Origin of the sequence: Mucilaginibacter sp. P19, assembly GCF_050632265.1 — a bacterium.
GTDB classification, from domain to species: domain Bacteria; phylum Bacteroidota; class Bacteroidia; order Sphingobacteriales; family Sphingobacteriaceae; genus Mucilaginibacter; species Mucilaginibacter gossypii.
Genome location: NZ_CP192586.1, coordinates 5,418,485 through 5,533,827 on the forward strand (window position 1 = coordinate 5,418,485; position 115,343 = coordinate 5,533,827).

General features: G+C 42.7%; 117 protein-coding genes and 4 pseudogenes (2 of these 121 running past the window's edge). 33 read left to right on the forward strand and 88 right to left on the reverse strand.

All coding sequences use genetic code 11. The features are described from left to right. Positions 1–118, forward strand: partial view of a hypothetical protein gene (locus ACQ86K_RS26450; RefSeq protein ID WP_143020726.1) — the end only. Its footprint begins 350 nt before the window's first position; 118 of the gene's 468 nt are visible here — the last part of the coding sequence; its start codon lies off the left edge, out of view; it ends in the stop codon at positions 116–118. A gap of 47 nt (positions 119–165) precedes the next feature. Next, the gene (locus tag ACQ86K_RS26455) at positions 166–1,119 is read left to right on the forward strand and encodes an acetyl-CoA carboxylase carboxyltransferase subunit alpha (RefSeq protein ID WP_090529188.1); all 954 of its coding nucleotides are present in this window, start codon (positions 166–168) and stop codon (positions 1,117–1,119) included. 186 nt (positions 1,120–1,305) lie between these two features. On the opposite strand, the gene ACQ86K_RS26460 is transcribed toward ACQ86K_RS26455, so the two are convergent. Then, on the reverse strand, positions 1,306–1,878 hold the full coding sequence (locus ACQ86K_RS26460; protein WP_091165443.1) for an REP-associated tyrosine transposase: 573 nt from the start codon (positions 1,876–1,878) through the stop codon (positions 1,306–1,308). A 269-nt stretch (positions 1,879–2,147) separates the two neighbouring features. Here ACQ86K_RS26460 and ACQ86K_RS26465 point away from each other — a divergent pair, with 269 nt between their 5' ends. Next, positions 2,148–2,351 carry a DNA-directed RNA polymerase subunit alpha C-terminal domain-containing protein gene (locus tag ACQ86K_RS26465; protein ID WP_091165437.1) on the forward strand — a complete coding sequence of 68 codons (204 nt, stop codon included), beginning with the start codon at positions 2,148–2,150 and terminating at the stop codon, positions 2,349–2,351. Positions 2,352–2,393: 42 nt separating this feature from the next. Here ACQ86K_RS26465 and ACQ86K_RS26470 read toward each other — a convergent pair whose 3' ends face one another. The 4 genes from ACQ86K_RS26470 to dnaK all read right to left on the reverse strand — a co-directional run bounded on the left by ACQ86K_RS26470 (position 2,394) and on the right by dnaK (position 9,307). Continuing rightward, a complete protein-coding gene (locus tag ACQ86K_RS26470) occupies positions 2,394–3,326 on the reverse strand; it encodes a bestrophin family protein (protein WP_431199078.1) in 933 nt (310 codons plus the stop codon). A 31-nt stretch (positions 3,327–3,357) separates the two neighbouring features. Further along, positions 3,358–3,849, reverse strand: coding sequence for a hypothetical protein (locus tag ACQ86K_RS26475; RefSeq protein ID WP_143020725.1), 492 nt, complete (start codon positions 3,847–3,849; stop codon positions 3,358–3,360). Between the two features lie 319 nt (positions 3,850–4,168). After that, entirely contained in the window at positions 4,169–6,973 is a 2,805-nt protein-coding gene (leuS, locus tag ACQ86K_RS26480) for a leucine--tRNA ligase (protein WP_431199079.1), read from the reverse strand. Positions 6,974–7,405: 432 nt separating this feature from the next. Further along, positions 7,406–9,307 carry a molecular chaperone DnaK gene (gene dnaK / locus ACQ86K_RS26485; protein ID WP_431199080.1) on the reverse strand — a complete coding sequence of 634 codons (1,902 nt, stop codon included), beginning with the start codon at positions 9,305–9,307 and terminating at the stop codon, positions 7,406–7,408. 259 nt (positions 9,308–9,566) lie between these two features. On the opposite strand from dnaK, the gene ACQ86K_RS26490 reads away from it, so the two are divergent. Both ACQ86K_RS26490 and ACQ86K_RS26495 read left to right on the forward strand, forming a co-directional pair. Further along, positions 9,567–9,857, forward strand: coding sequence for a hypothetical protein (locus ACQ86K_RS26490; RefSeq protein WP_091165420.1), 291 nt, complete (start codon positions 9,567–9,569; stop codon positions 9,855–9,857). Between the two features lie 313 nt (positions 9,858–10,170). Beyond that, positions 10,171–10,665 (forward strand): GNAT family N-acetyltransferase, encoded by a 495-nt coding sequence (locus ACQ86K_RS26495; protein WP_189549181.1) that lies wholly within the window; start codon positions 10,171–10,173, stop codon positions 10,663–10,665. 111 nt (positions 10,666–10,776) lie between these two features. Here ACQ86K_RS26495 and rplQ read toward each other — a convergent pair whose 3' ends face one another. From rplQ to ACQ86K_RS26675, 36 genes and pseudogenes are all read right to left on the reverse strand, one after another. Further along, entirely contained in the window at positions 10,777–11,328 is a 552-nt protein-coding gene (gene rplQ / locus ACQ86K_RS26500) for a 50S ribosomal protein L17 (RefSeq protein WP_176627929.1), read from the reverse strand. A gap of 156 nt (positions 11,329–11,484) precedes the next feature. Further along, positions 11,485–12,477 (reverse strand): DNA-directed RNA polymerase subunit alpha, encoded by a 993-nt coding sequence (locus tag ACQ86K_RS26505; RefSeq protein ID WP_090529218.1) that lies wholly within the window; start codon positions 12,475–12,477, stop codon positions 11,485–11,487. Positions 12,478–12,655: 178 nt separating this feature from the next. Then, positions 12,656–13,264 (reverse strand): 30S ribosomal protein S4, encoded by a 609-nt coding sequence (gene rpsD / locus ACQ86K_RS26510; protein ID WP_090529221.1) that lies wholly within the window; start codon positions 13,262–13,264, stop codon positions 12,656–12,658. A gap of 67 nt (positions 13,265–13,331) precedes the next feature. Next, on the reverse strand, positions 13,332–13,721 hold the full coding sequence (rpsK, locus tag ACQ86K_RS26515; RefSeq protein ID WP_090529224.1) for a 30S ribosomal protein S11: 390 nt from the start codon (positions 13,719–13,721) through the stop codon (positions 13,332–13,334). A 142-nt stretch (positions 13,722–13,863) separates the two neighbouring features. Beyond that, the gene (gene rpsM, locus ACQ86K_RS26520) at positions 13,864–14,241 is read right to left on the reverse strand and encodes a 30S ribosomal protein S13 (protein WP_090529226.1); all 378 of its coding nucleotides are present in this window, start codon (positions 14,239–14,241) and stop codon (positions 13,864–13,866) included. Between the two features lie 90 nt (positions 14,242–14,331). Further along, the gene (gene ykgO / locus ACQ86K_RS26525; RefSeq protein WP_022833269.1) at positions 14,332–14,448 is read right to left on the reverse strand and encodes a type B 50S ribosomal protein L36; all 117 of its coding nucleotides are present in this window, start codon (positions 14,446–14,448) and stop codon (positions 14,332–14,334) included. Positions 14,449–14,452: 4 nt separating this feature from the next. After that, positions 14,453–14,671: a translation initiation factor IF-1 gene (infA, locus tag ACQ86K_RS26530; RefSeq protein WP_022833270.1), complete on the reverse strand. Its 219-nt coding sequence runs from the start codon at positions 14,669–14,671 to the stop codon at positions 14,453–14,455. Between the two features lie 64 nt (positions 14,672–14,735). Next, positions 14,736–15,527 carry a type I methionyl aminopeptidase gene (gene map / locus ACQ86K_RS26535; protein WP_129569163.1) on the reverse strand — a complete coding sequence of 264 codons (792 nt, stop codon included), beginning with the start codon at positions 15,525–15,527 and terminating at the stop codon, positions 14,736–14,738. A 6-nt stretch (positions 15,528–15,533) separates the two neighbouring features. Then, positions 15,534–16,877 carry a preprotein translocase subunit SecY gene (gene secY / locus ACQ86K_RS26540; RefSeq protein WP_090529231.1) on the reverse strand — a complete coding sequence of 448 codons (1,344 nt, stop codon included), beginning with the start codon at positions 16,875–16,877 and terminating at the stop codon, positions 15,534–15,536. Positions 16,878–16,882: 5 nt separating this feature from the next. Beyond that, a complete protein-coding gene (gene rplO, locus ACQ86K_RS26545) occupies positions 16,883–17,329 on the reverse strand; it encodes a 50S ribosomal protein L15 (RefSeq protein WP_090529235.1) in 447 nt (148 codons plus the stop codon). A gap of 4 nt (positions 17,330–17,333) precedes the next feature. After that, positions 17,334–17,512: pseudogene (gene rpmD / locus ACQ86K_RS26550) on the reverse strand (50S ribosomal protein L30). A 6-nt stretch (positions 17,513–17,518) separates the two neighbouring features. Further along, positions 17,519–18,037, reverse strand: coding sequence for a 30S ribosomal protein S5 (gene rpsE / locus ACQ86K_RS26555; protein WP_090529238.1), 519 nt, complete (start codon positions 18,035–18,037; stop codon positions 17,519–17,521). Positions 18,038–18,049: 12 nt separating this feature from the next. Further along, positions 18,050–18,400, reverse strand: a complete 351-nt coding sequence (rplR, locus tag ACQ86K_RS26560) for a 50S ribosomal protein L18 (protein ID WP_090529241.1) — start codon at positions 18,398–18,400, stop codon at positions 18,050–18,052. Positions 18,401–18,405: 5 nt separating this feature from the next. Then, the gene (gene rplF / locus ACQ86K_RS26565; protein WP_090529244.1) at positions 18,406–18,963 is read right to left on the reverse strand and encodes a 50S ribosomal protein L6; all 558 of its coding nucleotides are present in this window, start codon (positions 18,961–18,963) and stop codon (positions 18,406–18,408) included. 17 nt (positions 18,964–18,980) lie between these two features. Continuing rightward, entirely contained in the window at positions 18,981–19,379 is a 399-nt protein-coding gene (gene rpsH / locus ACQ86K_RS26570) for a 30S ribosomal protein S8 (RefSeq protein ID WP_090529247.1), read from the reverse strand. A gap of 148 nt (positions 19,380–19,527) precedes the next feature. Further along, complete coding sequence (gene rpsN, locus ACQ86K_RS26575; protein ID WP_090529250.1) at positions 19,528–19,797, reverse strand: 30S ribosomal protein S14; 270 nt, start codon at positions 19,795–19,797, stop codon at positions 19,528–19,530. Further along, entirely contained in the window at positions 19,790–20,353 is a 564-nt protein-coding gene (gene rplE / locus ACQ86K_RS26580; RefSeq protein WP_090529254.1) for a 50S ribosomal protein L5, read from the reverse strand. Before rplE ends, rpsN begins: the two co-directional genes overlap by 8 nt. Continuing rightward, the gene (gene rplX / locus ACQ86K_RS26585) at positions 20,353–20,682 is read right to left on the reverse strand and encodes a 50S ribosomal protein L24 (protein WP_090529257.1); all 330 of its coding nucleotides are present in this window, start codon (positions 20,680–20,682) and stop codon (positions 20,353–20,355) included. The genes rplE and rplX overlap by 1 nt, the downstream gene beginning before the upstream one ends. A gap of 1 nt (position 20,683) precedes the next feature. Then, on the reverse strand, positions 20,684–21,052 hold the full coding sequence (gene rplN / locus ACQ86K_RS26590; RefSeq protein WP_090529260.1) for a 50S ribosomal protein L14: 369 nt from the start codon (positions 21,050–21,052) through the stop codon (positions 20,684–20,686). Between the two features lies 1 nt (position 21,053). Then, positions 21,054–21,308, reverse strand: a complete 255-nt coding sequence (gene rpsQ, locus ACQ86K_RS26595; RefSeq protein ID WP_091166929.1) for a 30S ribosomal protein S17 — start codon at positions 21,306–21,308, stop codon at positions 21,054–21,056. 25 nt (positions 21,309–21,333) lie between these two features. Next, on the reverse strand, positions 21,334–21,543 hold the full coding sequence (rpmC, locus tag ACQ86K_RS26600) for a 50S ribosomal protein L29 (protein WP_090529266.1): 210 nt from the start codon (positions 21,541–21,543) through the stop codon (positions 21,334–21,336). Positions 21,544–21,667: 124 nt separating this feature from the next. Beyond that, positions 21,668–22,090: a 50S ribosomal protein L16 gene (rplP, locus tag ACQ86K_RS26605; protein WP_090529269.1), complete on the reverse strand. Its 423-nt coding sequence runs from the start codon at positions 22,088–22,090 to the stop codon at positions 21,668–21,670. Positions 22,091–22,140: 50 nt separating this feature from the next. After that, a complete protein-coding gene (gene rpsC / locus ACQ86K_RS26610; RefSeq protein WP_090529273.1) occupies positions 22,141–23,013 on the reverse strand; it encodes a 30S ribosomal protein S3 in 873 nt (290 codons plus the stop codon). A 6-nt stretch (positions 23,014–23,019) separates the two neighbouring features. Next, positions 23,020–23,448, reverse strand: coding sequence for a 50S ribosomal protein L22 (gene rplV, locus ACQ86K_RS26615; RefSeq protein ID WP_091165379.1), 429 nt, complete (start codon positions 23,446–23,448; stop codon positions 23,020–23,022). Positions 23,449–23,454: 6 nt separating this feature from the next. Continuing rightward, positions 23,455–23,721, reverse strand: a complete 267-nt coding sequence (gene rpsS / locus ACQ86K_RS26620) for a 30S ribosomal protein S19 (protein ID WP_022832979.1) — start codon at positions 23,719–23,721, stop codon at positions 23,455–23,457. Next, positions 23,721–24,548: a 50S ribosomal protein L2 gene (gene rplB, locus ACQ86K_RS26625; protein ID WP_090529279.1), complete on the reverse strand. Its 828-nt coding sequence runs from the start codon at positions 24,546–24,548 to the stop codon at positions 23,721–23,723. Before rplB ends, rpsS begins: the two co-directional genes overlap by 1 nt. A gap of 8 nt (positions 24,549–24,556) precedes the next feature. Further along, positions 24,557–24,847, reverse strand: coding sequence for a 50S ribosomal protein L23 (rplW, locus tag ACQ86K_RS26630; RefSeq protein WP_090529282.1), 291 nt, complete (start codon positions 24,845–24,847; stop codon positions 24,557–24,559). A 2-nt stretch (positions 24,848–24,849) separates the two neighbouring features. Next, entirely contained in the window at positions 24,850–25,482 is a 633-nt protein-coding gene (gene rplD / locus ACQ86K_RS26635) for a 50S ribosomal protein L4 (RefSeq protein WP_090529285.1), read from the reverse strand. Between the two features lies 1 nt (position 25,483). Continuing rightward, positions 25,484–26,100, reverse strand: a pseudogene (gene rplC, locus ACQ86K_RS26640) (50S ribosomal protein L3). Between the two features lie 369 nt (positions 26,101–26,469). Then, on the reverse strand, positions 26,470–26,793 hold the full coding sequence (locus ACQ86K_RS26645; protein ID WP_431199081.1) for a type II toxin-antitoxin system RelE/ParE family toxin: 324 nt from the start codon (positions 26,791–26,793) through the stop codon (positions 26,470–26,472). Then, complete coding sequence (locus tag ACQ86K_RS26650) at positions 26,783–27,013, reverse strand: hypothetical protein (RefSeq protein WP_431199082.1); 231 nt, start codon at positions 27,011–27,013, stop codon at positions 26,783–26,785. Before ACQ86K_RS26650 ends, ACQ86K_RS26645 begins: the two co-directional genes overlap by 11 nt. A 68-nt stretch (positions 27,014–27,081) precedes the next feature. Next, a complete protein-coding gene (locus ACQ86K_RS26655; protein ID WP_431199083.1) occupies positions 27,082–28,641 on the reverse strand; it encodes a hypothetical protein in 1,560 nt (519 codons plus the stop codon). Positions 28,642–28,757: 116 nt separating this feature from the next. Further along, positions 28,758–30,470 (reverse strand): hypothetical protein, encoded by a 1,713-nt coding sequence (locus tag ACQ86K_RS26660; protein ID WP_431199084.1) that lies wholly within the window; start codon positions 30,468–30,470, stop codon positions 28,758–28,760. Positions 30,471–30,835: 365 nt separating this feature from the next. After that, entirely contained in the window at positions 30,836–31,906 is a 1,071-nt protein-coding gene (locus ACQ86K_RS26665) for an AAA family ATPase (RefSeq protein WP_431200939.1), read from the reverse strand. A gap of 1 nt (position 31,907) precedes the next feature. Beyond that, a complete protein-coding gene (locus ACQ86K_RS26670) occupies positions 31,908–32,147 on the reverse strand; it encodes a hypothetical protein (RefSeq protein WP_431199085.1) in 240 nt (79 codons plus the stop codon). Further along, positions 32,140–32,568 carry a hypothetical protein gene (locus ACQ86K_RS26675; protein ID WP_431199086.1) on the reverse strand — a complete coding sequence of 143 codons (429 nt, stop codon included), beginning with the start codon at positions 32,566–32,568 and terminating at the stop codon, positions 32,140–32,142. Before ACQ86K_RS26675 ends, ACQ86K_RS26670 begins: the two co-directional genes overlap by 8 nt. Before the next feature lie 422 nt (positions 32,569–32,990). Between ACQ86K_RS26675 and ACQ86K_RS26680 the strand changes: the two genes are divergently transcribed. The 3 genes from ACQ86K_RS26680 to ACQ86K_RS26690 all read left to right on the forward strand — a co-directional run bounded on the left by ACQ86K_RS26680 (position 32,991) and on the right by ACQ86K_RS26690 (position 34,713). After that, positions 32,991–33,458, forward strand: a complete 468-nt coding sequence (locus ACQ86K_RS26680) for an SRPBCC family protein (RefSeq protein ID WP_091165357.1) — start codon at positions 32,991–32,993, stop codon at positions 33,456–33,458. A gap of 263 nt (positions 33,459–33,721) precedes the next feature. After that, entirely contained in the window at positions 33,722–34,279 is a 558-nt protein-coding gene (locus tag ACQ86K_RS26685; protein WP_091165354.1) for a hypothetical protein, read from the forward strand. 26 nt (positions 34,280–34,305) lie between these two features. After that, complete coding sequence (locus ACQ86K_RS26690) at positions 34,306–34,713, forward strand: hypothetical protein (protein WP_091165351.1); 408 nt, start codon at positions 34,306–34,308, stop codon at positions 34,711–34,713. Between the two features lie 274 nt (positions 34,714–34,987). Here ACQ86K_RS26690 and ACQ86K_RS26695 read toward each other — a convergent pair whose 3' ends face one another. Continuing rightward, positions 34,988–36,247: a prephenate dehydrogenase gene (locus ACQ86K_RS26695; protein ID WP_091165348.1), complete on the reverse strand. Its 1,260-nt coding sequence runs from the start codon at positions 36,245–36,247 to the stop codon at positions 34,988–34,990. A gap of 462 nt (positions 36,248–36,709) precedes the next feature. Between ACQ86K_RS26695 and ACQ86K_RS26700 the strand changes: the two genes are divergently transcribed. Both ACQ86K_RS26700 and ACQ86K_RS26705 read left to right on the forward strand, forming a co-directional pair. Continuing rightward, a complete protein-coding gene (locus ACQ86K_RS26700; RefSeq protein ID WP_431199087.1) occupies positions 36,710–37,123 on the forward strand; it encodes a hypothetical protein in 414 nt (137 codons plus the stop codon). Between the two features lie 138 nt (positions 37,124–37,261). Beyond that, positions 37,262–37,927 (forward strand): NUDIX hydrolase, encoded by a 666-nt coding sequence (locus ACQ86K_RS26705; protein WP_431199088.1) that lies wholly within the window; start codon positions 37,262–37,264, stop codon positions 37,925–37,927. 69 nt (positions 37,928–37,996) lie between these two features. Here ACQ86K_RS26705 and ACQ86K_RS26710 read toward each other — a convergent pair whose 3' ends face one another. The 4 genes from ACQ86K_RS26710 to ACQ86K_RS26725 form a co-directional block, all read right to left on the reverse strand. After that, on the reverse strand, positions 37,997–38,680 hold the full coding sequence (locus ACQ86K_RS26710; protein WP_091165341.1) for a carboxypeptidase-like regulatory domain-containing protein: 684 nt from the start codon (positions 38,678–38,680) through the stop codon (positions 37,997–37,999). A 209-nt stretch (positions 38,681–38,889) separates the two neighbouring features. Next, complete coding sequence (locus tag ACQ86K_RS26715; RefSeq protein ID WP_091165337.1) at positions 38,890–39,867, reverse strand: LiaI-LiaF-like domain-containing protein; 978 nt, start codon at positions 39,865–39,867, stop codon at positions 38,890–38,892. A 4-nt stretch (positions 39,868–39,871) separates the two neighbouring features. Further along, the gene (locus ACQ86K_RS26720; RefSeq protein WP_091165334.1) at positions 39,872–40,471 is read right to left on the reverse strand and encodes a PspC domain-containing protein; all 600 of its coding nucleotides are present in this window, start codon (positions 40,469–40,471) and stop codon (positions 39,872–39,874) included. A 33-nt stretch (positions 40,472–40,504) separates the two neighbouring features. Beyond that, positions 40,505–41,209: an SDR family oxidoreductase gene (locus ACQ86K_RS26725; RefSeq protein WP_091165331.1), complete on the reverse strand. Its 705-nt coding sequence runs from the start codon at positions 41,207–41,209 to the stop codon at positions 40,505–40,507. A 166-nt stretch (positions 41,210–41,375) separates the two neighbouring features. On the opposite strand from ACQ86K_RS26725, the gene ACQ86K_RS26730 reads away from it, so the two are divergent. The 5 genes and pseudogenes from ACQ86K_RS26730 (at position 41,376) to ACQ86K_RS26750 (ending at position 46,176) form a co-directional block, all read left to right on the forward strand. After that, positions 41,376–42,107: an MlaE family ABC transporter permease gene (locus tag ACQ86K_RS26730; RefSeq protein WP_090529338.1), complete on the forward strand. Its 732-nt coding sequence runs from the start codon at positions 41,376–41,378 to the stop codon at positions 42,105–42,107. Further along, positions 42,104–42,857 (forward strand): annotated as a pseudogene (locus ACQ86K_RS26735) (ABC transporter ATP-binding protein). The gene ACQ86K_RS26730 and the pseudogene ACQ86K_RS26735 overlap by 4 nt, the downstream one beginning before the upstream one ends. A 132-nt stretch (positions 42,858–42,989) precedes the next feature. Continuing rightward, positions 42,990–43,880 (forward strand): class I SAM-dependent methyltransferase, encoded by an 891-nt coding sequence (locus ACQ86K_RS26740; protein WP_091165327.1) that lies wholly within the window; start codon positions 42,990–42,992, stop codon positions 43,878–43,880. A gap of 120 nt (positions 43,881–44,000) precedes the next feature. Beyond that, entirely contained in the window at positions 44,001–45,074 is a 1,074-nt protein-coding gene (locus tag ACQ86K_RS26745) for a DUF4148 domain-containing protein (RefSeq protein WP_091165325.1), read from the forward strand. Between the two features lie 136 nt (positions 45,075–45,210). Further along, a complete protein-coding gene (locus tag ACQ86K_RS26750) occupies positions 45,211–46,176 on the forward strand; it encodes a Gfo/Idh/MocA family protein (protein WP_091165322.1) in 966 nt (321 codons plus the stop codon). A 111-nt stretch (positions 46,177–46,287) separates the two neighbouring features. On the opposite strand, the gene ACQ86K_RS26755 is transcribed toward ACQ86K_RS26750, so the two are convergent. The 7 genes from ACQ86K_RS26755 to ACQ86K_RS26785 form a co-directional block, all read right to left on the reverse strand. After that, positions 46,288–47,133 (reverse strand): metallophosphoesterase family protein, encoded by an 846-nt coding sequence (locus tag ACQ86K_RS26755; protein ID WP_091165319.1) that lies wholly within the window; start codon positions 47,131–47,133, stop codon positions 46,288–46,290. Between the two features lie 95 nt (positions 47,134–47,228). Beyond that, positions 47,229–47,795 carry a cupin domain-containing protein gene (locus tag ACQ86K_RS26760; protein ID WP_091165316.1) on the reverse strand — a complete coding sequence of 189 codons (567 nt, stop codon included), beginning with the start codon at positions 47,793–47,795 and terminating at the stop codon, positions 47,229–47,231. Positions 47,796–48,158: 363 nt separating this feature from the next. After that, positions 48,159–48,980, reverse strand: a complete 822-nt coding sequence (locus ACQ86K_RS26765) for a glycerophosphodiester phosphodiesterase family protein (protein WP_091165313.1) — start codon at positions 48,978–48,980, stop codon at positions 48,159–48,161. A gap of 6 nt (positions 48,981–48,986) precedes the next feature. Continuing rightward, positions 48,987–50,075 (reverse strand): alkaline phosphatase family protein, encoded by a 1,089-nt coding sequence (locus ACQ86K_RS26770; protein ID WP_176844423.1) that lies wholly within the window; start codon positions 50,073–50,075, stop codon positions 48,987–48,989. A 76-nt stretch (positions 50,076–50,151) separates the two neighbouring features. Further along, a complete protein-coding gene (locus tag ACQ86K_RS26775; protein ID WP_431199089.1) occupies positions 50,152–51,666 on the reverse strand; it encodes a SusD/RagB family nutrient-binding outer membrane lipoprotein in 1,515 nt (504 codons plus the stop codon). 72 nt (positions 51,667–51,738) lie between these two features. Beyond that, entirely contained in the window at positions 51,739–55,017 is a 3,279-nt protein-coding gene (locus ACQ86K_RS26780; RefSeq protein WP_091165308.1) for a SusC/RagA family TonB-linked outer membrane protein, read from the reverse strand. A gap of 177 nt (positions 55,018–55,194) precedes the next feature. After that, positions 55,195–55,779 carry a phosphonate degradation HD-domain oxygenase gene (locus tag ACQ86K_RS26785; RefSeq protein WP_091165304.1) on the reverse strand — a complete coding sequence of 195 codons (585 nt, stop codon included), beginning with the start codon at positions 55,777–55,779 and terminating at the stop codon, positions 55,195–55,197. A gap of 282 nt (positions 55,780–56,061) precedes the next feature. Here ACQ86K_RS26785 and ACQ86K_RS26790 point away from each other — a divergent pair, with 282 nt between their 5' ends. After that, on the forward strand, positions 56,062–56,640 hold the full coding sequence (locus tag ACQ86K_RS26790; protein ID WP_091165300.1) for a helix-turn-helix domain-containing protein: 579 nt from the start codon (positions 56,062–56,064) through the stop codon (positions 56,638–56,640). Between the two features lie 102 nt (positions 56,641–56,742). Here the strand turns inward: ACQ86K_RS26790 and ACQ86K_RS26795 are convergent, their stop codons facing one another. Next, on the reverse strand, positions 56,743–57,498 hold the full coding sequence (locus tag ACQ86K_RS26795; RefSeq protein WP_256337384.1) for a helix-turn-helix domain-containing protein: 756 nt from the start codon (positions 57,496–57,498) through the stop codon (positions 56,743–56,745). 102 nt (positions 57,499–57,600) lie between these two features. Next, entirely contained in the window at positions 57,601–58,572 is a 972-nt protein-coding gene (locus tag ACQ86K_RS26800; RefSeq protein WP_091165294.1) for an aldo/keto reductase, read from the reverse strand. 252 nt (positions 58,573–58,824) lie between these two features. Between ACQ86K_RS26800 and ACQ86K_RS26805 the strand changes: the two genes are divergently transcribed. From ACQ86K_RS26805 to ACQ86K_RS26840, 8 genes are all read left to right on the forward strand, one after another. Then, a complete protein-coding gene (locus tag ACQ86K_RS26805; RefSeq protein ID WP_091165290.1) occupies positions 58,825–59,511 on the forward strand; it encodes an HAD hydrolase-like protein in 687 nt (228 codons plus the stop codon). A 3-nt stretch (positions 59,512–59,514) separates the two neighbouring features. Then, positions 59,515–60,807, forward strand: coding sequence for a DUF5690 family protein (locus ACQ86K_RS26810; RefSeq protein ID WP_431199090.1), 1,293 nt, complete (start codon positions 59,515–59,517; stop codon positions 60,805–60,807). Between the two features lie 96 nt (positions 60,808–60,903). Beyond that, the gene (locus ACQ86K_RS26815; protein WP_091165287.1) at positions 60,904–62,040 is read left to right on the forward strand and encodes a TIGR03364 family FAD-dependent oxidoreductase; all 1,137 of its coding nucleotides are present in this window, start codon (positions 60,904–60,906) and stop codon (positions 62,038–62,040) included. Between the two features lie 197 nt (positions 62,041–62,237). After that, a complete protein-coding gene (locus ACQ86K_RS26820) occupies positions 62,238–63,113 on the forward strand; it encodes an alkaline phosphatase family protein (protein WP_431199091.1) in 876 nt (291 codons plus the stop codon). A 223-nt stretch (positions 63,114–63,336) separates the two neighbouring features. After that, a complete protein-coding gene (locus tag ACQ86K_RS26825) occupies positions 63,337–64,791 on the forward strand; it encodes an alkaline phosphatase family protein (RefSeq protein ID WP_431200940.1) in 1,455 nt (484 codons plus the stop codon). Between the two features lie 301 nt (positions 64,792–65,092). After that, the gene (locus ACQ86K_RS26830) at positions 65,093–65,446 is read left to right on the forward strand and encodes a MarR family winged helix-turn-helix transcriptional regulator (protein ID WP_431199092.1); all 354 of its coding nucleotides are present in this window, start codon (positions 65,093–65,095) and stop codon (positions 65,444–65,446) included. After that, complete coding sequence (locus ACQ86K_RS26835) at positions 65,443–66,045, forward strand: GNAT family N-acetyltransferase (protein ID WP_431199093.1); 603 nt, start codon at positions 65,443–65,445, stop codon at positions 66,043–66,045. The genes ACQ86K_RS26830 and ACQ86K_RS26835 overlap by 4 nt, the downstream gene beginning before the upstream one ends. A gap of 180 nt (positions 66,046–66,225) precedes the next feature. Further along, positions 66,226–67,233, forward strand: a complete 1,008-nt coding sequence (locus tag ACQ86K_RS26840; RefSeq protein ID WP_143020723.1) for a hypothetical protein — start codon at positions 66,226–66,228, stop codon at positions 67,231–67,233. A gap of 178 nt (positions 67,234–67,411) precedes the next feature. Here ACQ86K_RS26840 and msrA read toward each other — a convergent pair whose 3' ends face one another. Both msrA and msrB read right to left on the reverse strand, forming a co-directional pair. Continuing rightward, on the reverse strand, positions 67,412–68,074 hold the full coding sequence (gene msrA / locus ACQ86K_RS26845) for a peptide-methionine (S)-S-oxide reductase MsrA (RefSeq protein WP_091165274.1): 663 nt from the start codon (positions 68,072–68,074) through the stop codon (positions 67,412–67,414). 23 nt (positions 68,075–68,097) lie between these two features. Next, the gene (msrB, locus tag ACQ86K_RS26850) at positions 68,098–68,592 is read right to left on the reverse strand and encodes a peptide-methionine (R)-S-oxide reductase MsrB (RefSeq protein WP_091165270.1); all 495 of its coding nucleotides are present in this window, start codon (positions 68,590–68,592) and stop codon (positions 68,098–68,100) included. 261 nt (positions 68,593–68,853) lie between these two features. Between msrB and ACQ86K_RS26855 the strand changes: the two genes are divergently transcribed. Beyond that, positions 68,854–69,426, forward strand: a complete 573-nt coding sequence (locus tag ACQ86K_RS26855) for a sigma-70 family RNA polymerase sigma factor (RefSeq protein WP_091165267.1) — start codon at positions 68,854–68,856, stop codon at positions 69,424–69,426. 373 nt (positions 69,427–69,799) lie between these two features. Here ACQ86K_RS26855 and ACQ86K_RS26860 read toward each other — a convergent pair whose 3' ends face one another. Continuing rightward, entirely contained in the window at positions 69,800–70,168 is a 369-nt protein-coding gene (locus ACQ86K_RS26860; protein ID WP_091166922.1) for a winged helix-turn-helix transcriptional regulator, read from the reverse strand. Positions 70,169–70,314: 146 nt separating this feature from the next. Between ACQ86K_RS26860 and ACQ86K_RS26865 the strand changes: the two genes are divergently transcribed. The 4 genes and pseudogenes from ACQ86K_RS26865 (at position 70,315) to ACQ86K_RS26880 (ending at position 74,208) form a co-directional block, all read left to right on the forward strand. Beyond that, a complete protein-coding gene (locus tag ACQ86K_RS26865; RefSeq protein ID WP_091165260.1) occupies positions 70,315–71,115 on the forward strand; it encodes an SDR family oxidoreductase in 801 nt (266 codons plus the stop codon). Between the two features lie 201 nt (positions 71,116–71,316). Next, positions 71,317–72,033: a DUF4397 domain-containing protein gene (locus tag ACQ86K_RS26870; protein ID WP_091165258.1), complete on the forward strand. Its 717-nt coding sequence runs from the start codon at positions 71,317–71,319 to the stop codon at positions 72,031–72,033. 142 nt (positions 72,034–72,175) lie between these two features. After that, complete coding sequence (locus ACQ86K_RS26875) at positions 72,176–72,994, forward strand: glycosyltransferase family protein (protein ID WP_256337383.1); 819 nt, start codon at positions 72,176–72,178, stop codon at positions 72,992–72,994. A gap of 132 nt (positions 72,995–73,126) precedes the next feature. Next, a pseudogene (locus tag ACQ86K_RS26880) lies at positions 73,127–74,208 on the forward strand (Ldh family oxidoreductase). A gap of 181 nt (positions 74,209–74,389) precedes the next feature. On the opposite strand, the gene lepB (ACQ86K_RS26885) reads toward ACQ86K_RS26880, so the two are convergent. The 7 genes from lepB (ACQ86K_RS26885) to ACQ86K_RS26915 all read right to left on the reverse strand — a co-directional run bounded on the left by lepB (ACQ86K_RS26885) (position 74,390) and on the right by ACQ86K_RS26915 (position 81,882). Next, the gene (gene lepB, locus ACQ86K_RS26885) at positions 74,390–75,868 is read right to left on the reverse strand and encodes a signal peptidase I (protein WP_176844421.1); all 1,479 of its coding nucleotides are present in this window, start codon (positions 75,866–75,868) and stop codon (positions 74,390–74,392) included. A 22-nt stretch (positions 75,869–75,890) separates the two neighbouring features. Beyond that, positions 75,891–76,949, reverse strand: coding sequence for a signal peptidase I (gene lepB, locus ACQ86K_RS26890; protein ID WP_431200941.1), 1,059 nt, complete (start codon positions 76,947–76,949; stop codon positions 75,891–75,893). Positions 76,950–77,227: 278 nt separating this feature from the next. After that, the gene (gene lepB / locus ACQ86K_RS26895) at positions 77,228–78,682 is read right to left on the reverse strand and encodes a signal peptidase I (protein WP_091165248.1); all 1,455 of its coding nucleotides are present in this window, start codon (positions 78,680–78,682) and stop codon (positions 77,228–77,230) included. A 16-nt stretch (positions 78,683–78,698) separates the two neighbouring features. Then, positions 78,699–79,448 (reverse strand): 4-hydroxy-tetrahydrodipicolinate reductase, encoded by a 750-nt coding sequence (gene dapB / locus ACQ86K_RS26900; RefSeq protein ID WP_091165245.1) that lies wholly within the window; start codon positions 79,446–79,448, stop codon positions 78,699–78,701. 23 nt (positions 79,449–79,471) lie between these two features. Continuing rightward, entirely contained in the window at positions 79,472–80,050 is a 579-nt protein-coding gene (locus tag ACQ86K_RS26905; RefSeq protein WP_431200942.1) for a DUF5683 domain-containing protein, read from the reverse strand. Between the two features lie 113 nt (positions 80,051–80,163). Beyond that, positions 80,164–81,075 carry a ParB/RepB/Spo0J family partition protein gene (locus tag ACQ86K_RS26910; protein ID WP_091165240.1) on the reverse strand — a complete coding sequence of 304 codons (912 nt, stop codon included), beginning with the start codon at positions 81,073–81,075 and terminating at the stop codon, positions 80,164–80,166. A gap of 3 nt (positions 81,076–81,078) precedes the next feature. Continuing rightward, on the reverse strand, positions 81,079–81,882 hold the full coding sequence (locus ACQ86K_RS26915) for a ParA family protein (RefSeq protein WP_090529444.1): 804 nt from the start codon (positions 81,880–81,882) through the stop codon (positions 81,079–81,081). A gap of 298 nt (positions 81,883–82,180) precedes the next feature. On the opposite strand from ACQ86K_RS26915, the gene ACQ86K_RS26920 reads away from it, so the two are divergent. After that, positions 82,181–82,702 carry an NADPH-dependent FMN reductase gene (locus tag ACQ86K_RS26920; protein ID WP_091165234.1) on the forward strand — a complete coding sequence of 174 codons (522 nt, stop codon included), beginning with the start codon at positions 82,181–82,183 and terminating at the stop codon, positions 82,700–82,702. A 170-nt stretch (positions 82,703–82,872) separates the two neighbouring features. Here ACQ86K_RS26920 and ACQ86K_RS26925 read toward each other — a convergent pair whose 3' ends face one another. From ACQ86K_RS26925 to ACQ86K_RS26985, 13 genes are all read right to left on the reverse strand, one after another. Beyond that, positions 82,873–83,244, reverse strand: a complete 372-nt coding sequence (locus ACQ86K_RS26925) for a gliding motility-associated C-terminal domain-containing protein (protein WP_431199094.1) — start codon at positions 83,242–83,244, stop codon at positions 82,873–82,875. 74 nt (positions 83,245–83,318) lie between these two features. Continuing rightward, positions 83,319–84,497 carry a hypothetical protein gene (locus ACQ86K_RS26930; protein WP_431199095.1) on the reverse strand — a complete coding sequence of 393 codons (1,179 nt, stop codon included), beginning with the start codon at positions 84,495–84,497 and terminating at the stop codon, positions 83,319–83,321. Beyond that, the gene (locus ACQ86K_RS26935) at positions 84,494–84,772 is read right to left on the reverse strand and encodes a hypothetical protein (protein WP_431199096.1); all 279 of its coding nucleotides are present in this window, start codon (positions 84,770–84,772) and stop codon (positions 84,494–84,496) included. The genes ACQ86K_RS26930 and ACQ86K_RS26935 overlap by 4 nt, the downstream gene beginning before the upstream one ends. 382 nt (positions 84,773–85,154) lie before the next feature. Next, a complete protein-coding gene (locus tag ACQ86K_RS26940; protein ID WP_091166919.1) occupies positions 85,155–86,081 on the reverse strand; it encodes a hypothetical protein in 927 nt (308 codons plus the stop codon). A gap of 109 nt (positions 86,082–86,190) precedes the next feature. Next, positions 86,191–87,381: a M20 metallopeptidase family protein gene (locus tag ACQ86K_RS26945; RefSeq protein ID WP_431199097.1), complete on the reverse strand. Its 1,191-nt coding sequence runs from the start codon at positions 87,379–87,381 to the stop codon at positions 86,191–86,193. Beyond that, the gene (locus tag ACQ86K_RS26950) at positions 87,374–87,838 is read right to left on the reverse strand and encodes an SPOR domain-containing protein (RefSeq protein WP_091165225.1); all 465 of its coding nucleotides are present in this window, start codon (positions 87,836–87,838) and stop codon (positions 87,374–87,376) included. Before ACQ86K_RS26950 ends, ACQ86K_RS26945 begins: the two co-directional genes overlap by 8 nt. Before the next feature lie 262 nt (positions 87,839–88,100). Further along, complete coding sequence (gene secA, locus ACQ86K_RS26955; RefSeq protein ID WP_091165222.1) at positions 88,101–91,412, reverse strand: preprotein translocase subunit SecA; 3,312 nt, start codon at positions 91,410–91,412, stop codon at positions 88,101–88,103. A 333-nt stretch (positions 91,413–91,745) separates the two neighbouring features. Beyond that, on the reverse strand, positions 91,746–93,782 hold the full coding sequence (locus ACQ86K_RS26960; RefSeq protein WP_431199098.1) for an ABC transporter permease: 2,037 nt from the start codon (positions 93,780–93,782) through the stop codon (positions 91,746–91,748). Between the two features lie 17 nt (positions 93,783–93,799). Next, positions 93,800–94,138 carry a hypothetical protein gene (locus ACQ86K_RS26965; RefSeq protein ID WP_431199099.1) on the reverse strand — a complete coding sequence of 113 codons (339 nt, stop codon included), beginning with the start codon at positions 94,136–94,138 and terminating at the stop codon, positions 93,800–93,802. Between the two features lie 90 nt (positions 94,139–94,228). Beyond that, positions 94,229–96,589, reverse strand: coding sequence for an ABC transporter permease (locus tag ACQ86K_RS26970; RefSeq protein ID WP_091165218.1), 2,361 nt, complete (start codon positions 96,587–96,589; stop codon positions 94,229–94,231). A 253-nt stretch (positions 96,590–96,842) separates the two neighbouring features. Further along, positions 96,843–99,272 (reverse strand): ABC transporter permease, encoded by a 2,430-nt coding sequence (locus tag ACQ86K_RS26975; protein WP_091165215.1) that lies wholly within the window; start codon positions 99,270–99,272, stop codon positions 96,843–96,845. Between the two features lie 168 nt (positions 99,273–99,440). Beyond that, entirely contained in the window at positions 99,441–99,746 is a 306-nt protein-coding gene (locus tag ACQ86K_RS26980; RefSeq protein WP_431199100.1) for an ABC transporter permease, read from the reverse strand. Then, the gene (locus ACQ86K_RS26985) at positions 99,685–102,216 is read right to left on the reverse strand and encodes an ABC transporter permease (RefSeq protein ID WP_431199101.1); all 2,532 of its coding nucleotides are present in this window, start codon (positions 102,214–102,216) and stop codon (positions 99,685–99,687) included. Before ACQ86K_RS26985 ends, ACQ86K_RS26980 begins: the two co-directional genes overlap by 62 nt. A gap of 543 nt (positions 102,217–102,759) precedes the next feature. Here ACQ86K_RS26985 and ACQ86K_RS26990 point away from each other — a divergent pair. Next, positions 102,760–105,228: a M1 family metallopeptidase gene (locus ACQ86K_RS26990; RefSeq protein WP_091166912.1), complete on the forward strand. Its 2,469-nt coding sequence runs from the start codon at positions 102,760–102,762 to the stop codon at positions 105,226–105,228. A 175-nt stretch (positions 105,229–105,403) separates the two neighbouring features. On the opposite strand, the gene pyrH is transcribed toward ACQ86K_RS26990, so the two are convergent. From pyrH to ACQ86K_RS27030, 8 genes are all read right to left on the reverse strand, one after another. Next, a complete protein-coding gene (gene pyrH / locus ACQ86K_RS26995; protein WP_090529473.1) occupies positions 105,404–106,108 on the reverse strand; it encodes a UMP kinase in 705 nt (234 codons plus the stop codon). Positions 106,109–106,233: 125 nt separating this feature from the next. Continuing rightward, on the reverse strand, positions 106,234–106,974 hold the full coding sequence (gene nagA / locus ACQ86K_RS27000) for an N-acetylglucosamine-6-phosphate deacetylase (protein ID WP_431199102.1): 741 nt from the start codon (positions 106,972–106,974) through the stop codon (positions 106,234–106,236). Then, on the reverse strand, positions 106,956–107,357 hold the full coding sequence (locus ACQ86K_RS27005; RefSeq protein ID WP_431199103.1) for a hypothetical protein: 402 nt from the start codon (positions 107,355–107,357) through the stop codon (positions 106,956–106,958). Before ACQ86K_RS27005 ends, nagA begins: the two co-directional genes overlap by 19 nt. Positions 107,358–107,579: 222 nt before the next feature. Further along, on the reverse strand, positions 107,580–108,431 hold the full coding sequence (gene tsf, locus ACQ86K_RS27010; protein ID WP_091165207.1) for a translation elongation factor Ts: 852 nt from the start codon (positions 108,429–108,431) through the stop codon (positions 107,580–107,582). A gap of 166 nt (positions 108,432–108,597) precedes the next feature. Then, entirely contained in the window at positions 108,598–109,440 is an 843-nt protein-coding gene (gene rpsB, locus ACQ86K_RS27015; RefSeq protein WP_091165203.1) for a 30S ribosomal protein S2, read from the reverse strand. 18 nt (positions 109,441–109,458) lie between these two features. Beyond that, positions 109,459–109,845, reverse strand: a complete 387-nt coding sequence (rpsI, locus tag ACQ86K_RS27020; RefSeq protein WP_090529485.1) for a 30S ribosomal protein S9 — start codon at positions 109,843–109,845, stop codon at positions 109,459–109,461. Positions 109,846–109,869: 24 nt separating this feature from the next. Next, entirely contained in the window at positions 109,870–110,307 is a 438-nt protein-coding gene (gene rplM, locus ACQ86K_RS27025) for a 50S ribosomal protein L13 (RefSeq protein WP_090529488.1), read from the reverse strand. A 484-nt stretch (positions 110,308–110,791) separates the two neighbouring features. Next, the gene (locus tag ACQ86K_RS27030) at positions 110,792–112,054 is read right to left on the reverse strand and encodes a S41 family peptidase (protein WP_431199104.1); all 1,263 of its coding nucleotides are present in this window, start codon (positions 112,052–112,054) and stop codon (positions 110,792–110,794) included. 194 nt (positions 112,055–112,248) lie between these two features. Here ACQ86K_RS27030 and ACQ86K_RS27035 point away from each other — a divergent pair, with 194 nt between their 5' ends. Both ACQ86K_RS27035 and ACQ86K_RS27040 read left to right on the forward strand, forming a co-directional pair. Next, entirely contained in the window at positions 112,249–113,505 is a 1,257-nt protein-coding gene (locus tag ACQ86K_RS27035) for a BamA/TamA family outer membrane protein (RefSeq protein WP_143020722.1), read from the forward strand. 88 nt (positions 113,506–113,593) lie between these two features. Then, complete coding sequence (locus ACQ86K_RS27040; RefSeq protein WP_431199105.1) at positions 113,594–114,097, forward strand: PAS domain S-box protein; 504 nt, start codon at positions 113,594–113,596, stop codon at positions 114,095–114,097. A 241-nt stretch (positions 114,098–114,338) separates the two neighbouring features. Here ACQ86K_RS27040 and ACQ86K_RS27045 read toward each other — a convergent pair whose 3' ends face one another. Both ACQ86K_RS27045 and ACQ86K_RS27050 read right to left on the reverse strand, forming a co-directional pair. Beyond that, a complete protein-coding gene (locus ACQ86K_RS27045; RefSeq protein ID WP_091165187.1) occupies positions 114,339–114,740 on the reverse strand; it encodes an SPW repeat domain-containing protein in 402 nt (133 codons plus the stop codon). Between the two features lie 118 nt (positions 114,741–114,858). Beyond that, on the reverse strand, positions 114,859–115,343 hold the 3' portion of the coding sequence (locus ACQ86K_RS27050; RefSeq protein WP_091165184.1) for an ABC transporter ATPase. 1 nt of this gene lie beyond the right edge of the window; 485 of the gene's 486 nt are visible here — the last part of the coding sequence; its start codon straddles the right edge of the window (only 2 of its three bases are visible, at positions 115,342–115,343); its stop codon occupies positions 114,859–114,861.

Here is a 115,343-nt window from a genome sequence, read left to right on the forward strand (position 1 = left end):
CTCGGGTTTGTATTACGGAGAGCTCAGGAATGCCATTTTGCAGGCCTGTTTAAGCACCGGCAATGCATTGGCCCCTCAGCAAATCACGAAGTTGGAAACACTCACTGCTCATAATTGAAAATATCCCGTTTGATTTGCTTAATTTAGCGCCTCCAAATAAAGTGTATGAAGATTACGTTTGATTTTGAAAAACCACTGGCTGAGTTACAGCAGCAAATAGAGAAGGTAAAGCAGGTTGAGGAAAAAAACAAACTCGACATGTCGGCAACTGTTGCCGAGCTGGAAGGAAAGCTGGAAGAAGCCAAAAAAGATATATACAGCAACCTCACAGGCTGGCAAAAAGTACAAATTTCGCGTCATCCCGAAAGGCCTTACACCTTGCAGTACATTGAGCTGATGTGTGATGATTTTATTGAACTGCATGGCGACCGTACCGTAGGTGATGATAAAGCAATAATTGGTGGTTTTGGTACGCTGAATGGCCAAACAGTAATGTTTATCGGCCATCAAAAGGGCCGTAACACTAAAGAGCGCCAGTACCGTAACTTCGGTATGGCTAATCCGGAAGGTTATCGTAAAGCCTTAAGGCTAATGAAAATGGCCGAAAAATTCAACAAGCCCGTTGTTACTTTAATTGATACTCCGGGAGCTTATCCGGGTTTAGAGGCCGAAGAGCGCGGACAAGGTGAAGCCATTGCCCGTAACCTGCTCGAAATGGCAGTGCTGAAAGTGCCGGTGATCTGTGTTATTATTGGCGAAGGTGCATCGGGCGGCGCATTGGGTATTGGTATTGGCGATAGGGTACTGATGCTGGACAACTCATGGTATTCAGTGATCTCTCCCGAAAACTGCTCAACCATTCTCTGGAAAACCTGGGAAAATAAAGAGCGTGCTGCCGAAGTACTTAAACTAACCTCGACAGAAATGTTTAAGAACAAGCTGATTGACGGGGTGATCAAAGAACCCCTTGGCGGTGCCCATCAAGACCCGGTTGCTATGGCCGGTATTCTGAAAAAACAATTATTAAAAGACTTGAAAACCCTTAAAGAGCGCAATATTGATGAGCTTGTGGCCGAGCGTATTGATAAATTCTGCTCAATGGGTGTGGTTAATGAATAGAAAGTATCGCGATGCAATCGCTAAACCATATTAAGCGCTCGTTATAAACGAGCGCAAGAAACAAGAAATAAAAGAGCTACCGTAGAGGTGGCTCTTTTTGTTTTGTTACTACACCATCTTGTGCTACTTCTTGCGCTCGTTTGCAACGAGCGCTTAATATGGGCTTACGTTTATAACGTAAGCAAACTAAAATTTTATAGACATAAAGCCTCTCTCCAACAATGTTACTTCTAACAAACCCTGCTCTCCTGCATAGTTCACTGCCGAACTATATATGTAATGTTCAGGATAGCTTACTATTTCTGCCCGTACAGGATTGTCGTGAATATAATCCAACTTCTGAAAAAGTATGTCTTCCCGGTCGCACTCAATTGAATGATAGCCATCCTGCCAAACTTTATAATTTTGTATTCGATCATCAAACCTTGCATTATATTGAAAGCGATATAACATCCAATCCCTCCGGCTTTCATTCTCTTCTTTTATTAGTTTAATGATTTGTTTGTTGGTATGTTTTTTAAAATCCCGAATAATATCGGGTAATCTTACAGGATGCTTTGCCGACACCAATAGATGGAGGTGGTTTGTCATCAGGCAGAAAGCGTATATCTCTAAACTTTTATTTTTTTGACAGTAAATAAGAGAATCGATAATAAATTGCTTGTAGGATGGCCTGATAAAAACATCAATCCAGTCCACAATAGTAAAAGTAACGAAATGTATTTCTTCTGGGTTTCTTACTCTGTATTGATCTGACATTGTGAATAATGGTTTAGACTAAATTAGTGATCGTGCGATACAATCGCAAAACCATATTAAGCGCTCGTTACAAACGAGCGCAAGGAGTGCGGCTATGCTTCCCTGCGATTGCCGCGCTGCGCTCGCAATGACATGTTTTCTCTGTTTTATAAAGTTGCAAACGAGCGCAAGGAATAAGCTCAAGAATCCCACCCCCTCAATAGTCGCAAATGCCCCGCACGCAAAAGGTAGTTTGATGTTAAATTTGATCATCAATTAAAGCATTCATTATGAAGACTGAAGAATCAAATAGTCCTTTTGGTAAACTGGGTAATCCTGCACGGCGAGCGCTGGCTAATGCCGGTATCACGTCATTGCTTGAATTATCAAAACTTACCGAGAAAGAGTTTTTGCATTTTCACGGTGTAGGCAAAAGTTCGGTGCCGATAGTGAAGGAGAAGATGAAAGAAAAAGGTTTAGGCTTTAGGGAATAAAATAAGTGAACCCCTGTGCCTTCCCGCACAGGGGTATAAAGCTTACAGTATATAATATACGTTTGCTTTAGCGGCGGCAGTTTGCACCGGCGCCTTTTCACTCTCATGTTTATCGTTAAGCATCTGCTTTAAGTCGCGTTCAATAGTTTGCGATATGGCAGTTGTTGGGGTGTCTGTTGGTTTGTTCTCAAATGGGTCCTGCAGGTGGATGGCCATTTTCTCTACCAGTAAAAATGCTGCTGCTATAGCTATGATCAGCGGTACTTCAAACATGCCGAAGAATTCGATGAGGCCAAATGGCAGCAATATGATAAACAGGTACAGGCAAAAATGGATGTATAAGCTGTATGTAACCGGGAATACCGTGTTCTTGATCCGCTCGCATTTGCCCATAGCATCGCACAGGCGGTTAAGCGTGCCATCTATCTGCACTTGCTGGTAATCACTAAGCCACCCATTTTTATAAGCCAGTTTTAGGTCAAGCCCGTGCAGTTTTAACAAGCTGTTGGGCATGTTTGTAAAACGATGAGTGAATTTCACCTCTTCGTCAACCAGCAGGTGGGCGTTTTTAGCATAGGGATCTTGCTTACGTAATGATTGGCTTAAGCCATGGCACCATGCTATCTGCCTGTAAACAAATCGTTTTTTGAAACCTTCTATTTCTTCACATACGGCGTTATCGCCATCTAAAAACGTGATCAACTCGCGAACCAGCGATCTTGAATCGTTCACTATAGCTCCCCAAATGCTCCGGGCTTCCCACCATCGATCGTAGGCCTGGTTTGAGCGAAATGCCAGCAACAAGGATATGATTGTAGCCAATATGGCTGGCACAGCAATTGGGATTGAAATGCGGTACTCAGGCAAAAAGCGATGGAATAAAGCTATAGCTACAGCATACACGGCAACCAGTAACAATTCATGCTTTATTTTGCCCACCACATATTTTACCGGGATATTTTCTTTTAGTAACATAGATAGTTGTTTTAAATGATTTTAGTAAATATTAAACCTCCAGCAGCTCATGCTCTGCTTCGGCATTGACGATGGTTAAAGGCTGTTTAACTTTAGCTTTAAGGGTAATTATTTTATACCCGCTCCGTTGCATCAGTATGGTAGGGTCAAAACTGTTTGGTGTTAACCTTGCATAGTTGTGACTTTCGGGCATGGCAATCAGGCCTGCCTCTTTTTCTTCCAGATAGTTTTTAAATACAGCCACTGTGTTGCCATAAAAAAAGTCGGGGATGATGTTTTCTATCTGGTCTGCATAGTCATTCTTCAGCATAGTGCAACCGGCGTAAAATTCATCGCTGATGAGCTGGTATTCCCTGCTCCTGCGGGATAATAATAACAGATCGGATATAGAGTCGGACAATTGCAGGAAATGAACGAACGATATGTTGAGCTTTTGATCCGGATAGCGCTCTGCTAAAACAGGTATAATGTTTAATGATGATAAGGTGAAATCAGACGGGATGATAATGTTTAATGTTTTCATGATGATACCTTTTTTTGTGTTTACTACTGTTTGTTGATACAATAGTCGGTACCAGGCATTAAAACGGTTTAAGAAAGAAATTAGAATGTGATTAGAATTTTCAGGATGTCATCGATGGAGCACGGGATGTTTGTACGTTGGGGCGATAGAGAGGCTATACAAGGCGGATAACATTTCTTACCCCTTCATCGCCCGTTTCCGCCTTTCGAAGTGTTTCGGATTTGACATCTTTATTTCAGGCAATAAAAAAGCCCTGGCCTTGCGTTCCAAAACCAGGGTTGGGATTTCTAAAAGTACCCCCTTAAGGGGTGGAGAGGGTTTAAACCACCATATTCACAATCCTGCCTTTTACTACAATCAGTTTTTTAGGGGTTTTACCATCCAGGTATTTTTGTACATCGGCATTAGCCAAAACAAAGGCTTCTATTTCTTTAACATCAAGGCTTAACGAGATGCTTAGGTTCATTTTCATTTTACCGTTGATTGAGATTGGGTAAGCAAACTCATCTTCAACCAAATACTCGGCATTAAATTTAGGGAATGGTGCATATGATAAAGTACCATCAGCATTACCCAATAACGACCAAAGCTCCTCGCAAATGTGCGGCGCATAAGGCGACAGGATGATCACCATATCCTGCAATATCGCACGGTTGTTGCATTTCAAATCGGTTAATTCATTAACAGCGATCATGAAGCTGGATACCGAAGTATTGAACGAGAAACGCTCGATATCTTCTTCAACCTTTTTTATGATCTTATGCAATGATTTCAACTCAGCTTTTGACGGAGCGGCATTGTTTACGCCAAACTCCCAGGCATCATTATGGAATAACCTCCAGAATTTACGCAGGAATTTGAAAACACCCTCAATACCATTGGTATTCCACGGTTTGCTCTGCTCCAGCGGGCCTAAGAACATCTCATACATCCGTAAGGTATCGGCACCGAAACGGCTGATGATATCATCCGGGTTCACCACATTGAACTTGGATTTCGACATCTTTTCAACTTCAACACCGCAGATGTATTTGCCGCCTTCCAATACAAATTCTGCGTCAGTAAACTCTGGTCGCCATTGTTTGAATTTCTCGATGTTCAGGATCTCGTTCTCAACAATGTTTACATCCACATGTAATGGCGAGGTTTTGTATTGTTTAATTAAACCGTGCGATACCAAAGTATTTGTTCCGCGGCCTTCCTCGTCAATCAGCCTGTAAACAAAATTACTGCGGCCCTGGATCATGCCCTGGTTGATCAATTTTTTGAAGGGTTCTTCCTCAACAACAAGGTCAAGGTCTTTCAAAAACTTGTTCCAGAAACGGCTGTACAACAGGTGACCGGTTGCATGTTCACTGCCGCCGATGTACAAATCAACGTCTTTCCAGTATTCAATAGCTTCGCGCGATGCGAACTCCTTATCGTTTTTGGCATCCATATAACGGTACCAGTACCAGCTTGAGCCAGCCCAACCCGGCATGGTGCTTAGCTCGTAAGGCAAACCACCTTCATATTTCCAATCCTCTGCACGTCCTAACGGCGGTTCGCCGGTTTCGGTAGGGAGATATTTATCAATTTCGGGCAATAGTAATGGCAAGTGGCTTTCATTAATTAAATGAGGTAAACCCTCTTTAAAGTAAACCGGCACCGGCTCGCCCCAGTAACGTTGGCGGCCGAAAATAGCATCGCGCATCCTGAAGTTAACTTTGGCTTTACCGGCATTGATCTCTTCAAGTTTGGCAACCACCGCGGCAGTTGCTTCTTTGTAAGCCAGGCCATTAATAAAATCAGAGTTAATATAAGTCCCTTCCTTGGTTGGATCGGCTTCTGTTTCAATGTTTTGAATATCGAGAATCTGCACTACAGGCAAATTAAAATGCTTTGCGAAAAGGTAATCGCGCTGATCGCCTGATGGTACGGCCATAACCGCGCCTGTTCCGTATCCGGCCAAAACATAATCAGCAATCCAGATTGGAATTTGCTGCCCGTTCAGCGGGTTAAGCACATAGCTACCGGTAAATGCGCCTGATACTGTCTTGGCATCAGCCATCCTGTCAAGCTCCGATTTCTTTTTGGTTTGAGTAATGTAAGCTTCAATTTCTGCCTTTTGCTCAGGTGTAGTTAATGCAGAAACTAATTCATGCTCAGGAGCAATTACTAAAAAAGTAACGCCAAAAATGGTATCAACCCTTGTGGTAAACACTTCGATAAAATCGGTACCCAGAGCAGCGTTATGACCTGATTTATCTATCGGGAATTTAACTGAAGCACCAGTACTTTTACCAATCCAGTTCCTTTGCATTTCTTTCAAAGGCTCTGGCCAGTCGATAGTATCAAGGCCTTGTAATAACCTTTCGGCGTATGCGGTAATGCGCATGCTCCATTGGGTCATTTTCTTTTGTTCAACGGGGTAGCCGCCACGCTCGCTAAAGCCGTCTTTTACTTCGTCGTTTGCCAATACGGTACCAAGAGCAGGGCACCAGTTTACGGTACTTTCGCGCAGGTAGGTAAGGCGGTATTTTAACAATTCGGACTGCTGTTCTTCATTGCTGAACGCTTTCCACTCATCGGCAGTAAAACTTAAAACTTCATCATCACAAACGGCATTGATACCGGTAGAACCTTTGGTTTCAAAATGTGCAACCAGCTGATCAATTGACTGGGCCTTGTCGGTATCTTTATTATACCAGCTGTTAAACAACTGCATAAAGATCCATTGGGTCCATTTATAATAATCGGGAGAGCTGGTACGCACCTCGCGGCTCCAGTCGAACGAAAAGCCGATCTGGTCCAACTGGCGGCGATATGTAGCAATATTATCTTCGGTAGTTATAGCAGGGTGCTGACCGGTTTGTATGGCGTATTGCTCGGCCGGCAGGCCAAAGCTATCATAGCCCATAGGGTGCAATACGTTAAAGCCTTTTAAGCGTTTGTAGCGTGCAAAAATATCAGAAGCGATATAGCCCAGCGGGTGCCCAACGTGCAGGCCGGCCCCAGACGGGTAAGGGAACATATCCAGCACATAATATTTGGGCTTACTGCTTTTGTCTTCGGCTTTGAAGGTTTGGTTTTGTGCCCAAAACTGCTGCCATTTTTGCTCTATCTCTTTAAATTGGTAGTCCATTTGATGTTTTACGCGTATGAGGTTGCGAAATTAAGCATTTCCCTATTAGTTTAGTAGTTATTAATGGATTAGTTGAGGGTTAATGGTATCTTTTTAAACAATTTGCTATGGAGTTTAACCTATCAGGAGCTTTTGCATATTTAGGTTAAGGCACAAATTAATCAATCTAAAATTTCAACAGGATGAATCTCCGCAGTTAAAACCGCTCCTTATGTCTCGTCCTAAAAAAGTTTACAGATTTTAGTGTAGTGCTCTTAGGTATTTACGGGGCTATAAATACGTAGCGCAGCTGGGCCTTACGTTGCTTTACATTATGATCAGTTATGGCCCCGCAGGTCCCTCCTACTCTGCAACCAGGCAATATCTCCCCACAAAAAAAGCCCGGGATGGAATTAACCAAACCGGGCTTAATTATTATCGAAACAAAATTAATTATTTCACTTCTTCAAAATCAACATCTGTTACAGTGTCAGAGTTGTCTTGCGCGCCTGCACCGTTATCACCGGCACCTGGTGCGCCTTGAGCACCTTCGGCAGAAGCTTTGTACATATCTTCAGATGCAGCAGTCCAGGCAGTGTTAAGCTCTGTTTGTGCAGCTTCGATAGCGTCAAAGTTTTTAGCTGAGTAAGCTTCTTTCAATTTAGCTAAGCCAGCTTCAATAGGTGCTTTTTTATCAGCAGGGATCTTATCACCGTACTCTTTCAATTGTTTTTCAGTCGAGAAGATCAGGGCATCAGCAGCGTTCAGTTTTTCAACTTCTTCTTTTGCCTTTTTGTCAGCATCAGCATTAGCCTCAGCTTCATCCTTCATCTTTTTGATCTCGGCATCAGTTAAACCTGAAGAAGCTTCGATACGGATTTTTTGCTCTTTACCTGTAGCTTTATCTTTTGCAGATACGTGCAGGATACCATTAGCATCAATATCGAAAGTAACTTCGATTTGTGGTACGCCACGAGGTGCTGGCGGAATGCCATCCAGGTGGAAACGACCTATAGTACGGTTGCCCGCAGCCATTGGGCGCTCACCCTGTAATATGTGGATCTCAACTGAAGGCTGGCTGTCGCTGGCGGTTGAGAACGTTTCAGATTTTTTAGTAGGGATAGTAGTGTTCGACTCAATTAATTTAGTCATTACACCACCCATGGTTTCGATACCTAATGAAAGCGGGGTAACGTCAAGCAATAACACATCCTTAACCTCACCGGTTAATACACCACCCTGGATAGCAGCACCGATAGCAACAACTTCATCAGGGTTAACACCTTTTGAAGGAGCTTTACCAAAGAATTTTTGTACAGCTTCCTGGATAGCAGGGATACGGGTTGAACCACCTACCAAAATCACTTCGTCGATATCAGAAGTGCTTAAACCGGCATTTTTCAAAGCTGATTTACAAGGCTCAATAGTACGTTTGATTAGGCTATCAGCTAATTGCTCAAATTTAGCACGGGTTAATGTTTTAACTAAGTGCTTAGGCATACCGTCAACTGCAGTAATGTATGGCAGGTTAACTTCAGTTTGAGCAGAGCTTGATAACTCAATTTTAGCTTTCTCAGCCGATTCTTTTAAACGTTGTAAAGCCATTGGGTCTTTACGCAGGTCTAAACCTTCGTCGTTTTTAAACTCGTCGGCTAACCAGTCAATAATTACCTGATCAAAGTCGTCACCACCTAAGTGAGTATCACCATCGGTAGCTTTCACTTCAAATACACCGTCGCCCAATTCCAATACAGATACGTCATGAGTACCGCCACCGCAGTCAAACACAACTATCTTCATATCTTTATGAGCTTTATCAAAACCGTAAGCTAATGCAGCAGCAGTAGGTTCGTTAATGATACGGCGTACTTTTAAACCAGCAATTTCACCGGCTTCTTTAGTTGCCTGGCGCTGAGCATCGTTAAAGTAAGCAGGAACGGTAATAACCGCTTCGGTTACTTCGGTACCTAAGAAATCTTCGGCAGTTTTCTTCATTTTCTGAAGGATCATTGCAGAAATTTCTTGCGGGGTATATTTACGGTCGCCAATTTCAACACGAGGAGTGTTATTGTCGCCTTTAACTACTTTATAAGGTACACGTGCCGCTTCACTTGTAACTTCGTTAAACTGGTTACCCATAAAGCGTTTAATTGACGAAATGGTTTTTGTAGGGTTTGTAATAGCCTGACGTTTTGCAGGATCACCAACTTTACGTTCGCCATTATCAATAAAAGCTACTACAGACGGCGTAGTACGTTTACCCTCGCTGTTAGCTATAACAACAGGCTCGTTACCTTCCATTACAGCAACGCAGGAGTTTGTTGTTCCTAAGTCGATTCCAATTATTTTAGACATATATGATTGTTTTTTCTTTTTGATTTATTGTTTACTTACCATTGCTGTTTATCAATGCCTGTGCCAATATGCCAATGGCAGTAAAAATTGCCTGTAATTGTCAGTTCATGAACAAGGCGGCAGAATAGCTTACTTTGTGATGACAGGTTGGCAGGACCGTTTTAGGTTAAAGGCGAAAGTTAAAAGGCAAAAGGTTATTGCGTGGTTTGCTAATTGGCAGTATATCGACTAACTTAAAACACGTAATTATAACACCGTTATGAAATATATCAGGGAGGGCAACAATAAGTTTGGAACCGTACTATACACCATCGATGGCAGCTATGTGCGAAAAGGTCAGGGCCGGTTTGGCGACATATTATATACCATAGATGGCAAAATAGTAAAAAAGGGTCAGGGAATGTTTGGCGATGTGGTTTGTAACCTTGACGATAACCTGATCAGGAAAGGCCGTAGTCTCTTTGGCGATGTGCTCTACAATATCGATGGCAACTTTGTACGCGAAGGGCGCAGCCGCTTTAATGATATCAAGTTTTATATTGATGAGTAATGGTGAATTTGTTTGAGCCGGAATTTATAGAATTAAAGAATTGACTGAATGCTAAGCAAATTCAAAAAAATTCGTCAATTCGTTTAATTCGGACAATCACTAAACGCTTCTAATTAAAATCATTACATTTACTGCAATCAAACAAACCGCCTCTGTTACTTAACACCCCAAACAGGCTTATTACATTGCCTGGAATTGCATAACAAACAGCCTTATTTAACGGCTGTACCTTCACTTTAAAAAAGCGAACTGGTTTCTTATTGTTATTTAATTCCAACATTAAATGTATTTTATCCAATCACAACGGTTAAAGATGATACCGTTAACACACGCGCAATTATTATTGCTTAAACAAAACCGTAAGCTGCTGGAGCTATCATTAGGCTTAACACCTTCAGCTATGCTGATCGATCCGTTATATATCAAAGAAATTGATGATGCCTTCGATAGTTTCTGGCTGCCTAATACGCTCGCCTTTCCTGATAAATACCTATGGTATACCGGCTGGGAGATTGTTCTTAAAAGCACCAATACTGTCATTGGCGGCATGGGTTTTGCCGGTTATCCTAATGATGCCGGCGAAGCGGAGATTGGTTATATGATCGACGCCAACCAGCATAACAAAGGTTATGCTACAGAAGCTTTACAATTACTTTCGCAATGGGCATTTACACATGAATTTGTAAAAGCTATCATAGTGCGCACGTATGCAGATAACTTGCCATCACGAAGGATATTGGAAAAGTGCGGTTTCACTTTAATGAATGAAGTTGAATGCTTATTGACTTATAGCCTGAACCGCGAGTAAACAGATCAGGGAATCACCATGATTTTACCTAAAACGGCAGTCAATTACATAAAAAAACGGCACCGATCATAGATCAGTGCCGTTTTAGTATCTGTTAAACCGAATAATTAATTATTCGCCTTTTTCAGCGTTCTCTTCGTTTTCAGAAGGTGCAGGTGCCTCAGCAGCCGGCTCTTCTTTAACGTCTTCAACTACTACAGCTTCTTCTGCAGCTACAGGAGCAGCAGTTTTAGCTTTTGCACCAGAACCACCACGACGACGGGTTGATTTCTTAGCAGGAGCAGCAGCGTCAGCACCGTAAACAGTGTTGTAATCAACAAGCTCGATGATTGCCATTTCAGCGTTATCGCCTAAACGGTTTTCTAACTTGATGATACGGGTGTAACCACCCGGACGGTTAGCAATTTTTTCAGCGATTTCGCGGAAAACGATTGATGTAGCGTCTTTATCCTGCAAGTAGCTGAATACTGTACGACGTGAGTGCGTAGTATCGTTTTTTGATTTTGTTAAAAGTGGCTCAACATAACCGCGTAAAACTTTTGCTTTTGCTAATGTTGTAGTGATACGCTTGTGTAAAATAAGCGAAGATGCCATGTTAGCCAGCATCGCTTTGCGGTGGCTGGTAGTACGGCCTAAGTGATTGTTTTTGTTTCCGTGTCTCATTGTTTTATATATTTCACGTGCATACCGTTGGGCGATAGCCTCAAGCCCTCGGAATTATGCTTTCGCTTAATGTTTGCAACAAGAATCAAGAGCCAAGAAATCAAGAGTCAAGATATAAAATTCCTGATTCTTGCTTCTCACCGTCTTGCTTCTTTCTTATTCTTCGTCTAACTTAAATTTAGACAGGTTCATGCCAAAAGATAAACCTTTTGATTTAACCAGGTCCTGGATTTCAGTTAACGATTTTTTACCAAAGTTCCTGAATTTTAACATGTCAGCAACATCGTACGATACCAGGTCAGCAAGGCTGCGGATATCAGCAGCTTTAAGGCAGTTAAGGGCACGTACAGAAAGGTCAAGATCAACCAGTTCAGTTTTAAGGATCTTGCGCATATGCAGGATCTCTTCATCCACTTCTTTGGTTTCTTCTTTAGCTTGTGCTTCAAGCATCATGTTTTCATCGCTGAACAGCATAAAGTGCTGGATCAGGATTTTAGCTGCTTCTTTCAAAGCATCTTCAGGGTGGATCGAACCATCGGTAGCAATATCCAATACTAATTTCTCATAGTCGGTTTTTTGCTCAACACGATAGTTTTCGATGGTATATTTTACGTTTTTGATCGGCGTATAGATCGAGTCGATAGCGATCACACCTACGTTAGCGTCAGGATTTTTATTTTCCTCGCTTGGTACGTAACCACGGCCCTTGCCTACAGTAAGCTCAACTTCAAGCGTTACAGCCGGATCCATATTGCAAAGTACCAAATCAGGATTTAATACAGTAAAGTTGTTAGAGAATTTGGTGATATCTCCTGCTTTAAATGCATCCTGGCCATTTACAATAACAAATATTTTCTCGCTGTCGCCAGATTCACCTGTTTTCTTAAAACGAACTTGTTTAAGGTTCAGGATGATCTCGGTTACGTCTTCAACAACACCTTTGATGGTTGAAAATTCATGAGTTACTCCCGAAAAACGAACAGAAGTAATTGCATAACCTTCAAGTGATGAAAGTAAGATACGACGCAGAGCATTACCAATGGTTACACCAAAACCTGGTTCTAACGGACGAAATTCAAACGTACCATCAAAATCATTTGCTTTTTGCATGATAACCTTGTCTGGTTTTTGAAATGCTAAAATTGCCATTTATATCCTTTATTTATTGTTTACTTGATAATTGATTTGAGATATGGGATTTGAGATGTGAGATTTACTCTGCTGTTCAAACGCTTATTCAAATCTTTTGTTTGTGATTTGCATATATACGAAAACCAGAAATGAGATTTGAAAAAACTCTCAAATCTCACATCTGATATCTCATATCTTATTTAGAGTACAACTCGACGATCAGGTTTTCCTTGATGTTTTCAGGGATCTCATCGCGGTTAGGATAGTTAAGGAATTTACCTGTAAGGTTGTTCGCATCCCACTCTAACCAGCTGTATTTGTTGATTCTTCTACCGGCTACTGAAGTAGTGATAGCCTCTAATGATTTAGATTTTTCACGTACTGCAACCACATCACCAGCTTTCAATGCATATGAAGCGATGTTTACAACAGCACCGTTAACAGTGATGTGTTTGTGGTTAACCAATTGACGTGCTGCCGAACGTGTAGGAGCAATACCTAAACGGAAAACAGCGTTATCTAAACGAGCTTCCAGGAATTTCAACAGGTTTTCGCCTGTGATACCTTCTTTAGCAGAAGCACGGTGAAATAAGTTTTCGAACTGACGCTCTAATACACCATAAGTGTATTTAACTTTTTGTTTCTCTTGCAACTGAGTAGAGTACTCTGATTGCTTTCCACGGCGTTTTGAAGCACCGTGCATGCCCGGAGGATAGTTTTTACGTTCTAACGCTTTGTCCGGACCGAAGATCGGCTCACGGAAACGACGGGCAATTTTGGATTTTGGTCCTGTATATCTGGCCATTTTTGTGTGTTCTTAAAGTATCATGCAGCCTGCAGCTGCCGAATCTTAGCTTTAAAAAATATGTTAATTAAACTCTTCTTCTTTTTGAAGGACGGCAACCGTTGTGTGGAAGCGGTGTAATATCTTTAATCGTAGTTACTTCGATACCTGCAGTTTGCAAAGTACGGATAGCTGACTCACGACCGGCACCTGGGCCTTTTACAAATACTTCAACTTTACGTAAACCTAAGTCATAAGCAACTTTACCGCAATCGGCAGCAGCTTGTGAGGCAGCGTAAGGAGTATTCTTTTTTGAACCTTTGAAACCCATTTTACCAGCTGATGACCATGAAACTGCCTGGCCGGTTTTGTTGGTAAGGGTGATGATGATGTTGTTGAAAGTAGCATTGATGTGTGCTTCGCCAACCGGCTCAACAATCACAATGCGTTTCTTGGTTACTTTTTTAGCTTTAGCCATTTTTTTAATTTTTGAATTAATGAATTACTGAATTAACGAATAATCCGGACCCATTAATTATACTGTCAAAATGAGGTATTCCTGATGATTTAAAGGTTATCAAGCGGCAATTAACCAATCTCTAACCTCTAAGCACCAATCACTATTTAGTAGCTTTTTTCTTGTTAGCAACTGTTTTACGTTTACCTTTACGGGTACGTGAGTTGTTTTTAGTACGCTGACCACGTAATGGTAAACCTTTACGATGACGTGTACCGCGGTAACAACCAATATCCATCAAACGCTTAATGTTAAGCTGCACCTCTGAACGTAATGCACCTTCAACCTTAATTTGGTCGTTAATAATTCCGCGTATAGAAGATAATTGCTCATCGGTCCAGTCTTGTACTTTGATATTAAAATCAATACCAGCCTCAGTCAAAATTCTTTGAGCTGTTGAGCGGCCAATACCGAAAATGTAAGTAAGTCCGATTTCTCCTCTTTTATTCTTTGGTAAATCAATACCTGATATCCTTGCCATATTTCTTGTAATTTATTGAGTTATCGAATTATTGAATTATCGAATCGCTATCATCAGTAATTCAATCATTCTCCAATTCAGTAATTGTTCTTAGCCCTGGCGTTGTTTAAACTTCGGGTTCTTCTTGTTAATAACGTAAAGTTTCCCGTTACGGCGGATGATCTTGCAATCAGCGCTGCGCTTTTTGATGGATGCTCTAACTTTCATCTTTTTATTTATATCTATAGGTTATTCTACCCTTTGTTAAATCGTATGGACTCATTTCCAGCTTCACCCTGTCGCCAGGAAGAATTTTAATGTAGTGCATACGCATTTTGCCCGATATGTGCGCTATAATCTCATGACCATTTTCAAGTTCAACTCTGAACATTGCATTTGACAATGCCTCTCTAATTGTACCGTCTTGCTCAATCGAAGATTGTTTAGCCATATTTTGTTGATTATTACTTAATTATCCGCCCTAAAACCGGGATGCAAAATTAATAAAAAATTATTTAATTATTATTTTTTTCTTTTAAAACATTTTCTACGTAATCAAACGTCGATAAAATGTCTGGAGTACCTTTTCGTACCGCTACTGTATGCTCATAATGTGCCGAAGGTTTCTTGTCAGATGTTGAAACTGTCCAGCCATCATCCCAAAACTTAACACCGGCACGGCCGGCATTGATCATGGGCTCAATGGCTATCACCATGCCTTCTTCCAGTTTGATACCGGCACCGCGTTTGCCATAGTTAGGTACTTCGGGTTTTTCGTGCAGTTTTAATCCCACACCATGGCCAACAAGTTCCTTTACTACACCAAAGCCGTTCTTTTCGGCATGCTCCTGTACCGCGTATCCGATATCACCTACCCTCATCCCTACAACCGCTTTTTCAACACCCAGCTTTAAGCATTCCTGCGTTACACGCATCAGCTTTTTAACCTGGTCGTTAACCTCACCAATGGCAAAGGTATAAGCCGAGTCGCCGTAGTATTTATTTAAAACAACGCCGCAATCAACTGATACCAGGTCGCCTTCAGTTAAAACATGCGATCCGGGGAAGCCGTGTACAACCTGGTCATTCAGGGAGATACACAGTGAATAAGGAAATCCGTGATAGTTTAAAAAAGCAGGAACACCGCCGTTGTCCCGTATAAAGGTTTCGGCAAGCTTATCCAGTTCAATTGTTTTAACACCCGGAGCGATAACCTTAGCTATCTCTCCGAGTGTTTTTGAAACAAGTAAAGAACTTTCTCTTATGAGTTCTATCTCTTCGACAGACTTATAATTGATTTTTGACATTGCTAATTAAATCGCTGTCGGACTGGTACCGGCAGCGGCAGGCATAGCTGTACGTCCCTTAATCCGTCCGGTTTTCATTAAACCATCATAATGTCGCATCAACAAGTGACTTTCTATTTGCTGCAATGTATCCAAAACAACACCCACCAGGATGATCAGCGATGTACCGCCGAAGAACCTTGCGAATACCGGAGATACACCAACCAAACTGGCCAATGCCGGGATGATTGCTATAATAGCCAGGAATACTGATCCTGGTAAAGTGATCTTTGAAATTACGCCATCAATAAACTCAGCAGTAGTACGGCCTGGTTTAATGCCCGGGATAAAGCCACCATTCTTCTTCATATCATCGGCCATTTGGTTAGGATTAACCGTAATAGCAGTATAGAAGTAAGTGAACAGGATGATCAGGATCCCAAACAACAGGTTATGCTCCCATGAGTTATAGTTAGCTAAAGCTATCAATATGCCGTTTGATGATACGTTAGGGAAAAACTGCGATACAGTTTGCGGGATAAACATCAATGCCTGAGCAAATATGATTGGCATTACACCTGCAGCATTTACCTTTAAAGGTATATACTGGCGTACACCGCCATATTGTTTGTTACCCACAATACGTTTAGCGTATTGTACCGAAATTTTACGCGTTCCCTGTACTATCAGTATAGTAAACATTACTACACCAATAAGACCTACGATCTCCACAATGAAAGCAATTAAACCACCGGCACCGCCATTACGCGAAACGAACTCGGTAGTAAACGCCATTGGTAACTGAGCAATGATACCCACCATGATAATAAGTGAAATACCGTTACCGATACCTTTATCGGTGATCTTTTCGCCTAACCACATTACAAATAATGTACCTGCCGTTAACACAAAAGTGTTAATGAAGATGAAGGTAAAAGGATCGGCAATAGTCCTTGCATCAGCAGCAACCTGCGATTTAAGGTAACCTATAGCCTGTAAAAAGGTAATACCTATTGTTAGGTAGCGGGTCCATTGGTTAAGCTTGTTGCGACCGCTTTCACCTTCTTTTTGCAATTTGGTAAAATACGGAACGGCAATACCCAGCAGTTGCACCACAATTGAAGCCGAAATGTAAGGCATAACACCTAACGCAAAAATAGAGGAACGTGAAAACGATCCTCCTGCAAACATATTCAGCAATCCTACTAATCCTTCTGCTTTTTGGGTTGATGCTACCGCGGCGTTAACGCCCGGCAAAACCACGAATGAGCCTACACGATATATTAAAAGAAATAAGAGTGTGTTAGTAATACGCACTCTCAGATCTTCGATTTTCCAGATATTGGATAATGTGGTGAAAAATTTCTTCATCGAAATTATAACTTAACTATGGTACCACCTGCAGCTTCAATAGCTTTTTGAGCTGTAGCAGTAAATGCATGTGCTTTAACTTCTAATTTGGCAGTAAGCTCACCACGGCCCAGGATCTTAACCAGGTCGTTACGTGATACCAAACCGTGCTCTTTCAAAGTATCAAAATCAACAGCAGTAAGCGAAAACTTTGTTACTAATTCCTGAAGTACGTCAAGGTTTACACCTGTGTACTCAACACGGTTAGGGTTTTTAAAGCCCACTTTAGGCACACGACGCTGTAAAGGCATCTGACCGCCTTCAAAGCCTACCTTGGTGCTGGTACCTGAACGTGAACCGGCGCCTTTGTGGCCACGGGTTGACGTACCGCCACGGCCAGAACCTGTACCACGGCCAATTCTTTTTCTATTTTTGGTTGAACCTTCTGCAGGTTTTAAATTACTTAAATTCATGATATTAAATATTTTCAACCGCTACCAGGTGGTTCACTTTCCTAACCATCCCAACTATAGCAGGTGTAGCCTCAACTTCCACACTGTGGTTAATTTTACGCAAGCCTAAAGCCTCGATTGTTTTTTCTGGCGTTCCGTTCTGTCGATCACGCTCTTAATCTGTGTTATTTTGATCTTAGCCATGACTGATTATCCGTTAAATACTTTACCTAAACTAATTCCGCGCTGTTGTGCTACTGTATTTGCATCACGTAACTGGGCTAATGCCGATACGGTTGCTTTTACCACGTTGTGCGGGTTTGATGAACCTTTTGATTTTGCCAATACGTTGTGTACACCTGCCGACTCTAATACGGCACGCATAGCACCACCTGCAATTACACCGGTACCGTTAGCTGCTGGTTTAATGAAAACAAAACCACCGCTAAATTTACCAATTTGCTCATGAGGTACAGTTCCGTTAATAATTGGAACTTTTACCAGGTTCTTTTTAGCATCATCAATGCCTTTAGCAATAGCTTCAGTTACCTCTTTAGCTTTACCTAAACCGTAACCTACAACACCGTTTTCATCACCTACTACTACGATAGCAGAGAAGCTGAAAGTACGGCCGCCTTTGGTTACTTTGGCAACACGCTGTATGCTTACCAAGCGGTCTTTTAATTCGATCTCGCTTGTTTTTACTCTTTTTATGTTGATTGTTGACATTTCTCTTTTCGATTAAAAGTTTAAACCACCTTCACGTGCACCTTCGGCCAATGACTTAACACGGCCATGGTACAGGTAACCGTTCCTGTCGAAAACCACATCTTTAATACCTGCAGCGATAGCTTTTGAAGCTACCAGTTTACCTACAGCTACCGATTGATCTGATTTTGTACCTTCAGCGGCAAAATCTTTTGATAAAGATGATGCTGAAACTAAAGTTTTACCGGTTACATCGTCAATGATCTGCGCATAAATACCTTTATTACTTCTAAATACTGACAGGCGGGGACGTTCTGTTGACCCTGAAAGGCGTTTCCTGATGCCTTTTTTAATCCTGTCTCTTCTTGATAGTTTAGCTCCCATGACGATTATTTTTTAGATGCTGATTTACCTGCTTTTCTTCTCAAAATCTCGCCCTGGAACTTGATACCTTTACCTTTGTAAGGCTCTGGTGCACGTAATGAACGGATTTTAGCTGCTACCTGGCCAATTAACTGTTTGTCAATTGATTCAAGGATGATGGTTGGGTTTTTACCCTTATCAGCAGTGGTTGTAACTTTAATTTCTTGAGGTAATTCAAATACATAGTGGTGAGAGAAACCCAACACTAAATCTAATGTATTACCGGTATTGGTGGCACGGTAACCTACACCCACTAATTCCTGGGTTACTTTGTAACCTTCGGTTACACCAATTACCATGTTATTTAAAAGCGCGCGGTATAAACCATGTAACGCTTTGTGACGTTTTTGATCAGACGGGCGTTGAACCAGTAACTGACCGTCTTCCTGTGCAATAGTGATATCGCTATCAATTGCCTGTTGCAACTGGCCTTTAGGACCTTTTACGGTAACAACATTATCTGCTGAAACTGTAATGGTTACTCCCTGTGGCAGTGCTATCGGTGCTTTTCCTACTCTTGACATTGCTTAAATTTCTTCTGTTAATAAACGTAGCATAAAACCTCACCACCAACATTTTGCTGACGAGCTTCTTTATCAGACATAACGCCTTTAGAAGTTGACAGGATGGCGATACCTAAACCATTTAGTACACGTGGCATGTTTTCCATACCTGCGTATTTCCTCAAACCTGGTTTGCTGATGCGCGAAATGCTGCGGATAGCAGAAATTTTAGTTATCGGGTGGTATTTCAAAGCAACTTTGATAGTGCCCTGAGGACCATTATCCTCAAACTTATAATTTGCAATGTAACCTTTGTCGAAAAGCACCTTAGTGATTTCCTTCTTCAGATTTGATGCAGGAATTTCAACAACCCGGTGGTTGGCTTTAATAGCATTCCTTACTCTTGTAAGATAATCTGCGATTGGATCTGTATTCATTTTATTGTGTTATGACGGTGGTTTCCTTCCGGTAACATCCCGGGCGACCTTCCATCGGTTAATTCATTCATTTTAAGCTCAATGCATAAAGCAAAAAGCCTAAAGCTTTTATGCCTTACGCTTTTCGCCTTTTGCTTTCAGCTTTTGCTTACCAGCTTGCTTTTTTCACTCCCGGGATCTTGCCTTCAAGAGCCATTTCACGGAATGTAACACGTGAGATGCCAAACTGACGCATATAACCACGAGGGCGGCCGGTTAATTTGCAACGGTTGTGCAGTTTTACCGGTGATGATGCTTTTGGTAATTTATCTAAAGCAGCGTAATCGCCAGCTTCTTTTAAAGCAGCTCTTTTTTCAGCGTATTTAGCTACTAATTTTGCGCGCTTTACTTCACGTGCTTTTACACCTTCTTTAGCCATTGCTATTTTGATTTTTAAATGGTAAACCAAATTGTTTCAACAACTCCAATGCTTCAACATCGTTTGTTGCGGAGGTTACAAAGGTAATATCCATACCTTGGATTTTATTGATTTTGTCAATATTTATCTCAGGGAAGATAATTTGCTCAGTAATACCTAATGTATAGTTGCCGCGGCCATCAAAACCTTTATCGTTGATGCCTTTGAAGTCACGGATACGTGGCAGGGCTACAGCGATTAAACGATCCAAAAACTCGTACATTGTGTTGTCACGCAGGGTAACACGTACGCCAACCGGCATATTTTTACGCAATTTAAAGTTTGAGATATCTTTTTTAGATTTTGAAGATACTGCCTGCTGACCAGTGATGGTAGTTAACTCAGTGATGGTGTTTTCGATCAATTTCTTGTCGGTAGTTGCACCACCTACACCCTGGTTAATGGCAATTTTCTCCAATTTAGGAACCTGCATTACGCTTTTGTACTGAAATTTATCTTTCAGTGCGGTGCGGATTTCGTCCTTGTATTTTGATTTTAATCTTGGTACGTAAGTCATTACTTAATTTCCTCCCCTGATTTTTTTGCTACCCTTACTAATTTGCCGGCGTCATTTTTTTGACGGCCAACACGGGTTGTATTACCTGTTTTAGGATCAACCAGCATTAGGTTTGAAATATGTATAGCAGCTTCTTGTTTAACAATTCCGCCGTTAGGGTTAGCAGCATTAGGTTTTGTATGTTTTGATACCATATTGGCACCTTCAACAATAGCCCTGTTCTTATCTACCAAAACCTCAACGATTTTGCCTTGTGATCCTTTTGAATCGCCGGCGATAACTTTAACCAGGTCGCCTTTACGGATCTTTAATTTTACTTTCTTTTCCATGTTACAATACCTCCGGTGCTAATGATACAATTTTCATAAATTGTTTCTCGCGCAGTTCCCTTGCAACAGGGCCAAAGATACGTGTACCTCTTGGCTCGTCCTGGTTGTTTAACAACACAGCTGCGTTATCGTCGAAACGGATATATGAACCGTCTTTTCTGCGGATCTCTTTTTTAGTACGCACAACTACGGCTTTTGATACGGTACCTTTTTTAACGTTACCTGATGGTAAAGCGCTTTTTACGGTAACCACAATTTTATCGCCGATTGATGCATACCTTTTACCGGTACCACCCAATACACGGATCACTAAAACTTCTTTAGCGCCGCTATTGTCGGCTACTGTTAATCTTGATTCCTGTTGTACCATCTTATTTAGCCCTTTCTAAAATTTCAACTAATCGCCAGTTTTTGGTTTTGCTCAGCGGGCGGGTTTCCATGATCAATACTGTATCGCCTACGCCACAAGTATTGGTTTCATCATGAGCCATAAATTTGGTAGTCTTTTTTACGAACTTACCGTAAATAGGGTGTTTCACCTTACGTTCAACGGCCACAACGATAGATTTCTCCATTTTGTTGCTAACTACGAGGCCGGTACGTGTTTTTCTTAAATTTCTTTCCAATTCCATTGTCTGAATGTTTAAAAAATTAATTCTTTTCAGAAGCGGCCGCCGCTTTACGTTTTGTTAATTCAGTATTTAACTGAGCAATTCCTTTGCGTACTTTAGTTATACGGGACGGGTTCTCAATAGCTGAAACTGCATGAGCGAATTTCAATTTGGTTAGGGTAGCCCTTTCCTCGCTGATCTTAGCAACAATCTCTTCAGTTGATAGGCCCAAAATTTCTGAGTTCTTCATTTTTCTTTGTTATTTGTTGTCTGTTGGTAAGTTTAAACGTTGTATTGTTTTTATTTGAATGGTGAAATTCGGCATCTAACTTCACAACATTAAAACTTTACAACTCTTCAACTAACTCCTCAATTTATGCTTCTACGTAATCCCTACGTACAATAAATTTAGTTTGCACCGGTAATTTCTGTGCTGCAAGGCGTAAAGCCTCTTTAGCAACTTCCAAAGGCACGCCTTCGGCTTCAAAAATGATCCTTCCGGGGCGTACTACCGCAACCCAGTATTCAGGAGCACCTTTACCTTTACCCATACGTACCTCTGCAGGTTTCTTGGTTACAGGTTTGTCAGGAAATATCCTGATCCAAACCTGTCCTTCACGTTTCATAAAACGTGTTACAGCGATACGTGCAGCCTCGATCTGACGGCTGGTGATCCATGCCGCTTCGAGTGATTTAACACCAAAAGATCCGAATGAAAGTTCAGCACCACGGGTGGCTAAACCTTTCATCCTGCCTTTTTGCATCTTTCTGAACTTCGTTCTTTTTGGCTGTAGCATTTTCTTAAGCTTTTATATCGTTATTCGATATTTGTCTTGTACTTTAATTATTATCTCTTACCTGGGCCACCCGGACGGTTTCCACCTTGTCCACCCGGACGGTTTCCACCTTGTCCGCCCGGACGGTTACCACCGCCACGACGATCGCCACCTGGTTTCCTGTCGCCACGACGCTCACCGCCGCGCTCGCCGCCTCTTTCGTTACCACGGCCACCAAAGCCTGGTGCACCGCCCTCTGGCCTGCCACCTTTACCGCTTGCGCTGCTGGTACCGCCAATGTTTGGAGAAAGATCGCGTTTGCCATAAACCTCGCCTTTGCAGATCCAAACTTTAACACCTATTTTACCATAGGTAGTTAATGCTTCTGCTAATGCGTAGTCAATGTCAGCACGGAAAGTGTGCAAAGGAATCCTGCCTTCTTTATATTGCTCGCTACGTGCCATCTCAGCGCCGCCTAAACGGCCTGAAGTCATTACCTTGATACCTTCGGCACCCATACGCATGGTTGCAGCGATTGTGGTTTTCATGGCACGACGGAAAGAGATACGTGCTTCTAATTGTTTTGCAATGCCTTCTGCTACTAATTGTGCATCAAGCTCAGGACGTTTGATCTCGAAAATGTTGATCTGAACTTCTTTCTTGGTAAGTTTTTTCAACTCTTCTTTGATCTTGTCAACTTCCTGACCGCCTTTACCGATCACAATACCCGGACGGGCAGTGTGGATAGTTACGGTAATGCGTTTTAAAGTACGCTCGATAACTACTTTAGATACACCACCTTTAGCAATACGAGCTGAAAGGTATTTGCGGATTTTTTCGTCTTCAACTAATTTATCGGAGTAGTTGTTGCCACCGAACCAGTTAGAATCCCAACCTCTGATGATTCCTAACCTGTTACCTATTGGATGTGCTTTCTGTCCCATTTCAAATTAATTGTTTTCGTTTTTACTATCCACAACAAGTGTTACGTGGTTTGAGCGTTTACGGATACGGTATCCTCTTCCTTGCGGAGCAGGGCGTAACCTTTTTAACTGACGGCCACCGCCTACAGATACTTCCTTAACAAAAAGGTTGCTGTCTTCAACACGTTTGCCTTCGTTTTTTGCTTCCCAGTTTTTGATAGCTGATAACAAAAGTTTCTCTACACGAATAGCAGCTTCTTTGTTAGTAAATTTCAATATGTATAACGCTTTCTCAACGTTTTCACCGCGGATCAAGTCAACCACCAAACGCATTTTGCGTGGTGAAGTTGGGCAGTCCTGTAACTTAGCAACAGAAGCGCCGCCTACAAGAGCTTTCGCAGCTTCTTTTTGTTGCCTGATCAGTACAGACTTTTTAATTTTTGTTGTTGCTTCCATTGCCTGTTATTTTTTCTTTTCTGCGTGTCCGCGGAATGTACGGGTTGGGGCAAACTCTCCCAGCTTGTGTCCAACCATGTTTTCTGTTACGTACACAGGGATAAACTTGTTACCGTTGTGTACTGCGAATGTATGACCAACGAAATCAGGAGAGATCATGGAACGACGTGACCATGTTTTTACAACTGATTTTTTATTTGCATCATTCAGTACCATAACTTTCTTATCTAAGTTATGATCGATGTAAGGTCCTTTTTTTATTGAACGAGCCATTATTTCTTCCTTCTTTCAATGATGTAACGATCCGATGTTTTCTTCTTGTCACGGGTTTTGTAGCCTTTAGCCAATAAACCTTTACGTGAACGTGGGTGACCACCTGAGGCACGGCCTTCACCACCACCCATAGGGTGATCTACCGGGTTCATAGCTACACCACGTACCCTTGGCCTGCGGCCTAACCAGCGTTTGCGGCCGGCTTTACCTAACACAGCGTTTGCTCTTTCGCCATTTGAAACGGTACCGATAGTTGCCAAACAAGTTGACAGGATCATGCGGGTTTCGCCTGAAGGCAATTTGATGATAGCATATTTGCCATCACGTGCTGATAATTGAGCGTAAGTACCGGCGCTGCGGGCAATTACACCACCCTGGCCAGGGTTTAACTCAATGTTGTGAATGATCGAACCAAGAGGGATATTCTTTAATGGTAAGGTATTACCTACTTCGGGAGCTGCTGTTTCGCCTGCTGTTACAATTGTACCAACTGTTAAGCCTTCCGGAGCAATCATGTACCTTTTCTCGCCATCAGCAAAGTGTAGCAGGGCTATACGTGCCGAACGGTTAGGATCGTACTCGATAGTTGCAACTTTTGCCGGGATATCAAACTTATTACGTTTAAAATCAATTAACCTGTATGCTTGTTTATGACCACCACCTAAGTAGCGCATAGTCATTTTACCGCTGTTGTTACGACCGCCCGATCTTTTGTTTGATGCTACAACCAACGATTTTTCAGGAACGTTTGTTGTGATATCTGAATTAGATACATCAACTCTGAAGCGGGTACCCGGGGTAACCGGTTTAAATCTCTTTACTGCCATTTCTATAATTATATATTGCTGTAAAAATCAATTACTTCTCCGTCCTTCAACGTAATGATCGCTTTTTTGTAAGTAGCTGAACGGCCCTGAACGGCGCCTGCCTTAGTATTGCGAGTTTTAAGTTTGCCGACGTATTTCATGGTGTTTACCGCCGTAACGTTTACACCGTACATTGCCTCAATGGCACTCTTGATCTGAATTTTGTTAGCCCTGTGATCAACTTTGAAAGCATAACGGTTAAGCTTGTCAGTTAACTGAGTAACTTTTTCAGTAAGTAGGGGTTGTTTTAAAATTTCCATAATTACTTAGCTAATGCTTCCTCCAAAGTTTTAACAGCACCTGTAGTTAACAACAGCTTGCCTGCGTTTAACACATCATAAGTGTTAAGCTGCTCAACTGAAATTACTTTGCTTTTCTTCAGGTTCCTGCTTGATAAATACACATTGTTATTTTCGGCAGATGCTACTACTAATAATGTTTTTTCATTAGTAACATTCAGATCGGCCTCCAGCTTAATGTAGTTTTTAGTTTTGATGCTATCAAAGCTAAAATCCTCTAACACTAAAATATTGTTATCTTTTGCTTTGTATGATAAAGCTGATTTACGGGCCAGTGATTTAAGCTTTTTGTTTAATTTGAAGCTATAATCGCGTGGTTGCGGACCGAATACACGGCCACCACCGTTAAATAATGGTGATTTAATACCACCGGCACGGGCACCGCCTGTACCTTTTTGTTTGTATAATTTGCGGGTTGAACCTGCAATTTCATTACGCTGTTTTGATTTGTGTGTACCCTGACGCTGGTTAGCAAGAAATTGCTTAACATCAAGATAGATAGCGTGATCATTTGGCTCAATACCGAAAACCGACTCAGGAAGCTGCACCTTGGCACCTGTTTCTTTACCTGATACGTTTAATACGTTAACTTCCATCTTATTTATCCACTATTACGAATGAACCCTTAGCTCCGGGGATGGAACCTTTAACTACTAACAGATTCTGCTCCGCGAAAACCTTAACTACTTCAAGGTTTTGTATTTTAACACGGGCGTTTCCGGTTTGACCTGCCATGCGCATACCTTTAAATACACGTGATGGCCATGATGACGCACCCAAAGAACCTGGCGCACGTAAACGGTTGTGCTGACCGTGAGTTTGCATACCCACGCCGCCAAAACCATGACGTTTTACCACACCCTGAAAACCCTTACCTTTTGAGGTACCTACCACGTCAACAAAATCTCCCGCAGCAAAAATGTCGACAGTAACGGTGTCGCCTAATGCTTTTTGATCTTCGAAAGTTTTGAATTCAACCAGTTTACGCTTTGGAGCGCTACCGGCTTTCTGGAAGTGTCCTTTTAGAGGGGCAGAAGTGTTTTTTCCTTTTTGTCGCCATACGCTAACTGAACAGCAGCGTATCCGTCTGTATCCACAGACTTAACTTGTGTTACCACGCAAGGGCCAGCTTCGATTACTGTGCAGGGAATGTTTTTCCCTGTTCTGTCGAAAATGCTGGTCATTCCTACTTTTTTACCAATAATTCCTGACATTTTTTTAATTGTTTTTGTGCCCATCGAAGCAGTAGGGCTTCGTTCAAGGCATATTTCTCCCCCGAAAGGGACGGCAAAGATAGAAACTTTGTATTAATTATCAAATAGTTAGTAAGTTATTTTTTTATAATTTTTGCATCCGCGTTTTAACATATGTTTGAAAGGTATTTGGCTAAGCATTAGCCGGTTTGATTTTTTGACTTTTCCCAGCCATTTTGGGAGGTATGCTACCGCATCACCCGGTTGACGGCGTAAAACTGAAGATGGGCCGGGGAAATTTTTAAAGATTGGGGGGATTGAGGGGCTATTTGCTGACAGCATGCCGGACCATGAACCCTTAAGCAAAGAATTAGCATGTCAGCCTAAAAATCACAGATCCTTTATGCGGCTTGTTAACTCACTATCACTTATGTTATCCAGATCAGATTTATCATAGATAGATAATAAGTAAACCGTTCCATTAACAACCTGAACATAGGTAATTATTCTTGCACCGGCCGATTTTCCCTTATTTTTTGAAGTAATAGCCATCCGAATTTTATAACAGTTATTTCCTAAAGGAGTTCCCGATTTCGGATTTTCAACTAATTCGGCAATTAAAACTGTTAAATCCTTCTTTAAAGAAATGTACTTTTTAGAAAGTTTCTTAAGTTCACGGACAAACGCCGGGGTTGGCAGAATCTTAAAGCTCATTAAGTAATTCTTGTATCGTTTTTGCTTCAACCTTACCCTGCTGATGCAACCTGACAAACTTTACTGACTCTTCCAGATCGTCTAATACCTGTTTTTTCTTCTTCTCGCCTTTTGTCTTTTTGTCTTTCTTTATAGAAATAACCTTCCCTCCTAACTGCTCGACCAGATCGGCCAGCGTTTTCCCTGCTTTTTCGGGTATTTCAATTGTTAACGTTGTCATATAACAAATTTAAACATTTATAATAACAATTGAACAGCAATGACATAACGCCCCCAATGCAGGCCTGGTCATGGAAAGCCCCCATCCGGCGCGGGCATGCAACGCCGGCAAAAAGCGTGGTATACTCGCGATTTACAGTAATTCAGTTCTATTTTATGGCAACGATTTTTTTGAACAAGTGCATTACCTTGCGCAAACAAGCTAAAGCGTACACCGCCCCGGGTTTCAAAACTGTCTTTTTTTATTAATTGCCTGCTTTTCAATAGTTCAGAAAGTTCCTGGGGTTGATCTTCAACGGAATATGTAAGTACCCACAAACGCTTAACGGCATAGGGACAATGCGTATTTAAAAGGCTATCCTTATAGATTACATCAAGCCGCCTATCTATAACACCTAAATCTTTATAGTATTTTACCGGTAAGCCTGTTAAGTTGCCCGTATAAAGGGCATCGTCTTTTTCAAATTTTTTATTGATGGTTTCAATCCCCCTTTTAATATCATCATGCTGCGTGTAAGGCGGTTGGTGTATAAATACAACCCTGGCCATTAATGCCGGAAGCAGTAAAAAGATAAAACCGACGGCTTTTCCAAATCTCAGATGAGATAGCCTGGTGACTAAGAAATCATAGCTAAATACGCACGTAATGACCAGGCCAGGGGTTAAGTACAAATATAAGCGGGTTTCAAATGGATATAATTTAAGCCCGGATAAAACAAGATGGACGCAAACCGGCAGTAATGTTAATATCATGAGATCGTATCTTCTGTACCTAACCAACAGTATGACACCCAGACCGAATAATACCAAAATACAGCTCCCGATAAGCTGCCCGAAGTAAAAAAGAAAATAAAAAATGCCGTGAAAACGACCTGCTATCCAGCCCCAAAACGACGAATCAAGGGGCATAAAAGCACCCGCGTTTGACCAGTACCCAACCATTTTATGTTGTGTTGGATGGCTGTAGATAAACACAAAATAATATAAAGCAAAGAAAACACCCCAACACAAATTGGTGATTATAAAATGCCTGCCCAGGGGCCTATTTTCCGATCTCGATTTATAAAACAGGTATACATCAACCGTAAGCAGGATAATTGGTGTGATGTTGGAGAGATATATGCAGATTAAGCCCAGTACCAAAAGCTTATAGTAAAACCCCTTTAATGCATTCTCTTCAATCAACAGGTAATAGAATATGGTAATTACCAGAAGATCGACAATATACTGCTTGGCCTCGCTCGAGTAATAAATTATAGTTTGATTAAAAATGACCAGGCTCAATCCTAAAATAATACTGTAAATGCTTTTGAAAAGCCTGCTTAGGATCCGGGCAAACAGGGGCAAGAACGCCAAATAGCAGATAAGCGGAAATACCTTAAGTGCATAATCTGATTTGGGCACCAGCGATATAAATGCTTTTTGAATAAGCAGGAACAACACAGGCGCAACCCCATTATAATCAAGAGGCCGGACCAGACCAACAGCATTACGGTGTATTAAATTAAGAGTTAATACAGCTTCATCAAGCCATACGCCCCGGTCGCTTAAAAATTGAATCCCCGCTAATACTATTGCAATTATAAAAAGGGCGTATAAAACAAATCTTTGGGTTAGGTATCTGTTCACTTACATTCCGGGTTAAGGCTTTTTAGATTTGAGCCTAAACTACAAAAGTATTTAGATTTTTCCCCGAAAGCTAACCAACAAAAACCGGCACCGCACCTGTCGCCCGGAACATTACCCTAATTCATAACCACCGAACTTACGGGCACCTCATCAGCATGCGAAAACGAGCGTGTGAAGCCCGCCTTGTAATAAGGCAACTTTTCGGTACGGTTTTGCGCCTTTAAACTTTGGTACATGCCCAGCATCGACCAGCCGTTACCCGGGTTACGTTCCAGGTCTTCGCGGAAAACTTTTTCGGCCTGCGGGTTATAATCGGTTTTGAGCAGGTAAGCCCCCAGGAACTGCCGTGCCGGGATAGGCCACTCGGCAGGCTCCGAGTAAATCATGTTATCTTCTGTTTGCACTGCTTTTTTTAAAGCCGCCATACCATCATCAAACTTATTGCGGCCGAGCAAAATAGCACCATCCAATATATTTTCGGCAACGGTGGCGCCATCCAATGCGATATTAAAAGGAATATGCCGCTGTTTTAAAGAGGCATCATCAAGCCTGCCACGCAATAAAGCAAGCTGGGCCACGGCCGAATCCTGCCCGCCCGTATACAGAAATGCCATTCCGCGGGCAAAATGGTATAACACCCGCGCATAGGCCCAGTCGCCATTGGGGCCAACGCTGTCTTTCAGCAGTTCGTGCCATTTGCCAAGGCGCATCATGGTAAATACGGGCATCATGTACAGGTATTGCGAATAAGTATCGCCTGCCGAAGGTTTTACAGCATTGCGGCAGCGTTGGGCCGCTTCCATTCCCCGCTCGTACATAGCCCCGTTAAAGGCACAAAGTGTTTCGACAGCGTAAAAATGAGAGTTTATTTTTGTGAGCTTTAAATTGGGCGCCAGGGCGGCATAAGTAACAATACATTTTGCTGCTTTTTCATTAACGTCAACACCCTGAAAATACAAACCATTGCGCTGATAAACATGACTGGCCATATGTACCATATGCCCGATACCGGGGAACAACCTTTTTAAAGCCCCGGCATTGGCCAGCGCGGCACCGGGGTTACGCGAAGCCTCGGTTAAATGGATATAATAATGCAGCGCAGCCGGGTGCTCCGGATTGGTATTTAAAACGCCTTTGCACAAGGTAACCAGTTCGGCTGTCCAGGGTTTATCGGTACCGTCGGGCGCCCAAAAATCCCAGGGGTGGATGAGCATTACCGCGTCGATATACAGCATCTTAAGGTCGGCATCGGTTGGGTAAGCCTGCATCAGTTTCTTCAGATCCTGTGCATAAGCTTCATTGTCGCTTGCGTTGGTGCCACCATGCGGGTAACGAAGGTTCATCGCCGCTATCAACGCTTTTTCCTTTTCGGGAGCACTGCCGGCAACAGCGTTCATTTGTTTCAAAACAGCAGGCAAACCGGCAGGCGCAACATACGGCCCGCCTGCGTTATAGTAAGGGCCCAGGCTTAAAGCCTGCCCCCAGTAAGTCATAGCAGCCGAGGGGTCAAAGCGCGACGCTTCTTTGAACGAGGCAAATGCCTCCTTCATGTGATAGCTGTAATACATAGTTAAGCCCTGGTTAAAGTAAAACCGGGCGCTATCGTTACCGGTAGCTATAGCATAGCTGTGATGTCCCCAGCCGGGTAAGCGCTGTATAAATTTGCCATTCCCCGCTGTATCTGCATCCTGCACTATAGCCGATCCGCACATTACCGGGATTACCGGTTTTGTTTTGCCCGATACTTTAAACTTTTTTCCCTGGAACGCAAACAAATAGGTAGCGAACAACACCACAGGGAGCACAAATAACAGCGATACCTTTTTCATGTTCGACTTTTTTAAATGAGGACTATAATTGGCAGGTATGAAAACCTATACTAATATAAGGTATTATAGGCAGGAATGGATGAGGGAATTGCGTTGGGTTGCAGGTAGTGGATATAGATTGAGAAGAAAAGTAGAAATTGCTTATTTTAGGAGCTCAGCACTGCCACAGAACCTTGGTTTGTGGCCGGCATTCAGGTGCACAATCTGAAAAGTCACTCGCGCATTTAGAATGATGCTCACAAGCAAGAATGCTTGCGTTAGTATGTGTGTAGCAAAGATGAATTCATTCTGGTATGCCTAAAACAAAGCCTCTATTTTCTCAAAAAGTGGCGCGAAATGCGAAAATGATGCTGCATTCAATTTTCTCAGTATGTTTGAAAATTCCTTTTTACTTTTATTATCATTAAAAATATTAGCAGTCCCCCTCCGGGAAGAGGCACGGTCTTGAAAAAACCTTTAACCGCAATATCGTCAAAAAGTAGAGATTCAATGGTGAGGTAAGATTTCTCTTCATATGTGTCATTTTCTGAAACGATAACCTGCTTTGTAATTTCCTCAATATTAGGAACTGGTAGTAAAAGTAAGTAACCATTCTTCCTGTTAAACCGTGTTAGGCCTTTTCGTGGATTAATCTCAACGATTTCTGGAAATTTCTTTTTATTATTCCACTGGGCATAACCAGCTGCATCAAAGTCAAATAACGCGATCATCTTTAGGTCGTCGAATTGGTGAAATATGCCGTCAGGCGCCTGGTCACCTTGGGTAAATAAGTTACCTAAAAAACTCGCCGAAAAGCTATCCTGAATATAAAAATTTCTCTTTCTTCCAGGGTAGAGTTTCTCCCATGCAATTTCCAAATTGATTTTGTCTGTTATTCCTTCGGTAAATAAAACATTAATACCTGCATTATGGATATTATAATTGATGCCCAGGTTGCTTTCTTCAATCGTTAGTGAAACCAACCCGCTGCTAAGGATGTTTATCGCTGTTCGTTTGTCTTCTTTAACCGGTCGTCCAAGGCCTCTATCCATGCAATAAACAGATTCATCCGGAGCCAATGCTACCGTAGATGGAGAATGCGTTGTAAGTATTACTTTAACATTGTGCTGTTCTACGAGTACATCTAAGATCACATCTAAAAAAACCTGTGTTAACGATGGATGTAAATGCGCGTCGGGCTCGTCGAATAAAATTACTTGGGGGAAATGGCCTTTATTTGATGAATTATATAAAGCGAAGATTAATGCCATAATGGTAGTTTCACCCGAAGATAGATTCTCAAAAAAGACTTCCTTTCCATTTTGCTTATCTATAAGTTTAACTCTTTGAGGATTTTCTTCTTGGGTACTCTCAACATATTCCGCTTTATACTTAAATTGAGCTCGCTCCAGTATTTCATTGAAAACATCCCATGGTGGTGTAATATCGTCGGTCAGTTCAGGATAATATTTTTTTTAAATAAAATTGATGAAATAAAAGATCCAAGGCACCTGAAAATAGCTCTAAGGGAATTTGATAAAAGATGATAAAGTCAATTAAGCTAAGATCTTGAATTTCCTTTTCACAGTTGTCCGCTAAATTTTTAAGCTGTTGAAACTGGTATATTGAGATAGTTTTAGCAGTTATTTGAGTATACTGGTTGTTTGTTTGAGATGCAGTAAAAATCAGCTTAGCCAAGGCAGAATTTAGTTCTTGCATTTCCAATCTCGTCATTAGCTAACACTTTATGTTTTATAGCGTTATATGCCCATACAAACGGCTGAAGTTGAGTCCATTGCTCTATTATACTCCCCATTAACGATTGTTGCTGATAATCGTGTGGATAAATTGAATTTCTAAGTCCTGGGTAAGAATAGATAATTTCAGTAAGATGTTCATTTTCTTCAGAAAATAATGGAGATACAATGAGCGGTTCTCCTATGTCGTTGTGACATTCATTTCCGAATTCATCACATTTTGCAAAACCTCCTGCATAATCTCTGATAAATTCTAACAATTGGGTCTTTCCTGAGCCATTCTCACCCGTCAGTAGCATAAAATCACTTATTTGAATATCATAATTTTTTTTGAGGATTTTTCCGTTATCGGTAATGTTCAAAATCATGCTTAAGTGTATATAGATCTTATGGCAAGATAACTAATCAGTTTATGTAAGGCAAATACCAATCTATAATAATAAAGCATTTAAGTGGCGTAAAGGCTCCTTGCTTATCGAAGTTATGAGATGATCACTTCGTCCCCAATAGGCAAGCTCTCATCTTAACTCACCTTACTGGTACATAAGCGTGATTTAAGGATCTTGACAATTGAAGACAGTTATCAATTGTCAAGATTCTTCCCAGTGAAAAAATAATTAAATCAGCCTTTGCAGACACACACCCTACATAAAATAAGGCAATAAAAAATTTTCAGAAAAAATTGCGTAACCCAGAAGTTACTTATACATTTACGTAACTTTAAAGTTACTTATTTTAACAAGGCCTGTTAAATAATGAATTATTCAACCAAAAAATCAAAAAAATGACAACTACAGATTTCACAACAACCTTATTGGTAAACCAAAGCCCTGAAGAAGTTTTTGATGCGTTAAAAAATGTCCGGGGATGGTGGTCAGGCTTGCATTCGGAAATATTTGAAGGCAAGTCGGAAAAACTTGGCGACGAGTTTTCATTCTTTGCCGGCGACGGAGCGCACTACACCAAACAAAAACTTGTTGAATTGGTCCCCAACAAGAAAATAGCCTGGCTGATTACCGATAGCAAGCTAACTTTTACACAAAACCAAACCGAGTGGACCGGCACCAAACTTTGCTTTGAAATTTTTGCGGAGGGCGATGCCACAAAAATTGTATTCACCCATGTTGGACTGGTACCAGAATTTGAATGTTATCACGCCTGCGCACCGGCATGGACACAATATATCCAGGAGCGGTTGTTAAACTGGATAAATACAGCTGCAGCAAGCAAAACAGTGTCAGCGGCGCAGTAATGCGTAATCTGGTATATCTGTTTTCATATCATTGGCTCGCACATGTGGCAAGCCAATGATATGTTTTTTTATACAGTGAGTAAATTTCTACATCCACTGGTCGAAGTTTAGCGACAGCGTAACTTCGTCCTAAAATGAGTTAAGCTTTCAGCTTAACTGGCCTTACCGATCAGTGCATGTAAGGGCCATCATTAGTACCAACAGCCGATCTCGATGGAAAAAAACTTCCTCCGTTTATCTATCTTTGAGAAACAAATAACCTTATGACAATAAAGTTAAGCGACTTCTTCCCTAAGAAATCAGTAGATGAGCCGGCATTGGAACTTGACGACCCAAGATGGTCAACCTTAGAAGGCGGTTACAGAGGAACATTATATGATGCTTCAATAGCCTTGAAGAAACTTGAACTTGCAGACAATAAACAAACTGTTAACCAAATCTATCAAGAACTATGGAACGAGCTACACCATCAGGGGGATGTTGGCTTGGCATCATATTATTCGGTTCCTCTTTTGGTTCGGATATCGCTACAAAAACAAATTGTAGACTATAATATACTTGGACTGATTTCGGTTATCGAAATACAAAGGCATAAGAACAATCCTCAAATACCAAACTCGCTAAAACCAAACTACAATAAAGCGATTGAAGATTTAGCAGATCTTGCGAAGCTTGCTATGAATCAATATTGGGATTTGGATTTAGCAGCAACGGCATTAACAGCTATTGCATTAGCTAAGGGGCAAGTAAAGTTGGCAAATGCTATTCTGAATATGGATAGTGAAGATACCATAGATGAGTTTCTCGAATCCTATAGTTAGCCATTGGCGATATATTCCTTGATACAATGAAGAAAAAACTTTGTGGCTTAGAATTTAATATAGAGAATATAGAGCAGATCATTAACATGGGCGGCCCATGGATTTGCTCTATATACCTCGAAAACCATTTAATTTCAGACCATTGTGTTATCGACAATATTTTAGAAGATCCTTCCTTTAAAAGAGTTTATTTCGTTAAATATCACTGTACCTCAAAATGGAAATCAGATAACTTCTTTACTTTGAATTACTTTTCGGTTAATGATAATGAGATCTATCAATCAAAACGAAGATTTGAAATGCTCTATCTTAAAAAACTTTTGAATCAGGAAAGCATCGAGATATTCTATGCATTCCATGACAAAAACCAAGATAGAAGAGATGTCTTCGCAGTCTCTGAACAATTTGATATAATATCAGAATATTTGAAATGACCTTAGCTTTTCTGAAAGCTTACAACCAATGTCAGTGTTCAATTTTTCAAAAACAGGGTGTTCAACATTTTACGAGCCAAAATTACAACCCACTGACTATCAATACCAATCTGTTTAAAACAGCGAATAGATGATTTTACAGACTTTATAAACAACTGATTATCAACAACAATAAAATCCCAAAAAACAACAAGTGTTCACACCTTAAAAAATTGAACACCTGCTAATCAAGCTTAAATCCGAAATCGAACATCCGAATTCCCAAATCAAAAAATTACTCCATCATCAACCTCCGGATCAGCTCCGCGCTCTGGGCTTTGCCCTCTTCAAGCCGGTGGCTAAAGAATGCCTGCGTATCATTAAAGTGTTTCTTATACCCCTCCATATCCCCATATCCAATAATAGCCGACCATTCCCTCACCGCCGAGTGAAACTCCAGGTCGTCGCCGCGGATGGTTTTGTCATACAGGGCTGTTTCCAGTGATTCTTCCAGCAGCTCTTCGTTCTTGAAAAGGTATTCGGCAATGCCCAAACGCAGGCGGAAAGGCGGGGTTTGGCAAATAAGGTTATCATACGGGTTAACGCCGAGGTGGTACCAGGCATCAACCATGCTCAGGATACTGAGGTGCGAGTTTGGCTTTTGATGATCGGCATGCTGTGACAGCGAAAACTCCTTCATCACGGTATCATTAAGCATAATAGGCTTGCGGCTTTCGTGAAAAACAAAGTCGCGTGCGCGATAAAGGCGTTGCTTAAATGCATCGGCCTCTTCCTTGATCATCAACTTAAACAACTCCGACTCCGATTCGGCATAACGTTTCACCTGCTGGCGGGCATACGGGTTGAGGATGGCCAACCCGGCGTAAACGTGGGCCTTATAGCTGAAGATGCGGAGGGTGGTCAGGATCTTCACATTATCTATCCCCCCAATATATGAAGCGTTTTCCCAGGGGAAAAATCCGGCCGATTTCCAGGCCGTGCCCATGCTCTCAAAACCAACGTGGGTAACGGCCTGGGTATCGGCTACGATGCGGTCGTGCTCGTGGTAGTCGGCAATTTCAACTATATTGCTGCCAATGGCTGTAAACAGGTCATACATGCGCTGGTAGGCATCGGGCGTTGAGCGGTGCGGGATCAGGATGAGGGTTTGCCCGGCGGGTTCAAACCCCGGGCCGTGCATCCCATGAAAGGTAACTATCTGGGCATCGGCAGGCAGGTGCTTTTCAAAGGTGGCAATCTCCGGGGACTTAACCGAAGTTTGTCCGGCCACAATGGCACCGTATTTGGTTGAAGGGCCATACTCAGCAACCACACGCTCCATGCTATCGGCCTCAACCGAATAGATGATGAGGTCGTTGATACGGGCAACATCGCTGCCGTGATCCATAACGGTGATGCCGTGGGGCGTAAGCTCTTCTTCAAGCTTTTCACGGTTGGCCGGCAGGTCGCAGCCCGAAACGGTGTAACCGGCCTTTGCAAAAGCCTTTGCGTAAAGGCGGCCCATATCGCCTAACCCAATAATACCTATATTCATGCCGCTAATATAACTATGAGTAGGTTAATTACGTACGAAAGCTTATTTTAGCCTCAAAAACGCAGGGTGTATATAATAAAAACCGTAAACATCCTGTTTTGTTAATAGCATATACCTAATTTTACATTTGATGAACAAGCATTTACTACTTACGATAACGGTTTTAATAGCGATGATAACGGGCAGTGTTGCGGCAACTTTTGCACAGGACAGCACCAGGAAAAAACCGCTACCTTAAAGCACAATGCTATTCCGCCCATTGTAAGATCGAGCCCGGCAGCGCTTAAAAATCCGGCTGCAACGCCGCAACAACCGGCTAAATCTGCCTATACCCTGCCCAAAATCAGTGCTGCTGCCGATTCGGCCCTGCAAAAAGATAAAAGCCTTAATGGCCAGTACAAATACCTGCTCAGCAAACTATACCACTATCAGCAGCCGCTGGTTGCCGCCCTGTGGAAAAACATGAAGGATACCCTCAATACCGAGCGCCGCCAGCTTAAAGAGGCCCGGGCCAAACTTGCCGAACAGGGTAAAAATGTTGAAAGCCTTAAATCTGACGCAAGCAGTAAGGAGCAAGCCCTTAATGAATCAAATGCCAAACGCGATGAGATAAGCCTATTAGGCATTCCGTTTACTAAAGCAACATACAACCTGGTAATGTGGGGCTTGGTTATTGTTTTTGGAGTGGTTGCCGTTATCGTGATAGCCCGCTCGGGTGCACACAGCCGCGAAGCCAAATACCGCATCAAGCTTTACGAAGAGCTTGACGAAGAATACAAAGCCTATAAAGCTAAAGCCAACGAAAAAGAAAAGAAACTTGCCCGCGAACTTCAAACCGAACGCAATAAGCTTGATGAACTGTTAGGCAGAGGGTAATTTTTTTGATTTCGGAATTGAGATTTTCGATTTCGGATTTTTTATCGGCAACTTAACATTTATTGATTTTATTTGTCATCTTGAGTGATAGCGAAAGATCTTCTTGACTTTGCATAACTGCTATACAGGACGAAGAAGATGATTCACTATGTTCAGCATAACAAAATATTAACGCCTACTATGCCCAACACCAACCTGCTTTCCCTTATAACCCAACTACGTTCCATTGCCGATACAGGTCTGCTATACGCCAAAAACGAATACGATATTGAACGTTACCAGGAACTGCAACACCTGAGCACTAAAATGTTTGATGAGGTAAGCGGCTATGGTGCGGAGACCATCAACCTGCTATTTCCACAGGCAACGGATTACCCTACCGCCAAAGTTGATTTACGCGGCATCCTGCTATCGCCGGATAACAAGATCCTGCTGGCCAGGGAGAGCGGGGATGGAAAATGGTCGTTACCCGGTGGATGGGGCGATATAGGCTATACACCTAAGGAAACCATAGTAAAAGAGTTTTGGGAGGAAACCGGCTTGCAGGTTACTGCCGACAGGCTGCTGGCCGTATTTGATAAAAAAATGCACCCACACCCGCCACAGCCTTTTTATGTATATAAAATGGTTTTCTACTGTAAAGCCATAACCACAGAAATTAATAAAGGCTTTGATGTGCTGGATGTGCAGTATTTTGACATCAACAATCTGCCCCCACTATCGGAAGATCGGATCCTGAAAAGCCAGATAGAACTACTCTACCAAAAGATCATTACTAACGATATCAGCGTTTGGGCAGATTGATTAATGCCAACTGCGCCAACTCATATCTAACCCAAACTGTTACTGCAACTGTCGCTGCTACTAAAAAAACTACTCCTTCAAATCAGGCAGCGTACGTTTATCAGCCGGTAGTGCCAGATACTTCTTGTACGAATCATTGATATAAACCGCCATGGAAGGGCCGTTGTTATTTTTGACAAACTCGTATGAAGGCCTGTAAATAGTCATGAAGTTCTCCAGCTCCTGTCCGCGCAGCGGGATAATGCTTTGTACGTAATTCATGGTAAACACTTCGTCAACATGGCGTTCTTCTTCCTCGTGTTTAAAGTACTTTTTAAGGCGGCGGGCATCTTTTGCCTCCTTGCTAAACCACGATGTAGGTGATAGCGGATAAACTTTAGCGCGGGTATACACTTCCGGATACTCTTTGTGAGCGTCAAATGTTTCGCGTTTGGCGCTGATATTAACCTGCCTCAGGGCTATGGTTTGGGCAACCATCTCTATTTTCTTATTGGTAAAATCGGTTACATATAAGGTATCTGATACATAACCCGGAGAGCTAAAAATCAGGGTGTGCCCTGTTTCTGTACGGATAGTGAAATTACCTTTACTATCGGTAAGTGTCATTTGCCTGTTTTGGTTGTCTCGCACAAAAACATCGCTCATTTTATTGTTTTTGCCCAACTCAACAACAGTCCCTTTTACAGTGGTTTGAGCATTTACGGTATAAGCCCAAAATAGCAAGGCAGATAATATAAGGTATGGGTATTTCATAGCAGATTATTTGAGCTGTAAATTAAACTTATTTTTTGTTCCAAAGGTTTTCATTTTAACACTTTTTCACCGCTGCGCTAACTTAAATGACAAAACACTGAATCAGCTCATAATATAGTGCAAAAAAAACGCCCCATCAAATTGATGGAGCGGATGGCAAGTCATTATTGTTGTATTATGTCCCGGTATCGTTTTACTCAGGATTTAGGTTAATATCGGTTAACTTTAAAATCAGAGATCCCACCACTCATATGGATCAGGATCCTGTTTTTTGCGGCATCAAAGCCATCGGTTTCGTAGTCGTTATCACTCTTTTTACTAAAGCCCTCAAACTCGTTTGATGAGAGGCCGGTATTGGAGGTGATACGGCATGCAGCACCTTTTGGTACCCTTATAGTAACCTCAGATGCACCGGTTGAAACCTCTATATTAGTATTGGCAAGAGGGGCTCCAAGCTTCACATCAAACGATGCTGCACCGCCCTTTAAAGATAAGCTTTTTATTTTAAATTTTGAAAGATCAAAATTTAAATCTGTTGCACCTGTAGTTACGTCAATATCCCAAACCGGATTGGTGTTTAATTTGATGTCGGCCTTGTTGTTTTTGCGGTCGTCGGAGTCAAAATGAAAACCTTTATTATTTTTCAAATTAAGGTTAAGCACATATACCGAATCATCCTTACTATGGTTAAAGGTATACTTACCGTAAAGTTCCTGCGTTTGGGCATTGAACAAATCGGCAGTGCTATCGCTTAAATTATAAATGGTACCGCCGCCGCTGATGTTAAGGCGGGCATGTTTAATATCCGCAGTATACTCCTGTTTAAAAGTTTTATCGCCGCCTATTTTAACCACACCCTGATCGGTGTTGGTGGTATCGCTGTCGTCGTCATTGTTATAATCATCGCTGTGGAAGGTCCATGCATTTGGCCAAAAATGGTAGCGTTTGCCAAAGTTGCCAAATACCAGCAAGGCAAAGCAGCCTACTACAACCGCCAGCTTCAGGATAGTAGCTAATGGCGACCGGTTGCCTGCAAATACCAGGCTGATACCCCCCATTATTAAAAATATAGGCCATAGGTACAGGAGGTTCATCCAGTCGAAATTTATTACGTGGAAGTTATCCAGCAGGAATACCACTCCCAACAATACCAGGATCGCGCCCGGAACAAGTTTATCGCTTCTCATAATATTATATAGTTGGAGGTGTATCTTTTGTTTCTGTTTCTTCTTTTGCAGGTTCGGCTTCCGGAGCGTCCGTTACCTCGTTAGCATGCCAGTTTTGTTTTTCCCATGGCTGTTTTTTTATTCCTGAAATTATCAGGGCAATACCGGCGCCTACCAGCATTACGGGCCAAAGGCTTTCAAAATCCCAGTCGGGCATCAGGTCAAGCTCGTTAAGCAGAAATATCGACCCTAAAAATATCATCGCCACGCCAAATATTAACCCAACTGTTGAAGCCTGCTTTTTAGGAGGATTTACAAATGGCGGAGAATTGAAAGGCCGGCCGGCAAATTTCGGGTCGTAAAAGGGCCCTGATTGTGGGGCACCTGTAAACGGGTTGTCCTGCGGAGGTACCCTGTAATCAACGCCGGGGGTAAAGTCAAAACCTTTCTTGGGCAGTACTATCCACAATACTATATATATAGGTAAGCTAAAGCCCTTTAAAATAAGGGCAACTAAAAATGCAGCCCTGACAACTGCCACGTCCGTGCCGAAATGCTCAGCAAGGCCCGCGCAAACACCGCCTATTACCTTTCGGTGTTCATCGCGATGAAGTTTCTTTTCCATAATTTATGTTCGTTTATGTTTTAAGTTGATTTATCATAACTGGCCCGGCGCAGGTTTGATGATGATTTCGTCGACATTGGCGCCGGGGCTCATCCTATAAATATTGATGATTGCCGATGCTATGTCTTCGGGCAGCACCATGGTGTTTGGGTCAACCACCGCGTCTTTCCATGAATCCGTTAACGTTGATCCGGGAATTACGGCGGTAACTTTTACACCATGCTCCTGCATCTCGAGCCTCATTACTCTTGTTAGACCTAACAACGCATACTTTGTTACACTGTAACTCCCCGCTTGTGGTACAGGGTTTATTGCGGCTACCGAACATATATTAAAAAAGTGTCCGTTACGCGCCTTTGCCATAGTTTTACCAAAATAACGGTACAACTCATAGGTCGGCATCAGGTTGGTATTCATCTGAATTGGAAGGGTATCCTCATTATCATCCAATATACTTGCGGGGATGAACGTGCCCAGGTTATTTACTACAACATCAATAAAACCAAGTTCGTTCTCGGCAGCTGAAGCAAACTTCAACAGTTCGGCTTTTTTGCTGCCATCGGCCTTCATAGCAAAAACCTTTACCCCTGCATCAACCTGTTCAAGTTCATCTTTAAAATTTAATAATTCTTGCTCATTCCGCGAACAAATTGCCACGTTTAATCCTTCATTAGCAAAAGCAATTGCAATTGAGCGGCCCATGCCTTTAGTTGAACCGGTGATGAGTACGTTTTTCATGTTGTTAAATTAATTTTTATAGTTAGTGAAGCTTTATGCCCGCAATTTACGTAAGCAGAGTAATTGAAACGCTTATAAAATTGAATTTAAATGACTGGTTTTAACACCTGACCATTTAGGCTTAAAGGTAAAAAGCGTATTTTTAACCGATTTTTTATGCATCTACATGTTTCATAGCTTAGGAAAATATATACTCTTACTGCGTTTAAGTTTCAGGAAACCCGAAAAATTCAGTGTATACTGGGCCGAGATCATGCGTGAGATGGTTTCGGTGGGTATTGGCTCTTTGGGCATTGTTGCTATTATTTCGCTTTTTATTGGCGCGGTAGCTACCATCCAAACGGCTTTCCAGCTTATCAGCGATTTTATCCCCAAAACAGTGGTAGGCGGTATTACCCGCGATTCAACTATCCTGGAGTTTAGCCCTACCATATCGGCACTGGTTTTGGCCGGCCGCGTAGGCTCTGCCATGGCATCGCAAATTGGCACAATGCGCGTTACGGAACAGATAGACGCCCTGGAGATTATGGGTGTAAATGCCCCTGGTTATTTGATATCGCCCAAAATCATTTCCGGTGTTACCATGATCCCCTTACTGGTTATTGTTTCTGTAGGTTTAGGATTAACCGGCGGCTATATTGCCTGTTGGGCATCAAATGATGTATCAACCAACGATTATTTGAGAGGCCTGACCGACGGATTTAACCCGGTTATTGTCACCGTTTGCGCCGTTAAAGCGATATCATTCGGCTTCGTAATTACCTCCATATGTTCATACCAGGGCTTTTATGTTAACGGCGGATCACTTGAGGTTGGCCAATCTGCAACACGCGGAGTGGTGTGGAGCTGTATCATGATCCTGTTTTGTGACCTTATCATTTCACGCCTGTTACTATGATCGAAATACAAGACGTATATAAAAGCTTCGGCGAAAACGAAGTACTGAAGGGCATCACTGCAATTTTCCATCCCGGAAAAAACAACCTGATCATCGGTGGGTCTGGTTCTGGTAAAACCACCTTGCTTAAATGCATTGTTGGGCTGCATGAACCTACTAAGGGCGATGTGATTTTTGATGGCGAGAATTTTACCAATATGAATTTTGAGCAACGCGTGCCTATCCGTACTCAAATAGGGATGCTTTTTCAGAACTCGGCCCTTTTTGACTCCATGACAGTTGAGCAAAATATCATGTTTCCGCTTAACCTGTTCACCGATCAATCAAAAAGCGAAAAACTTGACCGCGCCAACTTTTGTCTCGAAAGGGTTAACCTTGCCGGCAAAAACAAATTATATCCGTCCGAACTATCAGGAGGTATGAAAAAACGTGTGGGTATTGCCCGCGCCATTTCCATGCAACCTAAATATTTGTTTGTTGACAGAACCTAACTCGGGCCTTGACCCGGTAACATCTATCCTGATAGATGAACTGATTGCCGAACTTACAGCAGAGTACAGCATTACTACCGTAGTGGTAACCCACGATATGAACTCGGTAATGGGGATTGGCGATCACATCATTTTCCTTCACCAGGGTAAAAAATGGTGGGAAGGATCGAATAAGGAGATAGCCAAAACCGACAACAAAGAGCTCAACGAATTTGTATTTGCCAGTCCGTTTATGCGGGCAGCGAAGGCAACTTTGTAGTTGACGGTTTTCAGTGGCAGTAAGCAGTGTGTGCAGAGTTATCTGCATGTATTTTTATAATAACTATATTTGCAACCAATTTATTGACTGGGGCATGCAAACTGCCAACAGCATACTGCAAACTGAATAAGAATGATCCAATTACTTACCCCAACGCACTGGAAAGATTACGAACTGATTGATTGCGGCGACTTTGAAAAGCTGGAACGTTTTGGGAATATCATACTCATCCGCCCCGAACCGCAGGCCGTTTGGAACAAAACCCTGCCCGCTTCAGAGTGGCAGCGCTTGCACCATATCAAGTTTAAAGGCCGTTCGGCAACATCAGGCGAGTGGTTAAAAAAAGATCCTAAAACTCCCGACCGCTGGCATATCGAATATAAAAACAAGGAAGGCGCCATTAAATTCAGGCTGGGCCTTACCTCGTTTAAACATGTTGGTATCTTCCCGGAACAGGCTGTAAACTGGGATTACATTAGCCAAAACGTTAAACGCTTCAAAACGCCAGATCCTAAAGTACTTAACCTGTTTGCCTATACCGGCGGTGCTTCATTAATTGCGCGCGCCGCAGGTGCCGATACCACTCACGTTGACTCCATTAAACAAGTAGTTACCTGGGCCAATGAAAATCAGGAAATTTCAGGACTTAAAGATATACGCTGGGTTGTTGAGGATGCCCTGAAGTTTGTTAAACGCGAATTGAAACGCGGTAAAAAATACAATGGCATCATTCTCGATCCGCCAGCTTACGGCAATGGGCCAAACGGCGAAAAATGGAAACTGGAAGATAATATCACCGAAATGATGCGTGATGTAACCCAACTGCTCGACCCTGAAGAGCATTTCCTGATCCTGAACACTTACTCTCTTGGATTTTCATCTGTAATAGTTGAAAACCTCATTAAAAGCTCGTTCCCGCAGGTGCAAAACCTCGAAATTGGCGAGCTTTACCTGCAGGCAACAGCCGGGCCAAAACTACCTCTAGGGGTTTTTGGAAAGTTTCATAAAATTAAAAGTAATTAATTTCCAATATCTATCTTTGGCGGCGACCAAACCAACACAATTGCTGCTTTATAAGTAGCTGGAAATTAAATTAATTAAACACGCCTTACATACACCTGCATTATATTGAACGTTAAAACAATGAAATTAAAAACGCTTGTACTATCCGCTACATTTGTGGCATCGGCAGCTTTGCTTTTAAACAGCTGCTCTCAAAACGGCAGCAATGCCAAAACCGACGGTAAAAAAACCGCCGCTGCAGTTAAAGGTGATTCGGCCCAGGCTGAAACAGCAGATACCTTAAGCGTTAAAAAATCTACCTACCCTCCTGTCGATAAAAAGTTGTACGATTCGTTGATGAAATTCAACGCGCACGGTGATACTACAGGCAGATGGCCAGTAAAAAATACACCTTATCCAATTGGTGGAGCTATTTTACCATTCAAACGTGTAGTTGCTTATTACGGTAACCTATACTCAAAAAGAATGGGCATTTTGGGCGAATTGCCGCCAAACGAAATGCTTGCCAAATTAAAAGGCGAAGTAAAACATTGGGAAAAGGCAGATCCTAAAACTCCTGTTCAACCTGCGTTGCATTACATTGCCGTTGTAGCCCAGGGCGATGGCGGTAAAGACGGCAAATTCCGTTACCGTATGCCATTTAAACAGATCGACAGCGTATTGGTACTGGCTAAAAAAGCCCATGCTATTGTATTTTTAGATGTACAGGTAGCTTTAAGCAACATCCGCGCAGAATTACCACTACTTGAAAAATACCTGGAATTGCCACAAGTACATTTTGGTATGGACCCTGAATTTTCGATGAAAGACGGAACTCATCCGGGTAAAAAGATAGGTACTTATGATGCCGATGATATCAACTACGTATCAGACTATCTTGCCAAAATTGTTAAGAAAAATGGCCTGCCGCCAAAGATCCTGGTAGTGCACCGCTTTACTAAAAAAATGGTAACCAACTACAAGAGTATCAAATTGCACCCGGAAATTCAACTGGTAATGAACATGGATGGCTGGGGCGAACCTGACCTAAAAACCGGCACTTACCGCTACTTCATTAACCAGGAGCCGGTACAGTTTACAGGCTTTAAATTGTTTTACAAAAACGACATCAAAAAACCACCTCACCACATGTTAACCCCTGAGGAGGTTTTATCAAGATACAAACCATACCCGATTTATATCCAGTATCAATAAGTCGGAAGTCTTAAGTAGGAAGTTAAAAGTCCTGAGTAGGTAATAATATATTATTTACTCAGGGCTTTTGCATTTAAAGCCATATACTTGAAAAATCAATTTTTGACTTAGAACTCCGAACTTAAGACTTAGAACTATGTTTAAATGGGGCATTATTGGTTGTGGGCGAATTTCGCACAGGTTTATGCAGGGATTTGCAGCTGTTGACGGTGTTGAACTCGTAGCTTCTTATTCCCGCCGGCCTGAAACTGTTGATGCCTTTGTTGCACAATATGGAGGTATAGCATGTAGAAGCATCGATGAATTACTCGCCAGTGATATCGATGCCATTTATATAGCTACGCTGCCTGACAGCCATGCCGCTTACAGCATTGCCGCACTTAAAGCTGGCAAGCATGTGCTTTGTGAAAAACCGGTTACTGTTAATCTTGCCGAACTGGACGAGCTGCTTGCTGTTGCTAAACAAACCGGCTTACTTTTTATGGAAGGAATGAAACCGCCCTTCTACCCTTTATACGGCAAATTAAAAGAATATATTGCTAATGACCCTATCGGCCCGGTGGGTTATGTAAGAGCAGGTTCTGCCGTGGCCGATTGTCCGCCGGGTCATCCAAATTATAATCTTGAACTTGTTGGCGGTAGTCTGATGGGCATTGCCATTTACGAAGCTTTTTTAGCACTCGACTGGCTCGGTCCCATGCAAGATATTCAAACCATGGGCAAGTTTGGTGAAACCGGAATCGATATGTTTGCCATTTTTCAAACACTGCATCAAAACGGTTACGCACAACTATATTGTGGCTTTGATATGCATGGAAAAGGCGACGCGCTAATAGTGGGCACGCTGGGACATATTACCATCCACAAAAACTGGTGGAACCCTGCAAAGGCAACTATCAGCTACCTTGATGGCCGCACAGTAGAACTGAATGAACCATTCATCGCCGGAGGGCTAAATTATGAGATCATCCATTTCTGTGAACTCATAAAGCAGCGCAAAACCGAAAGCCCGATACTGCCACACGAACTGTCGAGACAAATGATAGCTATGATAGATCAGGCGAGGGCACAAATAGGTTTAAAATATCCGGTGGAAAAGTAAAATATATAGTAAACAAAAAATGTCATTGAGCGAAGTGCGGCAATGACATGGGCTTTTAATTTATCTTATCGTTTTACCCCAAAATTAAAATTCCGAAATCCGGTATGCTAATTACAGTTTAGCCGAATTAAGCACGGGGTTTTGACTGGCGTTTACCTGGTAGGTGCAGATAGCATTTTGCTCATCAACTTCAACTATGCGGTAGCCTTTGTATTCAGTACCCCAGTCGCCGCCTATATGCGAATCAAAAAAATGCGGGAGCTTATCGGTGTAGCGTACGCCATCTAACAAATGATCATGCCCGTGAAAAACAGCTTTAACGTTAGGATAAGCATGCAGCAATTGAATAGTTTCAGGACAATCAACAAATACATCATTCTTAACCCATTTGGTAGGTGGGATATGCAGTATCACAAAAACAATTTTTTTGTCGGCAAATTTATCTAACGACACCTTGAGGAAAGCATTATTAGGGCAGGTATAAACACCTTTGGTATCGGCAGTGTGGGCCAGTACGAAGCCTATATCGCCAAACTCTACCGTGTATTTATCTTCATAACCAAAAGCATTCTTCCAAACTGTGGCATCCGCAAAATCATGATTGCCGGGGATGGTATGGTAGGGGACATTTAATTTATCAAGGTATTTTGTTTTGATCTCCGGGAGCAGGTCCGGGCGATTGTGTACCAGGTCGCCGTTCACGATAACAAAATCAAGGTGATTTTTGCTATGATCCTCGTTTAGCCATTTAATCATATTGCCGGTATGTAAAGGAAAATCGGTATCCGGTTGACCGTAGTGGATATCAGAGGCCAAAGCAAACCGCAATTTAAGGTTAGCACCGGTACTACGATTATACTGGTCATTTTCGGCAGCAAAACTGTTAACAGTGGGTAAAAGACTTAAGGCGGCAACACCTGTTAAGGCAGTGCCAAAAAATTCGCGGCGCGAGGTCATAGGCTATTATTTTACGGCAAAGGTAGGCTTGAGGTGTTAAATGAAAGTTAAGAAAACACCTAATTTGACGTGCCCTGTTATAGACCGTATGAAGTTTATTCCAGTTTTAACGGCGGACCTACAAGTTGCATATCATGGTCGTTAAAAATTTTGGCGAGTTCCTGTTTTGTTGGTTCATGATCTAACGCTTGCATTGTTACAAAAAAATCTTCAAGCTTGCCAGCAGGTTGAAATATAACCGTCATTTTTCCTTTTTCAGATACTTGCGTCCATGCATGTGGTACATTTCGGGGTAAAAAAACACTATCGCCTGTACTTAAATGGAACTTATCTTCACCAACCTGGAAGTAGTAGGCGCCATCTAAAACATAAAATATCTCGTCTTGCAAGGGATGCACATGCAATGGAGTACCCCGGCCTTGCGATAAACTTGTTTGTTCAAAAATAGCCAAGTCGCCGTCGGTATCACTGCCAGATACTTTCACATCCATTATATTTGAATTGACCCCTTTTAATTTAATATGCCCATGTATACGGCCTTCTCCCGCACTTATTTTAAATCCTTTGTTTACCCGCATAAATCTCTTTACACCTGTAGAAAAGGATGTTAAAGGCATTGCAGCAAAAGCTAACATGGCAGTAATGAAATTATTTCTTTTCATGGCGAAGCGCTTTTATATCGGTTTATAAAAAGAAACTTGTTAATATCTTACCTTATTGATATAAAAGTAGTTATAATTATTCAGTTACGCTAATCCCTAAATATTCTTACGTAATTGGGGTGCCGTTTTAGTTGATATATACTTGAGGGCTTTAATATTGCCCGCAAACATTCACTGGTTAGATGGGCATATACCGAAAAGCTCGGGGGCCGAGGTCATAGGATATTACTTTATTTATAAACGTTGTCTTGTGATGTTAAATAAAAGTTAAGAAACTATTTGAATCAGAATTTCAGAATGCTTGAATTTTCAGAATTAAACATATCACATTCCGGACATTCTGAAAATTCTGATTCAGACAATTTACCTCAACCCCTTTTCTTTTAAAAACTTCACCAGTGCCGCAGGATGATCAGTTTGCAAACCTTTCAGGCCCACTGCAAGAGCTTTGCTCCAATCCGCAGGGCCTTCACCTGCACTTTGGATATCAGGCCAAACCGGGATGTGATATTCTCCGGCCAAGGCTACCATATCAGCAGTGTATTGGTTATAAGATCCGTCAAGAATATCGGGGTGATACTGATCAATGAAGCTTTTCATGCCGGCAGTATTTTTAACACTATCGGGCAGGCTCAGCATCAGCGGCATTTTCGGTGCAGATTTACGCCAGCCTGTAAACTGAGCCGCGCTGTTGATATAAACCAATACCTGTTTTTCCATACCATACTCTTTGATCATCTGATAAGCCTGTTCGGGGTCTGCAGCCTTAAAATCAAGGTAGATGCCTATCCGGTTTTTACACAATTGCAGAATCTGCTTAAAGGTTGGGATCCGGAATGCCTGTTTACTTGCTGTATCTTTGCTTTTAACCTTTAACTGCAGCAACTCGGCAAGAGTAAAATCCTTCAGTTGCCCTTTACCATCAGTCATGCGGTTGATACTGCCGTCATGCATACTTACCAGTTCACCATCTTTGGTGGTACGCAAATCTATCTCTACATAATCGGCCTCATTTTTTATAGCCTCTCTATATCCTTCAAGTGTATTTTCAGGATAAATGACGTGATCGCCGCGGTGGGCAGCGACTATAAACTTATGCCTTGAAACGGGAGCCGGGTTGGCCTGCCACCCATCACCGGGCAGCAGCCATAGTAACCCTAAAATTGTTAATAGTTGAAAACGCATCGTATTTTATTTTTTACCTGTAACACTATTTATCGCCTCCCCCACTTCATGACTGGCTTTAAAATCAAAGCCCAATAAATTGGCTATGGTTTGAGCCAGTTGCTTATGATAAGTTGTTTCACCTTGTTTCATTTCTCCTGATGCCGGGGTATCCGGGCCAATAACGGCAAACCAGGTTTGCTCTGAATGCAACACGTCCGACCCATGGTCATGCCATTTTTTCATTGGCTCATCACCCCTGCCATGGTCGCAGGTGATGATCAGGGTAGTTTTGTTTTTATAAGCAGGCTCTGACTGGATATAATCCCAAAGTTGTTTTATAAAGCCATCTTCCTGTTTAATACGGTCAAGGTAAAACTTATAATTGCCTGCATGGGCCATATCATCCGGTTCATCAAATGAAACATACAATGCACGCGGCTTATATTGCATCATATAGTTTTTGGCAAACTCAAATGTCAGGAAATCGATCCGCGTTGAATCGCTGATATAACGGGGTGCTTCCAATTGCAGTTCATTCAGGTGTTTCAGGCGGTCATTCATCCCCGCAATTTCTAAAGGCATAAAACCCGCGTTAACTAAAATACCGGCACGCTGAGGGCTCAGGATCTGTGAAAAGCGCTCCCATGATGCAAATGCAGCCACCTTGTTTTCAAAACCTTTTTGTTTGTTCAAAAACTCAAGCACATTCATGTTTGGGTTATAGATACCATCGTTGGTGTTCATCAGCTTATCGGGGAAACCGGTAAATATTTCATTGTATCCCGGGTATGAAAAATGATACGGGTTGGCTACTTCATCCTTGCTGCCCAGATCACGGTTTCCATACAGTTGTCCTTTTTCAACTACCGTGCTCCAAAAGAAAGGCATCAGCAGTTTTCGACGATCGGCTGCGGCCTCCGTCCAGAATTTTTTACGCACATCATTCTTATCATGCGTATCATTTGAGTTGATAATGGCCGAATCGGCACCACGGAAAACTTCCTGCCAGCGTAAACCATCGATAGTGACGATAACTACGTTTTGGGTTTTATGCTGGGCGCTTAAGGCCGAAAACGACAAAGTGAATAATGCAAATAAGATAACTTTTTTCATGGCTTTTGTATTTAATGATAAAGGCCCCTGATTAGCGGGGCCTTTATGCAGATTAATTAAAACGTATAAGCTGAGGTTATTTAAGTATATACATAACACCGTTAATATCATCGTTACCGCCATACTGACTGGCTAACGCTTTGTTATAATTATCGGCATTTGAAGTACGCTCTGATTGCGGATATTGGAAACGGGTTGCTATACGACCACCGTTACCAGTACCTGGCCCTGTTGTAAAGGTTGGTATACCGGTACGACGGTATGTAAAATATGATTCCAAACCCGAGTGACGGAATAACGCCAGGTATTTTTGCTGCAATATTTTAGTTAAACCAGTTGTACCGGTAGTATATTTAACACTGCTTTGCGAATAGTAGGTAGCCCAATCAACGTTGATGGTGTAAGTATCGTAGTTAGATAAAGCAGCTACGTTGGTTGAACCAGGGCGGTAAAAATAAGCGGTGAAAGTACCTGTACCAGTTGGGATACTGTAGAAAGCAAACGAAGCCTGTATTCCTTTGATATAATAGTCTTCCGCATTTCCTGTAGCCCAACCTCTGTTAATACCTTCGGCTATGTTAAACATCAGCTCGGGGTAGCCTATTTGTATAGAAGGCTCGCCGGTATAAGTTGAGTAATAACGTTTCCTGTTAAGGAAAGAATATTTCTGCAAGCCTGCATTGTTATACATTACACCTAAATCCAGGCCCGGATCTGCACCAATAAATGATGAAAATGCAGTGGGACTTTCTTTCAGGTTATCAACATTGTACCGCGCAGGCTCAGCCGTTACAAACACGCGCGGATCTTTTAAGCTTGTTAATAAACCGATGTAAGTAGCCGAGGTGTTTTTACGTGAACCACTCTGACCAAAGTTATCAGGTGTTTGCGGATAATAGTTAGTTGGCGAAACAAAGGTGTATTGCAGGTTGTCGGTCGCGCTGGTCATTAAAGGGTATTTTGTTGGATTACCCAAAATCGTAGCGAATTGATTTACAACATCAATATCAGCAGTTTTTTTGCTTAACTGTACAAGCAACCTAATCCTGAATGTGTTTACCACTTTTTGCCACGCAGTTAAGCTATTGCTAAGGTAGATATCACCGGCAAGCGTATTGTCGCCTGCGGCAATTAATGTGGTAAGATCAGCATTGGCGCTCTCCAACCAGCTTAATGACTGGGTCATTACTGTTTTTTGAGTATCATAAGTAGGAGTTAGATTAGTTAATCCCTGTAAAGCTTGTGTCATTGGGATATCGCCTTCTTCCATACTCATTTTGCTAAAAAAATAAGCTCTGAAAAATTTGCCTAAGGCGCTATATGGGTTAACTGCTTTGGCTCCGCCTTTAACAGCCTGGTTTTCCATAGCCGCAACATTTTTCAAGGCGTTGTAATAATTGTCGCCGCTGCCAAAATCATAACGGTTATTTCCGTAGTAATCGTAATTATTGATATAGTATTGCGAATAAGTTTCGTCGGAGCCATCAGGCATATCGACCATGCTGTTTAAAATGCCATTGAAAAGCAACGACGCTGGCACAGCATTAGGTACGTTAGGGTTAACGGTTAACTCCTGGAAGCTTTTTTGCAACCCGTTACCGTTAGTATCATAAATACCGGCAATAAGTAAATTAAAAATATCTTTTTCATATCCATCTGTTAATTAGAATGATAAATTCAGGTTAAATCCGTAGCTACGAATTGTTGGTGATTGCAATACGGTTTGCGCCTGGGCACCGTTGTATTGGTCAAGATCCACGTCTTTAAAGCGTTTGTCACCGTAGAAGTACAATAAGTTACGGCCATAAAGTGATGCAGATATTTTCTGTATAAAGCTTTTCTGCAACCAGGCTTTAGGAAAATCAAAGCCAAAGCTAACTTCACGCAATTTGCTAAAGGTTTTGCTCATCAGGTTTGATTCGTCAACACCGTAATATTTACTAACATAATCCTGTACAAAGGCAGTTTGCTTGTTAGGAGCATATTGCAGAGCGTTGTAATTTAACACTGCACCTGTTTTTGAATCGTAGTTGATAGCGGTACCGTTAGATACTACCACACCCTGGCCAACGTAAGTACCATTGTAACCAGTTACGCCAAAGTTTTTCCAATCCTGGTAACGTGCATCGCCAAGGGCGCCGGTAGCTGTTTCGATGTTTGCACCGCCACGCATGGTTTTGTTGTGCATGTAATCAATAATTACACCGCCAACCGAACCATCAAACTGGAAACCCATGGTAAAGTTTTTGTACCGTAATTTGTTAGATACAGCCCAGGTGTATTTAGCATTCTCGTTACCCAGGTATTGAGCAACCGGTTTAACTAAAGGCTTACCGGCAGCATCGTTGATGACCTGGCCATCAGGAGTCCTTACAAATGCCGATCCGTATAATTTATCTGTACGGTCGCCAACTTTAAAGAAGGTATTGTAAGTATTCTGACCAGCAGGCAACTCTTTGTAAATCTCCTTATTTGTAGCTACGTTTACTAACACGTTCCAGGTAAACCCACCCAGGTTTTTGATAGGAGTACCCTCGATAGTTCCTTCATAACCTGACCTTTTAGTTTTTAGGGCGTTTAGATAAAGGATACTGTAACCTGAAGCGGTAGAAATTGGGTTAGCTAAAATTCGCGGACCATCGATGTATTGGAAAGCTGTAGCGCTTAAACCTAAACGGTTTTGCAGGAATTTAATGTCAAAGCCTTCCTCATAGTTAACACGGGTTGAAGTTTTGATATTATTAATGTATAAGTAATTGGTTGCATAACCAGCAGTTGTATTATTGTATGGTTTGCTGGTTGAATAGGATGTATTTAAAGAATAATCCGGTCCGTTATATGGCGAAGTATAAGTTGAACCATACCCCAGCGGATTGTTAAATAACGAAGCACCTGTGCTACCACCAAACGCGGTGATTGAGCTAAATGGAGCAGGGCCTATAGTTGAGCTTGAAGCATCTGCTTTTACGTTAGCATATGAACCACGCGCTTTCAAAAATGAAATGAACTCCGGCATTTTAACATAATCAGAAATTACTGTAGCCAAAGAAGCACTTGGGTAAGTGTAAGTTGTAGCGTTTTGGAAAGCGCTTGACCTGTCACGACGGTAAGTACCAGATAAGGTAGCATATTTACCAAATGACATATCCAATGAAGCATAAATACTAAATACTCTCTCTGATGCGTTGAAGCTGGTTGCCTGAATAGGGTTTTTTGAGTTGCTGAACGCATAAACCTCAGGTACGTTCAAATAATCTGTTGATGTCCAGCTTGAGTTATATGACATCTCACGTAAGTTAGAACCAACTAAACCCGACAGATTTAAGAATTTCTTGATGGTGTAGTTATAGTTCAAGATCAACTCCGTGTTGTTATCAAATAAGTTCCTGCGGTCTTCGCGGTAGTCGCCCTGGTTACCTTCACGTCCGTAAGGGTGGGCACTAAAAGGAAGTTTTTCTGTACGTAACAGATCATAGGTATCAATTTGTGAACGTAACCTCAAATTCAAGTTATCATTGAATTTATAAGTAGCACCTAAATAGCCATAAACGTCGTTTTTGTAATGACCACGGGTCCACTCCTTTGTTAACAGGTATGGGTTATGGTAACGTTGATATTCGGCAAATACCGATTGAACTCCGACTTTACCTGGCTGCCAGATCGCTTTAATATCAGGCGCTTCGATATTCCAGTCAGCCCCAGTCCAAACAGCAATATTATAGATGATACTGTTAGGGCCATACTGAACATCAGGGAAATTATCAGTTGACTGCCTGTTGAAATCTATATTACCTTCAAAAGTTAATTTAGGAATTGGAGTAAACGAAGCGTAAAGATTAGCGTTAGCTATATTCAAATATTGTGAAGGAATATAGCTTGTTTGATGTTGCTGCGACACCGAGAAACGGGTTACATAATTATCGCCAACCGCGCCAATAGAAACGTTATTATTTGTTTGGCTACCAACTTGCAAAAAGCGCTTCAGGTTGTCTTTACCTCGGGCAACCCACGGTGTTCCCTGGCGAACGCCGTTAACAACAGGGCTGTCATACTGGGGAATAAGCTGTCCGTTAAAGTAAGGACCCCAAACGTCGTAGTCACCGTCTACACCACCAGGTGCACCGCCTTTACCATCAACAAACTGGTAAAAAGTATTTTCGCCCGGACCAAATGAACTTTGTATACGAGGAAATGCAAGGAAACCTGTGTTTAATACCGTGCTGCTGTTTATATCAATGGTTAAGCCTTTCTTGTTTTTAGCACCATTTTTGGTGGTGATCAATATAGCACCAAACTGTGCGCGGCTGCCATACAGGGCTGCGGCGGCCGGGCCTTTCAATACTGTATATGTTTCAATATCATCAGGACTGATGTTATAAGTATCTGTATTAATAGGGAAACCATCAACAACATATAAAGATACCTGGTTACCCCTGATCAATACGTTAGGGTTACCCAATAATTCGGCTGATGGGCCTACCGATACACCTGCAACTTTACCTATTAAACCTGTAACAGGATTAGGATCGCGAGCAGTGGTCAACGCGTCGCCTTGCACTGTTTGAATTGCATAGCCAACTCGCCTGGTTTCTTTTTTGATACCAAGAGCTGTTACAACAACTTCATTAAGTGATTTATTATCGCCTGTAAGGCTTACGTTTATAATTGGTTTATCACCTACAACAACGGATTGCGAGGTATAACCAATAAAAGAAAAAACAAGGGTTTGACCTGCGCTGGCGTTTATTATATAACGGCCATCAATATCGGTAACAGTGCCTTTATTTTGCTCTTTAATTCTTACACTTACGCCCGGCAGGGGCAAGTGCTTGTCATCGGTAACAGTACCGCTTATTTTGGTTTGTCCGAATAAAATAGATGGAGCTACGCAAAATAACAAAACCGTTATTACGGTTTTTAATCTCTGGTAAATCTTGTTCATCTGCTAAAGTTTAAGGGTGAAACAGTCAAATTTTTCATGCAGCAATACTAAACTTTGTTTATTATTAGTAAACTAATTTAGTATTAAGCTATACTTAACTTGATGTTCACCCTGTGTTAAGCAGGTGATTTTTGTAACAGGCAGATTATATATTAATCACAAAAACTTAATATTATATTATTCATTTACCACTTGCAGATGCGCCAGGGCAATAGCTTTTAAATGATCAAGGTTATTTACGGGTACATGCATTTCCTTGGCCATGTCATCCCAGTACCGCAGTCTGATGATAAGTTCAGCATCCTGGTTTAATTCAAATTCTGCAGCCTCGGCCTCAGTCATCACGCCTCCCTGAAATTCGAGGGTAGCTTTACTGGCATCCGATAAACGGTTATAATATTCGGGGTATTTATAGGTAAGATATCTTTTGGCAATTACATGGCCCTGCACCAGATTGGCAACCCTTTCAGAAAACCCACGCTCCAACAGGTAATCGGCACCCAGGCGCTCATGGTCAACATTGCCCATGCCATCCATACTTCCTGCTTCTTCAGCATCAGCACAAAGATGCCCTATATCATGAAAAAACGCAGCAAGTACAACCTCATCGTCATAGCCCTCAGCCTCAGCAAGCGAAGCTGCCTGCGACATATGCTCCAGTTGAGAAACAGGCTCCCCTATATAATCGGCATCGCCAAATTTTTCGTATAAAGAAAACACTTCAGCAACTACAGCTTTCGGATTATAATGAGATGGTACCATGTTATTAAAATTTTTAGTTACAAATAAACAGCATACAGGTTAGGTAATTATTAAATATTCATGAAATATATTATCGGAACCCATATTTAACATTAATTTCTTACAGAACGCTTAGACAGACAATTTCAAAGCTCACTTACTGTTTATTGAAACTTAACTAATACAACAATATTACATAGATATCCGTTAACATTTACACTATGCTGTTCAAAGCGTAACAAAAAAATCATTTTGGATAAATAGCCTGATTAATTACTTTGCGCACCAAATAACCAGCTTTAAATGGAAGAAGACATACTGATACAGATCAGTAACCGCATAAAAGAACGCCGCCGGGAAAAAAATATAACCGTACAGGAGCTTGCCATGAGGGCTAACGTAAGCAAAGGCCTGATATCTCAAATTGAAAATAGCCGCACTATCCCATCGCTTATCGTACTGATAGATATTATTAAAGCACTGGAGATAGACCTGAACGAGTTTTTTAAAGATATGCGTTCAAAAAGCGATCATCTCCCAGTTTTAGTAAAGCGCAAACACGAATACGATCATTTTGAAAAAGAATATGCCGATGGTTTTCATTACCAGCGCATCTTTACGCAATCGATAAGTCAAAGTACTGTTGATATTGTAATATTGGAGCTTGAGCCCGATGCCTCCCGTCCGCTTGTTGAAACCGAAGCGTTTGAATATAAGTATATCCTCTCCGGGCAGGTTGCTTACCAGTTTAATGACGATACCGTAATTCTTAACCAGGGCGATAGCATGCTCTTTGACGGGCGCATCCCCCATACCCCAAAAAACATGGGCGATACCACGGCCAGTATGCTGGTGGTATACTTTTTTGAAGAGAAGAAGTAGGTTGATTGGGTTGATTAAATGAATGGTTAATTGAGTGGAGGGTGCCACTTTTGTTTCAGAGGCTATAACAAAATCCAACCCTTATCAACAAAAAAACTCCGGTTAGTGCGCCCACTCTGTAGGTGCTTTGCCAAATTCTTTTTTAAACGAATGGGAAAAATGAGCCAGGCTTTCAAACCCTAAATCGAGGTAAATTTCAGATGGTTTACGGTTTTTGTTTTCGATGAGATGGCGCGCCTCTGCAAGCCGCCTGGTTTGCAGCCAATGCCGGGGCGAAGTATCAAAAGTTTTTTGAAAATCGCGTTTAAACCCCGCAAGGCTTCGGCCGGTAAGTTGCGCGAATTTCTCGACAGATACGTTGAAATGAAAATTGCTCAGCATAAATTTTTCCAGGTCGATTTTATGCGGCTCAGAAAAATCGAACAGGAAATCTTTAAGCTCGGGCATAGTATGCAGCAGCAAGTGTACGGCTTCCCTTACTTTCAACATGCCCAGTTGTTTGGTTATTTTTTCGTTGGGATGGTGCACATAAGGAATCACCGATTGAAAAAAGCCCCGAAGAAATTCATTTTCGGGGATCCTGATATTGGGTTGACCAATGTATTTCCGTCCCGGTTCTATCTGTTCTTCCAGGGCAAGCTGCCGCAGCATATCTTCTTTCAGGCAAATGATGATGGTTTGATAGTCACCGCCATCAACGGGCATTTTGACGAGTTCGCCCAATTGATTTTTGCGGATCAACATCATTTCGCCGCCTTTCATCGAAATTTTTTGATTAGCGGTTTCGATGCTGAATTGTCCTGAAACCTGTAATACCAGGGTGCTATGCTCAAAAAAACCTACCTTTTCCTTTCTCATCCTCGAGAAAAAAGAATAAAAGATTACGCCTGGAATTATTTCGGTTGGATTGGTCACTATGTAAATATATAAAATAAGAGGGGCTTATGCAGCCCCGTCCATTTATCGTTGCAGGTATGTACCACCTAATATTGCCCCCTGGGTAAAAGCAGTTTTAAGTGTATTCATTTCATCGGCACTAAATTCAATTTGCATCGCCTGTATATTTTCAGGCAGGCGCGATCTGCGGCTCATGCTCACCAGTGGCATAATGTTATCGCCCTGGGCGTTTACCCATGCAATAGCAAGTTGGGTAGGCGTATAGCCTTTGTCGCTGGCCATTTGCTTTAACACTTCAACTTTTTCAAGGTTCTTTACCAGGTTGTCTCCCTGAAAACGTGAAAAGTGATTATGATAACTATCCGCCGGAAGCGGCGCTTTCATATCGCCCGTAAGTAAACCTTCGGCGGTATTGGCAAATGCGACTACGCCAATGCCCAGTTCTTTAGCAGTAGGCAGCAGATCGTTTTCAATTTGCCTGTCGGCTAATGAGTAGCCAATTTCCAACGCGGTTACCGGGTGTATGCTGTTGGCTTTACGCAATTGCTCCGCAGTAATTTCAGAAACACCAAGGTGGCGTACTTTTCCTTCCTTAATCAGGTCGGCAACGGTACCTATTACATCTTCTACAGGTACGCTATTATCCAGGCGGCAAGGCTGATACAGGTCGATAGTGTCGATACCTAATCGCACTAACGAATAATTGATGAAGTTTTTAATGGCAATAGGGCGAAGGTCTAAGCCAAGCCATTGACCATTATAAAAAATAGCGCCAAATTTAACGCTGATAAACGCGTCGTCCCGACGGCCTTTAATGGCCTTGCCTACCAATAACTCATTATGACCGGCACCATAAAAATCGCCGGTGTTTAAAAAATTGATGCCACTATCTAAAGCTGCTTGTATGGTAGCGATACTTTCGTTTTCATCATTGGCTTTGCTGCCCCAAACTGATGACATGCGCATACAGCCCAGGCCCAGTTTTGAAACCAGCGGACCGTTTTTGCCCAAATTTATTTTCGTTATGTTCTCCATAGTTGATATTTAATTTAAAACAAATATCAGATATCTTGTTCATGACGGAATTTCTTGCATGGCTCAATTTACTTGTCTGTATGGCTCAAGTTTTTACGATAATTTTTTTTAGAAACCCCGTACATACGTTTCCCGTTTGAAAATTAAGGGAACAAAACCAACCACAAACCTCCCCTTAACCAAACTTTAACACTAATTTAGTTTAATTTTAATAAAAAAGTTTAGTATTGCTAAACAATTATATTTGTTATTATGAGCATAAAATTAGTGGTATTTGATATAGCCGGCACTACGGTTAAAGATGATCATGAAGTTAGCAAGGCTTTCAGGGCTGCCATGCAAAAGTCTGGTTACGAGGTTGAACTGGAGAAAATAGACCCTTTGATGGGCTATGAAAAAACCCTGGCCATTCGTAAAATGCTTGTTGAACATGAAGCCGATCAATCATTGATTACCGACGAACTGGTAACAACCATACATAAAGAGTTTGTACAGCAAATGATTAATTTTTACCAGTTTGAGCCTGGCATTGACCCCCTGCCAAACGTAGAGGAAACATTTGCTAAACTGCATGAGCAAGGCGTTAAAGTTGGTATCAATACCGGTTTCTCGCGCGATATTGCCGATACTATTGTAAACCGCCTGCAATGGCACGAGAAGGGGCTGATCGATTACGTTGTTGGATCGGACGAAGTTGAACTTGGTCGCCCGCATCCTTTCATGATCCAAAAAATGATGCTTGAGGCCGGCATAACAGATGCTTTGGAAGTTGCTAAAGTAGGCGATACTGAGGTTGATGTACGCGAGGGCCAAAACACCGGCTGCAAATATTCAATAGGCGTAACCACCGGCATTTTTACCCGGGCCGAGCTGGAAACCTATAATCCTACCCATATTATTGACGATATTGCACAAGTAGTTGACATCATAAATCAATAAAACATGAGGCTGATTGAAAGTTTACGTGCAAAAGTAGCCCAATGGCCTTATGCACTGATTTCAGTTTTGGCAGCGGTTTCGGCTTTTGGAACGTATACATCCATGTATGCTTTCCGTAAGGCATTTGCAGCGGCAACTTTCACTGGTCACGAGTACTTTCATGTTGATTATAAGGTTTGGCTGGTTATAGCGCAGGTTATCGGCTATATGAGCAGCAAGTTTTACGGCATAAAATTTATAGCCGAAGTAAACGGCAAAACCCGTGCACGATATATTTTAACCCTTATCGGCATTGCCTGGGCGGCGCTGCTGGCCTTTGCTTTTGTACCGGCCCCGTGGAATATTGCGTTCCTTTTCATCAACGGTCTCCCGCTGGGCCTTATCTGGGGCCTGGTTTTTGGTTACCTGGAAGGCCGCCGCTCAACTGAGTTCATGGCTTCGGTATTATCCATCAGTCTCATCTTTGCATCGGGCTTTGTAAAAACAATAGGGCGTACACTTATAAGCAGTCTTCATGTAAATGAATATTACATGCCTTTTTTAACAGGTGCTGTATTCGCATTGCCGCTGTTATTTTTTGTAGGTTGTATGGAGCTTATCCCAGCACCTACCGCCGAAGACATAAGTTTACGCTCCGAACGTACCCCCATGAACGCCACAGAGCGCAAACAATTCGTTATCCGTTTTTTACCGGGTATTATCCTCACCCTGATTGTTTATGTGCTACTTACTATTATGCGCGACGTACGCGATAATTTCGAGGTAGAGATTTGGGCAAGCCTGGGCATTAAGGATAACAGCATTTTTACCACTACGGATATAAAAATTTCGCTGGTGGTATTAGTAGCCATGAGCTTGCTTATCCTTGTCAGGAAAAATATCCGTGCCTTTAGTATTATTCATTTAATGATCATTGCCGGTTGTGTACTGGTGGGTATATCAACCATCATGTTTACCTTTAAAATGATAAGCCCAACCTTATGGATGACCCTGGTAGGCCTTGGCTTATACATGGGCTACGTTCCTTACAATGCTATATTTTTTGAACGGATGATAGCATCGTTCCACTATAAAAGCAATGTGGGCTTTATCATGTACATTGCCGATTCGATGGGCTACCTTGGCAGTGTTAGTGTTTTGCTGGTAAAAGAACTTGGTCGCCCCTCAATAAGCTGGGGTGCCTTTTTTCGGGAAGGCGCAATGACGGTAGCCATTGTTGGCGGAATTTGCGGTATTTTATCGCTCATTTACTTTTTGCAAAGCGCTGCCCGTGATAAAAAAGATAATTGCAGATGAAACTGATGAGCAACAAACTCTAACTTTCAATCCAGCCAATCAAATCAATTGAGGTTTGAACAATTCAAACCGATGAACCAATGAACTATTGAACCAATGAACAATAACAAAAGTGCAATAATCATAGGCGCAGGCATTGCAGGTTTGGCTACAGCCCGCGCTTTGGCCGTTCGCGGCTATCAGGTAACCGTATTTGAACGTAACGAACGCGCGGTGGGTGCTTCCATCCGGAACTTTGGTATGGTATGGCCTATAGGACAGGCTACCGGACCAATGTTTGAGCGCGCCATGCTATCAAAAAGCATTTGGAAAACAGTTTGTACCGAGGCTAAGATCTGGCATAATGAGGTTGGCTCGCTACACCTTGCTTATCATGATGATGAACTGCAGGTAATTGAAGAGTATGTAGATGTAAACAAGCAATACCGTGATTGCGCTGTGCTAACTCCGGGCGAAGCTGTTTCAAAATCGCCGGCAATTAATACCGATGGCTTGAAAGGCGCCCTGTGGAGCGGCGAGGAAATGATTGTTGAATCGCGGGTAGCCATCGGGCAGGTGGCAGCTTATCTTGCCGAAAAATTTGGTGTCGAATTTCACTGGAACACTGCTATCAGCCGTATCCAACATCCCAAAGTTAGTTCGGGCAACCAAAGCTGGGAAGCCGACGAGATCTATGTATGCAGCGGCGCCGATTTTGAAACTTTATATCCGGAACTATTCGCACAAACACAGATCACCAAATGCAAACTGCAAATGATGCGTTTAGTTACCCAGCCCGATGAATGGCGCATAGGTCCGTCGTTATGTGGTGGCTTGTCTATGATTCATTACCCGGGGTTCCAGGCCGCAGCTTCATTGCCAGCCTTGCGCAAACGCTATGAAGAACAATATGCCACACACCTTAAATGGGGCATCCACGTAATGGTATCCCAAAATGGCAGCGGCGAGCTTACCATCGGCGATTCGCACGAATATGGTTTGGTTCATGATCCCTTCGATAAAGAATTTATTAATAATTTGATAATTGAATACTTACATACATTCGCCAATTTTAAAGACTGGAAAATGCTGCAGTCATGGCACGGCATCTACCCTAAAATGACCAACGGCGCGTACGAACTTATCATCGACATTGAGCCTGGGGTAACCCTTATCAATGGCCTCGGCGGTAACGGCATGACCCTGTCATTTGGCCTATGCGAGCAGGAGATTGCCCGGCGGAAGGACGGTTAGTTTTTTAGACCATAGTCCATGGTCGATAGTCCATGGATTGAAAAAACTGCATATCTTGGTTTTTCAATAAGCCAACCATAGCTTATTGGCTATAACTATTGACAAAAACAATAACCAGGTCTATGAACTTTCGACCATAGACTAAAAACAAAAAACCATGGTCTATGGACTATCGACCATGGACTAAAAATAAAACTATGTCTGATTCAAGGAGAGATTTTCTTAAAAAAGCAGCCCTGCTAACCGGGGCGGCCGGCCTCGCAAGCGTTTTACCCCAATCTATTCAAAAAGCAATGGCCATTAACCCCGCACCGGGCAGTACTTACCTGGATGCTGAGCACATTGTGATCCTGATGCAGGAAAACCGCTCGTTTGATCATACCTACGGAATGCTGAAAGGGGTACGTGGTTATAATGACCCACGGGCTATTGATTTGCCGAATAAAAACAAGGTTTGGCTGCAATCGAACAAAAAAGGCGAAACTTATGCCCCTTTCCACCTTGATATCAAGAATACCAAAGCAACCTGGATGAGCTCGCTGCCGCATTCCTGGAGCAACCAGGTTAATGCCCGTAACGATGGCAAGTTTGACCAATGGCTTAACGTTAAACGTAATGGTATTAAGGAATATTCCAACATGCCATTAACTATGGGTTTCCACAATCGCGAGGATATCCCATTTTACTATGCCCTGGCCGATGCCTTTACCGTTTGCGATCAGAACTTTTGCTCATCCCTGACAGGTACAAATCCAAACAGGCTGTATTTCTGGAGCGGTACTATCCGTGCCGAGCAGCATGAAAATTCACTTGCACACGTTTGGAATGACGATATGGATTATGGCACCCTCAACTGGGCTACCTTCCCTGAGCGTTTGGAGGATCATATTATATCATGGAAACATTACCAAAACGAAATTGCTATTGATACTGGTTTAGAGGGCGAAGAAGATCCATGGTTATCAAATTTCCAGGATAATCCACTTGAGTTTTTTGGCCAGTACAACATCAAACTTTACGATAAACACATAGCCCATCTGCAAAAAAATCAACTGTTTTACCTGATGAAATAGCAGCCGTTGAAAAACAGATTGCTGCATCGCCTGCAGGCGATGCCCACATTGATCACCTGCAAAAACAGCTTAAACAAAAACAGCGCGACCTGGAGAATACGAAAAAGGACATGGCAAGCCTCGATCCTAACAAGTTTGCAAGCCTGCCGCAGCGCGAAAAAACCTTCACCAGAAAGGTTTTGTAACCAATACCAATGATCCGCACTATCGTACTCTAAGTCCGCTGAAATATAATGATGATGGCACCGAACGCGAAGTTTTAGTACCTAAAGGAGATGTATTACACCAGTTCCGTGCCGATGTAAAAGGAGGTCAATTACCTACCGTAAGCTGGCTATCGGCGCCCGAGCATTTTTCTGACCATCCAAGCTCGGCCTGGTACGGTGCATGGTACGTATCTGAAGTGCTGGACATCCTTACCCAGAATCCCGAAGTTTGGAAAAAGACTGTTTTCATTTTAGCTTATGATGAAAATGATGGCTACTTTGACCACGTCCCTCCTTTCACCGCGCCTAATCCGCATAAACCGGGCACCGGCAAGGTATCAGCAGGTATCGACCCAAGCGTTGAATTCGTTACTTTAGAACAGGAAAAAGCGCGCAATAACTTCCCGGAAGTATTTGATCGTGAAAGCCCGATCGGTTTAGGCTTCCGTGTGCCGTTGGTAATTGCTTCACCATGGAGCCGCGGCGGCTGGGTAAATTCAGAAGTGTTTGACCATACTTCAACCCTGCAATTTTTAGAGAACTTTTTAAGCCACAAAACCGGCAAAAAAGTAACCGAACCTAATATCAGCCAATGGCGCCGTACAGTTTGCGGTGATCTTTCAAGCGTTTTCCGTCCATATAATGGCGAGAAGATCGAGAATCCGGAATTTGTTGCAAGGGAAGCATTTTTGGAGAGTATTCATAAAGCTCAATTCAAAAAACTCCCTTCGGACTATAAGCTGCTGACTGCCGATGAAATTGCGCAGATCAATAAAGATCCGCACTTATCACCGTACATGCCGCAACAGGAAAAAGGGATCAAACCATCATCCGCATTGCCTTACCAGCTTTATGCAGATGGCAAACTGAGTGCAGATAAAAAATCATTCGAAATTAAATTTACTGCGAGTAACAAAGTCTTTGGTGCAAAAGCGTTGGGCTCGCCATTTAACGTATATGCTCCCGGCAAATATGCTACGATGAATGATCCGCAGAAAATGGAAGACCTGCGTGCCTGGGCCTATACCGTTAAAGCCGGTGATACCCTCTCGGATGTTTGGCCTTTACATGAGTTTGAAAACAGCGAATACCATTTGCGCACCTATGGCCCTAACGGCTTCTTCCGCGAGTACCTGGGTAACGCCGCCGATCCGTTAATTGACGTTATTTGTGAATATGAACAGCTTGCAGGGAAATTAACAGGTAACATCGCCCTGAAAATAACAAATCATACAAGTAAGGCCCAAACTATTACGGTAACAGATCATGGATATAAAACCGGCGATCACAAAGTTGCTGTAAAAGCAGGTGCCAGCACAACAATCGCTTTAAATTTAAGTAAAACCCATAGCTGGTATGATTTCAGCACAAAGGTTGACGGGTTTGGCAGCTTTACAAAACGCTTTGCAGGCCGTGTGGAAACAGGAAAACCGGGCTTCAGCGATCCATTAATGGGTAAAGCATTAGCATAATATTTAAACTTACTAAAATGCAAAAAATGTAGAGGCGCATAATTGCGTCTCCCGGAGGACAAGTCGATTTAAAAGTGCTCCAATCGCCGTAAATTGCAAGCGGGAGACGCAATTATGCGCCTCTACATTCGAAAAAATTTAAACAATCTTTCAGAAACGGTTCAGATAAAACTTCTTTTAATCGCCAGTAGCTCCGGTTTTATGAATTGCCGATGACATTGATTTTGTAACCCACTATTGCACTTTTTAAAACAACATTATACATTTGTGTAATCAGTTACATAATTAGTTACTTATCAATATGGAGTTTTTTAATAAAGTGGGAAAAATGGCTATAGGCAGCAGGTTAAGGATGCTTACCGAAACCATGGTGGAAGATGCTGTGCGGATCTACAAATTATATGATATCGATTTTCAGCCTAAATGGTTCCCGGTTTTTTATGTATTGCAGGATGGCGGCGAATTTACAATTACCTCAATAGCCAGGGAGATTGGTCACTCCCACCCTTCTGTAAGTAAGATTATTGCCGAAATGGTGAAGAACGGTTTTGTTATTGAGAAAAAGGATAAGGCTGATGGCAGGCGCAATATGGTAAGCCTGTCGGCTAAAGGGATTGAGGTTGGAAAAAAATCCAAGACCAGTATGCAGATGTGACTAACGCCGTTGAAGAACTTTTAGCCCAGGCGAATCATGACCTATGGAAGGCTATTGAAGAATGGGAATACCTGCTGGAACAAAAATCATTGTTGCGCCGGGTACAGGCACATCAAAAAATAAGGGAGAGCAATAAAGTACACATCGTGCCTTATGAACCTAAATATGCCCGGGCTTTTAAAGCATTGAATGAAGAATGGATCTCCAAATACTTCGTAATGGAAGATGCCGATTATAAGGCCCTTGATAACGCCGACAGTTACATTATCAACAACGGCGGCCATATCCTGGTCGCGCTTTATAATAACGAACCCGTTGGTGTATGTGCCCTACTGAAAATGGACGATCCTGATTATGACTATGAGCTTGCTAAAATGGCCGTTTCGCCAAAGGCGCAGGGAAAAAATATAGGCTTTTTGCTCGGACAGGCTATTATCGAAAAGGCCAAAGCCCTTGGCAGCCATAAACTTTACCTGGAGAGTAACACCATTTTAAAACCGGCCATCAGCCTGTATCATAAATTGGGCTTTGTTAAGGTAGCAGGCAGGCCTTCACCATACGAACGTGCTAATATCCAAATGGAGCTTGAGTTGAAATAAATAGCCAGTTAACGGGTTTATTGCTTCCATCAATAGATCTATTAACTATTGCATAACAATTGTGAATAAATTCAACAAACAGTTTATAGTATTTTTTGTTTCTTGCAATTGAAACTTAAACACTATATCTATATGAAACATAAAAAACTCCTGCTCCCTACACTAATATACCTATTGTCTTTGAAAAACTTCAAAAAACATCTTATCATTTGCCTGGGTATCTGCCTATTTTGCAGCACTGCTGTACAAGCCCAGTTTGGCGGTTTTGGGAAAGCCATATTGGATAAAGGAGCCGATATGGTATCGGGCGGCAGCCTTAATAAATTGCTGAAACAACCGCAGGCCATTACCACCAGTTTTAATGACGTTAACAAGGCAGGCTCCAAGCCACCATCGTTTATGGAAGGGCAGGTAGCCGAGCCTTTATACCTTTTGCCAAAAGCACCCGGGGGCGGTTTTAAGCTTTGCGCCGGTTTTTATGAAATGACCAGCAAAAGCTATTGTCTGCATGCTGGTACTCGTGGCCCCAGTACAGGCGATGGGTATATGCTTGCCCCGGTGCTTGGGCCAAAGCGCGATGTGGTGATACTGATATTAAAACATGCTGAAACTCATCCCGAGGTTGACCAGCATAGCATCCAGATATTATTATGGTCGATTATTGCACGCACCAGGTTTGTTGATATGGGGTCCGATATTAAGCTTACTGCGACCAGGCTGCTATCAGCTAATGAACTGTTAATGCTGGAAGGCGGTGCGTTGGGTGTATTGCCCGCCAGTGTAATGGATAAAGCTAAAAGCCAATTGCCGCCTGCAGTTCAAAGTGTTTTTGAGGCTGAAAACAATATCCGCCGATTAGCTGCCTCTGGTAATTCATCTTACGAAGAGATGGAAAAGTATGCCATGTTAGCCGGTTTGGCTCCGGCGCCTGATCCGGCGGTACCATCAGGCATATGGTCATTACACCCTGATGGATATTACATCCGGTTTTATCCGCATAGCTATTCAAAAACCACTGTACAGATCTACGTGCCGAAAGAACTCCTCAGCACAAAACCCGGTTTGGTTTACGACGGGCCTAATGGCATTGCCTGTCCGGCCAATGTAGGTTCGCAGCGCCTGGCTCAAACCAATGAACCGCTAAATCCTGATTATAATCAAAAATTAAAAACGATCTGTAATCAATAGATAGGGGAAAGGTTAAAGGGAAAAGGCGAAAGGTTTTGTTACTTTTCGCCTTTTTTTTGCTGATGACCAATGCTTTATTCTTAAACAACCGGCGGATGAAAAGACTTCCCTGATGGTTACCCGCAATAACGTGGTGTAGAGACAACAGAACAGTCAAATACAACATTTACACTTAACTCTAATCCTTATGCTGAAACTCGGGTTTCAACAAGCTATTCATGGCTTTACGCAGTTTCAATACTTTAGGTACTGAAACATGGCTGATATATGGGTTATCCATATGCTGCCTGTAATATCCCTGGTGATAATTTTCGGCCGGATATAATACTTTAAACGGAACAACCTGTGTAACGATAGGGCTGCTGTAATGATGTGTAGCGTTAACTTTAGCTATTACACTTTCTAAAGTTTTCTTTTCTTCCGGTGTACGGTAAAAAGCTACTGAGCGGTAGTCGTCGCCTACATCAGGGCCCTGCCTGTTTACAGTGGTAGGATCGTGCGCATAAAAGAAAGCTTCGGCTAAAGCAGCGTAACTTATTTCAGCAGGGTTGTAGTAAACCTGTACCGATTCGGCATGGCCGGTATTTTTACCGCAAACATCTTCGTATGATGGATTTTTAGTTGTGCCGCCGGCATATCCGGCTACTACTTTATTAACACCCTTCAATTCATACAAACCTTCCGAAAGGCTCCAGAAACAACCACCCGCAAAAGTAGCAACCTTTTCGCCCGCCTTTGGGGCAGGCAGGCTTGCAAAACCGCTTCCGCCGGTTTGCGCATCGGCACAGCCAAACAATATCAGCAGGCCAAGCAGGCATACATTCAATTTTTTTGTTAACATGATCTTTTTAATTTAATGGTTTATTATTTAGCCGGAACAAACTTGAAAGCGTATGAATCCATACAATAACGTTTACCGGTAGGTGCCGGACCATCATTAAAAACGTGGCCAAGATGTAAACCTGTGCTGGCTTCAACAACCTCTTCACGTACCATTCCGTACGATGTATCTTTAACAATTTTAATCGCTTTTGGATCGATAGGTTTAAAAAAACTTGGCCAGCCTGTGCCCGATTCAAATTTAGAATCCGAACTAAATAATGGCTTACCGGTAGCTGCACTTACATATGTCCCTTTTTCGTGGTTATTCCAATAAGGGTTATGATAGGGTTGTTCCGTGCCCTTATTTACCAGTATCTCGTAAGCTTCGGGCGTCAATACCTGTTTCCAGTAGCTCGCCAGCTTAGCTTGCGGATATGTTTTGGTATCAACGGTTTTATCGGCATGCGGAGTACTTTGACTGCAGGCATTAAAGGCCAATAATATCAATGGTATAATAAACAGATTTATCTTTTTCATACCCCTTTGTCGTAGATATACGAAGAACCTTACAGTCGATAGCCGATTATTCTGTCATTTATTTGTCTGCATTTAGTTTGAACCGGAATATTAGATATTAACGACTCTTCCAGACATCCCATTTCATTAAGCCCTGGTTTCAGAAAAAATAAAAAAATCTTGTAAGGATTCCTTCTCCTACCCGACAGAATGCACAAATCAAAACATTAATACAATATGGGCTATAAACTTTTACACAAACCATTACCACCACGTTGATTTATGCAAAGCCAAAACAGCACCGAACCCCGTGCCTGGGTAACGCGCCATGCCGACTATCTTTACAAGTATGCCCTTACCCGCATTAACGACGAAGAATTAGCCCGCGATCTTGTACAGGAAACTTTTTTGGCCGCTCTCGAGCGCTTGCAAAAATTTGAGGGCAAAAGCACCGAACGTACATGGCTTACCGCCATACTAAAAAACAAGATTATTGATATTTACCGCAAAAAAGCATCCGCTTTTGTTAAGGAACCTGCGGTAACATTTGCCGAATATGAAACAGACGATTTTTTTGAACTTGATGCCCATAACTGGAAAACCGATCACAGGCCAGCGGAGTTTGGCATTGAACAACCCGATCACCTCGAAAGCAAAGAATTTGAGTTTATACTGCAAAGATGCATGAGAAAATTGCCCTCATTATGGCTCTCGGCGTTTACTATGAAACACCTTGATGATGAAACCACCGACACCATTTGCGGCGATTTGAGAATATCATCATCCAACTTTTGGGTAATTATTCACCGCGCCAAGCTAAGCCTAAGAGAGTGCCTTCAAAAAAACTGGCTTTAAACTAATGGATTATGGACGAGATTAACTAAAATAGCCTACAACTGCAAAAAGGCTACTTACCTGATTGAAAAGCAGGAAATAGGAAAGATCTCCCTGCGAGAAAAACTGGAATTAAAGATCCACCTGGCGGGATGCCACGTTTGCAGGGTATTTCAGCAACAAAGTACCGCTATTAACCGCATGATCAAAAATATGTTTCATCAGCCTGTTGCCGAAAACATCAAGCTTGATGACAAATTTAAAAATGAATTACAACACCTGATTGATAAACAACTGGAAAAGTAAGCGCTATAGATAAAATTATACTTAATAATCCGCTTTATAACAATGCCATAAAAGCAGGTATCAACAATAAGGGCTCGCTTTTCACCTGCTATGCCTCGGGCAATATCAATCGCTTTTTGATCACCCTCCTCAGGTGCCCGCTGTGAGTATCCCCCCACCGGCCAAGCTCATTGATGATGGGCATTATTGATTTCCCTAAATCCGTTAAGTAATATTCTACTTTAGGCGGTTGTTGGTTGTATACCGTTTTGGCTACGAGTTCATCATCCTCCAGTTGATTTAGCTGGATATTCAAAACCCTGCGGGATGCTTCCGGGATATTTTTTTGCAGTTGCCCGGGCCTGCTGATCCCTTGCGATATATAATACAACAAATGGATTTTCCACTTGCCAAATACAACCTCACGGATAAGGTCAAGCCCGCACTCTTCCTGTATAGGTAATTTTCTTTCGTACATAATAATTCCGGTTTCGGTATTATTCAAGCTGCAAATTTCGGTAACCACAGGGATAAATTTATCCGTATTGAATCATTTTTCCGTACTTGATCCGCCACGTTCACTTCACCAATTTTGCATTATCATACAACACAAATCCACATAAAATGATTGCAAAAGCAAATTTCAATATCGACCCAAATGAATTTAACGGCAACAAGATCCTGGTTACAGCCGGAACAAAAGGCGCAGGCAAAGCTATTTTTGAGCGCCTGTTTAAAGGTGGGGCCAGCATTGTAACCACAGCCCGTACCCAGCCAACAGATATTGACCCTAAACAGTTTATCCAGGCCGATCTCAGCACCAAAGCAGGTACTGATAAAGTAATTAAAGAAACCCTTGAACGCTTGGGAGGCATAGACATCCTGATCAACAACCTTGGAGGTTCTGAATCGCCGGCAGGCGGAGTTATGGTGCTAAGCGATGAAGACTGGGAAGCAGCCTTGCAAACCAATTTATTGGCAGCCGTTAGGTTAGACAGAGGATTACTGCCAACCATGCTTAATCAAAAACAAGGGGTGATAGTCCACATTTCGTCCATACAGCGTAAAATGCCACTTTTCGAGGCAACACTACCATACGCAGCAGCAAAAGCAGCCCTGAGTAATTATAGCAAAGGCATTTCAAAGGAGCTTGCACCCAGAGGCGTACGGGTTAATTCGGTAGCGCCGGGTTTTATCAATACCGGCGGGGCACAGGGCATGATTGACAACCTGGCCTCGCAAAACGGCGGAGACAAAGAAGCAGCACTAAAAATCATTATGGATTCGTTAGGGGGCATCCCCATGGGCCGCCCGGCAGAACCCCAAGAAGTTGCCGAACTGGTAGCCTTCCTGGTATCAGACCGTGCTGCTTATTTAAACGGAAGCGAATTTACTATAGATGGAGGCACTATCCCTATTGTATAATCCATTAACTTATTTACAATATCGGATAAAAATTATCCGATATTTTTTTACAATTGAAACCCCTATCCCTTGCATACTAAAACCTAAGCTCAAACGTATTTATGCTAATCACACCGGGGTTAAAATTTTTAATCCAAAGTAGCGTAATGCCTGCTGGTTACGTAAAGTTAAAATATCAGTTTACTACCAATATTTTATTTTATGAAAACAGTTCAGCAAAAATTAACAAGGCGGGCAGGCATTATCGGGATGGTGTGTTTGCTGGCAGCAACACTCAGCTCGTGTTTAAAAGATCACAACAATTACGTTCAGCCGCCGGTGGCACTTGTTTCAGTCATCAATGCCTCGCCCGATTCTGATCCGGTTGATTTTTATCTTGAGCCCAACAGGGCGAACAATTTTCCAATTCGTTACGGTCACGGTATAGATTACATTAATGCTTATCCCGGTAAAAGAACAGCAACCTTTTATGTTTCGGGCACCAAGCAAAAAGTTGCAGACGATACCATCACCCTCGTAGCTAAAAAACTTTACTCGGTATACCTTGCCAACACCGCAGGCAAACGCGATGTAATTTTTGTTGCCGATTCTATCGTTCAGCCGGCCGCCGGGATGGCCAGTATCCGTTTGGCAAACCTCAGCGCCGATGCCGGTACGGTTGACCTGGTTACTTCAAAAGATTCGGTTCTGGCATCAAACAAAGCTTACAAACAAGTATCTGATTTTGTGACTATTAAAGGCGGTGTTACTTACACGCTTAACATTCGCCAAAAAGGCACTCCTACCGTATTAGCCAGCCTTACTAACGTTAACCTTCGGGCGGGTTCTGTATATACCGTGTGGCTGCAGGGTATTAAAGCAGCAACCGACGATAAAAAACTAAGTGCAGATATTCAAACCAACGTTTACTACTATTAAATAACCTATACCTGTGTTGTAAGGCCCGGCCATTGTGCCGGGCTTTATTTTTGCATATCAACCCACCGGTTAACAATTTCATAATATAAACTTCGCCATATTTAAACCTTACCATTCTACATTTAACCCGGTTAATGTTTTTTTGATAAACCTCAAATTTCCGGAAAAGATGGATGAGCATGTAGTGATTATTGTGCCGGCCCGCATGGCATCAAGTCGTTTATATGGCAAAGTAATGCTGCCTATATTGGGTAAAAGTTTGTTAGCGCGCATGGTGGAGCGGGTAGGTATGATCCAGCACCAGGCCAATATTGTTATTGCCACTTCCGAAGGCGCTGAAGATGATGTTATTGCACAGGAGGCCGAAAATCTTAACGTTCAATGTTATCGCGGCAGCCTTGGCAACCTGCTTGACAGGCATTACCAGGCAGCAAAACTATTCAATACCGATGTGGTTGTCAAAATTCCGGCCGACTGCCCGCTAATCGATCCGCGGATCATTGATAACGTGCTTGAATATTTTTTCAGCAACAGGCAAAAGTTTGATTATGTAAGCAACCTGTACCCGGCCACCTATCCCGATGGCAACGACGTAGAAGTGATGACCATGGCCTGTCTCAAACAAGCCTGGGAAAACGCCGGTCGCCCTCATGATTTGGAGCATACCTCGCCCTACATCTATGAAAATCCGCTTATTTTTAACATCGGCAACGTAACCTGGGAAACTGGCCTGGATTATTCCATGTCGCACCGTTTTGCACTCGACCACCCCGAAGATTTTTATTTTATCGAGCGCGTATTTAAAGAGTTATACCCGGTTTGCAACCGTTTTTCATGCCAGGATATCCTTAACCTGCTGAAACTAAAACCCGAAATCTACGAAATAAACGCCCGCTATAACAGTACCAACTGGTATAACAAACACCTGAGCGAAGTAAAGCCCGAGTTTGCGATGGCTTGAGGGTAGAGATTAGAGGTTGGTGATTGGAGATTAGTCCGGGCTACCCGCTGCTACTCCAAATCAAGTGTATAAAGGTACCTCATCAGCGAAATCAACGTAATCATTTTAAAAATCAACGGTTATCTTTGCCGTATGCTGATATCGCCATCCACTCTACGCACATTTACCGAAAATATATTCAAAGTTATTGGCTGCAGCCATGAACATGCGGTTTTAGCAGCCGACGTGCTGCTTAAATCCGATCTCCGTGGTATCGACTCGCATGGCGTAGCCCGGTTGAGCGGTTATGTACGCCTTTGGGAGAAGAAACGCATTAATCCCACGCCCAACATCCGGATAGTGCATGAAACGCCAACAACTGCCACTGTAGATGGCGATGCAGGCCTTGGTTTAGTGGTAGCTCCGTTTGCCATGGAGGTAGCCATTAAAAAAGCTGAGCTATACGGCTCGGGTTGGGTATCAGTACGCAACTCCAACCATTTTGGTATTGCCGGTTATCACACGTTGATGGCTGTGGAGAAAGATATGATCGGTTTTGCCATGACCAATGCCAGTCCGCTGGTTGCGCCTACGTTTTCCAGTGAACGGCTTTTGGGTACCAACCCTATGTGTTACGCTTTTCCGGCTGGTAAATATCCGCCGGTGATAGTTGATATTGCCACTTCAGCCGCTGCTAACGGAAAACTGGAAATAGCCCAGCGCTTAGGCAGGCAGGTTCCCGAAGGCTGGATCCAGGATAAAGAAGGCAATTATACTACCGATCCTCATGCATTAAAAACCGGCGGCTCTCTCCTCCCCTCGGCAGCGACCGCGACCATGGCAGTCATAAAGGTTTTGGTTTGAGTGCTACCGTTGATATTTTATCAGCAGTATTATCAGGCGCCAATTACGGACCCTGGGTACCGCCCTTTGTGGCTTTTCTTGATCCGCCGAATGATCCCGTTGGCGCGGGTATAGGGCATTTCTTAGGCGCAATGCGCGTGGATGGGTTCCGGCCGGTAAATGAGTTTAAAAATCATTTAGATAATTGGATAGAGCGTTTTAAATCATCGGCTACAGTTGATCCTGATCAAAAAGTAATTATTCCAGGGGAGCCAGAACTGGAAGCAGAAGCTGACAGGATAGCCAACGGCATACCATTAGTTGATGCCGTTGTTGAAGATTTGAATAAATTGGCGGAAAGGTTTAAAATTAGCCCGCTACCGCGGGTTTAGCGCAGCGTAACCCGTGGCAGGCATAATGTAAGCTTCCATCTTACGGAAATTCAGCTCAAACCTGAAACTATGGTAAACCACGGACTGAAAGCCCGCGGCCGTGATTTTATTAAAGTGAAAAGCCTGTTTTGCTAAGCAAAACAGGCTTTTCACTTTAGTTCCCCTTCAGGGGTTTAGGGGGCTAATGGATCAGATTAAACAGTCTGCTCCAGCGGATCTTGTGGATGAACGATGCATTGTCGTCAACACTCATCCAAATGAACAGTGCTTTACCCACAATATGATCTTCAGGAACAAAGCCCCAAAAACGTGAATCTTCTGAGTTATGACGGTTATCGCCCATCATAAAATAGTAGTTGAGTTTAAAGGTGTAACTATCGGCTTTTTTGCCATTGATCAGGATGTCTTTACCGCTCACTTCAACCTTGTTACCTTCATATACGGCAATTGCACGACCGTAGATCGGGAAGGTTAAACTATCCAGTTTTACTGTCCAGCCCTTTTTAGGTACAATGACAGGCCCGAAATTGTCTACATTCCATTTATAATCGGGAATGTTAGCTCCTATTTTATAGTTGGAGAAAATGGCAGGGTAAACCGGGTTCATCGGATCAGACGCGCCTGGCGAAGTTAACCGTGGTGTAACTGACTTGATGTTTGAATATCCCCTCAGTGCCTTTGCCGATTCCTCGGTGGTATTGGTAATAAACTCAGTATTATTTACCGATGAAATATCCGACAAATGCAAATCTGTAGCTATCTGCGGGTTAAGCTCGTTCCCATCTGTTTTAACATCATAAGTAATCTCGCCTTTTGGTGGTGTAACAGCAGCTTTCCCATTTATAAACACCTGGGCCTTAACTACACTCAGCGTATCGCCCGGGGTACCCTGGCAGCGTTTGATATAGTTTTCGCGTTTATCAACCGGCCTGAAATAAGGCGAATCGGCATCCATAGGATAATTGAACACTACCACATCACCTTTTTTAATATCACTTAAACCCGGCAGACGATAGTACGGCAGTTCGATACCATCCCAATAGGCCTTGGTATTAATAAGCGGCATGGTATGGTGTGCGAAAGGAAATGCAACTGGCGTCATGGGTAAACGTGCTCCATAGTTCACTTTGCTTACAAACAGGTAATCGCCAATAAGCAACGAGCTTTCCATCGATGCACTTGGAATTACATAAGCTTCAATAAATAATGTACGGATCAGCGTTGCAGCGATTACCGCAAAAATGATGGCATCAGCCCACTCACGTGCCTGGGTTTTCTTTAGGGCAATCTTATACTTAGTCCTGAACTCGGGGCTCGCCGACTGGCCTAAATATTTGGTATCCTTATCACCGCCCCATTTAGGGAAATATATAAACGGAAGGATTACACCCTGCACATGTTCAACAAAAGTGAACTTTCCGTACGATTTTAAAAAATCAACAATCAAGCCCAGCGCTATCAAAAAGTTTAAGCCTGGTATTAGCAGCATAATAAACCACCACGCCGGCCTACCGGTTAACTTAATGATGATGAAAAAGTTGTAGAGTGGCACAATGCCTTCCCAGCCTGGCCGCCCTGCCTTTTCAAACAGTTTCCATAAACCTGCAAATGGCAGTACTATAAAAAGAACAAATACTATTATTAATCCTATTCCGTTCACTTTGGTGTTTTTATATTTTCAATTAATGTATGCCTCTGAACAACCGGTTCCACCTTATTTTATTAAAGAAGCTGGCTGTACTGTCAATACTCATCCAGGTAAATAAAGCTTTCCCTACTACGTGATCTTCCGGAACAAACCCCCAAAAGCGCGAATCTTCCGAATTGTGACGATTATCCCCCATCATAAAATAGTAGTTAAGCTTAAAGGTATAAGTATCGGCTTTTTTTCCGTTAATCATGACATCCTTACCCACAACATTTACTTTATTATTTTCATAAATCTCAATAGCGCGGCCATAAACCGGGAAAGTCAGGCTATCCAATTTAACTGTCCAGCCTTTTTTAGGGATAATGATGGGGCCATAATTATCTACATTCCATTTAAAGTCAGGAAAATTAGGTGTGATCTTATAACGCGGGTACTTGGCAGGGTAAACCGGGTTCAGCGGGTCACTGGTACCCTTAAGCGTTAAAGCCGGCACAATTGATTTTACATTTGAATAAGTTTTCAAAGTAGCTGCCGATTCCTTAGACATCATCATTTCATAACGGTTGCCGGTATTGCCCCTAATATCTATCTTAAGCTCGTTCAAAATAGCCGGGTTAAATTCCTGCCCATTGGTTTCAACAAAATAACCTTCCTTTCCCCTTTCCGGATTTGGAGCGGCCTTGCCGTTAATATAAACCTGCGCGTTAACTACGCTTAAGGTATCCCCGGGAGTACCCTGGCAGCGTTTGATAATGTTTTCGCGCTTATCCACCGGCCTGAAATAAGGAGAATCGGCCTCTATCGGCGCGTTAAAAACCACGATATCCTGCTTTTTTATATCACTTAAACCCGGCAAGCGATAATAAGGCAATTTTACTCCGCCCCAGTAAGCTTGAGTCCCCCAGGGAGTAGTATGGTGCATAAACGGAAACGAAACAGGCGTTATAGGCATCCTTGCGCCATAGTTAACCTTGCTTACAAACAGGTAGTCGCCAATTAAAAGTGAGTTTTCCATTGAGCCGCTGGGGATAACGTAGGCTTCGATAAACAGCGTACGAATAAGGGTGGCGGCTATTACTGCAAATATGATAGCGTCGCCCCATTCACGAAGCGCACTTTTTTCTTTTTTACTTTAGTTGAATCTTTCTTTTTCCAGAATTTCCAGTTCATATGATGTATCGAATGTGCAAATTTCAGATGTGCAAATGTGCAGATTTTTTAATGTTTATATTTTATGTATAAGATATATGTTACACGTTATATGTTACGCTCCCCCATATTAATTATAGATTCTATTATTAGGGCACAAATTGATAATTATTTAATCTCTCATCTGCACATCCGGAATTTGCACATCTGCATATCTCTCTAATTAATTCTTCTAAATACCCTGTCCCATCTTATTTTACAAAATGAAGGCGAATTGGCATCCCAGCTCATCCAAACCAATATGGCTTTACCTACAATATGGTCTTCGGGCACAAAGCCCCAAAAACGCGAATCTTCAGAGTTATGGCGGTTATCGCCCATCATCCAATAGTAATCCATTTTAAAGGTATAACTATCGGCCTTGCTCCCATTAATAAAAACTGCGTTCCCTTTAACCTGCACTTTATTATTTTCATACACCTCAATGGCCCGGCGATAAAAAGGCATGGTCATGCTATCCAGCTTTACAGTCCAGCCTCTTTGCGGAATAATAATTGGCCCCAGGTTATCCTCGTTCCACCTAAAGCGCGGATCATGCGGAAAAACCTCATGATCATACACCCCTCTTAACTTAACATCGGGCTTCACCGCCTTGATATAGGGATATGTTTTTAGCTTTTCGGCCGATTGTGCAGTCATATTCGCTGTAAAATAAACCCAGGTAAACTGTTGAATATCAGACAAATGAAGGTTATATCGCGTATGGGGACCAAAACCTCTTCCCGAACCATTTGTACGTACCCGGTATTCCATTTCCGCGTTGGGTGGGGCGGCTATCAAACGGTTATTTACGTATACCTGGCCGTACTCCAGCCTTATGGTATCGCCGGGTGTGCCCTGGCACCGTTTGATATAATTTTCCTGCTTATCTACAGGGCGGTAAAACGGCGAATCAGCATCCATTGGATAGTTAAATACTACTGCATCACCCTTTTTCACTTCGCTGAAACCCGGCAGCCGATAGTAGGGCAGCTTAATACCATCCCAATAGGCTTTAGTACCGGTGAGCGGCATAGTGTGGTGTGCAAATGGAAATGCTATGGGGGTCATAGGCAGGCGTGCACCGTAATTGATCTTGCTCACAAATAAAAAATCGCCTACCATTAGTGAGCTCTCCATAGATGACGAAGGGATGGTGAAAGCCTCGAGGAAAAGCCCGCGAATAACCGTTGCCGCTATTATAGCGAAAAGAATAGCTTCCGTCCATTCCCTTAGTGGGGATTTATCAAGGTCACGGTATTTTTCCCTGAAATCGTCACTTGCCGACGGGCCAACATAACGGGTGTTTTTATCAAAACCCCATTTGGGGATAAAAATAAATGGCAACAACACCGACATGGTGATTTGCCCTATGCCCACCTTGCCAAACGATTTAATAAAATCAATGAGGATGCCGATGCTTATAATAAAGTTTACGCCCGGTATTAAAAGCAACAAAAGGAGCCACAACGGCCGTTGGCTCAACTTAAGCATAATGTAAAGATGGTAAACCGGGATCAGTGCTTCCCACCCCCGGCGACCGGCTTTTTCAAAAAGTTTCCAGTATCCAGCCAGTATTAAAATCAATAGCGGGCCCGTAATGATATAAAACCCTATATAGCCCGCTATTGCCATTTATATTAAAAAGCTATTAGCTGTTAAAATCAAACATGGCTTCAACAGAGTAAAAACCCTTTTTATCGTGCAGCCACTCGGCAGCCAGTACAGCGCCTAAAGCAAACCCATTACGGTTATGGGCAGTATGCTTAAATTCGATGCTATCCACTTCCGAATCATAAATAACGGTATGAGTACCCGGCACACTGTCTATCCTTAATGATTCTATAAGTAATTGGTTAGGAGCAACATTCGCATCGTCATCACTGTCGTCGGTAGTTAATACATTAATCCACTCATTTTTGGTATCGGTGTTGTTAATGATGCCTTCGGCGATGGTTATGGCAGTACCGCTTGGCGAGTCCATTTTTTGGGTATGGTGGATCTCTTCAACCTGTACTTCGTAATAAGGGTACTTGTTCATGACTTTAGCCAACAGCTTATTCACGTAAAAAAACACGTTAACGCCAACGCTGAAGTTTGAAGCCCACAATAATGATTTATTCCCCTCAATACATTGCTGTTTTACTTCCGGTAATTTCTCGTACCAGCCTGTAGTACCAATAACAACAGGTACATTAGCATTAAAGCAATGCTCGATATTTGATAATACGGATGCCGGGGTAGTAAATTCAATTACCACATCTGCTTTTTGCAGATTTTCGGTTGTAAGGTCATGAAGGGTTTCATGATCAATGGTAAGTACAATTTCATGCTTGCGGCTAAGGGCTATCTTTTCGATGATTTTGCCCATTTTTCCGTAGCCAAGTAACGCTATCTTCATTTCAGGTATTGTGGTTTTCCTTATTAAAACGTAAAGGTAACTTTTATACCCGGAATATAAGCATTATTAGCGCCCTGCGCATAAACCGGCTGATTAATTATACCCGGAGCTACTTTGAACGACAAATTATTATCTACCGTATATGAGTGGATGAACTTGGCATCGATATAAGCATCAATAGCCTGGATACCCCATACAGCTAAAAAGCCCAGTATGCTCAAATCGCGGTTACGCCTTGAATTTTCACGGGCATCGCTCAGGTTGGCATCTGGCACGTCTTTATAAAGGTTATATTCTGTATAATAAGGATCGCCGGGATTAGGAGGAGTACCCTGGCGATATCTTGATAATGTTAAATATTCTTTGTAATAATGCTGGTTATATATAATGGCCGAGGTTAGCAAACCTAAACCTCCGTAAATTAACGGCACTTTCCACCATCTGCGGTTGTACACCTGGCCCCAACCAGGTATCATCAATGAATGCATTACTGCTTTATGCGGGATATGGGTACTATCGGGATGATAGATCTTTTCTTTGGCAGGATCAATTTTGGGAGCAAATGAGCCTGACGGGGTTTTAACAGGATGCTTTACTTTCAGCGTATCACTTTTTTACTCCCCGTACTATCAACTACCTGCGCCTGTGCGGCAGAAATAAAAAAAGCGGATACAGCTAAAAAAAACAGGAATTTATACATTTTTTAAATTAACAATTACCAATCAAGCATTTCAAGGATGCGGCCAAGATCATCTTCCGAAAGGAAAGGGATCTCGATAACACCGCTTCCGCGGCTGCCAACTTTTAGTTTTACCCTTGTACTAAATTTTGAAGCCAGGTCATCCTGGATCTTCTGCAACTGATATGATACCGGCTCGGGCTGTTTGCCTTCCTTTTTTACCGGCGACTTTTGCATCTCTCTTACCAGTTCTTCAACCTTACGAACGGATAAACCTTCCTTTATAATATGCTGATGTATAAATAATTGTTTGGCAGGATCGGTTAGCGTTAAAATAGCTTTTGCATGCCCCATTGAAAGCTCGCCATCACGAATGGAGGCCTGGATAACCGGCGGCAACCTTAACAAACGAAGGTAGTTGGTCACCGTCGAGCGGTTTTTGCTTACTCTATCGCCCAGTTCTTCCTGCTTCAGGTTACATTCCTCAATCATGCGCTGAAAACTAAGGGCAACCTCTATAGCATTCAGGTTTTCGCGCTGAATGTTTTCGATAAGTGCCATCTCCAGCATTTGCTGATCATTGGCGGTGCGCACATAAGCCGGAATTTGGGTTAGGCCGGCCAGCTTTGATGCCCGAAAACGACGCTCGCCAGATATCAGCTGATATTTATGCGCCCCAATTTTCCTGAGCGTTATCGGCTGAATTAAACCCTGCAGTTTGATCGACTCTGAAAGCTCGGCCAGTGCCTGCTCATCAAAATCGGTACGGGGCTGAAACGGGTTAACCTCAATTTCGGCCAGTTTTATTTCATTAACCGAGCCAAGGTCATTTACCTCGGCAGGGCTTGCTGTTTCTCTACTTCTGTTTTGGTATGGTTGTACGTTAGGCGTGTCGTTCAATAGCGCACTCAGTCCCTTTCCCAGGGCATTTCTCTTTTCACCACTCATTTACTATACTGTTGCTGTAGCTGTTGCCTGTTCACCCTTAACCAACCCGTTTTTCTCCAGAATTTCGCGGGCAAGGTTTAAATAATTTATTGCACCCTTACAGGTAGCATCATGCATAATTACCGATACGCCAAAGCTCGGGGCCTCGCTTAACCGGGTATTACGCTGTATAATGGTATCAAAAACCATGTCTTCAAAATGGGTCCTAACTTCATCAACCACCTGATTGCTCAAACGCAAACGCACATCGTACATGGTTAACAAAATCCCCTCAATTTCAAGTTGGGGGTTAAGGCGCGACTGAACAATTTTGATGGTATTTAACAATTTGCCCAAACCCTCTAATGCGAAATACTCGCACTGTACCGGTACAATTACCGAATCGGCAGCGGTTAAAGCGTTAATGGTGATCAAACCTAATGACGGCGAACAATCGATAATAATAAAATCATATTCATCCCTCACTTTTTCAAATACCTGTTTCATTTTAAACTCGCGGCCCGTTAAATTGATCATTTCAATTTCGGCACCTACCAGATCAATATGTGCGGGTAATAAATCAAGATTAGGAGTTTCAGTTTTCTGAATGGCCTCATGAGGATCAACCTCATTGATGATACATTCATAGATACTGTTTTTTATATTGCGGGGATCGAAACCAATACCCGAAGTTGAATTAGCCTGCGGGTCGGCGTCAACCAACAAGGTTTTATAATCTAATACAGCTAAACTTGCAGCCAGATTTATAGATGATGTAGTTTTCCCTACGCCGCCTTTCTGGTTGGCTAAAGCAATAATTTTACTCATTCTATAGTTTAAAAAAATTTATAGTTCTGTGATTTATAACAACGTTAAATAGAAACAGAAATTTCTACTTTCGTAAAGTTTTTATCCGGTGATAAAGATACGGAATTAAATAATGCAGAATTCCACAGCTTTTGCCTATTTACAAACAAAATTGATCAATTAGTCAATTATCAGCGCGGCAACTAATAAATATTATTACTTAATCATATTTATTATTAAAACATTCATTAACAAAATATTACAAATTAATCAACAACAATATTACTAATCAGATCAGTCAGCAATTTACCAATAATAAATGATAACCATAATATCGTCAACCAACAGACCGGGAAGCTCAACGCTCAAACTTGCTAAGGTTTATCAGCAAAAACTGCAGGAAAAGGGTGTTGAAGCAGGTATCTTATCACTTGCTCAGCTGCCTCCAAACGTTATTGAAACCGACCTCTACAACAAACGCAGCGCAGCATTTGAGCCTATCCAGCAAACAGTTACCAATACAGATAAATTCATATTCCTTATCCCCGAATATAACGGCAGCTTTCCGGGTGTACTTAAGGTTTTCATTGATGCCTGTAGTTTCCCCGAAAGTTTTTATGATAAAAAAGCGGCATTGGTAGGCTTATCATCGGGCAAATATGGTAATATCCGCGGGGTTGACCATTTTACCGGCGTTTGCCATTACCTGCACCTCAACATTATGGCGCTTAAATTACACATAGCGGCCATACACAAAGAGTTTGATGAAGAAGGGAACCTGTTTAAGCCCGATACCATAAAGTTTGTAAACGAGCAGATAGAAAAGATCATTAAGTTTTGATTTTTGCTTGAGCTACCTGTTGGATTAATTCCGGGCACAAGCACCGCAGTTAATGATAACATAAAAAGAAGCAATTATATGAAGCCTAAAAATTAGCTTCAGTAATAACTTAAACCTATGTAATCAATTTTGTTTTAGGCTTTGCACAATCTGCTTTTGGCTTTATATAATCAGCGCACTATAAGCACCCAGCCCGATAATAGCGGCGCCCCACTTTTAAGATCAATCACATAGTAGTAAGTCCCGGGTGGTAAAGCATATCCTTTATAACCGCCGCTCCACGGTTTATCATAACCTGTAGAGGCATATACTTTTTGCCCGTTTCGGTTAAAAACATTCAGTGAACATTGCGGATAGGTTGATAAAGCCTCAATATCCCAGTTATCATTTAAACCATCTCCATTGGGCGAAAACGTTGATGGAATAACGATCTTTTTATAAACCCGTACAAAAATTGAGGCATTAACATATCCGCAACCAATACCTGATGAGGCTTTCAGGGTATAAGTAACATCATCGGAAGGGCTGGCAACAGGGTTCAATTTGGTAGGATCGTCGAGTCCATCCGCGGGGCTCCATAAATAAGTATCTGCATATTTTGCCTCGGCATCCAGTACTACCGATTGCCCTTCAAAGATTTTTTCTGCGGACTTATACTTGCTTCGGGAGTGGGCATAACTGTTACAGTTACTGTTTGGGTTGCAGTACAATCCCCATTGCTTGTTACTGTTACTGTATAAGTGGTTGTTTCGGTCGGCATGGCAGTAGGGTTTGCCGCAGTTGGATCAGACAATCCTGTAACCGGCGACCAGCTATAGCTTTTGGCGTTGGGCGTAGTTTCATTGAGAATGATTAGGTCGCCCTTACAAATTGGAGCTGGGGTGAGAACAGGTATAACGGGTTTTAAGTTAACAGTTACCGTAACTTTATCTGATAAAGTAGGACAATCACCAGCCGAGAACACAGTAACCTGATAATCGCCATTAACAGCAACAGTGGCATTGTCAATTACCAGAGGATTTTGAGCTTTATTATTAGCGGTAACGCCCGGCCCGGTCCATTCATACCTGATTGCTCCCGGCGCATTTGCAGTAAGTGTAAGCACATCCCCTTCGCATACAGCCGGTGCGGTAATAGAAGGTTTGGCCGGGTAAGCATTAACCGTTATGGTGCGCACGTCTGAGTAAACGCGGCAAGTTGGCGAATTGATATTATCTCCTTCAGCTGCAGCCATCCTGTATTGGTAGGTACCTACCGGTTTATCCGCAGCAAATTGAAAAGCATAGCTAAGATCAGTAGCACCCGGAATGTTAGTCCAGCTACCGCCACCATCAGTACTGCTTTGCCATTGTACTTTAGGGTTGCTATAGCCGTTATTCAGATCTGCAATAAGTTTATAGTTTTGCACCTGCTCCTTGCAGACATTTTGCGGTTCGGTGTTGTCAACATTTGTAAATCCAACTTTAATGTTAGGTCCGCAAGCCCTGAATTCAATATCATCAAGCAGCAAATCGTTTCCATTACCTCCCGGCCCACTATTGCTGATTTCCAATACAATTTGCGTAACGCCCGCCCCTGTTGAAAATGGCACACTATATTTATTCCACTGAGGATCTGCGGTGGGCTGTATGGTATTGGTATCGTACTGGGTTAAGATTGTGCCATCGGGCTTTTTTATGGTAAATAATAAATCAGGCTGTTTAGTACTGGCATCACTTGATGAAAGTTTCATGAGATTGAGTACATAAGCTGAAAACTCGTAGGTTGTGTTTTCGCAAAGATTAAGCTCCTTCATTTCGGTAAAAAAACACTTGGTTCGTACGATGCATTCACGAGCATCATATAACCACCAGAATTTCCTGTATGATCATGAAGTACAGTATGCCAGGTATCATGACACGAAGTTTGACTGCTTACAATTGAATAATACCTATCATCCGGGCAATCAGGAGCATAGAACATGGTTGTAATACCTGTAGCCAGTGGAGGACCGGTATGACTAACTCCCGATCCAAAATCAAGTTTTACTACCGGGTCGCCGTAACTGCCATTACAAACAGCCGTTTTCACTTTAACCTTTGGAAAAGTAAAAGCAAACAAGATCAACAGAAATAATTTAATGAAATTAAAAGGCATTAACCGGTTGAAGGATATAAACATCGAACCATCAAAAATATATTTTTTTGGTTATCCCAGCGTATAAAAGCAATTAAACCACGAATATATTACTCACTGCAAAACAACCACTTATCGTGAACAGGCGTTATCTCCCAAAAGTTAACTATTAGTATACAAAAGCCTGCTAATATGAAAAACAAGCTAATCATATTTCTGTGTGTTGCAGATGTCATGCTTAGGGTCTGCAAGCACAAAAAAGGCTGCTACGCCCGGCTCCGGTTGAGCGCTGGCTAAGGGCTTTTTCTTAATGCCCCTTTCAGGTGGTTAAGAGTTTCTACTCTTTCTTATAATCCTTATGTACAATCAAGAAACTCGCACGCTCTTCCTTATGAAAAGGAATATTCCAATTACCCTGGTAGGTAATTTTTGCAGGTAGCGTTTCGCCCTGGAAATTATTAAGCTCGATGTTCATCTGCACATTAAAATCAAAGAACATGTTGCTGAATTTCATATCGATATACCGGCCAAGGATCTGAAAGGTACGCTCATCAAAAATGGTGGTCATTTCCTTAATCATGGTATCGCTGTCGGATGTGCTCGGCTTGCACCTCACCTTAAAGCGATAAACAGGGATGGTGTCGAGGTATTTACCACGGGCAAATTCGTAATAATAATATTGGCGCATATCATTAGAGAAAATTTCCGTTTTGCTGCTGATGAAAGGGATTCCGCTTACTTTGCGACCCGGCGTAAAGATCAGCGTTTTGAGTTTGCTTTTGTACGATTCATTTTTACCTCCCGATCCCGGCAGGGCATCACCTTTAGTAAAATCAGAGTTATACGCATTCATGAAAATAAAATCGAACATCTCAACCGTATACAACTGGTACTTGCCGTTCTTTTTGTAAACGTCACCGCTGTCCCTTTTAGCAACGTATTCTATTTTATGTTTACCGGCTGCGTTGCTGTGGAGTATTTTACGGTAGATGCGCCCGTTTACCCGGTTCTTGCTGTCGTAAGTAAAAATTCGGTTTTCGGCAGTAAAGCCAAAGCCTTTCATATTCTGGAAGGCCTTATAAAAGCCTGTATCGGCCAATACGGCATCTATGAAATCCTGCGCGTTGAGTTTATGTGAGCGGATATCAACCAGTGAATCGATAACGATGGTACGGATAGTATCCGGATTAAAGCGATTGATTTGCTGAGCTTTTGTTAGCAGGCTGGCAGTAGTAAGGATAAGGATCAGGAGTAGTTTTTTCATTGATTGCTTTTTACAGCATGTCATTGCGAGCGTAGCGCGGCAATCGCATGCAATACAGAGCGGATCTGCAGAGTTCGCGATTGCTTCGTACCTCGCAATGACATGGTTTTTAGTTGCCGAGTTGTTTAACCGCCAAATAAGCCATCAAACCGGTACTTATTTTAAATGCATCTTCTTCCACGTCAAAAGTAGGTGTGTGCACAGATGAAGTTATTCCGCGGGCTTCGTTACGGGTGCCAAGGCGGTAAAAACAGCTGCTGGCAGCCTGCGAGTAATAAGCAAAATCTTCGGCAGCCATCCAGATGTCCAGGTCGAGCACGTTTTCTTTCCCCAGGTAAGCTTCGGCATGGCCACGGGTGGCATGGGTTAATTTTTCTTCGTTAATCAGGAATGGATAACCGCGCATGATATTGAAATCGCAGCTTCCGCCCATGCTTTCGGCAATACCTTCGGCCATTTTTTTCATGCGTTTGTGAGCTTCCTCGCGCCATTTCTCATCCATGGTGCGGAAAGTACCTTCCAGGTAAACCTCGTTAGGGATCACGTTGGTAGCCCCATTGGCTATTACCTTACCAAATGATAATACCGAAGGGCTTTTAGGATCGGCAAAGCGGCTCACCACCTGCTGTAGCGCGGTTAATATATGTGCGGTAATGATAACCGGATCGATATTCTGCTGCGGCTGAGCACCGTGACCGCCTTTACCTTTAACAGTAACATAAAGTTCATCAGTTGAGGCCATATATTTACCTGCACGGAAACCAACTTTACCGGCATCAATCAAAGGCATTACATGCTGGCCCAATACGGCAGCCGGTTTTGGGTTTTCCAAAACGCCCTCTTTAATCATGAGGCTGGCACCGCCGGGCAGTTTCTCTTCGGCCGGTTGAAAGATCAGTTTAACGGTGCCTGCAAACTGACTTTTCAATTCGGTTAATATTTTAGCTGTACCTAATAATGATGATGTGTGCGCATCGTGGCCACAGGCATGCATTACACCCGGGTTTTGCGATTTATACGGAACATCATTGGCTTCCAATATCGGAAGCGCATCCATATCGGCACGCAATGCAACAACATTGCCGGCGTCAGATGGTTTTTCGCCTTTAATGAGGGCTACCAAACCTGTATCGGCCATCTTATGGTATTCCAGGCCAAACTCTTCAAGCTTGTTGGCTACAAAAACCGAGGTTTGCAATTCATGAAATGAAAGCTCCGGGTTGGCATGCAGGTGACGGCGGTTAGCCACTACCTCATTGAATATTTTTGCGGATAATTCCTGTATTTGCTCTTTAATCATTATTAGGATCCGTTTTAGGAAGATTTATTTTTTCGGAAATGATGAATATGCTCGAAAACGACGAGCGCAGTTCCTGTACCAGTTTTTCAGCTTCAAGCCGGGTACGGAAATCGCCTGCCTTTACCTTAAAGTTGGGCTCGCGGTAACTGATGTACGTACGCAGTTCGGGGTATTGCTGCTGCAACCGGTTTTGCGCGTTGTAGGCATCCTTGCGGTTTGAGCCACTGAAGAACTGTACGCGGTAGCCGTAGGATGAATAACCGGCGGCATCAGTACCCGCTGTACTGTTCAGCGTAAATCTTTTAGCTATCAGGCTGTCAACCAGCGGGTCCTTGATCACTTCAACCTTGCCGCGTGTTTGGGCAAAGGTTTGGGTTGATGCAAGCAGTAATAAAACAAAAAAGCAGTATCTGATAATGGCTGATTTAGCTTGATGATCAAATACTGCTTTTTTCATATGATAAATTATTATTTGGCATTAATAGCGGATGAAACTTGCATAAAGGCCTGTCACCCTGAGCCTGTCGAAGGGTCGCGAGTAAAGGCACTCCCACCATGCTTCGACAGGCTACCCATGACACCTTTTTTAACCGTCATTGCGAGGTACGAAGCAATCCCCGATTTGCAGAGCATCCATTAAAGTTTGCCCTGTATAGTTTGGGATTGCTTCGTACCTCGCAATGACATGATTATCATAGCCCGTTTTCACGAGCTTTATATTAATTCTGCCCTACACCGTGGCAGTTTTTGTATTTTTTACCGCTACCGCAAGGGCAAGGGTCATTACGGCCAATTTTGTTTTCAACCCTTACCGGGGTGATCTTTTGCTGCTCCTGCGGAAAATCATCCATAGGCACGCCGTTGCTTTCGCTCACCACTTCGGCCTTGGTTGTTTTCATCTTGCGCAGGTCAAGCTTCGGCTCGGGCCTCGCTTCCCTTACCTCTTCGGCCTGTTGCTGAACCGGGATGCCACCGCGGAACAGGAAGCTTACAATTTCCTTGTTCACATTGGCCAGCATGCCGCGGAATAATTCAAAGGCCTCAAACTTGTAAACCAACAGTGGGTCCTTTTGTTCGTAAACCGCGTTTTGTACCGATTGTTTTAACTCGTCCATTTCGCGCAGGTGCTCTTTCCACGCATCGTCGATCAGGTACAGGGTAACGTTTTTCTCGAAAGATTTAAATACCTCGTGACCATGGTTTTCAACCGCTTTTTTAAGCGGAACAGCTACCTGGATGCCGTGAATACCATCGCTGAACGGAACAACAATGTTTTCAACATACTGGCCGCGGGTTTCATAAACGTCTTTAATAACCGGGTAAGCCTGTTGTGCAACTGCTTCCTGTTTACGTTTATAAAAATCCATTACCGTTTGGAAGGTCAGATCAGTTAACGCCGGAATTGTTTTTGCAGTAAATTCGTCAGCGCTAAGCTCAATATCAACCGAGAACAAACGGATCACTTCTAAGGTAAAGCCTTCGTAGTTGGCACTTTCTTTATATTCGGTAACAATGTCCTCAACCACATCAAAAATGGTGTTGCTCAGGTCAACATCCAAACGCTCACCAAACAGGGCGTTTTTACGTTTGGTGTAGATCACTGTACGCTGTGAGTTCATCACGTCGTCATATTCCAGCAAACGTTTACGAATGCCGAAGTTGTTTTCTTCCACTTTTTTCTGTGCACGCTCAATTGATTTGGAGATCATGGAGTGTTGGATCACTTCTCCTTCTTCAATACCCATACGTACCATCAGGCTTGAAATCCGCTCTGATCCGAATAAACGCATCAGGTTATCCTCTAACGATACAAAGAACTGTGATGAGCCCGGGTCACCCTGACGCCCAGAACGACCGCGCAACTGCCTGTCAACACGGCGCGATTCGTGACGCTCGGTACCCACAATGGCTAAACCACCGGCTTCTTTAACGCCAGGGCCCAATTTAATATCCGTACCACGACCAGCCATGTTGGTAGCAATAGTCACAGTGCCGGCCTTACCAGCTTCGGCCACAATATCGGCCTCTTTCTGGTGCATTTTGGCATTCAGTACGTTATGTTTGATACCGCGCAGTTTAAGCATACGGCTCAATAACTCCGAGATCTCAACCGACGTTGTACCAACCAGTACCGGGCGACCAGCCTGAGTAAGACTAACAATTTCCTCGGCCACCGCATTGTATTTTTCACGTACAGTACGGTAAACAAGGTCTTGCTTGTCATCACGGGTAATTGGGGTGTTGGTTGGTATTTCAACCACATCCAGTTTGTAGATCTCCCAAAACTCGCCTGCTTCGGTAACAGCGGTACCAGTCATGCCGCAAAGCTTATGGTACATCCTGAAGTAGTTTTGCAGGGTAATGGTTGCAAAAGTTTGGGTAGCATCCTCAACTTTTACGTTTTCTTTAGCCTCAATAGCCTGGTGTAAGCCATCAGAGTAACGGCGGCCGTCCAATACACGACCGGTTTGCTCGTCAACTATCTTTACCTTGCCTTCGTCAAGAATGTATTCGGTATCTTTTTCAAAAAGGGTATAAGCTTTCAGTAACTGGTTAACCGAATGGATACGTTCAGATTTGATCGAGAAATCGCGCATCAACTCGTCTTTACGGGCAATCTTTTCTTCGGTGCTTAAGGCTGATTTTTCAATTTCAGCTATTTCGGTACCTACGTCAGGCATTACAAAGAAATGTGGATCTTCGCCGGATGCGGTGATCAGCTCGATGCCTTTTTCAGAAAGTTCAACCTGGTTGTTCTTTTCATCAATAACGAAGAATAATTCAGAGTCAACCTTTGGCATTTCTTTTCCCTGATCCTGCATGTAGTGATTTTCTACTTTTTGCAGGATGGTGCGGTTACCACCTTCGCTCAAAAATTTGATTAATGCTTTGCTTTTTGGCAAACCACGGAAAGCACGTAACAAAGCTAAGCCACCACCATCAACATCGGTATTACCGTCGTTAATAGCTTTCTTAGCTTCGTTCAATACGCCGTTAACGTAGTTTTTTTGCGCATTAACCAAACGCTCGATGCGTGGTTTCAGCTCATAAAACTCATGCTCATCGCCACGTGGGATAGGGCCTGATATAATTAAAGGTGTACGGGCATCATCAATTAAAACGGAGTCAACCTCATCCACCATGGCATAATGCAATTTGCGTTGTACCAGCTCTTCCGGGCTGCGTGTCATATTGTCACGCAGGTAATCGAAACCAAATTCGTTGTTGGTACCAAAAGTAATATCGGCCAAATAAGCGGCACGGCGCTGCTCAGAGTTTGGTTCATGCTTATCGATACAATCAACAGATAACCCATGGAACTCATACAATGGGCCCATCCACTCACTATCTCGTCGGGCCAGGTAATCGTTCACCGTTACGATGTGAACACCTTGTCCGGCCAAAGCGTTAAGATATGCAGGCAGCGTGGCTACCAGCGTTTTACCTTCACCTGTGGCCATTTCCGATATTTTACCCTGGTGCAGTACGGTACCGCCAATCAGCTGTACATCATAATGAACCATGTTCCAGGTAACCTCGTTGCCGGCTGCTATCCAGGTGCTGCTATGAAAAGCTTTATCGCCTTTAATAGTAACGTTTGGTTTGCGGGCAGCCAGCGTGCGGTCAAACTCGGTAGCGGTAACTTCTAATGAACTATTGGCAGCCAGGCGGCTTGCTGTTTCTTTAACTACAGCAAATGCCTCGGGCAATATATTCATCAATATATCTTCAAGCTCTTTATTACGGTCTTTTTCAAGCTTATCAAGCTGAGTATAAAGCTCAACTTTTTCGGCTACATCCATATCAAGCTCGTTTTCTGTACGATCTTTAATGGCTTGTATTTCACTGTCGATACCAGAAAGGCCTTCGGCAATGGTTTCTTTAAAATATATGGTCTTAGCCCTAAGCTCATCATTACTCAGGGAGCCAAGCTTAGCATATTCAGCCTTAATTTTCTCAACTATAGGCTGTATACTTTTTACATCCCGTTCTGATTTGCTTCCGAAAAGCTTACTGATAAAATTTAACATATTATTTTATTATGATACAACCCGGCTCAACAATTGCGCCATAGCAGCCGTTAGAGCCAAATTGACAGGCAAATGTAAGGTTTTGTGCCGAATGCCGAAAGGATAATGCTTTAAACCGTTATGCGTGGATGTAAGATTGACATTACGGTGTTTGTATTTGTTGTTGCTTGGCTCAGAATGTCTGAACTCGAATTAAACGAATTAAAGAATTTTCGGAATTTGCCTGGCATCCGGTTAATTCATTAAATTCTATAAATTTAGGTTCAGAAGCTCACACCCCGTTGTCGTGAGGGCACGACAACGGGGTAAAAACTGATCTCCAACAATACTACTCTATTCCGTTTTCAAACTTTTTACCGGGTTCATTGAAGCTGCTTTTATACTTTGATAACTTACGGTGAGCAGCGTTATGGCGATAGCTCCTATTGCGGTGAGGCCAAATATCCACCATGATAAATCGGCCCGGTATTTATAATCCTGCAGCCAGCCCTGCATAAAGTAATAAGCTGTTGGTATGGCTATCAATAATGATACCGATACCAGAAGCACAAATTCCTTCGACATTAATTGCCATAGGCTAAATATTGAAGCACCCAGCACTTTGCGTACACCAATCTCCTTAGTGCGTTGTTCGGCCATGAATGATGCCATACCAAACAAGCCCATGCAGCTGATAAAAATGGCCAGCAAGGTAAAGAACCCGGCGAGTTTGCCTATGCGCTCTTCGTTGGTGAATTTACGGGCATACTCTTCGTCGGTAAACTTATATTCGAACGGGCTGCCGGGCGCATATTGTTTAAAAACTGACTCAATTTTGGCAATAGCATCGTGGGCGCTCATTTTGGGGTTTAAACGGATATCCACAAGCCCGCCCGGATCATTATCCAGCACAAATATCGATGACTTAACCGGCTCATATGGCGACGACATCACCATATCCTTTACCACGCCTATGATCTTGAATTTTTTGCCCCAGTCGATTGTTTCACCTACAGCGTGCTTAAAATTCATGAAACGGGCGGCAGTTTCGTTTACAATCATGCTTGACGAATCGCCTGCATTATTGCGTTCAAAATCGCGGCCTTCAATTAACTTCCACTGGGCAACCTTGCCAAACTCCGGACTAAGGGTTATCGTGGCGAAGTCATCCTGTAAACCGGCAGGTTTTCCCCGCCAGTTTAGGCCGCTGTTATTGGAGTACACAGCAGTAAGCGGGCTACCAGACTCGGCAATTTCAATAATAGCCCCCGATTTAAGCAGATCGTTCCTTACGGCTTCAAAATGTTTATGAATTTCATCGGTACGCATATCTATCTGTACCAACCCCGTACGCTCATAACCGATAGGCCTGTTTTTGGTGAACTGCACCTGCCTGAACACGATGATGGTGCCGATGATTAGCGTAACCGACACAGCAAACTGCAGTACCACCAGTATTTTACGCGGCACTGCTGCATAGCGGCCGGCCTTGAATGTACCCTTCAAAACCTTAACCGGTTGAAAGGACGACAGATAAAATGCCGGGTAACTACCGGCAATTAGCCCTGTGATAATGCTGAAACTTAAACCCAGCAGCCAGAAAACCGCGTTGCCCCAAAGAATGTGCATGGTTTTATCGGCTACGCCATTGAACCACGATAGCGTAAGCTGCGCCAGTAAAACCGAAATTAAAAATGCGAACAACGCTAATATTACCGACTCGATAAAGAACTGGCTGATCAGCTGGCTCCTTAACGAGCCTACCGTTTTGCGGATCCCTACTTCCTTGGCCCTTTTCTCACTACGGGCGGTACTCAGGTTCATGAAATTGATACAGGCCAACATCAGCACAAATACGGCGATAATGCCAAACATCCATACAAATTTGATATCGCCGCCAACATTAAAGCCATCTTTAAAGCTCGAGTAAAGGTGCCATTTACTCATTGGATGCAGAAAAACTACCGGTTTAAAGCTGGCGCCAACGTCGTCTCCCTGCGCTTTAATCGCATGCAGTTTAAGATCTTTGATCTCGGCCGATACTTTTTTGGCGTCGATACCAGGCTTCAGCTGAGCAAAAATTTGCCAGGAGTTATTGCCCCAACGTGTTTCGGCCCGTTTTAACCATGCGGCGGTAGTTATATATAAATCCCATGGCGCTATGAAACCCAGCTCGCGAAACTCGGAATTATGCGGCATGTCTTCATAAACGCCGGTCACTTTAACATTCCATACATTATCAATTTTGATGGTTTTAAGCATCGGATCGGTACCACCAAACAAAGCCTTGGCCAATGTTGCCGAAAGTAAAACAGATGATGGATCTTTCAAACCGTCACGTGTGCCCTTCAGCATTTTTAAAGTAAGCAGATCAGGCGCTTCGGCCTGCATGTAGCTTCCCTCCTTAGTCAGCTTTTTTCTCCATAGGCCATGATGTGCCCATAATTCCAGGACGAAAGCACCACGTATTTAAAATCGTGCTTATAGTCGTTCCGCAACTTATAACCCAGAGGTATAGGCATAGCCGTTTGCGAGCCCGTTACTCCATTGAATGTTTGATTTTGCCATACCTGAACTATCCGGTCGTAATTATCGAAGTTTTTATTGTACGATAACTCGTCCCAGATCCACAGGCCAATAAGCATCGCTACCGCCATACCTACCGACAGGCCTGTAATATTGATAAGCGTATGTGCCTTGTTCTTAACAAGGTTTCGCCACGCAACGGTTAAATAGTTTTTAAACATTTACCCCTCCTAACCTCCCCAAAGGGGAGGGATCTTTAATTTAATTAATAATTTATTAGCCCTCTCCTTTGGAGAGGGTTGGGTGAGGTTTTATTCACTCCTCAAATTCTTAACCGGGTTTGCCAGCGCCGCTTTTATGGCATGATAGCTTACCGTTAGCAAAGTGATTAAAACAGCGCCAACTCCTGATGCAGCAAAGATCCACCAGGTTATGGCTGATCTATACTCGTACCTGTGCAGCCAGTTGTTCATGTAATAATAAGCAGCAGGTATCGCTATAAACAGCGAAATAGTAACCAATACTACAAATTCTGTCGAAAGCAATCGCCACAGGTTGACTACCGACGCTCCGAGCACCTTGCGTACGCCAATTTCCTTGATACGTTGTTCGGCAACAAATGAAGCCAGGCCGAATAAGCCAAGGCACGATATAAATATAGCCAGCACCGCAAATATGGTAGCGAGGTTGCCGATCCGCTGTTCGTCCGAAAACTTGCTCGCGTATTCGTCATCATTAAATTTAAAATCAAACGGGCTGCCGGGGTTATATTTTTTGAACACCGGTTCTATCTTTTTTAAGGCTTCCTGCATGGGCATGGTTGGTTTAACCCTCAGCGTTATGAAATTAACCCAGCCCGGTAACATCATAAATACCGTAGCTACAGTTTTTTTGTAAGGCGATTCCATCACCATATCCTTCACCACGCCCGTAACAACATGATCCTGTTTGTTCCACCTGATCACTTTGCCCACCGGGTTTTTAATACCACTCATTTTCACTGCCGATTCGTTGAGGATAAAGGCACCGGTATCCGTTGGGAAGTTTCTTGAAAAATCGCGGCCCTGGATAATTTTCCAGCCTACGGTATGCCCAAAATCATAGGTTGTAGCAACGGTACCAAAAGTTGGATCGAAGCCTGCGGGCTTGCCCTCCCAATCGAAGCCTCCGTTATTTGCCCAAATCTCTGTGGTGGTACTGTTTGATTCGGCCATATCCTCAACCGCGCCGGTTTGGATCAGGTCGTTACGCATGGTTTCATAATGTCCGTAAATTTCAGGAGTCTTCATCTCGAAAGAAAGTAAGCCCGCACGCGAATAACCGACCGGCCTGTCTTTAGCATACTGGATTTGCCTGAATATGACAATGGTACCTATAATCAGCGCTATGGATACCGTAAACTGCACAACAACCAAAACCTTACGCGGCAGAGACGCAAAACGGCCGACCTTGAAAGTGCCCTTTAAAACCTTCACCGGCTCAAATGATGAAAGGTAAAATGCCGGATAACTGCCTGCTATGACGCCTGTAAATAAAGTAAAACCCAAAGCCAGGAGCCAAAACCAAACATTGCCAAATGGCATACCTATTTGTTTATCAGCAATATGATTAAATGATGGCAGCGCAATCAAAACTATACCAAGTGTAACTATCAGCGCCAAACAGGCAAATATTACCGATTCGCTCAAAAACTGGTTGATGAGCTGTGAGCGCATGGAGCCGATAGACTTTCTGATCCCCACTTCCTTAGCACGTTTCTCACTTCGGGCGGTACTCAGGTTCATGAAATTGATACAGGCCAGCAACAACACAAATACCCCAATAATACCAAACAGCCAAACCATTTCAATAAGTCCACCAACAGGTTTGCTGTTTTTAAAATCGCTGTACAGGTGCCATTTGCTCATGGGGTGCACCTGTATACTTTCATCATTCATCTTGAAATGTGGCTTGGTAATGTTCCTGATCTTAGCCGATACTTTATCAAAATCCACGTTATCGGCCAGCTGAACAAACAATGAGCAGCCATGATTATCCCATGCTCCCGTTTGCGTGCCCCACCAGTTGTTTTTATTAAAAAAAGGCATCAGGAACTTTGTTTCATAAAATGAAGTATTGCGTGGCAGGTCTTCATATACGCCGATAACTTTTAAGTTTGTTTTATTATCAGCTTTGATAGTTTTATTGACCGGATCGGCATTGCCAAACAGCGCTTTGGCAATTGATTGAGATATAACTATTGATGAAGGATCCCTAAACTCGGTATAACTGCCTCTTACCATATTCAATGCAAGCATGGCCGGCAAATCACCCTCGGCCCAGGCCCCAATTTGTGATATCTTTTTATCACCTACTGTAAGAATATGCGCCCCACCCCAAAAAAGCGAGGTGTGTTTAAAATCGCTGGCATACTTAGTACGCAATTCGGCACTCAGCGGCACCACGGTAGATCGAAAAGTAGGCGTTTCGCCATTTGCCGTTTGTGTAACCATAATCTGCCCCATGCGGTTGTAGGTGCTATGGTACTTATCAAACGATAGCTCGTCCCAGATCCAAAGACCGATAAGCATGGCCACTGCCATCCCCACCGATAAACCCGCAATGTTAATAAAGGCATGCACCTTGTTTTTAACAATATTACGGAACGCGATTTTGATGTAATTCTTTAACATGATTATAGTTCATTGGTTCATTGGTATTTGCAATCATGTCATTGCAGCGCAGTGCAGCGTAGCAACCTCGTCGTGCTTAACTCGACCGCGTTGCATGGCGTTTATGCATTAGTTACGAGATTGCCGCGTCGCGCCTATTCGTTACTCAGCCTGCTCCTCGCAATGACATAGATTATATTATTTCTTTAATTCCGAAATCGAACATCCGAATTCCGAAATCTTCCTAACCTCTAATCTCCAACCTCTAACCACTCTATTCCGCCTTCAAGCTCTTCACCGGGTTCATCCTCGCGGCTTTTATGGCTTGTGTGCTTACCGTTAACAGAGCTATTACCATAGCCAGCACACCGGCCAGGGCAAACATCCACCAGCTTATAGTTACCCGATATTCAAATGCCTGCAGCCATTTGCTCATGCCCCACCAGGCTATTGGTATAGCTATCACGAGGGCTACCAGCACCAGTTGTACAAAATCTTTCGACAGTAATTGTACAATACCCGTTACACTGGCACCAAGCACCTTACGTACGCCAATTTCCTTGCTGCGCTGTTCGGCGCTGAAAGCTGCCAAACCAAACAAACCAAGGCAGGAGATCACTATCGCCATCAATGTAAATGAATTGATGATTTGCGACAGCGTAACCTCGGTTTCATATTGCTTTTGAACCTCAGTATCTAAAAACGAATATTCAAACGGTGCATCAGCAATGTCCTTGCGCCATAGCGCTTCCATTTTGCTCAGTAACGATTTATAGTTTTTGCTATCTGTTGATACCACCATCACATTAAATTGCCGCGGATCATTACGGTAAACCAGCATAAACGGTTTTACTTCCATATGCAGGGAGTTGTAGTTAAAATCCTTCATTACACCGGCCACTTCAACAAAGCTTACCGGATCGGGCGCATATTGCGTATAAAGCCTGGTACCGGGAGCAGCCTGCGGACTAATTCCCAATCTTTTACATAAGGTTTCATTGATAAGTACACGGGTAGTATCGCCAATACGGAAATCTCTGCCTGCAATTATTTTGATGCCGTTGGCTTTGGCAAAAAACTCATCAGTATTAATATTTTGTGCATCCGTTGCGGTGGTCATGTTGCCGCCTGCGGTATAAACACCATGATCATGTGGTACAAACTGGCTCAGGTAATTATCGGCATTACTTACTGTTTTAACCTCGGCCATCTGCCTTAAATCATTTGCAAAATTTTTCATTTTGCCTTGAGTAGTACCGGTATAAAAATTAAAGATGAGCTTTTGATTTTGGTCGAAGCCAAGGTCTTTATTCTTTACGAAATTGAGCTGACTGTAAATCACGATAATACCTGTTATAAGTACTATAGACAGCACAAACTGAAACACTACCAATGATTTACGGATCCCTGCTGCCGAAATATGACTGGTAAAATTCCCTTTGATTACCTTAATAGCCCTGAACGCCGATAAATAAAAAGCCGGATAGCTCCCTGCCACAAAACCGGTAACCACAACTATACACACCAGCATTAGCCAAAGCTTATAATTGCTAAAAAACGATAAATGAATATCTGTATGCGTTACCTGGTTTAAATAAGGCAGCAGAATTATAAGCATTGGTAAGGCTATTGCCACACCAATGAGCGTTAGCATAAATGATTCGCCTAAAAACTGTTTCATCAAATCACCCTGGCCGGCGCCTATTACTTTGCGTACACCAACCTCTTTGGCGCGTTTTGATGCACGCGCTGTTGAAAGGTTCATGAAGTTGATACAGGCCACTACCTGTATCAGTACAGCCACCAATATCATGATGTACAGGAATGCAGGATCAAGCGTTTTGGTTAGCTCATGCTCATGCCCCGGCGTTGTATGAATGGTAGTTACCGGCTGCAGGTGCAGCGACTTTTTCATGCCGATAGCCTTCAATTGGTCGGCGCCATATTTATTCAAAAAGTCCGGAAGCTTTTTCTCAAGAGCAGCAGCACTGGCATTGGGGCGTAACTTTACATAAGCGTATAAAAAGTTATTACCGGCCCATGCAGTATTTTGCCGTACGTACTGCCCAAGGCCACCACTGTTCATGGCCATAAACATGCTTACTTTAATGTGCGACTGTCCGGCGCTTTCGTCTATCACCCCCATAACCTTAAAATCATGTTTGCCGAATGAATTATCGATAGAGATCATTTTCCCTATGGGATTCTCGCTGCCGAAAAGCTTATCAGCTACCGGCTTCATTAATACAAGGCTGTAAGGCTCAGCCAGCACTTTATTAACGTTGCCGCTAACAAAATGAAAGTTAAACACATCAAAAAAGGTAGAATCCACATAAGCAGCATCCTGCTGATAAAATGATTTTTCTTTGTAGCGTAACAGGTGCTGCTTGGCGCCAAAACCCTCAGTAGTAACTAACCGGGTAAACTGCAAAACTTCACCGAAATCGTTTTTCATAGCCGGCGCAATAGGCGGCGAACTTGCAGCGCCGTCATGTTTATCGCCGGTTAGCTCGAGCGTAGTGATGATACGATAAATATCCTTAACATCTTTATGTTGTTTATCGTAACTGTACTGATCCTGCACATACAGCAAAATGTAAAGGCAGCAAAGTGTACCCGTAGCCAGCCCTACTATATTAATTAAACTAAAGGTTTTGTTTTTCAACAAAAACCGCCATGCCGTTTTTAAATAACTTTTTAACATTTTAGTTGATTCAATGGTTCATTCAAATATGTCATTGCGAGCGATAGCGTGGCAATCGCACGGAAGCAGAGCAGCTCTGTATAGCATGCGATTGCTTCGTGCCTCGCAATGACATGAATTATTATTTTCTTAATTCCGAAATCGAACATCCGAAATCCGAAATCAAAACTACTCCGCTTTCAAACTCTTTACCGGGTTCATCAACGCGGCTTTAATGCTTTGATAGCTTACTGTAACCAGTGCTATCATAATTGCTACCACACCTGCAAGGGCAAACATCCACCAGCTAAGCTGTACGCGATAGGTAAAATCCTGCAGCCATTGGGTCATTGCATAATAGGCTATCGGTGTTGCAACCACGATGGCAACAAACACCAGCTTTACAAAATTCACAGATAGCATAGTGGTGATATTACCAACGGTTGCGCCCAGTACCTTGCGAATCCCTATTTCCTTGCTGCGCTGCTCGGCCATAAAGGCGGCTAAAGCAAACAGGCCAAGACAGGCTATAATAATGGCCAATACCGCGAAACTTGTGAAAATACGCCCCATCCGTTGCACATCGGCATACATACTGGCAAAGCGTCTCGTCCATAAAAGTATAGCGGATGGGCTGGTTGGGTGCAAACTGTTTCCAGGTCGCAGTGATTTGGTCGAGCGCTTTTTTTACATCACCGGCTTTTATTTTTACCGATACTATCGATTCGCTTGAGCTTAAGTGCATCACCAATGGCTCAATACCATCGCGCATCGAGTTAAAATTAAAATCCTGCACCACGCCGATAATTGTTTTACCCGGGCCATAGTTAACTATCTTTTTCCCTATCGGATTTTTAAGTCCGAGTTTGTTGGCCATCATTTGGTTAATGATCACCGCCTGCGAGTCGGCTTTCATATCGGGAATAAAGTCGCGGCCAGCCACCAGTTTAATGCCCAGTGTTTTGAGATAATCATGATCCACATCCCAAAACTGGCCACCTACAGTAGGATCAATCTTTTCTCTTCCCTCAATAAAAAATTGGTTGCCATTACGCTTAGTGCCCGAAACCGGTAAAAAATCGCTGATAGATGCACTTTTAACTGTGGATAGCTTCAACAATTCGCTTTTAAATGGCTTCACCTGGTTATCAAGCGTGTTGGTACCCTGTATCATCACCACCTGGTCTTTCTCAAAACCTACTTTTTTGTTAAGCAGGTATTGCATCTGGTTATAAATAACTACCGTACTGATGATGAGAATAATAGATGTGGCAAACTGGAAAACCACCAGCACATTACGCAATACCGAACTTTTACTTCCGGCACTTAAATTACCTTTAAGCACTTCGGCTGGTTTAAAGCCCGAGAGGTAAAAGGCCGGGTAAATGCCCGCCACAATGCCAATTAAGAATGCCGCTGCCAACACTACCGGCACTAACCACCAAACCGCCCATGGCATAACAAGCGATTTAGATGCCAGCGTATTAAAATACGGCAGTAATGCCCAGGCTAATATCAGCCCTAATACAAACGAGAAAAAGCTATACAATAATGATTCGGACAAAAACTGCCTGATCAAACCACTTCGCTGCGAGCCAACTACTTTACGTAACCCAACCTCTTTGGCCCTGTTAGCCGATTTGGCTGTGGATAGATTAACAAAATTAATACAGGCAATAACCAGGATGAAACCTGCTACCGCACCAAATAACCACACAAAGCGGATATCCCCGTGCGACATACCATCGTGAACATCATACGAACGCAGATTGATATCCTTTACATTCTGTACCATCAAGTTAAACAAACTCATTACCCTGCTGGCCCGTTTATCGCCGTTACGTGTCATGCTGGGGATGTAATAATTTTTCAGGATCCCATCATTCACCTTTTTATTAAACTGTGCTATGTTGGTGCCGGGTTTCAGCGCCATATATATATGATAATTATTTGCATCCCAGGTTGCCTGCTCGCCATTCCAGAATTCGACACCGGCAAGGGTGATGAAAAACTTAAAATCGTGCAAATGCGAATTATTGGGGATATCCTGCATTACCGCGGCTATTTTAAAAGGTTTGGTTTTGTTATTGTTTAGGTACATTACCTTACCTACCGGGTTTTGACCGGGGAAGTATTTATCGGCCTTGCTTTTTGAGATCACCATACTCAACGGCTCGCTTAAGGCATGTTTTGGGTCGCCGTAAACCATGGGCAGGTTTAAAATATCTATTAGCCCCTGGTCGGCATAGGCAAACCCTTCTTCGTGGGTATTATCAGCCTGGTCGGCACGCTTTAACTCATTTGCGCCGGCTCCCCAAAACAGCGAGTTTGGCATTAAACGCCCTGATTTCTCTACTTCCGGATAGTCCTGTTTGATCACCTTAGCCATCACCGAAGGCCAATCAACACCTTTTTCATCTACCGAACCATCGTGGTAGTGCCCAAGCAAGCGATAAATATTGGCGGCATTAGGGTAACTTTTATCAAAACTCAACTCATCGCGAATGTAGAGGGCAATTAGCAAACAGGCCGCAATACTAAACGCAAAGCCACCAATTTTAATAGCAGTATACATTTTTTGCTTGCGCAACTGTCTTAAGGCAACCTTCAGGTAATTTTTGATCATGGCTATGCTGTTTAAAAATGGCGTATGCTGTTGTAGCTTTTCAGTCTTATAATTACGCTGTAGTACTTTCACTTGCTTAACCGGGCGCACCGCTGCAAGTTCCGGTGCCTTTACACCTTCAATATCTTTAATTTTTGCCTGGATTTTACTGAACAAAGCCGAACCATTGTCTGCCGGCTTTTCTTCTCCATCATCCCACCATTTCGACATGAGCTTTAGCTGACTATGCAATTGAGGATTTTCGGCCAGCAAAGCGTTTAGCTCAGCCAACTCCCTTTCCGAAGCTTCATTGGCCAACTTCTTTGAAGCCAGGTTCCAAACGTCGTCATCTAAGTTCATATCTCACAGGTTGTCAGTTTATTGATAGGCAGTACACTACTGTTTGGATAGATAAAAGCCATGCCATTTATATAAATATCTTAAAATCAATAATTTAGATAAAAATCGTCGTTATTACTGTACGATAGCGTACATCTGGTGTTCGGTTTTAAGCAGAGTCATTTCCTTCCTGAACAAGTATGATAACACCAGCTGCAAACAGAACGTCTTTAACCAATCATTGGCGTAACCCCTGTTTTTTTAACAACTTGAAATACAGTAATTTATTTAACAAAATTCCAATTTATGTTAACCCTATTAACCCCTTCCGCCCTCAGCTGTAGTAAGTGTTGTGCGGAGACCAGGGCCGGGCTTACTTGTGCCTTCCTTTCAAAAATCAGTCACTCCCCGTAACATAATCCCGTCCGGCGCGTCATAGGTGATTTACGCACAAAACATTTTGGCTGGCGGGGTGTATATTTGAAAATTTACTATCCTTAACAGCTTGTAAAAAGCAAACTTTTTGTACCATATATGACTGATCGCAAATTAATTACAAAACTCATGCTGTCGTGTGTGCTTACCACAGCTATGGCAACTGCTTACGGGCAGCAAACTCCTCCACCGGAAAACCCGGCACTAAAAATTTACCGGGCCGTACCAACTAAAATCAACGATCTCATCCACACCAAACTTGATGTTCGTTTCGATTACAAAAAACGTTACCTGTATGGCAAAGAATGGGTTACTTTGAAACCTCACTTTTATCCAACCGACAGCTTAAGGCTCGACGCTAAAGGCATGGACCTTAAAAACATCTCGGTGGTAAAAAATGGCAAAAACGTCCCGCTTAAATTTACTTACCAGGATAGCCTTTCGGTAGCCATTAAACTGGACAAGGTTTACCGCAACAACGAAAGCTATACCATTTACATTGATTATACTGCCAAGCCCAATGAGCTGAAAGCTAAAGGCAGCGCAGCTATTAACGATGCCAAAGGCTTATATTTCATCAATCCCGACGGCACGGAAAAAGATAAGCCAACCCAGATCTGGACCCAGGGTGAAACCGAAAGTTCATCGGCCTGGTTCCCTACCATTGATAAGCCAAGCCAAAAAACTACCGAAGAGATCACGATGACTGTGCCTGCAAAGTACGTAACCCTATCAAACGGTAAACTGACTGCTCAAAAAACAAATGCCGACGGTACCCGTACCGATACCTGGAAACAGGAGCTTCCACACTCACCATATTTGTTTATGATGGCCGTTGGCGATTTCAAGATCTATAAAGACAAGTGGAAAGATAAAGAGGTAAGCTATTACCTTGAGCCTAAATACGCCCCTTACGCCAAAGAGATCTTCGGCTTTACCCCGGAAGCTATCGACTTTTATTCAAAAACCCTGGGTGTTGATTTTCCATGGGTTAAATACTCCCAAATCGTAGTTCGTGATTACGTGAGCGGCGCCATGGAAAATACTTCGGCTACCCTTCACGGCGAATATGTACAGGCTACCCCCCGTGAGCTGATAGATGCCAACTTTAGCAATGGCCGCAGCACTATTGTGCACGAGCTGTTTCATCAATGGTTTGGCGATTATGTTACCGCCGAAAGCTGGAGCAACCTTACCGTAAACGAATCGTTTGCCAACTTCAGCGAAACCATTTGGGCCGAGCATAAATACGGCAAGGATGAAGCCGATGCCCATAACTATGCAGATATGCAAAGCTATCTCCGTTCGCAGGGGGCCAGCACCAAAAACCTGGTGCGTTTTTACTATGCCGATAAAGAGGACGTTTTTGACGCTGTAACCTACCAAAAAGGTGGCCGCATCCTGAACATGCTCCGCAATTATTTAGGCGATGCCGCCTTTTATAAAGGCCTTAATATCTACCTTAAAACTAACGCCTTCAAAAACGGTGAAGCCCAGCAATTACGTTTAGCATTTGAGGAAGCCAGCGGCCAGGACCTTAACTGGTATTTTAACCAATGGTATTATGGCGCCGGTCACCCGATACTGAACATCAGCTACAAATGGGACGAGGCAACTAAAACCGAAACCGCTTACCTGAAACAAACCCAGGATGGCCAAACCTTTAAACTGCCAATGGCTATTGATATTTACCAGGGCGGTAAAAAAGTGCGCCACAAAGAGTGGATGAATGACAAGGTAGATTCTATCAGCTACCAACTGACCGGCAAACCTGATTTGGTGAATGTTGATGCCGATAAAATCCTGTTAACCAAGAAAACTGACAATAAAACAATTGACGAGTTTTCATTCCAGTATTTCAACGCCCCTAATTACCTCGACCGTTACGAGGCTATAGAAGCTGCTGCATCAGATCAAACCCGTCCGCAAGCACAAAAAATCCTAATCGCGGCTTTAAAGGATAAGTATTATGGCCTCCGCATTAAAACCATCAGGGCATTAAATCTCACCAAAGATGACGTGCGTAATGCAGCCCAGCCAATATTAATCTCATTAGCTCAAACCGATAATAACACGCTTGTAAAAGCAGCTGCTATAACTGCATTAGGCAAATTGAAAGCGAGCGGTAACATGGCTTTGTTTACCCAATCCATATCGAGCGAATCATACGCTGTACAGGGCGCTGCCTTAAACGCCATAGCACAACTTGACCCGGCCAAGGCATTAAGCTTAGCCAAAGGCCTTGAAAAAGACAACAAAGGCGCGTTAACTGCCGCTATCATGACTTTATATACAACTAATGGTAATGATGCTGAATGGCCATTTGTTTACCATGCGTTTACCGAGGCAGGGATTCAGGAAAAGTTCAATTCCCTTAAAAACTTTGCTGACATGACGGCCAAAGTGAATAAGCCTGAGTACGCTCAACAAGGTATTGAAGAGCTTAAAAACGCCGGCATTAAATTTAAGGTTTACGGAGCAGCACCATTTATAGTAACCCAACTGGAAGGTATCAAAACCTCGCGTACTACTATGAAAGACGATGCATCGGCAAAAGCTGCTGACGATGCTATCAAGGCTGTGAATGATGCTAAATAATATATAAGCATCTAAAAATAAAAGGACGCCTTTTATCGGGCGTCCTTTTATTTTTAGTTTAAAGCGATGTGATTGAGCTTAAGGCCTAAAGCCAAAAGCTTTTTGACTGTTGGCATTATTTAGCTTTCAGCTTTTGCGTTCGGCCTTAAGCTTTGAGCCTTCGGCTTTTCGCTCTTTATTTTACCAGTGTACCAATATCTTCGCCTTTGGCAATTTTCATAAAGTTACCTTCCTTGTTCATATCAAATACAATGATAGGCAGCTTATTTTCCTGGCAAAGGGTTATGGCGGTCATATCCATTACATTCAGGCCTTTATCATATACTTCCTGGAAGGTGATCTCGTCGTAACGGGTTGCACTTGGGTCTTTTTCCGGGTCGGCAGTGTAGATGCCGTCAACGCGGGTACCTTTCAATACCACATCAGCTTTAATTTCAATAGCGCGTAATGAAGCGGCAGTATCAGTAGTAAAGTAAGGATTACCTGTACCGGCTCCGAAGATCACGATCTTGCCCATTTCCAGGTGGTGCATAGCACGACGACGGATGTACGGCTCACAGATCTGTTCCATTTTAATGGCCGATTGCAGGCGGGTTTCCACACCAATGCTTTCTAAAGCATTTTGCAGCGCCATACAGTTAATCACCGTTGCAAGCATACCCATATAATCGGCCTGCGCACGTTCCATACCCGATTTTTCAGCACTTAATCCCCTGAAAATATTACCGCCTCCAACAACTACCGCAATCTCGATACCGGCATCATAAACGTTTTTAATGTCATGAGCATACTGCAAAACCTGGTTGTTATCAATACCATATTGCCTTGCGCCCATCAGCGATTCGCCCGAAAGTTTCAGTAATATTCTTTTGTATTTCATTTGGTGTGATTTGCTAATAATAGAAAAAGATGAAACCTGCTTTTGTTTATATCAAGAATTGATAAAGCTCTGTTCATACGAGAGTAGTTCGCCAAAAATAGCGAATAAATTTCAGTGTTAAAATTTTATGTTGTCTTTGTTAAAAAATCACCCTTTAGTATAGTCCCAAGCACTTCAAAATCAGCATTAAAAATAACGAGATCAGCATCAAAGCCCTTCTCTATTTTACCCTTTTTTGTTTGCGATGCTAGCTCGGCGGGATATAATGAAGCCATATTTACGGCCTCAGCCAGGTCAATACCGGCCAATTTAACGCAATTTTCAACTGCTTTAAGCATGGTAAGGTTTGAACCTGATAAAGTACCATCGGGCATGGTATACCTGTCACCCCTTAGTTCATGTTGATAAGCTCCTTCTTTGGTTGAAGTAACAGCATCAGTGATCAGGAAAAGCTTGTCGCCAAGCTCACGTTTGGCGAGGCGGATCATAGCAAAATCAACGTGGATACCATCTGCTACAATACTGGTATATGGCCTTTCCTCAAAAATTGCAGGGATATAACCGGGCTCACGATGGTGCATGGATGGCATAGCATTAAACAGGTGGGTTACTGCCTGCACCGGTTTCTTTAAAAATGATTTGCCTTCGGCATAAGTAGCATTACTATGGCCGGATGATATGATGACACCCTGCTCATATAAATAATTAATTACCTCCTGATCCTGCAGTTCGGGCGCAATGGTGATCATCTTGATAACACCATCGGCCTTTTCGAGCCAGGTTTTAACCTCAGCAAGGGTGGCTTTCTTGATAAACTTTTCAGGGTGAGCGCCCTTTTTTGCAGGGTTTAAATAAGGCCCTTCCAAGTGCAATCCCCAGAAAGCCCCCTGCTTTTTTGGCTATAGATCTTAGCCGCTTCAATACCAGTTTCCACAATATCATTGGTGTTGGTGCCGATAGTGGCAAACACGCCTATAGTTCCCTGGTTCAGCAGGTCATTCTCCAATTGTTCAAGCGCCTCAACGGTAGGTGTACCGGCAAAAAGCTTACCGCCGCTCCCGTAGATCTGCAGATCGATAAATCCCGGGGCAAGGTATGCGCCGTTCAGGTTTTTCTTTACCGCATCCGCTGGGATAGCGCTTTCATCAATTACATCGGTAATGGTACCGTTTGAAATTAAAACGGCTTTGCCCTCGGCAATAGTGCCGGTGGAGATGAGTTTGAGGTTGTGGAGGGCGAGGATAGACATGATTGATCAATATAACTTTTAAACCAATACATTTTAAAGCGAGGGGTGTGCAATTCCCCTCTTGAGAGGGGTGGAGGGGTGTGTCTGTCCGCTTGTACAAACGCACCCCTGCAAACGCGCTTTCCCGTCGCGCCCCCTCTCAAGAGGGGAAGCAAACAGTTGTTTCGATAACGAAACAATATCGCAAAAAAATCCCCCGATTTTCATCGGGGGATAATATGATTAAGCTCCTAAAGCTACTCGCTTGAAGGCGGTTACTGTAAGGCCTTTTTCAACTGAGTCAAGGAATTGTGAAATGCTCTTAGACGAATCTTTCACAAACTCCTGGTTTAACAGGGTTGAGTCTTTGTAGAATTTATTCAACTTACCTGCAGCAATTTTTTCAACCATTGCTTCTGGTTTACCTTCTGCACGGATCTGCTCTTTAGCAATTTCAAGCTCACGCTCAATTACTGAAGCGTCAACACCATCTTTATCCAAAGCGATAGGGTTCATAGCAGCAATTTGCATGGCTACGTCTTTACCGGCTTCTTCGGCACCTGCACCATCAGCACTTAATGCTACCAATACACCTAAACGGAAGTTACCGTGGATGTAAGCAACAACTTTTTCACCGTTAACAACTTCATATTTAGATACGCCGATTTTCTCACCGATTTTACCTGTTTTTTCGATGATTGCATCACCTATTTTAACGCGGGCAGTTTCAACGTCGATTTCAAGGGCGTAAAGCTCTTCAATTGAAGCTGGTTTTGCTTCAACAGCTTTGTTAGCAATTTCATTTGCAAAAGCGATAAACTCAGCATTTTTAGCTACGAAGTCAGTTTCGCAGTTAAGCTCGATGATAACACCGGTTTTAAAATCTTCAGACGTACGTGCAATAACAACACCTTCGTTTGATTCCCTGTCCTGACGGCTTGCTGCAACTTTAGCACCTTTTTTCCTTAAAAAATCGATAGCTGCTTCAAAATCACCGTTAGTTTCGGTTAATGCTTTTTTGCAATCCATCATACCGGCACCGGTTTGCTGGCGCAGTTTGTTTACGTCGGCTGCAGAAATTTGTACTGTAGACATGTTTTTTTGAGTTTTAAGATTTTTTATATCGGGTTACAAGTTACCGCTATGGTGTTATAATACTGTAACCTGCAACTATTTTTAATATTAAAAATCTCCCACCCCTTGCTGAGGTGAGAGAATTAATATATTTTTTGTTGTTCCCTTAAAGGGTTAACAAGGAAGATTATTCTTCTGTTTCAGCAGCCGGAGCTTCAGCTTCGCCTTCAGTAGCTACTTCAGCAACTTTACGGGTTCTTTTACCGCCTTCGTTAACTTCAGGAGCATCAGCTTTAGCTTTTGCAGCTACTGCTTCTTTTTCAGCTTCGTCTTCTTTCTCACGTTTGCGCTCATCTAAACCTTCTTCTATAGCTTTGATGATGATGCTGGTGATCAAAGAGATTGATTTTGTAGCGTCGTCATTCGCAGGGATCGGGAAGTCGATGTTTGAAGGATCAGAGTTGGTATCAACCATAGCAAATGTAGGGATGTTCAACTTCAATGCTTCTGAAACCGCGATGTGCTCTTTCTTAACGTCGATCAGGAATAAAGCAGCCGGTAAACGGTTCAAGTCAGAGATACCACCTAAAAGGGTTTCTAATTTGATACGCTCACGCTGAATCATCAGACGCTCTTTTTTAGAAAGGTTGCTGTAAGTACCGTCTTTAGTCAATTTATCGATGTTTGACATCTTTTTGATCGACTTACGTACAGTAGCAAAGTTAGTTAACATACCACCTAACCAACGCTCGGTGATGTATGGCATGTTTACGCTTTTCGCATAATCAGCAACGATATCTTTCGCTTGTTTCTTTGTAGCTACGAATAATACCTTACGGCCTGATTTTACAATTTGTTTTATAGCTGCAGCAGCTTCTTCAACCTTAGTTAAGGTTTTATTTAAATCGATAATGTGGATACCGTTACGCTCCATGAAAATGTACTGTGACATTTTCGGATCCCATTTGCGGGTAAGGTGACCAAAGTGTACACCAGCGTCCAGTAAATCCTGATAAGTTGTTCTTGCCATTTTGTTGTCCTCCTTTGATTAACGTTTACTGAATTGGAATCTCTTACGTGCTTTCCTGCGACCTGGTTTTTTACGCTCAACCATACGGTCATCGCGGGTCATTAAGCCTTTAGCACGTAATGCCGGTTTCTTTTCAGCATCAAGTTCAACAATAGCTTTAGCGATAGCTAAACGAACAGCTTCTGCCTGTCCTTTTACACCACCACCTGCAACGTTTGCTTTAACATCATATTTTCCGGTGCTACCAGAAACCTCAGTGCTCTGAGTTACGATATATTGCAATGGCAAAGTAGGGAAATACTCTTTGTAATCTTTACCGTTAACGATGATCGCACCATTTCCTTCTGTAAGGTAGATGCGGGCAACGGCTGTTTTTCTTCTGCCTGAAGTGTTAGTTGTTGGCATTTTTTTCTCCTTAAAAATTAAAAATTAAATGGCTGTTGGGTTTTGCGCTGCATGAGGATGCTCAGCACCTGCATATACATGCAAATTGCCGAATAATGCTTTACCCAAACGATTTTTAGGTAACATACCACGTACCGCTTTCTCGATGATGCGGGTTGGATGTTTCGCCAATAACTCCTTAGGAGAAATAAAACGCTGACCACCTGGATATCCAGTGTAACGAACATAAACTTTGTCGCTTAGTTTGTTGCCGGTCAGTTTTACCTTGTCTGCGTTGATAACGATCACATTATCACCACAGTCTACGTTTGGGGTGAAATCAGGCTTGGTTTTACCACGGATGATCATTGCGATCTTCGTAGACAAGCGCCCCAAAATCTCGCCTTCGGCGTCAACAACAACCCATTGTTTGTTAACGGTTTTTTTGTTGGCTGAGACAGTTTTGTAACTTAACGTATTCACTTGCTTTAAATTAAATTGTTTAAACGTTTATTATACCCCGTATTTTCGGGACTGCAAAGATAGGGTTAATTATCTTATTAGCAAATAGATTTTAAGGAAAATATTGTAGCATGATTAAAGGATTGTCTGAACCGGGATTTGGGGAGATTCAGGGATTGCCAGGGTTTTATTTTGTTTGAACAGGCAGAAACATCCCGACAATCCTTAAATCCTAAAAATCACGGTTCATAATGGTATTGCCTCCGGCCCTGGCCATCCGTTCATACGCCTGCAGGCCTTACCGCATTGGCCGGTATACGCTACCTTCCCCAACTCGAAAATTTTCACTTGGCCAAAGCAAAATCCAATACCTCATCAGCAGGTGTTAGCGGGTTATCCTTTACCATAAAATCTGGCATTACCGGGTGTTGATCATTAGTATTACCATTGGCCCTGATAAATTGCTTGGTTGAAGTAGTAAAAGTAAACCCGGTGTTAGGCAGTTTTAAAAAATCAGTTCACCATAATCATTGGCCGGTTCGCCTGATGGTTCACCGACCAATGTAGCCAGCTTATAATCCTGAATGGTATTGGCCAGCATGTTGGCACTTGAAAAAGTATGCGGGCCAATCAGCACCAAAACGTTCCCTTTGAATAACAAATCATTAAATATTGGCCGGGCAGGTTTATCACCGCTATTTGATATAGTAGTACCATTAATGGCATTAAAATAATAAGCCATCGTTTGTGGCCCTTCTCCCTTTAACTTTTCATTAAGCTGATCTTTGTACTCCTGGCTTACTTTCCACTTCACACCTCCTGTCATCCGGAAAGGCCTATCGGTAATATAGCCTAATAGCATTTCGGCTAATGCCGAATTACCTCCTCCATTTTTTCGCAAATCGATGATCAGCACCTTGGCTTGTTTGTTTTTAATGGAAGTAAAGCACGAATCTAAAAACCGTTTAAATACAGCCGGTTCAGCTGTAAGTGTATTCAATGCTAAATAGGCTTTATCCGTATTCAAAAAATCAAATTGATGATCTGCAATTGGTTTAATCTTAGGCAGGTCTTTCGCTCTTGCAGCAATATTGCTTCTGAAATCTGCCCATGAAACCGGGTTTACTACTGCACTATCTACCTGATTGTTGCGTAGGTAACGGATATGCCATGGCCCGTTTACTCCATACAAATGCAAATACACGATGAGGTTACGACAGATATCAAGAGCCTTATATTGCGGCAGACCGCCCGCATAACCACCCAGCTTACCCATCAATTTCTCTGTAGTAATTCCATTGATGCTGATGATGGCATCGCCCGGCTTTAGTTTATCTCCCGCGGAAGCATCAAGCCTCACAATAAACTCTGAGCCGTTAAACTCTCTTATCAGTACAGGAAATAAAAGATTTCCCCCAGCCTTCAATTCGCCAACTAACGATTCGGGATAGTTAAACACACTATGCCCTTCATTCAATGCGCCTATCAGCCTTGCCATAATTGGCCACGCCTCTTTTGCTGTCATACCATCGTGCAGGCCGGCAAGCACACTATCAATGAGCCGCGAATAGGAAGCCTTACTTATGCTGTGATACATATCAGGATGTACGTCGGCAACCGTGGCAACCAGGTATTTTACATCTTCGGCTAACTGATGTTTTGAGTAGTGTTTTTCTGTAGCAAGAGTGTCCCGTTTTTTTGCAGACAAGCCAACAACAGGCAACACCATCATTAGTAATAAGAGTAAAGGCAGCTTCATATCAAACATGATGCGCAAAATAGCAAATTGGTTGCAAGCAGCTTCTTAATTACTTGTAATCAGTCATTCGGCAGACAGCCGGCACTTATGGAATTTTTATTTTGTAATAAGTTTTTTACATTCAGATGATATAAATATATTAGCAGGAACACTAATTAATTCCTGAATAATTGGCTCCCGCTGCTTACCGGCTCACCTTAACCTTGATTGTACTTTTAAGTACCTGCAAGTTGTTTGCCCAAACACTGGCCGATCCGGTTGATTCGCTGCAATCGCAGGTAGACGCCAATGGAATCTTAGCTTCCATATTCAGCGGCAAAAGCAGCAAACCTGCCGCAGCTACCGAACAGCTACGAAATCGTACCTATTGGTCGGTATTGCCATCGGCCGCTTATAACCCAAGTGTAGGTTTTGCGGGAGGGGTGATCTCATCAGGAGGAAAATACTTTGGCGATCCTTCAACTACAACCCTTTCGGTAATTAATGCGGGCTTTTACCTGTCAACAAGCGGGCTCTCTACTTTTGAGTTTAAACAAAACGCTTTCTCGGCCGAAAACAAGTGGAACCTGCAGGGCACTGTACAAATTGGGAAAACCGTTGCCATGGACAACGGCCTCGGCACCGGCAGGCGCAGTTTTGGTGAAGGCAACTTTTTCATGAACAACACCCATTTTGAAAATAATCCTGATGCATTCCCTATCCGTTATGTATATATCAAAGCCAATGAGCGCATCTACCGTAAACTGGCACATCATATATATGTAGGTGCCGGGCTAAGCTTTAATTATTACAGCCATATAGATGATGACCGCAAAGACATTCCGCTATCAAAAACTCATAATTATCGCTATAGTATCCGTAACGGTTTTCCTGTTAACTCGTACCAGGCTAATGGACTGCTGTTCAATTTCCAGTTTAATAACCGCGACCAGCCCAACCGGCCGTTCAGGGGTATTTATGCCGATATTGTTTTGCGGAGCAACCAAACCTGGCTGGGCAGCAACCGCAATGCCATGCAGGTAAAGTTTGAATTCAGGAAGTATTGGAGCCTGTCATCAACCCACCCCGAACATGTTTTTGCGTTGTGGCACTGGTCAAACTATTTGTTGAGCGGGGCGCTGCCCTACCTTGAATTGCCCGGCACCGGCAGCGATGCTTATGGCCGCATTGGCAGAGCATTTATTATAGGTAGGTTTAAAGGCATGTCATTTGTATATAACGAGGCCGAATACCGTTTTCCGCTAACAAGCAACAAATTACTTAGTGGCGTTGCCTTTATCAATGCAGAAACAGCAAACAATCAGCAACGCATAAAACTATTCAGGTATTGGGAACCCGGCGGCGGCGCAGGGCTGCGACTGTTGTTTAATAAATACACGCGCTCCAATCTATGTATTGATTATGCCAGGGGAACTTATGGTTCAAGTGGGTTCTTTTTGGGACTTAACGAGGTATTTTAGCTGTAAACAGGCTGCGATGATAAGTACACCGTTATAACTGGTGTCATTTTTGTACTGGAATCTTCTGAACAAGCAATCTACCTTAAAAATGCGCACTCCGTTAACCTCACAACTACTTGGCGACCTGATTGAAAAAGGCTACGAATATGTATTGGTAAAGATCAACCTGAACCCACAACAAGATGAGGCTGTCGACATAACACTTGTACCAATAAAAGAAAAACCGGAATTAAATAAATTACCAGCGGGCTTTGAAACTTTTTACCGCATCACCCGCGAGCCCATGCAACTGGTTTGCGGTGTCGACAATACCAGTATTTTCATCGAATATCAAACCTTTGATGACACTATAACCAGCCAGGACCTTTTCGATGACACTTATTTTAGGATGAGCGAGGACTTTTTCAGGCAGGTGTTGGACAGCCTAGAAGATTACGCGGTGATCACTACAGATAAAAATGGTGATATTAACAGCTGGAATACCGGCGCCCAAAAAGTGCTTGGCTACACCGAACAGGAAGTATTAGGCCTAAGCGCCCGGATTTTTTTACTCCCGAAGATATTGCTGAAGGTAAACCCGAAGCCGAATTAAAAAAAGCGCTGAGCCGGGGCAGGGCTATTGATGAGCGTTATCATGTACGCAAGGACGGCACACGTTTCTGGGGCAGCGGGTTGGTTTTTCCGCTGTTTGATGAACAGCACAATCATCGTGGTTTCACTAAAATCATGCGTAATCAACGGGAAGAGCAGCGATCAAAAGAGCTTGGCATATAAAACAAAAGAGGTGCTCAAATGAGCACCTCTTTTGTTTTATATCTTTTCGGGAAAAAGGATTAAGCATTATAGCTTACGCCGTGATCTTCTTCAACCTGTGGGTTAATGAATGGTGAACCTTTGGTAAAGCAACCTACAATTAAAAGGTAAGCACCAAAAACTAATTGAGGTAAAACCATTTTATCAGAAAAAGCATAAACCCAAGGCGAGCAAAACAGGAACGAGCCCATAATTACGTCACCTACATTGTGCATAACCATCGGGAATTGTTTGATAAAACCCATTTCGTTTTTAGCGAAGATAGCCATGATCAACTGCAGCCAGCCAATTATCAGAGGCAGGAATAAAGCAGCGCCACCAACATGCAGGGTACCACCAAAAGTCCACAAAGTTGAGATCATTAACAGGGCTACAACGTAGTTTAAAAATCCGTAAGTTTTGGTTGAGATGAAGCCTTTCATTTTTATAGCTTATTTATAAAGTATCAGTATAAATGATTTATATCTAAATTTTGTGCCAAAGGTAAACATTTGCATGGCTTAAGCACAGTAAATTTAAAAAATTTGGATAGCCGGTTAATTAACTGGCTACCAGGTCGCGAAATAACTGAATATGCCAGCTATCTTTAAACGGCACCTCCCATTTAGTTTCAAGCTCGGTTAAATTTTGAACCAGGTTATTGTAAACAACCGTTTCCTTATTGATGCTACCATCTTTCAGCTTAGCCTCAAAATCACGGCGTGGCAGTGAGAGCACTTCCTCACCTTCGCGATAAGCCAAATTAAACCTGTCGAAAAGATTGATGCCTAAATGCTGCTGCACCTGCTGCATAAAATGAACCGATTTATCAATAGAACAGCCGCTGGCACCTGCCTGGCTTTCATCAACTATCAAAATAAAAAAACGGTTGTACCTAACCTCACCTTTGGCTTTCAGCTGGTTATTGTGAGCTGTCCACCCGGTAGCAAACTTGTCCAGCTCAGGCTGAATCTGTTGTACTTCCTGGTCGGTTAATTTCCTGTCCGACTGATAGATCCAAACTCTTGACTGTGGAGAAAATTTCA

Bases quoted from the DNA above. Each gene is read 5' to 3' on its own strand.
- ACQ86K_RS26455 (WP_090529188.1), top strand. From the start codon at position 166: ATGAAGATTACGTTTGATTTTGAAAAACCACTGGCTGAGTTACAGCAG.
- ACQ86K_RS26460 (WP_091165443.1), bottom strand. From the start codon at position 1,878: ATGTCAGATCAATACAGAGTAAGAAACCCAGAAGAAATACATTTCGTT.
- ACQ86K_RS26465 (WP_091165437.1), top strand. From the start codon at position 2,148: ATGAAGACTGAAGAATCAAATAGTCCTTTTGGTAAACTGGGTAATCCT.
- ACQ86K_RS26470 (WP_431199078.1), bottom strand. From the start codon at position 3,326: ATGTTACTAAAAGAAAATATCCCGGTAAAATATGTGGTGGGCAAAATA.
- ACQ86K_RS26475 (WP_143020725.1), bottom strand. From the start codon at position 3,849: ATGAAAACATTAAACATTATCATCCCGTCTGATTTCACCTTATCATCA.
- leuS (WP_431199079.1), bottom strand. From the start codon at position 6,973: ATGGACTACCAATTTAAAGAGATAGAGCAAAAATGGCAGCAGTTTTGG.
- dnaK (WP_431199080.1), bottom strand. From the start codon at position 9,307: ATGTCTAAAATAATTGGAATCGACTTAGGAACAACAAACTCCTGCGTT.
- ACQ86K_RS26490 (WP_091165420.1), top strand. From the start codon at position 9,567: ATGAAATATATCAGGGAGGGCAACAATAAGTTTGGAACCGTACTATAC.
- ACQ86K_RS26495 (WP_189549181.1), top strand. From the start codon at position 10,171: ATGATACCGTTAACACACGCGCAATTATTATTGCTTAAACAAAACCGT.
- rplQ (WP_176627929.1), bottom strand. From the start codon at position 11,328: ATGAGACACGGAAACAAAAACAATCACTTAGGCCGTACTACCAGCCAC.
- ACQ86K_RS26505 (WP_090529218.1), bottom strand. From the start codon at position 12,477: ATGGCAATTTTAGCATTTCAAAAACCAGACAAGGTTATCATGCAAAAA.
- rpsD (WP_090529221.1), bottom strand. From the start codon at position 13,264: ATGGCCAGATATACAGGACCAAAATCCAAAATTGCCCGTCGTTTCCGT.
- rpsK (WP_090529224.1), bottom strand. From the start codon at position 13,721: ATGGCTAAAGCTAAAAAAGTAACCAAGAAACGCATTGTGATTGTTGAG.
- rpsM (WP_090529226.1), bottom strand. From the start codon at position 14,241: ATGGCAAGGATATCAGGTATTGATTTACCAAAGAATAAAAGAGGAGAA.
- ykgO (WP_022833269.1), bottom strand. From the start codon at position 14,448: ATGAAAGTTAGAGCATCCATCAAAAAGCGCAGCGCTGATTGCAAGATC.
- infA (WP_022833270.1), bottom strand. From the start codon at position 14,671: ATGGCTAAACAATCTTCGATTGAGCAAGACGGTACAATTAGAGAGGCA.
- map (WP_129569163.1), bottom strand. From the start codon at position 15,527: ATGTCAAAAATCAATTATAAGTCTGTCGAAGAGATAGAACTCATAAGA.
- secY (WP_090529231.1), bottom strand. From the start codon at position 16,877: ATGAAGAAATTTTTCACCACATTATCCAATATCTGGAAAATCGAAGAT.
- rplO (WP_090529235.1), bottom strand. From the start codon at position 17,329: ATGAATTTAAGTAATTTAAAACCTGCAGAAGGTTCAACCAAAAATAGA.
- rpsE (WP_090529238.1), bottom strand. From the start codon at position 18,037: ATGTCAACAATCAACATAAAAAGAGTAAAAACAAGCGAGATCGAATTA.
- rplR (WP_090529241.1), bottom strand. From the start codon at position 18,400: ATGGGAGCTAAACTATCAAGAAGAGACAGGATTAAAAAAGGCATCAGG.
- rplF (WP_090529244.1), bottom strand. From the start codon at position 18,963: ATGTCAAGAGTAGGAAAAGCACCGATAGCACTGCCACAGGGAGTAACC.
- rpsH (WP_090529247.1), bottom strand. From the start codon at position 19,379: ATGAATACAGATCCAATCGCAGATTATCTTACAAGAGTAAGGAATGCT.
- rpsN (WP_090529250.1), bottom strand. From the start codon at position 19,797: ATGGCTAAAGAAGGTGTAAAAGCACGTGAAGTAAAGCGCGCAAAATTA.
- rplE (WP_090529254.1), bottom strand. From the start codon at position 20,353: ATGACTTACGTACCAAGATTAAAATCAAAATACAAGGACGAAATCCGC.
- rplX (WP_090529257.1), bottom strand. From the start codon at position 20,682: ATGGAAAAGAAAGTAAAATTAAAGATCCGTAAAGGCGACCTGGTTAAA.
- rplN (WP_090529260.1), bottom strand. From the start codon at position 21,052: ATGGTACAACAGGAATCAAGATTAACAGTAGCCGACAATAGCGGCGCT.
- rpmC (WP_090529266.1), bottom strand. From the start codon at position 21,543: ATGAAGAACTCAGAAATTTTGGGCCTATCAACTGAAGAGATTGTTGCT.
- rplP (WP_090529269.1), bottom strand. From the start codon at position 22,090: ATGCTACAGCCAAAAAGAACGAAGTTCAGAAAGATGCAAAAAGGCAGG.
- rpsC (WP_090529273.1), bottom strand. From the start codon at position 23,013: ATGGGACAGAAAGCACATCCAATAGGTAACAGGTTAGGAATCATCAGA.
- rplV (WP_091165379.1), bottom strand. From the start codon at position 23,448: ATGGAAGCAACAACAAAAATTAAAAAGTCTGTACTGATCAGGCAACAA.
- rpsS (WP_022832979.1), bottom strand. From the start codon at position 23,721: ATGGCTCGTTCAATAAAAAAAGGACCTTACATCGATCATAACTTAGAT.
- rplB (WP_090529279.1), bottom strand. From the start codon at position 24,548: ATGGCAGTAAAGAGATTTAAACCGGTTACCCCGGGTACCCGCTTCAGA.
- rplW (WP_090529282.1), bottom strand. From the start codon at position 24,847: ATGGAAATTTTAAAACAACCCCTACTTACTGAAAAAGTTACTCAGTTA.
- rplD (WP_090529285.1), bottom strand. From the start codon at position 25,482: ATGGAAGTTAACGTATTAAACGTATCAGGTAAAGAAACAGGTGCCAAG.
- ACQ86K_RS26645 (WP_431199081.1), bottom strand. From the start codon at position 26,793: ATGAGCTTTAAGATTCTGCCAACCCCGGCGTTTGTCCGTGAACTTAAG.
- ACQ86K_RS26650 (WP_431199082.1), bottom strand. From the start codon at position 27,013: ATGACAACGTTAACAATTGAAATACCCGAAAAAGCAGGGAAAACGCTG.
- ACQ86K_RS26660 (WP_431199084.1), bottom strand. From the start codon at position 30,470: ATGAAAAAGGTATCGCTGTTATTTGTGCTCCCTGTGGTGTTGTTCGCT.
- ACQ86K_RS26680 (WP_091165357.1), top strand. From the start codon at position 32,991: ATGACAACTACAGATTTCACAACAACCTTATTGGTAAACCAAAGCCCT.
- ACQ86K_RS26685 (WP_091165354.1), top strand. From the start codon at position 33,722: ATGACAATAAAGTTAAGCGACTTCTTCCCTAAGAAATCAGTAGATGAG.
- ACQ86K_RS26690 (WP_091165351.1), top strand. From the start codon at position 34,306: ATGAAGAAAAAACTTTGTGGCTTAGAATTTAATATAGAGAATATAGAG.
- ACQ86K_RS26695 (WP_091165348.1), bottom strand. From the start codon at position 36,247: ATGAATATAGGTATTATTGGGTTAGGCGATATGGGCCGCCTTTACGCA.
- ACQ86K_RS26700 (WP_431199087.1), top strand. From the start codon at position 36,710: ATGAAGGATACCCTCAATACCGAGCGCCGCCAGCTTAAAGAGGCCCGG.
- ACQ86K_RS26705 (WP_431199088.1), top strand. From the start codon at position 37,262: ATGATTCACTATGTTCAGCATAACAAAATATTAACGCCTACTATGCCC.
- ACQ86K_RS26710 (WP_091165341.1), bottom strand. From the start codon at position 38,680: ATGAAATACCCATACCTTATATTATCTGCCTTGCTATTTTGGGCTTAT.
- ACQ86K_RS26715 (WP_091165337.1), bottom strand. From the start codon at position 39,867: ATGAGAAGCGATAAACTTGTTCCGGGCGCGATCCTGGTATTGTTGGGA.
- ACQ86K_RS26720 (WP_091165334.1), bottom strand. From the start codon at position 40,471: ATGGAAAAGAAACTTCATCGCGATGAACACCGAAAGGTAATAGGCGGT.
- ACQ86K_RS26725 (WP_091165331.1), bottom strand. From the start codon at position 41,209: ATGAAAAACGTACTCATCACCGGTTCAACTAAAGGCATGGGCCGCTCA.
- ACQ86K_RS26730 (WP_090529338.1), top strand. From the start codon at position 41,376: ATGTTTCATAGCTTAGGAAAATATATACTCTTACTGCGTTTAAGTTTC.
- ACQ86K_RS26740 (WP_091165327.1), top strand. From the start codon at position 42,990: ATGATCCAATTACTTACCCCAACGCACTGGAAAGATTACGAACTGATT.
- ACQ86K_RS26745 (WP_091165325.1), top strand. From the start codon at position 44,001: ATGAAATTAAAAACGCTTGTACTATCCGCTACATTTGTGGCATCGGCA.
- ACQ86K_RS26750 (WP_091165322.1), top strand. From the start codon at position 45,211: ATGTTTAAATGGGGCATTATTGGTTGTGGGCGAATTTCGCACAGGTTT.
- ACQ86K_RS26755 (WP_091165319.1), bottom strand. From the start codon at position 47,133: ATGACCTCGCGCCGCGAATTTTTTGGCACTGCCTTAACAGGTGTTGCC.
- ACQ86K_RS26760 (WP_091165316.1), bottom strand. From the start codon at position 47,795: ATGAAAAGAAATAATTTCATTACTGCCATGTTAGCTTTTGCTGCAATG.
- ACQ86K_RS26765 (WP_091165313.1), bottom strand. From the start codon at position 48,980: ATGCGTTTTCAACTATTAACAATTTTAGGGTTACTATGGCTGCTGCCC.
- ACQ86K_RS26770 (WP_176844423.1), bottom strand. From the start codon at position 50,075: ATGAAAAAAGTTATCTTATTTGCATTATTCACTTTGTCGTTTTCGGCC.
- ACQ86K_RS26780 (WP_091165308.1), bottom strand. From the start codon at position 55,017: ATGAACAAGATTTACCAGAGATTAAAAACCGTAATAACGGTTTTGTTA.
- ACQ86K_RS26785 (WP_091165304.1), bottom strand. From the start codon at position 55,779: ATGGTACCATCTCATTATAATCCGAAAGCTGTAGTTGCTGAAGTGTTT.
- ACQ86K_RS26790 (WP_091165300.1), top strand. From the start codon at position 56,062: ATGGAAGAAGACATACTGATACAGATCAGTAACCGCATAAAAGAACGC.
- ACQ86K_RS26795 (WP_256337384.1), bottom strand. From the start codon at position 57,498: ATGAGAAAGGAAAAGGTAGGTTTTTTTGAGCATAGCACCCTGGTATTA.
- ACQ86K_RS26800 (WP_091165294.1), bottom strand. From the start codon at position 58,572: ATGGAGAACATAACGAAAATAAATTTGGGCAAAAACGGTCCGCTGGTT.
- ACQ86K_RS26805 (WP_091165290.1), top strand. From the start codon at position 58,825: ATGAGCATAAAATTAGTGGTATTTGATATAGCCGGCACTACGGTTAAA.
- ACQ86K_RS26810 (WP_431199090.1), top strand. From the start codon at position 59,515: ATGAGGCTGATTGAAAGTTTACGTGCAAAAGTAGCCCAATGGCCTTAT.
- ACQ86K_RS26815 (WP_091165287.1), top strand. From the start codon at position 60,904: ATGAACAATAACAAAAGTGCAATAATCATAGGCGCAGGCATTGCAGGT.
- ACQ86K_RS26820 (WP_431199091.1), top strand. From the start codon at position 62,238: ATGTCTGATTCAAGGAGAGATTTTCTTAAAAAAGCAGCCCTGCTAACC.
- ACQ86K_RS26830 (WP_431199092.1), top strand. From the start codon at position 65,093: ATGGAGTTTTTTAATAAAGTGGGAAAAATGGCTATAGGCAGCAGGTTA.
- msrA (WP_091165274.1), bottom strand. From the start codon at position 68,074: ATGTTAACAAAAAAATTGAATGTATGCCTGCTTGGCCTGCTGATATTG.
- msrB (WP_091165270.1), bottom strand. From the start codon at position 68,592: ATGAAAAAGATAAATCTGTTTATTATACCATTGATATTATTGGCCTTT.
- ACQ86K_RS26855 (WP_091165267.1), top strand. From the start codon at position 68,854: ATGCAAAGCCAAAACAGCACCGAACCCCGTGCCTGGGTAACGCGCCAT.
- ACQ86K_RS26860 (WP_091166922.1), bottom strand. From the start codon at position 70,168: ATGTACGAAAGAAAATTACCTATACAGGAAGAGTGCGGGCTTGACCTT.
- ACQ86K_RS26865 (WP_091165260.1), top strand. From the start codon at position 70,315: ATGATTGCAAAAGCAAATTTCAATATCGACCCAAATGAATTTAACGGC.
- ACQ86K_RS26870 (WP_091165258.1), top strand. From the start codon at position 71,317: ATGAAAACAGTTCAGCAAAAATTAACAAGGCGGGCAGGCATTATCGGG.
- lepB (WP_091165248.1), bottom strand. From the start codon at position 78,682: ATGGCAATAGCGGGCTATATAGGGTTTTATATCATTACGGGCCCGCTA.
- dapB (WP_091165245.1), bottom strand. From the start codon at position 79,448: ATGAAGATAGCGTTACTTGGCTACGGAAAAATGGGCAAAATCATCGAA.
- ACQ86K_RS26910 (WP_091165240.1), bottom strand. From the start codon at position 81,075: ATGAGTGGTGAAAAGAGAAATGCCCTGGGAAAGGGACTGAGTGCGCTA.
- ACQ86K_RS26915 (WP_090529444.1), bottom strand. From the start codon at position 81,882: ATGAGTAAAATTATTGCTTTAGCCAACCAGAAAGGCGGCGTAGGGAAA.
- ACQ86K_RS26920 (WP_091165234.1), top strand. From the start codon at position 82,181: ATGATAACCATAATATCGTCAACCAACAGACCGGGAAGCTCAACGCTC.
- ACQ86K_RS26930 (WP_431199095.1), bottom strand. From the start codon at position 84,497: ATGAAGGAGCTTAATCTTTGCGAAAACACAACCTACGAGTTTTCAGCT.
- ACQ86K_RS26940 (WP_091166919.1), bottom strand. From the start codon at position 86,081: ATGAAAAAACTACTCCTGATCCTTATCCTTACTACTGCCAGCCTGCTA.
- ACQ86K_RS26945 (WP_431199097.1), bottom strand. From the start codon at position 87,381: ATGATTAAAGAGCAAATACAGGAATTATCCGCAAAAATATTCAATGAG.
- ACQ86K_RS26950 (WP_091165225.1), bottom strand. From the start codon at position 87,838: ATGAAAAAAGCAGTATTTGATCATCAAGCTAAATCAGCCATTATCAGA.
- secA (WP_091165222.1), bottom strand. From the start codon at position 91,412: ATGTTAAATTTTATCAGTAAGCTTTTCGGAAGCAAATCAGAACGGGAT.
- ACQ86K_RS26960 (WP_431199098.1), bottom strand. From the start codon at position 93,782: ATGCAGGCCGAAGCGCCTGATCTGCTTACTTTAAAAATGCTGAAGGGC.
- ACQ86K_RS26965 (WP_431199099.1), bottom strand. From the start codon at position 94,138: ATGTTTAAAAACTATTTAACCGTTGCGTGGCGAAACCTTGTTAAGAAC.
- ACQ86K_RS26970 (WP_091165218.1), bottom strand. From the start codon at position 96,589: ATGTTAAAGAATTACATCAAAATCGCGTTCCGTAATATTGTTAAAAAC.
- ACQ86K_RS26975 (WP_091165215.1), bottom strand. From the start codon at position 99,272: ATGTTAAAAAGTTATTTAAAAACGGCATGGCGGTTTTTGTTGAAAAAC.
- ACQ86K_RS26980 (WP_431199100.1), bottom strand. From the start codon at position 99,746: ATGGCCGAGCAGCGCAGCAAGGAAATAGGGATTCGCAAGGTACTGGGC.
- ACQ86K_RS26985 (WP_431199101.1), bottom strand. From the start codon at position 102,216: ATGAACTTAGATGACGACGTTTGGAACCTGGCTTCAAAGAAGTTGGCC.
- ACQ86K_RS26990 (WP_091166912.1), top strand. From the start codon at position 102,760: ATGCTGTCGTGTGTGCTTACCACAGCTATGGCAACTGCTTACGGGCAG.
- pyrH (WP_090529473.1), bottom strand. From the start codon at position 106,108: ATGAAATACAAAAGAATATTACTGAAACTTTCGGGCGAATCGCTGATG.
- ACQ86K_RS27005 (WP_431199103.1), bottom strand. From the start codon at position 107,357: ATGTCTATCCTCGCCCTCCACAACCTCAAACTCATCTCCACCGGCACT.
- tsf (WP_091165207.1), bottom strand. From the start codon at position 108,431: ATGTCTACAGTACAAATTTCTGCAGCCGACGTAAACAAACTGCGCCAG.
- rpsB (WP_091165203.1), bottom strand. From the start codon at position 109,440: ATGGCAAGAACAACTTATCAGGATTTACTGGACGCTGGTGTACACTTT.
- rpsI (WP_090529485.1), bottom strand. From the start codon at position 109,845: ATGCCAACAACTAACACTTCAGGCAGAAGAAAAACAGCCGTTGCCCGC.
- ACQ86K_RS27030 (WP_431199104.1), bottom strand. From the start codon at position 112,054: ATGTTTGATATGAAGCTGCCTTTACTCTTATTACTAATGATGGTGTTG.
- ACQ86K_RS27040 (WP_431199105.1), top strand. From the start codon at position 113,594: ATGCGCACTCCGTTAACCTCACAACTACTTGGCGACCTGATTGAAAAA.
- ACQ86K_RS27045 (WP_091165187.1), bottom strand. From the start codon at position 114,740: ATGAAAGGCTTCATCTCAACCAAAACTTACGGATTTTTAAACTACGTT.